At 54.5% G+C, this 115,343-nt stretch carries 106 protein-coding genes and 1 pseudogene (1 of these 107 running past the window's edge); 49 read left to right on the top strand and 58 right to left on the bottom strand.

Translation table 11 applies throughout. From position 1 onward, the window contains the following. Positions 1 to 497: 497 nt before the first annotated feature. From METFOR_RS04540 to nikR (METFOR_RS04530), 3 genes are all read left to right on the top strand, one after another. Entirely contained in the window at positions 498 to 2,135 is a 1,638-nt protein-coding gene (locus METFOR_RS04540) for a PEGA domain-containing protein (RefSeq protein WP_015284929.1), read from the top strand. A gap of 53 nt (positions 2,136 to 2,188) precedes the next feature. Then, positions 2,189 to 3,034 (top strand): hypothetical protein, encoded by an 846-nt coding sequence (locus METFOR_RS04535; protein ID WP_015284928.1) that lies wholly within the window; start codon positions 2,189 to 2,191, stop codon positions 3,032 to 3,034. A gap of 729 nt (positions 3,035 to 3,763) precedes the next feature. After that, positions 3,764 to 4,186 carry a nickel-responsive transcriptional regulator NikR gene (gene nikR, locus METFOR_RS04530; protein ID WP_015284927.1) on the top strand — a complete coding sequence of 141 codons (423 nt, stop codon included), beginning with the start codon at positions 3,764 to 3,766 and terminating at the stop codon, positions 4,184 to 4,186. A gap of 96 nt (positions 4,187 to 4,282) precedes the next feature. On the opposite strand, the gene METFOR_RS04525 is transcribed toward nikR (METFOR_RS04530), so the two are convergent. Both METFOR_RS04525 and METFOR_RS04520 read right to left on the bottom strand, forming a co-directional pair. After that, positions 4,283 to 6,139, bottom strand: a complete 1,857-nt coding sequence (locus tag METFOR_RS04525; protein ID WP_015284926.1) for a type II secretion system F family protein — start codon at positions 6,137 to 6,139, stop codon at positions 4,283 to 4,285. A 4-nt stretch (positions 6,140 to 6,143) separates the two neighbouring features. Further along, on the bottom strand, positions 6,144 to 8,156 hold the full coding sequence (locus METFOR_RS04520) for a type II/IV secretion system ATPase subunit (RefSeq protein WP_015284925.1): 2,013 nt from the start codon (positions 8,154 to 8,156) through the stop codon (positions 6,144 to 6,146). A 239-nt stretch (positions 8,157 to 8,395) separates the two neighbouring features. On the opposite strand from METFOR_RS04520, the gene METFOR_RS04515 reads away from it, so the two are divergent. From METFOR_RS04515 to METFOR_RS04435, 15 genes are all read left to right on the top strand, one after another. After that, a complete protein-coding gene (locus METFOR_RS04515; protein ID WP_052310758.1) occupies positions 8,396 to 9,025 on the top strand; it encodes a type IV pilin N-terminal domain-containing protein in 630 nt (209 codons plus the stop codon). Further along, positions 9,022 to 9,678: a type IV pilin N-terminal domain-containing protein gene (locus tag METFOR_RS04510; RefSeq protein ID WP_015284923.1), complete on the top strand. Its 657-nt coding sequence runs from the start codon at positions 9,022 to 9,024 to the stop codon at positions 9,676 to 9,678. The genes METFOR_RS04515 and METFOR_RS04510 overlap by 4 nt, the downstream gene beginning before the upstream one ends. Before the next feature lie 536 nt (positions 9,679 to 10,214). After that, positions 10,215 to 11,336 (top strand): ABC transporter substrate-binding protein, encoded by a 1,122-nt coding sequence (locus METFOR_RS04505; protein WP_015284922.1) that lies wholly within the window; start codon positions 10,215 to 10,217, stop codon positions 11,334 to 11,336. Continuing rightward, entirely contained in the window at positions 11,336 to 12,457 is a 1,122-nt protein-coding gene (locus METFOR_RS04500) for an ABC transporter substrate-binding protein (RefSeq protein ID WP_015284921.1), read from the top strand. Before METFOR_RS04505 ends, METFOR_RS04500 begins: the two co-directional genes overlap by 1 nt. Before the next feature lie 2 nt (positions 12,458 to 12,459). After that, positions 12,460 to 13,605 carry an ABC transporter substrate-binding protein gene (locus tag METFOR_RS04495; RefSeq protein ID WP_015284920.1) on the top strand — a complete coding sequence of 382 codons (1,146 nt, stop codon included), beginning with the start codon at positions 12,460 to 12,462 and terminating at the stop codon, positions 13,603 to 13,605. Continuing rightward, a complete protein-coding gene (locus METFOR_RS04490; protein ID WP_015284919.1) occupies positions 13,602 to 14,681 on the top strand; it encodes an ABC transporter substrate-binding protein in 1,080 nt (359 codons plus the stop codon). Before METFOR_RS04495 ends, METFOR_RS04490 begins: the two co-directional genes overlap by 4 nt. 109 nt (positions 14,682 to 14,790) lie before the next feature. After that, positions 14,791 to 15,315, top strand: coding sequence for an isochorismatase family cysteine hydrolase (locus METFOR_RS04485; protein ID WP_015284917.1), 525 nt, complete (start codon positions 14,791 to 14,793; stop codon positions 15,313 to 15,315). Positions 15,316 to 15,589: 274 nt separating this feature from the next. Continuing rightward, entirely contained in the window at positions 15,590 to 16,660 is a 1,071-nt protein-coding gene (locus METFOR_RS04480) for a hypothetical protein (RefSeq protein WP_148277596.1), read from the top strand. Position 16,661: 1 nt separating this feature from the next. Continuing rightward, positions 16,662 to 17,519: a hypothetical protein gene (locus tag METFOR_RS15255; protein ID WP_015284915.1), complete on the top strand. Its 858-nt coding sequence runs from the start codon at positions 16,662 to 16,664 to the stop codon at positions 17,517 to 17,519. Positions 17,520 to 17,662: 143 nt separating this feature from the next. Beyond that, positions 17,663 to 18,082 (top strand): hypothetical protein, encoded by a 420-nt coding sequence (locus tag METFOR_RS04470; RefSeq protein WP_148277595.1) that lies wholly within the window; start codon positions 17,663 to 17,665, stop codon positions 18,080 to 18,082. 92 nt (positions 18,083 to 18,174) lie between these two features. Then, positions 18,175 to 18,999: a hypothetical protein gene (locus METFOR_RS15250; protein ID WP_015284914.1), complete on the top strand. Its 825-nt coding sequence runs from the start codon at positions 18,175 to 18,177 to the stop codon at positions 18,997 to 18,999. Positions 19,000 to 19,005: 6 nt separating this feature from the next. Next, positions 19,006 to 19,623 carry a hypothetical protein gene (locus METFOR_RS04460; protein WP_048110810.1) on the top strand — a complete coding sequence of 206 codons (618 nt, stop codon included), beginning with the start codon at positions 19,006 to 19,008 and terminating at the stop codon, positions 19,621 to 19,623. A gap of 1,246 nt (positions 19,624 to 20,869) precedes the next feature. Next, positions 20,870 to 24,679, top strand: coding sequence for a cobaltochelatase subunit CobN (cobN, locus tag METFOR_RS04445; RefSeq protein ID WP_015284910.1), 3,810 nt, complete (start codon positions 20,870 to 20,872; stop codon positions 24,677 to 24,679). Positions 24,680 to 24,708: 29 nt separating this feature from the next. Then, positions 24,709 to 25,701 carry a daunorubicin resistance protein DrrA family ABC transporter ATP-binding protein gene (locus METFOR_RS04440; protein WP_015284909.1) on the top strand — a complete coding sequence of 331 codons (993 nt, stop codon included), beginning with the start codon at positions 24,709 to 24,711 and terminating at the stop codon, positions 25,699 to 25,701. Further along, positions 25,701 to 26,465 (top strand): ABC transporter permease, encoded by a 765-nt coding sequence (locus tag METFOR_RS04435; protein ID WP_015284908.1) that lies wholly within the window; start codon positions 25,701 to 25,703, stop codon positions 26,463 to 26,465. Before METFOR_RS04440 ends, METFOR_RS04435 begins: the two co-directional genes overlap by 1 nt. Before the next feature lie 249 nt (positions 26,466 to 26,714). Here the strand turns inward: METFOR_RS04435 and METFOR_RS04430 are convergent, their stop codons facing one another. From METFOR_RS04430 to METFOR_RS04420, 3 genes are all read right to left on the bottom strand, one after another. Beyond that, on the bottom strand, positions 26,715 to 27,716 hold the full coding sequence (locus METFOR_RS04430) for an ABC transporter substrate-binding protein (protein WP_158491349.1): 1,002 nt from the start codon (positions 27,714 to 27,716) through the stop codon (positions 26,715 to 26,717). Positions 27,717 to 27,796: 80 nt separating this feature from the next. Continuing rightward, positions 27,797 to 28,522, bottom strand: coding sequence for an ABC transporter permease (locus METFOR_RS04425; RefSeq protein WP_015284906.1), 726 nt, complete (start codon positions 28,520 to 28,522; stop codon positions 27,797 to 27,799). Then, complete coding sequence (locus tag METFOR_RS04420; protein WP_015284905.1) at positions 28,519 to 29,475, bottom strand: daunorubicin resistance protein DrrA family ABC transporter ATP-binding protein; 957 nt, start codon at positions 29,473 to 29,475, stop codon at positions 28,519 to 28,521. The genes METFOR_RS04425 and METFOR_RS04420 overlap by 4 nt, the downstream gene beginning before the upstream one ends. Before the next feature lie 228 nt (positions 29,476 to 29,703). Here METFOR_RS04420 and METFOR_RS04415 point away from each other — a divergent pair, with 228 nt between their 5' ends. From METFOR_RS04415 to METFOR_RS04400, 4 genes are read left to right on the top strand one after another with little or no spacing between them, the layout of a single operon-like run. Continuing rightward, positions 29,704 to 30,777 carry an ATP-binding protein gene (locus tag METFOR_RS04415; protein ID WP_015284904.1) on the top strand — a complete coding sequence of 358 codons (1,074 nt, stop codon included), beginning with the start codon at positions 29,704 to 29,706 and terminating at the stop codon, positions 30,775 to 30,777. Positions 30,778 to 30,813: 36 nt separating this feature from the next. Beyond that, the gene (locus METFOR_RS04410) at positions 30,814 to 32,763 is read left to right on the top strand and encodes a putative cobaltochelatase (RefSeq protein WP_015284903.1); all 1,950 of its coding nucleotides are present in this window, start codon (positions 30,814 to 30,816) and stop codon (positions 32,761 to 32,763) included. A gap of 59 nt (positions 32,764 to 32,822) precedes the next feature. Beyond that, a complete protein-coding gene (locus METFOR_RS04405; protein WP_015284902.1) occupies positions 32,823 to 33,995 on the top strand; it encodes a FecCD family ABC transporter permease in 1,173 nt (390 codons plus the stop codon). Between the two features lie 12 nt (positions 33,996 to 34,007). Further along, the gene (locus METFOR_RS04400; protein WP_015284901.1) at positions 34,008 to 34,784 is read left to right on the top strand and encodes an ABC transporter ATP-binding protein; all 777 of its coding nucleotides are present in this window, start codon (positions 34,008 to 34,010) and stop codon (positions 34,782 to 34,784) included. A gap of 88 nt (positions 34,785 to 34,872) precedes the next feature. On the opposite strand, the gene METFOR_RS15500 is transcribed toward METFOR_RS04400, so the two are convergent. The 3 genes from METFOR_RS15500 to METFOR_RS04385 all read right to left on the bottom strand — a co-directional run bounded on the left by METFOR_RS15500 (position 34,873) and on the right by METFOR_RS04385 (position 36,526). After that, the gene (locus tag METFOR_RS15500) at positions 34,873 to 35,181 is read right to left on the bottom strand and encodes a hypothetical protein (protein WP_158491348.1); all 309 of its coding nucleotides are present in this window, start codon (positions 35,179 to 35,181) and stop codon (positions 34,873 to 34,875) included. Positions 35,182 to 35,378: 197 nt separating this feature from the next. Further along, positions 35,379 to 35,888 carry a type IV pilin N-terminal domain-containing protein gene (locus METFOR_RS14470; protein WP_015284900.1) on the bottom strand — a complete coding sequence of 170 codons (510 nt, stop codon included), beginning with the start codon at positions 35,886 to 35,888 and terminating at the stop codon, positions 35,379 to 35,381. Next, positions 35,885 to 36,526, bottom strand: coding sequence for a type IV pilin N-terminal domain-containing protein (locus METFOR_RS04385; RefSeq protein ID WP_015284899.1), 642 nt, complete (start codon positions 36,524 to 36,526; stop codon positions 35,885 to 35,887). Before METFOR_RS04385 ends, METFOR_RS14470 begins: the two co-directional genes overlap by 4 nt. 306 nt (positions 36,527 to 36,832) lie before the next feature. On the opposite strand from METFOR_RS04385, the gene METFOR_RS14465 reads away from it, so the two are divergent. The 4 genes from METFOR_RS14465 to METFOR_RS15245 all read left to right on the top strand — a co-directional run bounded on the left by METFOR_RS14465 (position 36,833) and on the right by METFOR_RS15245 (position 39,804). Next, positions 36,833 to 37,252, top strand: a complete 420-nt coding sequence (locus METFOR_RS14465) for a type IV pilin N-terminal domain-containing protein (protein WP_015284898.1) — start codon at positions 36,833 to 36,835, stop codon at positions 37,250 to 37,252. Continuing rightward, on the top strand, positions 37,249 to 38,154 hold the full coding sequence (locus METFOR_RS04375) for a hypothetical protein (protein WP_015284897.1): 906 nt from the start codon (positions 37,249 to 37,251) through the stop codon (positions 38,152 to 38,154). Before METFOR_RS14465 ends, METFOR_RS04375 begins: the two co-directional genes overlap by 4 nt. A gap of 311 nt (positions 38,155 to 38,465) precedes the next feature. Next, entirely contained in the window at positions 38,466 to 38,780 is a 315-nt protein-coding gene (locus tag METFOR_RS04370; protein ID WP_015284896.1) for a hypothetical protein, read from the top strand. Between the two features lie 778 nt (positions 38,781 to 39,558). Further along, positions 39,559 to 39,804, top strand: a complete 246-nt coding sequence (locus METFOR_RS15245) for a hypothetical protein (protein WP_148277593.1) — start codon at positions 39,559 to 39,561, stop codon at positions 39,802 to 39,804. A 419-nt stretch (positions 39,805 to 40,223) separates the two neighbouring features. Here the strand turns inward: METFOR_RS15245 and mcrA are convergent, their stop codons facing one another. Genes mcrA through mcrB form a run of 4 tightly spaced genes read right to left on the bottom strand, consistent with a single transcriptional unit; the run spans position 40,224 to position 44,511 of the window. Next, a complete protein-coding gene (gene mcrA, locus METFOR_RS04365) occupies positions 40,224 to 41,930 on the bottom strand; it encodes a coenzyme-B sulfoethylthiotransferase subunit alpha (protein ID WP_048111146.1) in 1,707 nt (568 codons plus the stop codon). Positions 41,931 to 41,935: 5 nt separating this feature from the next. Continuing rightward, on the bottom strand, positions 41,936 to 42,703 hold the full coding sequence (mcrG, locus tag METFOR_RS04360; protein WP_015284893.1) for a coenzyme-B sulfoethylthiotransferase subunit gamma: 768 nt from the start codon (positions 42,701 to 42,703) through the stop codon (positions 41,936 to 41,938). Beyond that, complete coding sequence (mcrD, locus tag METFOR_RS04355) at positions 42,700 to 43,203, bottom strand: methyl-coenzyme M reductase operon protein D (protein WP_015284892.1); 504 nt, start codon at positions 43,201 to 43,203, stop codon at positions 42,700 to 42,702. The genes mcrG and mcrD overlap by 4 nt, the downstream gene beginning before the upstream one ends. 3 nt (positions 43,204 to 43,206) lie before the next feature. Then, positions 43,207 to 44,511: a coenzyme-B sulfoethylthiotransferase subunit beta gene (gene mcrB, locus METFOR_RS04350; protein WP_015284891.1), complete on the bottom strand. Its 1,305-nt coding sequence runs from the start codon at positions 44,509 to 44,511 to the stop codon at positions 43,207 to 43,209. Between the two features lie 184 nt (positions 44,512 to 44,695). Here mcrB and METFOR_RS04345 point away from each other — a divergent pair, with 184 nt between their 5' ends. After that, positions 44,696 to 45,073: a winged helix-turn-helix transcriptional regulator gene (locus METFOR_RS04345; protein WP_015284890.1), complete on the top strand. Its 378-nt coding sequence runs from the start codon at positions 44,696 to 44,698 to the stop codon at positions 45,071 to 45,073. A 563-nt stretch (positions 45,074 to 45,636) separates the two neighbouring features. Here METFOR_RS04345 and METFOR_RS04340 read toward each other — a convergent pair. The 4 genes from METFOR_RS04340 to hmdC all read right to left on the bottom strand — a co-directional run bounded on the left by METFOR_RS04340 (position 45,637) and on the right by hmdC (position 50,704). After that, positions 45,637 to 46,857 (bottom strand): ornithine cyclodeaminase, encoded by a 1,221-nt coding sequence (locus METFOR_RS04340; RefSeq protein WP_148277592.1) that lies wholly within the window; start codon positions 46,855 to 46,857, stop codon positions 45,637 to 45,639. A 147-nt stretch (positions 46,858 to 47,004) separates the two neighbouring features. After that, entirely contained in the window at positions 47,005 to 47,835 is an 831-nt protein-coding gene (locus tag METFOR_RS04335; RefSeq protein WP_015284888.1) for an ATP-binding protein, read from the bottom strand. A gap of 48 nt (positions 47,836 to 47,883) precedes the next feature. Further along, positions 47,884 to 48,921 carry a 5,10-methenyltetrahydromethanopterin hydrogenase gene (hmd, locus tag METFOR_RS04330; RefSeq protein WP_015284887.1) on the bottom strand — a complete coding sequence of 346 codons (1,038 nt, stop codon included), beginning with the start codon at positions 48,919 to 48,921 and terminating at the stop codon, positions 47,884 to 47,886. Positions 48,922 to 49,186: 265 nt separating this feature from the next. Beyond that, the gene (hmdC, locus tag METFOR_RS04325) at positions 49,187 to 50,704 is read right to left on the bottom strand and encodes a 5,10-methenyltetrahydromethanopterin hydrogenase cofactor biosynthesis protein HmdC (RefSeq protein WP_015284886.1); all 1,518 of its coding nucleotides are present in this window, start codon (positions 50,702 to 50,704) and stop codon (positions 49,187 to 49,189) included. A 154-nt stretch (positions 50,705 to 50,858) separates the two neighbouring features. Between hmdC and METFOR_RS04320 the strand changes: the two genes are divergently transcribed. Next, a complete protein-coding gene (locus METFOR_RS04320; protein WP_015284885.1) occupies positions 50,859 to 51,884 on the top strand; it encodes a H(2)-dependent methylenetetrahydromethanopterin dehydrogenase-related protein in 1,026 nt (341 codons plus the stop codon). 236 nt (positions 51,885 to 52,120) lie between these two features. Here the strand turns inward: METFOR_RS04320 and METFOR_RS04315 are convergent, their stop codons facing one another. Together METFOR_RS04315 and METFOR_RS04310 are read right to left on the bottom strand one after the other, a co-directional pair. Further along, positions 52,121 to 52,648, bottom strand: coding sequence for a UPF0254 family protein (locus METFOR_RS04315; protein ID WP_015284884.1), 528 nt, complete (start codon positions 52,646 to 52,648; stop codon positions 52,121 to 52,123). After that, entirely contained in the window at positions 52,645 to 53,283 is a 639-nt protein-coding gene (locus METFOR_RS04310) for a ThiF family adenylyltransferase (RefSeq protein ID WP_048110806.1), read from the bottom strand. Before METFOR_RS04310 ends, METFOR_RS04315 begins: the two co-directional genes overlap by 4 nt. 237 nt (positions 53,284 to 53,520) lie before the next feature. Here METFOR_RS04310 and METFOR_RS04305 point away from each other — a divergent pair, with 237 nt between their 5' ends. Further along, positions 53,521 to 54,144 (top strand): flavodoxin family protein, encoded by a 624-nt coding sequence (locus METFOR_RS04305; RefSeq protein WP_015284882.1) that lies wholly within the window; start codon positions 53,521 to 53,523, stop codon positions 54,142 to 54,144. 30 nt (positions 54,145 to 54,174) lie between these two features. Here the strand turns inward: METFOR_RS04305 and METFOR_RS04300 are convergent, their stop codons facing one another. From METFOR_RS04300 to METFOR_RS04280, 5 genes are all read right to left on the bottom strand, one after another. Next, positions 54,175 to 54,873, bottom strand: a complete 699-nt coding sequence (locus METFOR_RS04300) for a Nif3-like dinuclear metal center hexameric protein (RefSeq protein WP_015284881.1) — start codon at positions 54,871 to 54,873, stop codon at positions 54,175 to 54,177. Further along, entirely contained in the window at positions 54,818 to 55,714 is an 897-nt protein-coding gene (locus tag METFOR_RS04295; RefSeq protein WP_015284880.1) for a DUF1188 domain-containing protein, read from the bottom strand. Before METFOR_RS04295 ends, METFOR_RS04300 begins: the two co-directional genes overlap by 56 nt. Continuing rightward, positions 55,714 to 56,202: a DUF3236 domain-containing protein gene (locus METFOR_RS04290; protein WP_015284879.1), complete on the bottom strand. Its 489-nt coding sequence runs from the start codon at positions 56,200 to 56,202 to the stop codon at positions 55,714 to 55,716. The genes METFOR_RS04295 and METFOR_RS04290 overlap by 1 nt, the downstream gene beginning before the upstream one ends. Before the next feature lie 16 nt (positions 56,203 to 56,218). Beyond that, complete coding sequence (gene hmdB, locus METFOR_RS04285) at positions 56,219 to 57,259, bottom strand: 5,10-methenyltetrahydromethanopterin hydrogenase cofactor biosynthesis protein HmdB (RefSeq protein ID WP_015284878.1); 1,041 nt, start codon at positions 57,257 to 57,259, stop codon at positions 56,219 to 56,221. 116 nt (positions 57,260 to 57,375) lie between these two features. Next, positions 57,376 to 58,074 (bottom strand): DUF4198 domain-containing protein, encoded by a 699-nt coding sequence (locus METFOR_RS04280; protein ID WP_158491347.1) that lies wholly within the window; start codon positions 58,072 to 58,074, stop codon positions 57,376 to 57,378. Between the two features lie 137 nt (positions 58,075 to 58,211). Between METFOR_RS04280 and frhD the strand changes: the two genes are divergently transcribed. The 4 genes from frhD to METFOR_RS04255 all read left to right on the top strand — a co-directional run bounded on the left by frhD (position 58,212) and on the right by METFOR_RS04255 (position 60,964). Continuing rightward, positions 58,212 to 58,763: a coenzyme F420-reducing hydrogenase, FrhD protein gene (frhD, locus tag METFOR_RS04275; RefSeq protein WP_015284876.1), complete on the top strand. Its 552-nt coding sequence runs from the start codon at positions 58,212 to 58,214 to the stop codon at positions 58,761 to 58,763. 545 nt (positions 58,764 to 59,308) lie between these two features. Then, on the top strand, positions 59,309 to 59,761 hold the full coding sequence (locus METFOR_RS04265; RefSeq protein ID WP_015284875.1) for a ribbon-helix-helix protein, CopG family: 453 nt from the start codon (positions 59,309 to 59,311) through the stop codon (positions 59,759 to 59,761). Between the two features lie 417 nt (positions 59,762 to 60,178). Beyond that, positions 60,179 to 60,385, top strand: coding sequence for a winged helix-turn-helix transcriptional regulator (locus tag METFOR_RS04260; RefSeq protein WP_083883393.1), 207 nt, complete (start codon positions 60,179 to 60,181; stop codon positions 60,383 to 60,385). A gap of 243 nt (positions 60,386 to 60,628) precedes the next feature. Then, positions 60,629 to 60,964, top strand: coding sequence for a hypothetical protein (locus METFOR_RS04255; protein ID WP_015284874.1), 336 nt, complete (start codon positions 60,629 to 60,631; stop codon positions 60,962 to 60,964). 78 nt (positions 60,965 to 61,042) lie between these two features. On the opposite strand, the gene METFOR_RS04250 is transcribed toward METFOR_RS04255, so the two are convergent. Next, entirely contained in the window at positions 61,043 to 61,420 is a 378-nt protein-coding gene (locus METFOR_RS04250; protein ID WP_148277591.1) for a DUF5658 family protein, read from the bottom strand. A gap of 1,153 nt (positions 61,421 to 62,573) precedes the next feature. Between METFOR_RS04250 and nikR (METFOR_RS04240) the strand changes: the two genes are divergently transcribed. Continuing rightward, positions 62,574 to 62,996, top strand: a complete 423-nt coding sequence (gene nikR, locus METFOR_RS04240) for a nickel-responsive transcriptional regulator NikR (RefSeq protein WP_015284871.1) — start codon at positions 62,574 to 62,576, stop codon at positions 62,994 to 62,996. Positions 62,997 to 63,096: 100 nt separating this feature from the next. Here nikR (METFOR_RS04240) and METFOR_RS04235 read toward each other — a convergent pair whose 3' ends face one another. Genes METFOR_RS04235 through cobN (METFOR_RS04225) form a run of 3 tightly spaced genes read right to left on the bottom strand, consistent with a single transcriptional unit; the run spans position 63,097 to position 68,603 of the window. Next, positions 63,097 to 63,822 (bottom strand): ABC transporter permease, encoded by a 726-nt coding sequence (locus METFOR_RS04235; RefSeq protein WP_015284870.1) that lies wholly within the window; start codon positions 63,820 to 63,822, stop codon positions 63,097 to 63,099. After that, on the bottom strand, positions 63,819 to 64,775 hold the full coding sequence (locus tag METFOR_RS04230; RefSeq protein WP_015284869.1) for a daunorubicin resistance protein DrrA family ABC transporter ATP-binding protein: 957 nt from the start codon (positions 64,773 to 64,775) through the stop codon (positions 63,819 to 63,821). The genes METFOR_RS04235 and METFOR_RS04230 overlap by 4 nt, the downstream gene beginning before the upstream one ends. 21 nt (positions 64,776 to 64,796) lie before the next feature. Beyond that, positions 64,797 to 68,603: a cobaltochelatase subunit CobN gene (cobN, locus tag METFOR_RS04225; RefSeq protein ID WP_015284868.1), complete on the bottom strand. Its 3,807-nt coding sequence runs from the start codon at positions 68,601 to 68,603 to the stop codon at positions 64,797 to 64,799. 256 nt (positions 68,604 to 68,859) lie between these two features. Between cobN (METFOR_RS04225) and METFOR_RS04220 the strand changes: the two genes are divergently transcribed. From METFOR_RS04220 to METFOR_RS04210, 3 genes are read left to right on the top strand one after another with little or no spacing between them, the layout of a single operon-like run. Then, positions 68,860 to 70,809, top strand: coding sequence for a putative cobaltochelatase (locus METFOR_RS04220; protein ID WP_048110801.1), 1,950 nt, complete (start codon positions 68,860 to 68,862; stop codon positions 70,807 to 70,809). 58 nt (positions 70,810 to 70,867) lie between these two features. Further along, a complete protein-coding gene (locus tag METFOR_RS04215; protein WP_015284866.1) occupies positions 70,868 to 72,040 on the top strand; it encodes a FecCD family ABC transporter permease in 1,173 nt (390 codons plus the stop codon). A gap of 12 nt (positions 72,041 to 72,052) precedes the next feature. After that, a complete protein-coding gene (locus tag METFOR_RS04210) occupies positions 72,053 to 72,829 on the top strand; it encodes an ABC transporter ATP-binding protein (RefSeq protein WP_015284865.1) in 777 nt (258 codons plus the stop codon). A 128-nt stretch (positions 72,830 to 72,957) separates the two neighbouring features. Here METFOR_RS04210 and METFOR_RS14460 read toward each other — a convergent pair whose 3' ends face one another. The 10 genes from METFOR_RS14460 to METFOR_RS04160 form a co-directional block, all read right to left on the bottom strand. Beyond that, on the bottom strand, positions 72,958 to 76,611 hold the full coding sequence (locus METFOR_RS14460) for a DUF3344 domain-containing protein (protein WP_052310755.1): 3,654 nt from the start codon (positions 76,609 to 76,611) through the stop codon (positions 72,958 to 72,960). A 167-nt stretch (positions 76,612 to 76,778) separates the two neighbouring features. Further along, a complete protein-coding gene (locus METFOR_RS04200) occupies positions 76,779 to 77,882 on the bottom strand; it encodes an ABC transporter substrate-binding protein (protein WP_015284862.1) in 1,104 nt (367 codons plus the stop codon). 34 nt (positions 77,883 to 77,916) lie between these two features. Continuing rightward, positions 77,917 to 79,131 carry an ABC transporter permease gene (locus METFOR_RS04195; protein WP_015284861.1) on the bottom strand — a complete coding sequence of 405 codons (1,215 nt, stop codon included), beginning with the start codon at positions 79,129 to 79,131 and terminating at the stop codon, positions 77,917 to 77,919. Then, the gene (locus METFOR_RS04190) at positions 79,128 to 79,796 is read right to left on the bottom strand and encodes an ABC transporter ATP-binding protein (RefSeq protein WP_015284860.1); all 669 of its coding nucleotides are present in this window, start codon (positions 79,794 to 79,796) and stop codon (positions 79,128 to 79,130) included. Before METFOR_RS04190 ends, METFOR_RS04195 begins: the two co-directional genes overlap by 4 nt. A 9-nt stretch (positions 79,797 to 79,805) precedes the next feature. Next, the gene (locus METFOR_RS04185; protein ID WP_015284859.1) at positions 79,806 to 80,780 is read right to left on the bottom strand and encodes a DUF3344 domain-containing protein; all 975 of its coding nucleotides are present in this window, start codon (positions 80,778 to 80,780) and stop codon (positions 79,806 to 79,808) included. Next, complete coding sequence (locus tag METFOR_RS04180) at positions 80,764 to 82,563, bottom strand: DUF3344 domain-containing protein (protein WP_015284858.1); 1,800 nt, start codon at positions 82,561 to 82,563, stop codon at positions 80,764 to 80,766. Before METFOR_RS04180 ends, METFOR_RS04185 begins: the two co-directional genes overlap by 17 nt. A 145-nt stretch (positions 82,564 to 82,708) precedes the next feature. Further along, complete coding sequence (locus METFOR_RS04175; RefSeq protein WP_015284857.1) at positions 82,709 to 83,521, bottom strand: hypothetical protein; 813 nt, start codon at positions 83,519 to 83,521, stop codon at positions 82,709 to 82,711. A 914-nt stretch (positions 83,522 to 84,435) separates the two neighbouring features. Continuing rightward, the gene (locus METFOR_RS14455; protein ID WP_015284856.1) at positions 84,436 to 85,080 is read right to left on the bottom strand and encodes an acylphosphatase; all 645 of its coding nucleotides are present in this window, start codon (positions 85,078 to 85,080) and stop codon (positions 84,436 to 84,438) included. Between the two features lie 265 nt (positions 85,081 to 85,345). After that, positions 85,346 to 85,567 carry a type II toxin-antitoxin system HicA family toxin gene (locus METFOR_RS04165; RefSeq protein ID WP_015284855.1) on the bottom strand — a complete coding sequence of 74 codons (222 nt, stop codon included), beginning with the start codon at positions 85,565 to 85,567 and terminating at the stop codon, positions 85,346 to 85,348. 11 nt (positions 85,568 to 85,578) lie between these two features. After that, positions 85,579 to 85,836, bottom strand: a complete 258-nt coding sequence (locus tag METFOR_RS04160) for a type II toxin-antitoxin system HicB family antitoxin (protein WP_015284854.1) — start codon at positions 85,834 to 85,836, stop codon at positions 85,579 to 85,581. A gap of 401 nt (positions 85,837 to 86,237) precedes the next feature. Here METFOR_RS04160 and METFOR_RS15495 point away from each other — a divergent pair, with 401 nt between their 5' ends. Next, positions 86,238 to 86,384: a hypothetical protein gene (locus METFOR_RS15495; RefSeq protein ID WP_015284853.1), complete on the top strand. Its 147-nt coding sequence runs from the start codon at positions 86,238 to 86,240 to the stop codon at positions 86,382 to 86,384. Positions 86,385 to 86,468: 84 nt separating this feature from the next. Here METFOR_RS15495 and METFOR_RS04155 read toward each other — a convergent pair. Together METFOR_RS04155 and METFOR_RS04150 are read right to left on the bottom strand one after the other, a co-directional pair. Continuing rightward, a pseudogene (locus METFOR_RS04155) lies at positions 86,469 to 86,735 on the bottom strand (HEPN domain-containing protein); the annotation flags it as partial. 126 nt (positions 86,736 to 86,861) lie between these two features. Continuing rightward, a complete protein-coding gene (locus tag METFOR_RS04150; RefSeq protein ID WP_015284852.1) occupies positions 86,862 to 87,215 on the bottom strand; it encodes a nucleotidyltransferase domain-containing protein in 354 nt (117 codons plus the stop codon). Between the two features lie 63 nt (positions 87,216 to 87,278). Between METFOR_RS04150 and METFOR_RS15240 the strand changes: the two genes are divergently transcribed. Continuing rightward, the gene (locus METFOR_RS15240; protein ID WP_015284851.1) at positions 87,279 to 87,416 is read left to right on the top strand and encodes a hypothetical protein; all 138 of its coding nucleotides are present in this window, start codon (positions 87,279 to 87,281) and stop codon (positions 87,414 to 87,416) included. A 164-nt stretch (positions 87,417 to 87,580) separates the two neighbouring features. Here the strand turns inward: METFOR_RS15240 and METFOR_RS04145 are convergent, their stop codons facing one another. The 13 genes from METFOR_RS04145 to METFOR_RS04090 all read right to left on the bottom strand — a co-directional run bounded on the left by METFOR_RS04145 (position 87,581) and on the right by METFOR_RS04090 (position 95,248). Further along, positions 87,581 to 88,957: an ATP-binding protein gene (locus METFOR_RS04145; RefSeq protein WP_015284849.1), complete on the bottom strand. Its 1,377-nt coding sequence runs from the start codon at positions 88,955 to 88,957 to the stop codon at positions 87,581 to 87,583. Positions 88,958 to 88,994: 37 nt separating this feature from the next. Then, the gene (locus METFOR_RS04140; RefSeq protein ID WP_233504446.1) at positions 88,995 to 89,438 is read right to left on the bottom strand and encodes a nucleotidyltransferase domain-containing protein; all 444 of its coding nucleotides are present in this window, start codon (positions 89,436 to 89,438) and stop codon (positions 88,995 to 88,997) included. Between the two features lie 256 nt (positions 89,439 to 89,694). Next, entirely contained in the window at positions 89,695 to 90,012 is a 318-nt protein-coding gene (locus tag METFOR_RS04135) for a HepT-like ribonuclease domain-containing protein (protein ID WP_015284847.1), read from the bottom strand. Then, positions 90,009 to 90,311 (bottom strand): nucleotidyltransferase family protein, encoded by a 303-nt coding sequence (locus METFOR_RS04130; protein ID WP_015284846.1) that lies wholly within the window; start codon positions 90,309 to 90,311, stop codon positions 90,009 to 90,011. Before METFOR_RS04130 ends, METFOR_RS04135 begins: the two co-directional genes overlap by 4 nt. Positions 90,312 to 90,793: 482 nt before the next feature. Beyond that, positions 90,794 to 92,086: an RNA-binding domain-containing protein gene (locus tag METFOR_RS04125; RefSeq protein ID WP_015284845.1), complete on the bottom strand. Its 1,293-nt coding sequence runs from the start codon at positions 92,084 to 92,086 to the stop codon at positions 90,794 to 90,796. Between the two features lie 512 nt (positions 92,087 to 92,598). Beyond that, on the bottom strand, positions 92,599 to 92,763 hold the full coding sequence (locus METFOR_RS15780) for a hypothetical protein (RefSeq protein WP_199484000.1): 165 nt from the start codon (positions 92,761 to 92,763) through the stop codon (positions 92,599 to 92,601). A 159-nt stretch (positions 92,764 to 92,922) separates the two neighbouring features. Next, positions 92,923 to 93,132, bottom strand: coding sequence for a hypothetical protein (locus tag METFOR_RS04120; RefSeq protein ID WP_015284844.1), 210 nt, complete (start codon positions 93,130 to 93,132; stop codon positions 92,923 to 92,925). Continuing rightward, on the bottom strand, positions 93,110 to 93,298 hold the full coding sequence (locus tag METFOR_RS04115) for a hypothetical protein (RefSeq protein WP_148277590.1): 189 nt from the start codon (positions 93,296 to 93,298) through the stop codon (positions 93,110 to 93,112). Before METFOR_RS04115 ends, METFOR_RS04120 begins: the two co-directional genes overlap by 23 nt. 109 nt (positions 93,299 to 93,407) lie before the next feature. Next, positions 93,408 to 93,668 carry a type II toxin-antitoxin system HicB family antitoxin gene (locus tag METFOR_RS04110; protein WP_015284843.1) on the bottom strand — a complete coding sequence of 87 codons (261 nt, stop codon included), beginning with the start codon at positions 93,666 to 93,668 and terminating at the stop codon, positions 93,408 to 93,410. A 189-nt stretch (positions 93,669 to 93,857) separates the two neighbouring features. After that, positions 93,858 to 94,088, bottom strand: a complete 231-nt coding sequence (locus tag METFOR_RS15775) for a PIN domain-containing protein (RefSeq protein ID WP_015284842.1) — start codon at positions 94,086 to 94,088, stop codon at positions 93,858 to 93,860. After that, positions 94,085 to 94,291, bottom strand: a complete 207-nt coding sequence (locus METFOR_RS04100; protein WP_015284841.1) for a hypothetical protein — start codon at positions 94,289 to 94,291, stop codon at positions 94,085 to 94,087. Before METFOR_RS04100 ends, METFOR_RS15775 begins: the two co-directional genes overlap by 4 nt. Positions 94,292 to 94,743: 452 nt before the next feature. Further along, a complete protein-coding gene (locus METFOR_RS04095) occupies positions 94,744 to 94,998 on the bottom strand; it encodes a type II toxin-antitoxin system HicB family antitoxin (protein ID WP_015284840.1) in 255 nt (84 codons plus the stop codon). Beyond that, on the bottom strand, positions 94,991 to 95,248 hold the full coding sequence (locus METFOR_RS04090) for a type II toxin-antitoxin system HicA family toxin (protein WP_015284839.1): 258 nt from the start codon (positions 95,246 to 95,248) through the stop codon (positions 94,991 to 94,993). Before METFOR_RS04090 ends, METFOR_RS04095 begins: the two co-directional genes overlap by 8 nt. A 357-nt stretch (positions 95,249 to 95,605) precedes the next feature. Between METFOR_RS04090 and METFOR_RS04085 the strand changes: the two genes are divergently transcribed. Together METFOR_RS04085 and METFOR_RS04080 are read left to right on the top strand one after the other, a co-directional pair. Continuing rightward, entirely contained in the window at positions 95,606 to 96,616 is a 1,011-nt protein-coding gene (locus METFOR_RS04085; protein WP_015284838.1) for a DUF3344 domain-containing protein, read from the top strand. Between the two features lie 400 nt (positions 96,617 to 97,016). Beyond that, the gene (locus METFOR_RS04080; protein WP_015284837.1) at positions 97,017 to 105,710 is read left to right on the top strand and encodes a DUF2341 domain-containing protein; all 8,694 of its coding nucleotides are present in this window, start codon (positions 97,017 to 97,019) and stop codon (positions 105,708 to 105,710) included. A 144-nt stretch (positions 105,711 to 105,854) separates the two neighbouring features. Here the strand turns inward: METFOR_RS04080 and METFOR_RS04075 are convergent, their stop codons facing one another. The 4 genes from METFOR_RS04075 to METFOR_RS04065 form a co-directional block, all read right to left on the bottom strand. Continuing rightward, the gene (locus METFOR_RS04075; protein ID WP_015284836.1) at positions 105,855 to 106,058 is read right to left on the bottom strand and encodes a hypothetical protein; all 204 of its coding nucleotides are present in this window, start codon (positions 106,056 to 106,058) and stop codon (positions 105,855 to 105,857) included. A gap of 73 nt (positions 106,059 to 106,131) precedes the next feature. Beyond that, on the bottom strand, positions 106,132 to 106,287 hold the full coding sequence (locus METFOR_RS16180; protein WP_394295929.1) for a PIN domain-containing protein: 156 nt from the start codon (positions 106,285 to 106,287) through the stop codon (positions 106,132 to 106,134). A gap of 11 nt (positions 106,288 to 106,298) precedes the next feature. Then, a complete protein-coding gene (locus METFOR_RS14450) occupies positions 106,299 to 106,517 on the bottom strand; it encodes a hypothetical protein (RefSeq protein ID WP_052310751.1) in 219 nt (72 codons plus the stop codon). Positions 106,518 to 106,648: 131 nt separating this feature from the next. After that, positions 106,649 to 108,019, bottom strand: coding sequence for a zinc ribbon domain-containing protein (locus METFOR_RS04065; RefSeq protein ID WP_015284835.1), 1,371 nt, complete (start codon positions 108,017 to 108,019; stop codon positions 106,649 to 106,651). 932 nt (positions 108,020 to 108,951) lie between these two features. Here METFOR_RS04065 and METFOR_RS15490 point away from each other — a divergent pair. The 7 genes from METFOR_RS15490 (at position 108,952) to fdhD (ending at position 112,888) form a co-directional block, all read left to right on the top strand. Next, complete coding sequence (locus tag METFOR_RS15490) at positions 108,952 to 109,218, top strand: hypothetical protein (protein ID WP_158491346.1); 267 nt, start codon at positions 108,952 to 108,954, stop codon at positions 109,216 to 109,218. A gap of 90 nt (positions 109,219 to 109,308) precedes the next feature. Beyond that, the gene (locus tag METFOR_RS04055; protein ID WP_015284833.1) at positions 109,309 to 110,067 is read left to right on the top strand and encodes a HesA/MoeB/ThiF family protein; all 759 of its coding nucleotides are present in this window, start codon (positions 109,309 to 109,311) and stop codon (positions 110,065 to 110,067) included. After that, on the top strand, positions 110,064 to 110,342 hold the full coding sequence (locus METFOR_RS04050; RefSeq protein ID WP_015284832.1) for a ubiquitin-like small modifier protein 1: 279 nt from the start codon (positions 110,064 to 110,066) through the stop codon (positions 110,340 to 110,342). Before METFOR_RS04055 ends, METFOR_RS04050 begins: the two co-directional genes overlap by 4 nt. A 6-nt stretch (positions 110,343 to 110,348) precedes the next feature. Then, positions 110,349 to 110,777: a molybdenum cofactor biosynthesis protein MoaE gene (locus METFOR_RS04045; protein WP_015284831.1), complete on the top strand. Its 429-nt coding sequence runs from the start codon at positions 110,349 to 110,351 to the stop codon at positions 110,775 to 110,777. A gap of 115 nt (positions 110,778 to 110,892) precedes the next feature. Continuing rightward, on the top strand, positions 110,893 to 111,231 hold the full coding sequence (locus tag METFOR_RS04040) for a transcriptional regulator (protein WP_015284830.1): 339 nt from the start codon (positions 110,893 to 110,895) through the stop codon (positions 111,229 to 111,231). Continuing rightward, positions 111,197 to 112,078, top strand: coding sequence for an ATP-dependent sacrificial sulfur transferase LarE (gene larE / locus METFOR_RS04035; RefSeq protein WP_015284829.1), 882 nt, complete (start codon positions 111,197 to 111,199; stop codon positions 112,076 to 112,078). The genes METFOR_RS04040 and larE overlap by 35 nt, the downstream gene beginning before the upstream one ends. 15 nt (positions 112,079 to 112,093) lie before the next feature. Beyond that, positions 112,094 to 112,888: a formate dehydrogenase accessory sulfurtransferase FdhD gene (gene fdhD / locus METFOR_RS04030; RefSeq protein ID WP_015284828.1), complete on the top strand. Its 795-nt coding sequence runs from the start codon at positions 112,094 to 112,096 to the stop codon at positions 112,886 to 112,888. A 445-nt stretch (positions 112,889 to 113,333) separates the two neighbouring features. On the opposite strand, the gene METFOR_RS04025 is transcribed toward fdhD, so the two are convergent. Together METFOR_RS04025 and METFOR_RS04020 are read right to left on the bottom strand one after the other, a co-directional pair. Continuing rightward, a complete protein-coding gene (locus METFOR_RS04025) occupies positions 113,334 to 114,266 on the bottom strand; it encodes a TIGR00269 family protein (protein ID WP_015284827.1) in 933 nt (310 codons plus the stop codon). Positions 114,267 to 114,269: 3 nt separating this feature from the next. Next, a complete protein-coding gene (locus METFOR_RS04020; RefSeq protein ID WP_233504444.1) occupies positions 114,270 to 114,464 on the bottom strand; it encodes a MoaD/ThiS family protein in 195 nt (64 codons plus the stop codon). A gap of 101 nt (positions 114,465 to 114,565) precedes the next feature. Between METFOR_RS04020 and nadA the strand changes: the two genes are divergently transcribed. Then, positions 114,566 to 115,343, top strand: partial view of a quinolinate synthase NadA gene (nadA, locus tag METFOR_RS04015; protein ID WP_015284825.1) — the 5' portion only. Its footprint extends 143 nt past the window's final position; the window shows 778 of its 921 coding nt (coding positions 1–778); it begins with the start codon at positions 114,566 to 114,568; the stop codon falls past the right edge of the window.

The raw sequence follows: 115,343 nt of genomic DNA, 5'->3' as shown, positions 1-115,343 counted from the left end.
CCCTCCCCCCAGTTATGGCCCCAACCCACCTCATCACAATATCTGCCTGACGTAAAACCATACCAGCACGACCGCCCGGCACCTCCCATAACCGTGCAATTTCAAGCTGCCTGAGGGGGGTATCAGGTATACCCCCCTGGCACAAGGTGGGGAGGTATGATCGATTTGAAACGCACAGTAGGGGGGAGGTATGCCGGATCCCCCCCACCTCAAAAGTGAAAAAACGTGCATTATTGCATAATAATTCCGGACCCTGGCTCCGGCGGAGAGAGTACATCATTACTTTCCTCAAACCCGGGAAAGGGGTCTCTTCCGGCAAACAGGGGGGCGGGGTATCCCGGACACCCCCCCACCCCCAGGCAGGGGGGTATGATCGATCCGGAACGCAAAAGGGGGAGGGGGTGTCCGGCTGACTCCCCGCGATTCATACAAAATTAAAACGAATGCATTTGATATGTGTATAAATACTATTTTTCTCCATATTCTATCATACAAATATGCTATTCCGTATTACTCTCACCCTTGCTTTTCTCCTGGCACTCACCCTCGCAATCATAGCTCCGGCAGATGCAGCAGGTGCATCCTGCTCGCTCTCGGTTGCTTCCATTCCCGAATACGGGATGGTTTCCATTGACGGGAAAAATATTGGTAATGCCCCGCTTGCGGACATTCCCCTGGCCTGCGGGTCGCACACCGTCCGTGTAGAGGAAGGCGGGTACCTGGCTTACCATAAAACCGTTGTGCTGGCAGATGGCGCACGGGAAGATGTCATCGCAAATCTCGAAAAAGTGCCGGACCGTGGGCAGGTGACCATCCAATCCGAACCCCCGGGAGGTGACCTGTATATTGATGGCAAATATCGCGGCACGACTCCCGCAACCCTTGACAACCTGCTGCCGGGCCGGCATGAAGTCCTGATCCAGAAGGCCGGATACGAGAACTACCGTGACGTAATCTCCGTTTCAGCGGAATTCGCAACAGAATACCGGGAATATCTTGTCCCGCTGCCGGGCGCCGGGTTCCTGAGTGTCACCTCGTACCCGGAAGGGGCCGATGTCTGGATTGACGGGAAAGCGGCCGGCACGACCCCATCGGCACTTCTCAGGTACCCCGCAGGAAACCATACGGTGGAAATTGCAAAGAAAGGGTACTGGAACTTCACCAGTATTATTCTCGTGAAAGGGGGCGAGTCCGTTCTGGCAAAGGCCGACCTGACCGCGTTCCCGTCAACCAGCAGGGTGTACCTTGATTCCGCACCGCAGGGTGCCGGTGTCTACCTCAACGAAACCTTCAAGGGATTTACCCCGATAACCATGGAAATTCTCCCATCAGGGGACTACCGGGTAGAATTCCGGTTCCTGAACGACACTTCCGCACAGTATTCTTTCTCGTTTGCAGCCGGGGCAACCCATGAGATCCTTGCCAGGCCGGGAAACGGGACGGAAGTATCCATCGATCATCGTGAATGGGCTTACCAGAACACCAGCCGCACGACACGGCAGCCGGGCTGGATCAGCGAGAACGCGGTACCGGTTGTCGAACGGAAATTCACCTGGTCTGCAAACGGCCAGGAGTCCTCAATAACACTCGATATCCCCCGGTCACTCTATGATTACTACAAGCTGAACCGGACCTACCCGACAACCGTCACGCCAGCACTCCTCTCAGAGTATTCCATCAACGAGCGGGAGCAGGAATATTTCCATGCACTGGTCAACCGGCTCAAGGACGCAAGCGAATCGAAGAGCTACCGTGCACGGAACGATTACCACAATGTGGTAGCGTTTGTCCAGAGCATCGCCTATGAGAAGGATATCGACCCGGTTACCGGGACAGAATCCGAATACCCGAAACACCCCATCGAGACGCTTGCCGAAGGGCGTGGCGACTGCGAGGATACCGCCATCCTTGCAGCAGCACTTCTCAGGGAGATGGATTACAATGTCGCTGTTGTCCTCCTGCCGGAACATGCTGCTGTTGCCGTGGCATGCGATTCCTGTAACGGGTATTACTACCCCCTCGAAGGCAGGAAATACTATTATCTGGAGACCGCGATCGAAGGGGGCTATACTTCCCTCGGGACGATGGATACGAAATACCAGTCAGCGAAAGGACAGGTTATCCCCCTCGGGTGATCAGCCCGCAGCGCAGGACCCCGTATGAGACCAAGACACAGGAACGATGAGAAATGAATGCAAAAAGACCCTCTCCCTTTCACGCACTGGCAATCCTGGCCCTGCTCGCTCTGGTAGTCGTTTCGAGCGGCTGCATCAAAACGCTGCAGAGCGCCATGGATCCAGTCCCCCCAACGGACACTACACCGGTTGCCCCTGGGGATGATGTCGCGGGTACAATCCAGGAGTCCCAGCCGGCACCGGCTCAGGCCATTGTCACCGTTGCGGAACTGACGCCTTCAAAATCCGCGGCAGTCGAGGAGGTTGCCCCGGTCCTGACACCGGATCCCTATCCGATCATCCACGGCTCGCAGTTGAACCAGACACTGAAAGTGGACCCCGTTTATTCTGGCCCGTACGAGTTCGAAAAGACCTATGTATTCCGGGGGAATGCAACCGGTCTCCGGGTCAATGTTGCAGAAGGGCCGCTCTACCTCATCTACATCGTGACTCCGCAGAACGACTGCCTCCTGGAACCGGAGTCCTGCCGGGGGGAGAAGACAAAGCCGGTCAGCCGTCCGTACCTGACAATAACCGTCAGGGACAACCAGACCCACGAGATTGTTGCCGAGGACGGGTACGGGAGGGAATATTCCTCGGATACTGGTGACTATGAATTTATCCTGATGAGTAAGAATACCGATGGTCTGCTCTCATCAGGGGGGGAGATCGGGACGAATACCGTTACTCCCGGCCCGCGGGTCCTCAGGGTCTTCCGGGAGGGAGTGTTCGATATCACCTTTGAAGGGAACTTCCTCGATGTTGACCTGAAGGTGAAGACCGGGGCCGCCGCATCCGGAGTCAGTGCATCTGCAACACCAGTACCGGCATTAGATATACCGGAAGAGGAGTGGTGGTGACAGGAAAAAAAGAGGTAACAGGTAAGGAAGAGAGATTACTTTTTGGTCCTTGGGGCAGGTTTTCCAGCAGTCTTTGTTGCTGGTTTTTTTGCCTCAATCTTCTTCAGTGCTTCTTTTTTCTCTGGTGTCTTTTTTGTTATCGCCATAAAGTATTCAACTCCGATCCTGACTGTCGATTCGTAAACCGGGATGCGAAGACGGGGCCATCAGATCCGATCGTGTGCACGGTGGGAGTGTATCCGGCAGCCCCGTGGTTCCCATCATCCCGGAATAGGTGTAGGCAACCGTTCGTAATAAAACTTTTTAAATTCGTATGAATTTTTCTTAAACGATATTCTTCCGATCCCGGCAAAGAGAGGGTACGGGGATAGAAAAAAGATGGGTCTTATGGGACATGCAAGAATGGATGATCGATGATGAGGCAGATAAACGGCGATGAGATCCCATGGTCATCACCATAGAGTAATTGGATGATGTAGTATAAAAATATTTTACTTTCGTATGATTATTTATTAATCATTGTTCAGACAATTCCGGCCCCATGCACACCCACCATGGATGGCCGGTTTTTTTGCTGGCTGCGTGCGGAAGGCCAAAAACCATCCGTACCGGCAGGATTGTAAAATCCCCGGGTTTGTCATGCATAATATTACCAAGTACAACAGAAATCCCCGATGATTCAAAATCCTTATGACCAATCAGCAACGATATTCCCATCACTGATACGCCATGACCATGGACGACGACCTCTCCCGGATCGGCATTTCACTGCCGAAGAACCTGCTCGACAAGTTCGATGAGATCCTGAACTACCGGGGCTATTCCTCGCGTTCTGAAGGCATACGCGATGCCATCCGGACGTATATTACGTATTACAAGTGGATGTCAGATGTCAAAGGTGAACGCGAGGGGGTCATCACGATGGTATACGACCACGAACAAAGGAACCTCCTGCAGGCCATCACTGAAGTCGAGCATGATTATCACGACATTATCAAGGCCTCGCTCCATTCCCATGTAACCCACGAGAAGTGTCTTGAGGTGATCCTGGTCCACGGCGATGGAAGCCAGCTCAAGGCGCTTGCCGAGAAACTGATGTCCCACAAGGGCGTCGAGTCCGTGAAACTGACGACGATTTCTATTGAAGAATAATCTTTTTCTCCCGTCACGCAAGGCAGGGCAGCCCGCAGAAGCTCATCAATCATTCCTATACCGGCGTATACTCTGGCCCGGGAGTGCCAGACGGGATTATGCGCCGATAAGGAATACGAACAGGGCAACCGTTGCAGCAAGCAGCAGGATACTGTGCTTAAAACCGGCGAGTATGCTGTTGGAGCTGAACTGCCCGGCCATGATGCCGGAGAAGGTCGCAAGGATGATGCCGATCCGGAACATTTCAGTAAGGTTGCCGGCGGTGTCGACATTGACATTCATTCCTTTGAAAGCGGAAAGGAACGGTACGTTCAGCTGATATGCTGTGTACAGGTAGATGCCAAACGAGAGGTAGATGATCATCACGTAGATGATGGTGGTGTTGGACCGTTCCCGTTTCAGCTTGAGGTAATATTCAAAATCAGTGATTGCGATGATGAAGATCTGTTTTAAGTTGGTGGTGATCTCGCTGGCGCGGACGAGGAGGGAGATGGCACGTTTCACCGAGACGAGACCGATCCGCTCTTCCATCTTGACAAGTGCTGAATTGACGTAGGCGCCGGACTCGATATCACGCGATGCAACAGAGAGTTCAGAACTCAGGACGCCGAGTTTTGCCCCCGAGATCCGGTGAATTGCTTCGTGCAGGGTGATGCCGATATCTTTCATGTCAGAAAGTTCACGGAGAAAATCTGGCAGATGTTCCTCAATGTTGCGGACATACCAGCGCCGGCCTTCGAACGAGACAGCGACCGGTGCCATGAACCCGATGATCATCAGGCAGATCACCGCCTCCATCTGATCATGCGGGATCAGAGCCTCAAATCCCCCGGTCAGCCAGATAAAGGCGATGATGCCGGCAATAATCCCCCCAAGACCGATCCCGTAATAGTAACTCCGGATATAGGTCCGGAAGGGATGACGTAGCAGGCTCATATAATAGTTATTCCGTTTGCTCTCCTCAATGCGCTTGTAGAATGCCTTGTTTTTCGGGTCATCATCTGCAACCAGGTCTTCTTCCACTGCTTGAACGCCGGACGCGAAGTGCTGCTCCACGGTCTCCTTCCGGGAGATCTCGAGGTTCTCCGGGGGGAGCATGAGGGAAAGGATCCAGATCATGACAATGGCACCTGCCGGGATGCAGATGTACATCATCGGGAGGATCCAGGACATCTCCTGGCTGTTGGTCATGCCCTGGGCAACGATCATGATGATGAGGGCGATGGGGCCGGCCACAAATGCAGTCACATACACCTCGGCCATGATCTCGATGGTCTTTAAAACGAGCTCGACTTCCTGCTTGGCCTGGTCGCGGTAGTACTCGGTCTTTGCGCCGAGATAGGTCGTGATGTTGCCCCCACTGTCGATGACGATTGCGAGGTCGTTCATAAAATCCCGAAGATTGGTCGAGGGCGTGATCCGCTGGAGGTCCTTGATAGCCGCATTCAGGTCGTCGCTGAAGAGTTCGACATCGCGGACGATGATCCCGAATTCATTCGAGATCTCCCCGAACATATCGTGCTCCTCGTATACCTTCCGGATGATATCGTACGGGGCCATCGTCGTTGAGAGGGCCTGCATGTAGGAGATCGCATACGGGAGATCGAGATCGATCCGGCTTTTCCGGCCGTGGGCGATGATCTGCGGGTAGTACATCTGCATTGCGTACTGCCCGGGCACGATGAGCACGAAAAGCAGGAGCCAGAGGAGCGTGCCGGTAGTCTTCAGGCCGAAGATCTCCAGCTCGAGCCCGCTGATGACAAAGAAGAACCAGAGCGTGAAGAACATCACGAGAGTCCCGGCCAGGTTGACCCGGACCGTACGGAGATATTCCTCGGCAGTGACCGGCAAGTGAGCCGACCGCAGGGTCGTTCTCAGCGTTGTGCCGTGGATCATCAGCTCAAAGTCGGTGAGCCGTTTCTCGGCACGGCGGAGAACGGGGGGAACGTACATCCTTTCAGTCACCCAGGTCGTGGATGGCGTTTGCCAGATCGCGGAGGGTCGGGGGCTGGACATCGAGCGCCCAGGAAAAGAACTCCTCGCGTTTTGCCAGCTCGAGTTCCAGCTCCTTTTCGTCCCAGGCATTATGGAATGCGATCTCTTCCAGTGTTTTGGACCGGGTATAGAGTTTTCGGAACGTGTCATCCTGGACATTCCATTCGAAGAGCGGGATCGGTGTGATCTCCCCGTCCTTATTCACCGCGATCTCGTGGATGGAGAGGCAGCGCCGGATCCGGGTCTTTCCGAGAGTATAAATGGACTGGACCACGACGAGGTCGAGGGCCTGGAACATCACCGGCGGAACGTTGATCGGGTCGTGCGTCAGGCGGTTAATCGCCTCGTATACGCTCCCGGCATGGATTGTCGAGAGCGTAGCATGGCCGGAGTTCATTGCCTGGAACAGGGTCTGCGCCTCTTTCCCCCTCACTTCGCCGACGATGATGTACTCGGGTCTTTGCCGCATACAGGCCTTGAGGAGGCCGAAGAGGTCGATGTCTCCCCTTATCCCTTCAGAATTCAATTCCCGCGTCTGGGTCGGGAGCCAGTTCTTATGCGGGAGCTGGATCTCGCGGGTATCTTCAAGCGAGACCACCTTGGCATTCTGCGGGATGAAGAGCGAGACCGCGTTCATCATCGAGGTCTTTCCGCTTGCAGTACCGCCAACGACGAGGAGGCTCTTGCGGTGCTCGATGGCAAGCCAGAGGAAAGCGAGAGTCCTTGCATCGTATGTACCGTACCGGATCAGGTCAAGCGGGGTCATGGGCTCGGCACGGAATTTCCGGATCGTGAACGAGCTGCCCTTGGTCGAGACGACCTCGCTGTACGTGATCTGGATGCGCGCACCATCTGGCAGCGTTGCATCCACCATCGGGTTCGAGAGCGATAGTTGCTTGTTGGCTTTCTGGGCCAGTTTCAGTACGAACTGGTTCAGTTCCGCTTCCGAGAAGAGGATACTCGTCGGCAGGCTGCCGTACGCACGATGGAAGATGAAGACCGGCAGGTCGTTGCCATTGCAGCTGATGTCCTCCAGAGCCGGGTCCCGCATCAGTGTCTCGAGCGGGCCGTAGCCGGTAAGGTCGCGCCGGATGTAATAGTCCAGAATTGCCAGCCGGTCGTCTGCGATCTCCGGGTCGAAACTCCTGATAATCCGGGAAACCGCAACCGGGTCAATCCTCGTGTTCCTGCCGGCTTCGGTCTCATCGTAGATGATGATGTCCCGGAGGTGTGCGTACGTTTCAAGGAGGATCGTCTTCTCCTTTTTTGAGATCGGCGGTTCGCTGACAACGTACGTGAACCCTTCGTTCCCCACCCGCTTGATCGTCACATACGAGAACGGTTCGACAACCCAGTACCGTTCCAGGGTGGCAAGCGAGGGGTCGTCCGGCATTTCTGCTACAAAGAACGGGATGTCCGAAGAGTGCTTGTCCAGGTTCCCGATATCCGCGGTATCCGCGGGAGGTGCCGTGGATGATGCAACGGCTGCCGCCCCGGGTCCCAAAGAAGGCTGGCTGGCCTCAGCAGGGAATTTCCCGGAGATAAGACCCTGTATCGTAATACCCATCGGCAGCCAGGCACCGGCAGCGTGCCGGGCCCTCAGGGTGATGAGGCCTATACCTGCGGATACGAGGGTAACGATCCCCAGCCCGGCCATGGCCGGAAGGGGGAGGTCGATAAACATCAGGATGAACGCCGAGACAAGCGCGATGGCGGCGACTGCGCCAAACGAGACAAGCCCTTCCCACGATGGTTCCGTTAACAGGGCGGAGATCTTCCCAAGACCTTCACGGGCAGTCTTCATGTCCATGGCCGGGAGTTCTTTGTGCGATGATGTGGAGGACGGGCGGGATTCTCTGGCGGGGGAGATCGGGTTGTTCAGGGAACCAGCCATGTTTTTCAGGGTAGTGAAGAGCCCGCTCAGTCCGACGAACAGAACCGCACACGGAAAGAGGATAAGAATCTCCTGAATCATGATGCCCCGCTATCCAGATAATATACACAGAATGGAAGAATGACGGGGAACATATCCCATAACCTCCCCCCAGCTACCGGTATCTGGTACTGTTTTGTCTCGCCGCAATAAAAACTATGGTTTTTTTGTTTTGTTATACCAAAAATGCAAAAACAAAATAATTTATAACATTGAGTGCTACGAATTTGATTAGATGTATGAAAAAGTTGCGTGCATCTCATTAAAATGACAAAGGTGTTATGATGTATTCTTACGAAAAGTCCAGAGACGCTGGCGTCTCTCCGGTCGTCGGCGTTATGCTGATGTTGGTGGTAACGATTATTATTGCGGCGGTGGTGAGCGCGTTTGCCGGAGGGTTAACATCCGGCACTCAAAAGACACCAAGTTCTGCAATTGATGTAAAAATCAGTACCACTGCGTACAGTGGTAATATTCTGATGATTTTTAACCATATTAGTGGTGATAATATTCCAACCAAGGATCTTTCAATCATTACCTATTACAAAAATAGCAGTGGCTACATATTAAAACACACAAGTACCGCCAAGAGTAGCGGGGTTATTATGAATAAAGGTAGCGCGTTCGAAGCTACGAAGATCCTTCCAGTTCGCTACAATATGGTAAAAAACAATGACTATGGCGGAAGGTCAACAGGACCTAATGAAAATTTCGGGAACTTTACATGGCAACCCGGAGATTCACTTAATTCGGTTAATTCGGAGGGGACTTCAGCTTTGCTGGGTATGAGAGATGCGGGATGGGGTGCTGGCCTGGATCCTTCCTTTACGTCCGGCAGTACGGTGGATGTTAAGATCCTCTATAATCCGAGCAATACATACATCTTTGACAAGGAGGTTGTTGTACTATGACAAGAATGTCCAACGATGCGGTCTCACCGGTCGTCGGTGTTATGCTGATGCTTGTGGTGACAATCATTATTGCCGCCGTTGTATCAGCATTCGCCGGGGGATTTGGTGGCGCTCAACAAATTACACCCCACGCAACGGTTACCGCAACGGTTGTGATCGATAACGTCACGGGCACATCTACATGCGTAAATGTCGCCCCGTTCACATGTACACGCACATATCCTGACGGTTTTACTGCTAAAAATGGTATTATGTTCGAGAGCACGGGGGGCACTCCATTCAATCTTAACAGTATTATAGTGGAATTAGTCTCTGATAGTGGAACAACACAAACGGTCAGGGGCACAGATAAATTAGACCCAGACCATACCATCCTGCCCTACGGGACCGCAAACGGAGGGTATTTCCTGAAGATAGGAAACATATCATTATCGGACACGGTTATTTCACCCGGTGACAGATTTATGTTCTATGCTGACGAGTGTTATGATGTTAGCAGCGGTGGAAAATCAAGAACTTTGATGTGGGGGCCCAAAGGGATTAACGGCGGACATATGTATCTGTCTGCGAATTCGCGCACACAGTGGTATATCCTCGATATAAATACTCAGCGGGCCATCGCCAACGGTCAACTGTTAATGCCGGTTTGGTAAATGTGGTGGACAATTGCCAGATATAACCTAATTCCACTTTTTCATCAACGACAAGACAGAATTAGCGCCGGGTCATGAAGTAACTGTAGATTATCAAAAATGATGTCCGATTTGTTGATAGAATTTTTATTCACTTAACAAATTCTTCTTGTTTTTTATGGAAAAAAAGATTGGATGTTTGACCACCCAGTTCAGAATCTTCCGCACTCTCCAATTCTTGTATTAGTGGTTAAAGGATCACGGTTTCCAGATAATTTGGTTTAACGAGTGGAATTTCTTGAATTTCACGAATCTCCTATCGATATGTTGCTGACGGATTTTCGGATTATTTATGGATATTTTTCTTCCACATACCATATTGCATGATTATCACAATTTGTGTTACAATTAATAAAATATTTAAGACACCGACGTGATAATAATTAATAATTGAGTCACTTATCCCAAAAGAACGGGATAATAAAAAAATTGTTCTTTCGCGTGTGCAGGACTCGTGAGGGTTGCAGTTGGTTCGATACTAAAGGAATGAGTACATAATGTCTCAAAAAAGCTGGTGGACCTTCAAACAGATTCAGAGATATTCTCTTGCGGTTATCCTGATCTTCATATGTTGTATTGTATCAGGTTGTTCTTCCTCATCAGACGAAAAAACCTCTTTCTCACAACGACAAAGCATCATAGGAGATACTTCAATCACCATAACGGACTCTTCAGGAACTTCCCATACGTTCAACCATCCCGTGGAACGTATTATCTGCCAGAACGGTCTCGCAGCAGAAATCCTCGTGGATATCGGGGCGACTGATCAGATTGTCGGAGTAACAGATACTGCATTAAAAGAGCAGTACCTCATGAATCAGATACCTCATGCAAAAAGTATTGGGGAGATAAGGAGCCCCGATATGGAAAAGATCGTTGCGCTGCACCCGGATGTGTTTATTGCATACGGTGACAGCGGATCAATTCCGGGAAATATCGATAAAATCCGTGCCGCGAATATCACCATTATCTATACCAAGGTGTACGATATCCGGGATATCGCGAACGAGACCCGGATGTTGGGGAAGATTACTGGCAGGGAAGCAAATGCAGAACGGTTAATTGACTTTACCGAGAAATACCAGTCGCTGATAGAAAGCCGGACAGAGAATATCAGCCAGTCGGAAAGCCCGCGGGTGTATCTGGAACAACTGAGCGACTACATGGCAACCCACCAGGGCAGTTCTGGAGATTATGTCCTCAGTTATGTCCATGCACAAAACATTGCCGGAAATATCTCTGTACCATATGCAATAGTTTCTCCTGAATGGGTGATCGAACAGAACCCCGACATCATCATCAAACAGGTAACACGAGGGAAAGGTGTCTCTGCTGTCAGGCAGGACATCATTAACCGGGCAGGTTTTTCCCGGATACGGGCGGTCCAGGATCAGCGAGTCTATGCCTTTTCCAGCAGCATGCTCTCAGGTGCACGGGAGATCATTGGAATCCTCTATATCGCAAAGGCAGTGCATCCAGACCGGTTCACGGATATTGATCCGGAAGAAGTACTAAAAGAATATGCAAATACGTTCATGACGGGATCGGACCTTCCGGGTTCATTCGATCCTCAGTTGCCAAAGACTTCAGGTAACTGGAACCAATCGGGAGGCATGTAATGTCTGAACCCCGGTTACTTGGATCATATTGCGCTGTTTTCCTCTTTTTTACAATGTTTCTTGCAATAATCTTATCCGGGTGTATCTCTTCATCAGGAAGCTCGACGGATACTCACACAATCGGCAACGATTCATCCATAACTGTCACAGACACTTATGGTAATACGGTCTCATTCCCACATACCGTTAAGCGCATCATATGTCTTCCGGGAACTGCTGCGGAGACGCTGGTTAGTATCGGAGCAGGAGATAAAATTGTCGGGGTTTCTGAATATACCTCCAAAGATGCGTATCTGATGAGCCGGATGCCGAATGCCACCAGTGTCGGTGACTGGTGGCTGCCGGATGTTGAGCAGATCATTTCTCTTCATCCGGATCTTGTAATTTCCTATGGTATTTCACAGTCAAAAGCCGGGAATATCGATAAAATTCTTGCCGCAAATATTACTGTACTGTATGTAAAATGCTATGATGTCCGCGATTTGGCCAATGAAACACGCATGCTCGGTAAAATTACGGGAACAGAAACCAGATCAGAGTCCGTAGCACATTTCTCGGAGCAATACATGTCTTTAACACAGGAACGACTCGAAAATGTCAGTCAGGGCAGCGCTGTAAAACCCAGATTCTATTTCGAACGGTGGACCGATTATACCGCATTGGCAAGTGACAGTCCACAACATGATATCCTTACCACACTCAATGCAAATAATGTTGCAGGAGATATTCCACTCGTCCAAGCGGATGTGAGCCCGGAATGGATTATTGATCAGAACCCGGATGTGATCTTCAGACTGGCAATCACCGGGGATAATGCAACCGAGATCCGCGACAAATTGATGAGCAGACCCGGTGTATCGAGAATCCGGGCAGTACAGGATGGTAGGGTATATATTATCTATTCGGACATGCTGACCAGTCCCCGGTCAGCCGTTGGCACACTCTACCTTGCCAAAGTGCTATACCCGGACCGGTTTGCAGATATCGATCCGGTCGAGATTTTACACGATTATGAGAATGAATTCCTGCCAGGGTACCGGTCAGAAGATACATTTTACCCAAGTCTGGGGAAAAACCAAGTAATAATTAAAAACAACACGACCGCCCCGGCAGGTGTATAATTATGACTTCATCATACATTCCCCGCGGGAAATGTATATTCCCCCATGTGATAATGATGGGCAGTATAATCCTGATTTGTCTAGTATGCGGGTGCATAACGGATTCAGAAAAATCTGGTGATACCGTTGTGGGGGCAGGAGGAAACACCTCCTTAACCGTAACCGACAGTCTGGGCTATACGGTGGATCTCACACATCCTGCAGAGCGAATTGTCTGCCAGAACAGTGGATCTGCGGAGATCCTTGCAAGCATAGGGGCAGGAGACCGGATCATCGGGCTCTCCAATACTACGATATCGCAAAAAAATTATCTCATTAACAAAACACCGAATGCACAGAATTATGGCGATACATATACCCCAAATATTGAAAGACTCATCACGCTCAAACCGGATCTGTTTATCGCATATAGTGATTCTACCATCAAACCGAGAAATCTCGACAAGATCCTCAACAATAATATGACCGTGGTCTACCAAACAGTATATGACATCCGAAATCTCCATAATGAAACAATATTTCTTGGAAAGATTTCAGGACATGAAGTGGATGCGGATCGGCTGAATGCATTCAATGATAAATATCTCTCATTAATTAAAGATCGGGTCAAGAATATCAGTCCCGCTGATAGTCCTAAAATTTATTCTGAACAGATCGTCGATTACATGGCCATCACCAACGGTAGTTCCGGAGATTATATCCTGAATCTGGTCCATGCCAGAAATGTAGCCGGATCCATCTATCAGCAGAATGCTGTCGTAAGTCCGGAATGGGTGATCGATCAGAACCCGGATATCATTATCCGGATGGTGTCCAGCGGGAATAATATGGCAACTATCAGAAATAACCTGCAAAACAGGCAGGGCTTTTCCCGAATAAACGCTGTAAAAAACCAGAGGATCTATTGTGTTTCAGGTACAATATTGTCCGGTCCTCGCGAAGTTATCGGGGCCCTGTATATTGCAAAGGCAATCTACCCTGACAGATTTGCCGATATTGATCCAGAAGCCATACTTCACGAATATGCTCAGGAGTTTTTACCGGACTCCGATACAGAAACCGCATTTTATCCGTCATTGTCCGGTGTATTGCAGTATCCCACAATCACTGTAGCACAGAAACCGACCGTACTGGAGAATAGCGTATGACTGAAAAAGAGAAATGGCATTTACCGATGGTTTTTCTCTGTGCTCTCGGGAGTTTGTTACTGCTATTTATCCTGATAACGGGTTGTTCATCATTATCTCCAACAGTTGCATCTACAACGACAGATACTACCAATTCCACAAATATTTCAGTTACGGATTACTATGGAAACACCATATCCCTGTCGCAGCCTGCCCGACGGATTATCTGTTTCAATGAGCAGGCAGCAGAGATATTAGCTGCTATTGGAGCAGGCGATCAAATAATTGGCGTTTCGCAATCGTTTGTAAATGAGAGTTTTATTATGAATCAAGCCCCGAATGCGGTAAGTGTCGGGAATTATTGGACACCAGATGTGGAGAAAATTATTACTCTTCATCCGGATCTGTTGATTTCAGCCGGTAAACCGGGATCTCCCCCGCAGTCCATCAATAAAGTTGTTGCAGCAAATATTACAGTTCTTTATCTCAACTGCTATAATATCCAGGATCTTGCAAATGATACCAGAAAACTTAGCAGGATAACCGGTCATGAAGAACGGGCAGAAAAATATGCACAGTTTTCAGAAAGATATCTCTCCCTTGTGAAAAGCAGGTTGGCAAATATTTCTGATAACCATCAGCCCGGGCCCAGAGTCTATTTTGAATCGTGGTATGATTATACGTTATCAACACCGGATACCTTTGTAAATGATTTACTCACAATCGTTCATGCCAGAAATATTGCAGAAAATATCACTCAGTCATCAGCAACAGTAAGTCCGGAATGGGTAATTAATCAGAATCCGGATGTCATTATAAAAATTGTTACATATGACATGAATCTGACTGCCGTCCATGAAGAGATCATGAACCGGCCGGGCCTGTCCGAAGTTCGTGCGGTTCAGGATAACAGGGTTTATGTTCTGCATTGGGATATGGTTGCAAGTCCCCGGGCAGCAGCTGGACTTGTTTACGTCGCCAAGGCATTGTATCCGGATCTTTTCCGTGATATCTCACCGAATGACATTCTCAACGAATATAAAATGGAATTCCTGAGAGAATATGATGCCAGGGATGCCTTTTATCCGAGATTATGAATCTGAATATTTTCATGACAATCCATGATTTCGCTGTCATCCGGGAGTTTATGGATACCGTATTACTCGCTAAACCAGCCATGCTGTAGTATGTTAAAGGGGGAACAGGATGAACGCCGCATTAATCGCCATTGATCTGCAAAATGGATGGTTGGAGATGTCCCCGGGATTAAAAAGATCCGTTGAAGAAAAGTTGTCCACGATGTGCGCGACCATCAAGGTATTCAGGAAGGCCGGAGCTCCGGTCATCTTCACGTATCATAATTATCGCAAAGAGGGTATAACTCCAGGGAACAGACAGTTTGACTTATTTCCCGAAGTAGAAGTACGTGAGTCCGATCTGAAAGTGGTAAAAACCTATCAGAATGCGTTCAATAAAACGAATCTGGCATTTCTCTTGAAAGAGCGTGGATGCGATACCGTGGTAATGATAGGCCTTAGTGCCACAAATTGCGTTTTGTCAACATATCTGGCAGCTTATGATCATGACTTGATTCCGTATCTGGTAAGGGGTGCTATCGCAGGACAGGATGAGACTTCTGTAATTACAGCCGAAAGATTGTGCGATACACTTAGTGTCAGAGCGGTCTCGCAATTGATTTGTCCGAAGGGAAGTGCGGGAACAATGCATTGATAGGATCCCGCGGTCCTGCGCCAATGGAAGTGTCACCGGGGCGTGCAGTACGATCTTCATCAGTGTAAAAAATTGCTTATTGTCCGTTCTCTCAAGTTCAAATACCCAAACTCCATGTTTGAATCTTAGAAATTGATCTCTCGCTTTAATGGTGGCACAATCATAAGAAGGGAGGTTGATGAGATTTTTTTTAATATTATTATGCAATAATTGCTACGAATATTAAAATGATCGTCATTTTATACCCCATTTATCTTAAAATAATATTAAAGAAATGAGTGATAGAATGGCCGATCTCTATGTCATCGCCTCAATTCCGAACCAGGGGAAAACCACAACCGCCATCCTTCTTGAAAAAATGTTGAAGAGCGAAGGTAAACGCGTTGCATGTCTGCAGGCTATCAAAGGGAAATACGATGTCCACCGGTACCTGTCTGATAACTGTAATCATTATTCCATCCCTCTTGAAGCCACGAAAAGCAGGGAACAGTTCGAGCAATGGCTCCCGGAGGGATATGATGCATTTACCTTGGAAATCACCTATGGAATACATGCAAGCGCTGCAGCTTATATCGACCTGTTCAGCAATATTAACGAGATAGTCGCGAATGAATTTTCGGCAGACTGGAAGCGTCATGTTGCTAATCACATGACAGAGATCAGGGACCGGTGCTGGGACTCACCAGAAATTACGAAAATCGATCCCATGTGGCACTGGAACCGGATCCACGCGAGGAATGTAATAAGAGTACTGACAAAAACATCCGGTCCGGTCGATGGTCCCTGTATTGATACAACAAAACAGTTTTACAACCCGGAGCGGTTAACAAGGGAAGAAGTCACTCCGCGAATGAAACTGCCAAAAGACCGGAAGAAACGTGTCATCGCAGTCGGATCGTTCCCTGCGGAGTACTGGGATATCTATCCAAATCTCAAGTGGTTCCGCTTTGATTTTGCAGGATTCATGGATGCGTTACGCAGGAAGCAATATGATCTGGCCGTAATCGGTGCTGCCGGATCGGATGCCATGAAACTGTCCATGCGTTCCGATCATGGTTCCGTTGTCTGCTACCAGCCGACAATGTATCTCGACATTCCCCGGCGCAAGGCAAACCCTTCGCTGCTGACAGATTTCCCCGCAATGCTCTCCCGGATCAAACACGCCCCGGTCGGGACTCCTCTCGTTGAGGATGGTGCCCTGTTCTCTGCGTATAACAACCGGTACTGGGTCTACGACTGGTATGACAGTAAAGAGCCGGTATGGAAAGATGGCAATATGGTGTTCTGTACCGGCTGGGTGCTCCCGCAGTATCTCATCCGTGACGGGTTCCTGGAGGTGAACTGATATGGGAAGCCCGCCGCCAAGTCTGCCAATCGTGCAATTATATCCCACCCATGCAAGTGTTGGAGTGGGTTCGAGTCAATCATCGGAATATACTGCTACGATTGATGGAGGTATACAAGCCACTTTAAGTTTTTACTATGACGGGAGTTTAGTTCAACAGACTTATGGAAATTCGGCGACCTATTCAACACCTGTTGCAGATAGCGCAGCTGCGGGAAATCATACTATTCGTGTAGTAGCAAGCAACGCAGGTGGGACAAGCGAAGCATTTTCGTACTGGCATGTTGTTCCCTGTTCCCCGTCAGGAGCTTATGTGGATTTCTCCATTGATCAAATTAAATGCTGTCCAAATAATAACTGGACGAGTGCAATGTGCCATCACAATGCGATTCTTCGTGTAGTCTGGGGTAATCTGGGCTCGGGATTGGCCGGTAAATTATCACAGTGCCAATGGAGAAGTCGTGATTTTTGCGCTTCCCAATCATTCACGCCCCCACAAGAGTACAATAAGAAAATTTATCTTGTCTCTATTGTAGGGAAAGATGCAAATGGTAATCTTTTGCAACATGATGTTGTCGCAGAAAACGAGGATGATTTAGAAAATTTCGAAGATTATCGATTCTTCCAGTATACGAATTCTGATATTCAGATAAATGAGAAAGATAACTATGATGAATTAATTCAAATGCCGAAAGGGTATAAAGACCCAGTAACTCATCAAGTTACGAAGACGGAAGTTAGTATAAGAGAATTGAACGATGTTTATGTTGATTGTGACACAAACTCAATTAAATATCGACCTGTTGATTATACCGAAATTGCCTCTTTTCTAATCGATGAAAACGGTGATGTCGAATGAGGAATGGTAGATACCGAATAGTCCTCCAGGGATGATGATAATTGAATATCAACGGTAAAAATTTAACAATATTTCTTGTAATTTCTATTGTAATTCTTGTAATTGCGTCTTTTTTTTCCTTGAGAATGCCACAATTCGAAAATATGGGGCAACCCGAAAAAACGTACACCTCGTTACCCATGAGCATCATGAAAGAAATAAATAACACTCAGTCTGATGAACGTTCTTTTTTCAGCAGCTGGGAAGCGAATGAAACAGGACAAACGGTGACTATATATCTGAATTGTAGTCCTCTGACACGCAAGAAACCGGATAAGGTTATTGATAATTGGACGATCAGATGGATTCAGGATCCTGAAATCTACAACAACACTGCAGTGGATGCATATGAAAACTACGTCAAACAGTGGGCAAATGAACACCCTCTCCAGCACGTAGGGTCATGGAGTCCCGATTCCTGTAAAAAAACGGTGTATGTTAAAGTAATCAATATCACTCCGGAAATTCTCGGTTCCGAGGTTATGATCGAAAGTTGGAGAATTGTCTTTGTACGGGCAACATGAAGAATACTCTGAAGATGGCAATATGGTGTTCTGTACCGGCTGGGTGCTCCCGCAGTATCTCATCCGTGACGGGTTCCTGGAGGTGAACTGAAATGGGAAGCCCGCCGCCGAGTCCGCCGAACGTTTCAATGAATTGTCCGGGATATGATCCTGTCGGAACCTCACGGACATTTACCGCAACCACAAACATCTCCTGCTCAATTGCAATTTATTTTAATAGCACCCTTGTGATCAGCGGTTCAGGAACCAGTTTATCTTACAATGCCGGGGCAGGAACCTTGGGGCACCACATTGTTGAAGCCCGTGCGTGGAATGAGGGGGGTTCAAATTCAGCAATTTGCGATTGGTATGTGTATGATCCGGACTCCTGCAATCCTCTGGGCCCCTTTATTACATTTGGTCCGAATGTGATGATTGGTCAATGGCGCCCGAATAGTGCAAGCGAATGGCAGAATGCTACGTGTACACAAAATGCTGCAATAAATTTTGCATATACCGGAAATAGCGGTCCATTCAGCGGCATATTAGCAAATTGCCAATGGAGACGGAATGAAACTTGTTCAGAGCAACCTTTTTTACCTGCTTCGCCGGCAAACAAGAATGTATTCGTCGTGGGAAGATGGACCCCGGATCTCCCTGATCCTTTAGCTGTTAACCATGACATGACCGCTGAATATCTTGGAGGACCGGGAGGATACACAAATTGGAGTAATTGGCGATTCTTTCAATACGGCGATCTCAACATCCAAAAAGGAGAATGGCCCGAACATTATCAGATGCCATATCCAATAAATGAGGGTTACTTCACGAGAGTTCAGATTAAAGAGGTTATTGGCTTTACTGATTGCATTCACTATCAGGATCGGATTGTTGTAACCTTCAGAATATTTCATAACGGAACTGTGGAACTTTGGTGAATTGTAATGGCAATAAAAAGATCAACGATAATCATCATTGCTATAGTGATTATTTTAATCGTTATTTGCAGCGGATTGTGGCTATTCAATGAAATGAATTCTAATAATACAGAGGGATTGAAAACTATGACTCAGTCATTACGCATTTACCCTGATACATGGGAAGAACGGAAAAATGTAACGAAAGATCTTCCGGATTCACTGAAAAATGAAATGGATGACATCATTCTTTTCGGAAAATTCGGGATTAGTAAATGGGGCGTAGATACAGCCAACCAGCAACTGATCATCTATGCCTATAATATCCAGGATAAAAAAGAAATTGATATGCTACAAAATAAAAAAATTGGAAACTGGACGATATATGTTATCCATGACTCAGAAATTGAGGATGAAATAAAAGAAGTATATGCTGAATTAAAACGGATAGAAAACAGTTCTGACTTGCATGTTGCAGGAGTTGAGATGATGCCCGCAGACAAGAAAATTATCATGCACGTTTCCACCTTAACACATGATAACGAGAAGCTTTCCAACACAACCCTCAAAGGATGGGGGGTTGAAGTTGTTTTAGCGGGGCGACTTAAACCAACAATTACAAATTCGACAAATCAATCGTATTAAAAATTTTCAGATACTTATGATGAACCATCTTGCAGTCATTGGCACATATCTTAACGTGGGCCTCAAACTGCTCGGTAAGCCTAAGAACCGCACGGTTGTCTGCTACCAGCCATCGGCCCTACTGGATATCCTACTGGATATAAATGAAGTAGACAGAATGAAATCTTTTTTTGGGAGACTACCCGTCATTAGTAGCCTGGATAAAGAATCCGTAAAATATTTCGATGTTTCTGAAGGAGAGCCCTATATCGGATATAACGACCATTATCTGGTCCGCTAGGAATATTCCGTGAAAGAGCCGGTCTGGAGAAACAGGAACATGGTTTTCTGTGATGGCTGGGTGCTCCCGCAGTATCTCATCCGCGACGGCTGGCGGGAGGTGAACTGAAATGGGAAGCCCGCCACCGAGTCCGCCGGTCGTACATTTATCCCCAACTCATGCAAGTGTGGGAGTAGGCTCGAATCAGTCTTCAGTTTTTACTGCCTTAATGGATGGGGGTATACAAGCCACATTGAGTTTTTACTATGATGGGGGTTTAGTTCAACAGACCTATGGACATTCTGCGAGTTATTCAACACCTGCTGCGGATAGTGCAACTGCAGGAAATCATACCATTCGTGTAATAGCAAGCAATGTAGGCGGGACAAGCGAGGCATTTGCATACTGGCATATTGTTCCATGTTCGCTGTCAGGAGCTTATGTGGATTTCTCTGTTGATCAAATTAGATGTTGTCCAAATAATGACTGGACGGATGCAATGTGCCATCACAATGCAATTCTTCGTGTGGTCTGGGGCAATCTGGGTTCAGGATTGGCCAACAAATTATCACAGTGTCAATGGAGAAGTCGTGATTTTTGTGAAGCTCAGTCATTTACGCCCCCGCATACATCTTCTCCCGTCCAGTAATCGGCAGCATGAGCAGGATAACAGCATAGAATCATTGCCAGACCTGCGATGATTGCCCAAGATGGTTGCATGAAGCCCAATCCGTGTCTGTATATTTTGAATTTCCAATATTAACAATAAATTTTATTTCCATAAGACTAAGTAGTCTTTTTTATTATATTGTTAACTCAGAGTATGAAGTTTCGTAACATTTTTAAGAATACATGCCGATGATCACAACATCAGATCTTCACTAGCTTTCACGCGATATTCAACCGGAAAATCTGCCGACATGGCCAGCAACCGGACCGGTTGAATGACCGGGAGAATCTGTTGGGGAAATTCATGGAGAGATCAGAATGAAAGTCACATCGATCATGATGGGAGCGTACGGGCCCACACTGAAGCGGGTTGCGGAAAAGGAGGGAATCGATCTCTCGTTCTTTTCCTCAACGGTACTGGGACAGTCCCAGGAAAAACTGGACAATGCACTGGAGGAGATGAAAAAATCGGATATTATTCTGATTCACCACAGTTCCGAACTGGTCTGGGACCAGATCGATAAGGAACTCAAGTCCATTGGTCAGAAAGTACCCGTTGTCAGCATCGGTGACCCCTCCTATTGGGCGCTGTCGACAGTCAAACCGGAGATCGTATCGGGGTGCCAGATTTACTTTACCTACGGAGGCGATGACAATCTCAAAAACCTCCTGAATTATCTGGGAAAGGAATTGCTCAACGCAGATGTTCCGGTGGATCCCCCGGCAAAACTCCCGTGGGATGGTATCTATCATCCGGATGCCGAAAAAATATTCTCCAACACCGAGGATTACCTGAAATGGTATGAACCCAAAAAACGGGATGCCCCGTGGGTCAGTGTCATCTTCCTGCGCTTCTGGTGGATTGCGGGGAACTTGGCAATCGAGGACGCGCTGATCCGCCAGCTGGAATCGGAGGGCATGAATGTTATTCCCATGTTCACGTACTGGGCACGGGACGAAGGCGTGGGAGCCCGGGGAATTGCCGAGGACATCAATCACTACCTCATGAAGAACGGGGTCTCTCGTGTCGATGCGATTATCAAGCTGGTACCCTATCTCCTGGGAGCCACGAAGACCGGGGAGTTTGAAAGCACAACGGCGATTATTTCCGGTATCGATCTTTTAAAAACCCTCAATATCCCAATTTTCCAGCCGGTCGTCTCCGGGTACCTGACGGTCGAGCAATGGAAGGAATCGAAGGGCCTGACTCACGACACCGGTCATGCGGTGGCAATGCCCGAATTCGATGGTGTTATCGAACCGATCTATATCGGGTCCAGCGGCAGTATCTCCGATGGAAACAACACCAAGGAATTCGTTGCGGACCGGATCAGGAAAGTGTCGCTTCGCGTCAGGAAATGGATCGCCCTTGCGAAAAAGCCGGTACATGAGAGAAAGGTGGCATTTATCCTGAACAACAGCCCCTGCGGAAACTCCGACGCGAACATCGGAGGCGGGGCCCATTTCGACTCCCTCGAGAGCGTGGCCCGGATCCTCCAGAGCATGAAAGCGGCGGGGTACAACGTCTCGGCCCCGGAATCCGGCAAGGAATTGATCCAGACAATTATTGACAAGCGGGCGAAGTCCGAGTTCCGCTGGACCACGATCGAGGATATCGTCTCTCATGGGGGCGCTCTGATGCAGATGGAGATGTCAACCTATCTCCCTTATTTCAGATCACTCCCGCCCGCCGTCCAGCAGAAAATGACTGAGACCTGGAACGAGCCGCCAGGCCTCGGCATGGTATATGACAACAAGATCCTGATCGTCGGGGTCTCATACGGCAACGCAACGGTTCACGTCCAGCCAAAACGCGGGTGTTACGGTGCACGGTGCGATGGAGAGGTCTGTAAAATCCTGCATGATCCGGATTGTCCCCCAACGCACCAGTACCTTGCCACCTATTACTGGATCGAACACATTCAGAAAGCTGATATTGTCATCCATGTCGGCACGCATGGCACGCTGGAGTTCCTGCCCGGCAAGGGGCTTGGCTTATCCGAAGAGTGCTACCCGGACATCGCAGCCGGCACAGTCCCGTACATCTATATTTACAATTCCGACAATCCCCCCGAAGGTACAATTGCCAAACGCCGGGCATATGCGGTTCTTTGCGATCATATGCAGACGGTTATGACTCAGGGGGGCCTGTACGAGGGCCTCGAGGAACTCGATAACCTTCTCAGCCAGTATGAAACGGCCAAGATCGATCCAGCCCGTGCCCATGCACTCCAGCACCTGATTATCGATGCGGTGACTGCAATTAACCTCGACAAGGACATGCATCTCACCCACGATCTCCCCCTCTCCGAAGTTGTGAGCCGTGCGCACGAGGCCTTATCGAAAATCCGGAATACCCAGATCCAGTCCGGGATGCATATCTTCGGCGAACTTCCCATAGGAGATAAACGTCTGGATTTCATCAATTCCATCATCCGGTTCGATACCGGCGATCCCTCTGCCCGCCGCACAATTGCCGAAGTGATGGGCTTTGACCTTACCGAGCTGTTGACAAACCAGAACAAGTATTCGGACGAGCACCAGGCATCGTACGGGGCACTGCTCGAACGGCTCGAAAGTACCTCAAAAAAATTCATCGACTCAGCTCTCTCGGATACTCCGGCATCATCGCAGGAAATATTCGGCAGACCGATTAGTCCCGCTCAAGCTAAAGCACTCGACCAGATCCGCGCAAGGATCCTCGATATCAACAAGAGAGTCGATGAATCCAGGGAGATTGAGTCACTGCTCAACGGACTTGCGGGCGGATATCTCTCTGCCGGACCTTCCGGCCAGATCTCCCGCGGACATGAGGAGGTTCTGCCTACCGGTCGGAATTTCTATTCGCTGGATCCGTACAAAGTGCCGACAAAACCTGCATGGAGAGTAGGAAAACGGCTTGCAGAATCCATCCTGGCAAAATACGAGAAAGAAGAGGGCAAGCTCCCGGAGAATATCGGGTTTTACTGGATGTGCACGGATGTAATGTCATCCGATGGGGAGATGTACGCGCAGTTGATGGCGCTGCTGGGGGTCGAACCGGTATGGCAGTCCAATGGGCAGGTACGGGCTTTTTCCATTATCCCTCTGGAAAAACTCGGCCGTCCCCGGATTGATGTCACTATCAGATCGTCAGGTATCCTGCGGGACAATTTCTCGAACTGTTATGAATTACTTGATGAAGCAATTCAGGCTGTGGCTGCGTTGGACGAACCTACGGAACAGAACTTCGTCCGGAAACATGCCCTTGAGAAAATGCAGGAGAAGGAGGGAACGTCCTGGAGAGATGCCACCCTCCGTATTTTTTCATCCCCGCCAGGCACGTACTCCAGCGGTGTGAACCTTGCAGTTCTCGCAAGTGCATGGAAGACCGAGGCAGATCTTGCCGATATCTTCGTGGTCTGGAACGGGTATGCGTACGGAAAAGATATCCAGGGAACGGCAGCCCACGAACACCTGGCGTCCAGCCTGTCAACCGTTGCAGTGACGTTCAACAGTGTCATCTCCGACGAATACGATCTCCTCGGGTGCTGTTGCTATTTCGGCACGCAGGGGGGGATGACGGCAGCAGCCCGTCATTATTCCGGAAAGGACGTGAAACCGTATTACGGAGACACGCGGGAACCGGAGAACGTAGAAGTACGCGACCTCTCTGACGAGATCCGCCGGGTGGTCAGGACAAAACTCCTCAATCCGAAATGGATCGAAGGCATGAAAGAACACGGGTATAAAGGTGCTGCCGATATCATGCGAAGGATCACGCATGTCTATGGCTGGGAGGCCTCGACCCAGGAAGTCGATGACTGGATCTTTGACGATATTGCCAATACTTTTGTGAACGATGACGAGATGCGGGAATTCTTCGAGGAAAACAACCCCTATGCACTCGAAGAGATAGCACGCAGGTTACTGGAAGCCGAACAGCGGGGATTATGGGATGCTGATGAGCAGACCCTGCAGGATCTCAGAAATAATTACCTGGAGATCGAGTCCTGGATGGAGGACCAAGTGACCGAAGGCGACCACCAGGGGGGGAATGTCGATATCTTCACCCATGAGGATGTGGGATCCTGGGGTGAGTCCATGCGGGACGTCCTCGCAAAAGTGAAAGCCAATCGCCCCCACTAATTCATTTTTCGGTATTACGGAGAGACCGTATGGACGCAATCGTTCTTGATAACCTGACACGCTCGTTTGGATCGCTGACCGCGGTCGATGCGGTATCCCTTACTGTGCAGGAAGGGGAACTGTTCGGCCTGCTGGGGCCCAATGGCGCGGGAAAAACGACAATTATCAACATCCTCACAACGCTGGACAAGCCCAGTCACGGAACTGCTACCATATCGGGACATAGTATTCATACCGATCCGGATAAAATCCGGAGAATGATCGGTATCGTTTTCCAGGATCCTTCCCTCGACATCGAACTGACCGGGCGGGAGAATCTCGATTTTCACGCCATGATGTACGATATGCCATCTGCCGAGAGAGAGCAGCGGATCAGGGAAGTCCTTGCACTGGTTGATCTGCAGGACAGGGCTGATCAGGTGGTCCGGGAGTACTCCGGGGGTATGCGGAGACGGCTGGAGATTGCACGGGGACTCATGCACCGTCCCCGTATCCTCTTCCTTGATGAACCGACCCTTGGTCTCGATGCGCAGACCCGGAGAAAAATATGGCATTACATCCGTGAATTAAACCACAGTCTCGGTATCACCCTGATACTTACGACACATTATCTGGAAGAGGCTGATTTCCTTTGCGACCGGATCGCCATCATCGATCATGGAAAGATCATTGCCCTCGACACTCCGGAGAACCTGAAGATAAAAGCCGGTGAAGATTTCGTGTGTATTGAATCGGACACAAAAAACATCGAGACAATCAAAACTCTCCTCAGGGAATACGGAGAGACAACAAGCATAAATTCGTGTGACCACGCGGTCACGATATCCATGACTCACGCGGAAAAAAAGATCCCGTCGATTCTGGGACACATTTTCTCAAAGGGGATCTCCGTATCTTCAGTGACCGTCACGAAACCCAGTCTTGAGGAGGCATTTCTTGCCTATACCGGCTCTGCTATCCGGGACCAGAAAGGCTCTTCCCGAGACCAAGTTCGTGCCTATATTCGGAGGAATACACGATAATGATCGAAGCAAAAGCGGTATACGTTCTCTGGCTGCGTGAAATGATCAAATTCTCACGAACCAAGTTCAGGATTATAAATGCGATTGCGATGCCGATTTTTATTCTGATCTTTATGGGATTGGGATTCCGTCAGATAAATATTCCGGGTGTACCCTCATCCATAGGATATTTCCAGTATTTTGTCCCAGGGATCATTGGGATGACGTTGTTGTTCACTGCATCCATGGTTGGATTATCTGTTTTGTCCGACCGGCAGTTCGGTTTTTTAAAAGAGATCATGGTGACACCGGCCAGCCGGGTTTCTATCATGCTTGGCCGGACACTGGGAGGAGCGACCACTTCATTGTTTCAATCGATCATTATCATCATACTTGCAGTCCTGATGAGTTTTCAGGTGACGGGATTGTTCCAGCTGGCCGCATCCTTGGTTATTATGCTGCTGATATCCATAATATTCATCAGCATGGGACTGATCCTGGCATCCCGGTTGCGGGATGTCCATGATTATTACAATATTACGAACTTTCTGTTATTCCCGGTATTCCTCCTCTCAGGGGCCATGTTCCCGATTGAAAACCTTCCTGCCGGAATAACTTTTTTTTCACTGTTTAATCCGCTGACGTACGGGGTGGATGCCCTGCGGGGACTCCTCATAGGCATGTCGGCATTTCCGGTTCTCACGGATTGCCTTGTTCTCATGGCTACTGCAACCGGGATGCTCTTTCTTGGTGCATATGCGTTTAAAACTGGCCAAACGATATAATGGATCGCCGATGAACCGGAAGTATATTTATTGAGACCAGAGTGCGGCCTGTGGTAATATCGAGTGATTTCTTTTTCGGCCGCTGCCGGTTTTCAATATCTTCTGACTGCGTTGATGATTACGGTAGCAAAACATAAGCAAATGCTGCTTCAATTATTACCGTCTTTCAAGCTCCAGAAGGATCATGTATCAAACCACAGACAGTACTATACATTGCGAGAACTTCATCGGGCAGAACTCAGGCACTGGTCATGGATAGACCATCCCGGTCCGGTTCGTACCGGAGACATAGCGCAGAGCGTACTCATCCAGCATCGCACGCGGGTGCAGCTCACGGAAATCGTCCGGGTGGAGAAGCTGCGCCGTGTATACGAGCCCGATGTACGCCCGCGGGCCGTACTGGACATCGTTTGCAAAGAGATAGACCCGGTCGTTCTTCACGGCCGGAATCGTATCCCACCCGGTCCGGTTTACGAGCGCTGCATGGATCTCCGGGAATGGTTTTGAGTTGCCGGAAGAGATCACCTTGAAGATGTACGTGGGCTGGCGTGCAACCACCCATTCGGTACTGATTTTCATGGATGACGCGGCCACGTCCTCAGCAATGTTCTTCCCCCCGGCAAGCGAAAGAAGCTCATCCGAGCCGGACCCCGGGCCAGCTGCCATATAATCCGTATACGACTCCGAGTACACGGCCGGGTACGAATTCTCCGGGATCGTTTTGACCTTGGCGGTCACATCCGCCACCGTATCCTCAACGAGCCGGGCGTACACTTCTGCCTCATTCTTGTGCCCGGTCAGCGTCCCAAGGGCACGGGCATCGTGCGCAAGCGTCGGGAGTCGGAAGCAGTCAAGATACACCAGCGTGATATTTGCCGCGGCGAGCTGGTCTGTATTCTTGGGTTTCGAGCTCGCGTACGCGATCACCACGTCCGGGTGGAGGGCCAGGATCTTCTCGACATTGGGGATCTGCCAGTCCCCGATGTTCTCCGCTTGAGGGATCTTCTCCATGATATACGAAACATTGGTCGTGGACTGGGTGACACCCAGAATCTTATCCCCGGCCCCGATCGCGATCATCATTTCGGCGGCATTGCTGTTGGTAACGATGATCCGCTCAGGGTGACATGGAAGGGTTATCTCTGTACCGTCCGTCTGGGTGATCGTGACAGGCGTGCAGGCCCCGGTGATCTGGCTTGAAACGCCAACAGCAACCGGCTCCACCGATGGAGAAGGGCTTGTCGGCTGCACCTTTTCTGGTCCAGTACATCCTGCCGCCAGAATAAGAAATACGACACTTATCAAGGCAAAGAGGGTCGAACGAGTTACGCTCATATCGTCACTCTCCGGAAGACCTGCACGCAGGCTGCAAGAAGGATGGCTGTCAGAACGAAGAGAATCAGAATGGGAATCACAGGGAATCCGCCCGCAGTCACATCCCGCACTGCATCGATAGCATAACTGAGCGGGTTGAGATGGGCGATGGTTGCAAGCCACGCCGGCATCACATTGTAGGGCATCAGGGCACTTGACGTGAAAAAGAGTGGCATCGAGATCATCGTGTTGAAGGCTGAATATGAATCGTGATCTTCGAGGTATAATGCAATAGTTGTTGCAAATGCCGAGATCATGACACCGAAAAGGAAGAGGATGAAGTACGTGAGGCAGTATTGAACGGGATTCATCAGGGTTGCTCCGATGAGAAACGCTATGGCGAGAATGATGGTTGCCTGGATCAGTCCTCGGCCAGTGATGAAGAGGATCTTACCGACAAGGATGCTGCTCCGGGGGGTCGGGAGGGCAAGGAACTTATTGAGGAAACCGAGGATCTTGTCAAACATCAGGAGCGCCCCCCCGGAGAGCCCTGCCGAGAGCATGGTCATGACAAGGATCCCCGGCACGATGAAATCGAGATAATTCCCGGTAAACTTCACCGGCAGGGCCAGCCCTACAAAAACAAGCCAGGCAGCCGGCATGATCAGCGCAGATATGACGGCAACTTTCCCCCGGCCCCATTTGACAAAATCGCGTTTCATATAGGTGACAGTGCCGTTCATTTTCTCCTCCGCAGCATTATCCTGAACTTGTTATAGTCAAAACCGTGGGACTCTTCCTGCTGCCCGACAGCCTGAATAAATACGTCATCGAGCGTAGGTTCCCGCAACGACATCGATCGGACGACCCCCCCGGATTTTCCAAGAGCATCTGCAAGAGCTGGGAGCGCTTCCTGCCCATTCTCGGCGGTGAAGGAGACCTCGTCATTATTGCTGCCGAGATAAACAATCCCCTCCAGCTCCGGGGGAACAAATGTCCCTTCGACTTTGGCAGTGATGACATCCTTCATCAGCCGTGCCTTGAGTTCCTTAGGCGCACCAAGGGCAGCGATCCGGCCTTTACTGATGATGCCGACCCGGTCGCAGAATTGGTCCGCCTCGTCCATATAATGCGTGGTGACGAAGATTGTCATCCCTTTCTTTCGCAGAGTCTGGATATGCTCCCAGATCTTCTTCCGGGCGGCAACATCGAGCCCTATAGTGGGCTCGTCAAGGAACAGGACCTTGGGTTCATGGACAAGCGCCTGGGCAAGCTCCAGCCTCCGCCGCATCCCCCCGGAATATGTCCTGATGAGATCGTCTGCCCGGTCAGTCAGCTCCATGACAGCAAGAACTTCGTCAACACGGTTTCCTGCATCCGGGACGCCGTACAAATCGGCAAAGAACCGGACATTTTCCCGCCCGGTCAGTTTGATATCAACGGCCATATCCTGCGGAACATAACTAAGGGATTTCCGCACCTGCTCACCTTCCTTCAGGATATCGAACCCGCAGACCTCTGCCCGTCCTTCGCTGGGGCCAAGCAGCGTCGTCAGCATCAGCACAGTCGTTGTTTTACCGGAACCGTTTGGCCCGAGGAGCGCGAAGATCTCATTGTTCACGGACAACGTAAGGTGATCCACAGCACAGAGATCGCCATAATATTTTGTCAGGTTATATGTCTCAATTAAGTTCAATTTGATTTACACCCCTGTCAAGCGCCGGTTTAAAATTTCACCTTCATTGATGGTGAGATCTTTTCTCTCCCGATGTTAAAATTATATTTATTCGTTAGATTGAGTACTATGAAAACAAAATAGGTAACACTAAATGCTAAAATATCTTTAATTGATCTAACAGATAATGCGTATCAGAAATTTTTAGTATAAATGTCCTGACACTACGCCAGATTACGGAGCCCCCATATGCACCACTTCAACGACATCTACCCGTTCACCGCCATCGTCGGCCAGGAACAGATGAAGAAAGCCCTCCTTCTCAATGCGATCAATCCCCGTATCGGGGGCGTCCTCATCAAGGGAGAGAAGGGGACGGCAAAATCCACGGCAGCCCGGGCCCTTGCCCGCCTCCTCCCGGACCGGCAGGTTGTTGACGGGTGCATCTTCGGGTGTGACCCTGCGGACTCGAAAGGACTCTGCCTTGACTGTCAGGCGCATGCCGGGAACCTGAAGGTCACGAAAGCTCCTATGCGGGTTGTTGAACTCCCTATCAGTGCCACGGAAGACAAGGTCGTGGGAAGCCTGGATATCGAACACGCACTGAAGAAAGGCGAGAAGAAGTTCGAGCCCGGTATCCTTGCCCAGGCGCACCGGAACATCCTGTACGTGGATGAAGTCAATCTCCTGAACGACCATATCGTCGATGTCCTGCTGGATGCCGCGGCCATGGGAATGAACTTCATCGAGCGCGAAGGAGTATCCTACGTCCACCCGGCCGCGTTCATCCTGATCGGGACGATGAACCCGGAGGAGGGAGAACTCCGGCCCCAGCTCCTCGACAGGTTCGGGCTTTGCGTGGATATCGAAGGGATCCACGATGCAGAGACACGCGTTGAAGTGATTCGCAGGAGACAGAAATACGAGGATACACCGGATGAATTCTCCCGCATATATGAATCGCAGGAACAGGAAATGCGGGAAAAAATTGTCCGGGCACAGGCACTGCTCCCGCAGGTTTCTGTATCCGATGACATGCTGAAGATGATCGCCCAGATCTGTATCGACATGGCCGTGGACGGTCACCGTGCCGACATTACGATGATGAAGACCGCGGCAACCATTGCAGCATATAACGGCAGGAACGCCGTGATTGATGAAGATATCCGGGAAGCGGCAGCACTGGTGCTCTCTCACCGCATGCGCCGGAGGCCGTTCTCAGAACAGAAGATGGATACGGGAAAGATGGAGCAATCCATCCAGAAGACCCAGGGGCAGAAAGCCGGCGTCGCAGCCGCACAGCAGCACACCCACCGGCACTGAGCGACGGTCTCGCAATTCAACCAGCAAGGTACACGAATGCACCATTTCGACGATATATACCCGTTCTCCGCCATCGTCGGCCAGGAGCAGATGAAGAAGGCGCTGCTCCTGAATGCAATCAACCCCCGTATCGGGGGAGTCCTGATCAAGGGAGAGAAGGGGACCGCAAAATCCACGGCAGCCCGGGCCCTTGCCCGCCTCCTCCCGGATAAGCAGGTGGTTGATGGGTGTACTTGCGGGTGTGATCCATCAGATTCCAAAAGACTTTGTCCTGAATGCTGGGAACGCGTATCCACACTCACGGTGAAGACCACCCGCATGAAAGTTATCGAACTTCCGATCAGCGCCACCGAAGATAAAGTGGTCGGCAGTCTGGATATCGAGTATGCCCTCAAGAAAGGTGAGCGGAAGTTCGAGCCCGGCGTACTGGCGAAAGCACACCGGAACATCCTGTACGTGGATGAAGTGAACCTCCTCAACGATCATATCGTGGACGTCCTCCTCGACGCTGCTGCAATGGGGATGAACATTATCGAGCGCGAAGGAGTCTCCTATGTCCATCCCTCGGAATTCATCCTGATCGGAACGATGAACCCGGAAGAGGGCGAACTCCGGCCCCAGCTCCTCGACCGTTTCGGGCTCTGCGTGGATATCGTCGGGATTGATGATGCCGATACGCGGGTTGAGGTCGTGCGCCGGAGACAGGCGTACGAACAGGCTCCTGGCACATTCATCGAATCATGGCAGGAGGAAGAACAGGGTCTGAGAGAGCGCATTGTACGAGCAAAAGAACTGCTGCCGGAGGTCTCTGTATCCGAAGAGATGCTCGCCATGATCGCACAGATCTGCATCGACATGGCAGTCGACGGCCACCGGGCAGATATCGTGATGCTGAAGACCGCCGCAACCATCGCGGCATTCAACGGCAGAAAAGAAGTAACGGAAGAGGATGTCCGCGAGGCAGCCGAACTCGTCCTCTCCCACCGCATGCGCAGGCAGCCATTCTCCGACCAGCAGATGGACAAGGAGAAGGTGGAGCAGTCCATAGAGAAGTCCCAACAGGAAAAGAAGCAGCCCGAACAGCAGCAGCAGAACCCCGAGAACCAGAAGCCAAAGGAGAACACGACACCGGACGGATCGACGACAACACAGTTCGCCGAAGGGCAGCCGTTCAAAGTCAACCAGAAGCCGCTGGCCACGCCGCGGCGGATCGATTCATTCAAGCGGGATGGGAGCGGCAGGAGGAGCGTGACCGAGTCCCGGGATGGGAAATATGTCCGGAGCCGGATTCCCGAGACCATAGGACCGGACATTGCGCTGGACGCCACGATCCGGGCGGCAGCCCCCCACCAGAAAGACAGGAAAGGGCCGCTTGCAGTTAAAATCGAATCCTCGGATTTGAGGGAAAAAGTCCGCGAACGGAAGATGGGGAACACCGTCCTCTTCGTCGTCGATGCCAGTGGGAGCATGGGCGCCCAGCAGCGGATGACTGCGGTCAAGGGTGCCATCCTCTCGCTCCTCATCGATGCCTACCAGAAACGCGACCGCGTCGGCCTTGTGGTATTCCGGGGAAAGACCGCTGAAGTCCTCCTTCCCCCGACATCCAGCGTGGAGCTGGCCCGGAAGTATATGCAGCAGCTCCCGGTCGGGGGAAAGACCCCGCTCGCCCACGGGCTCTCGAAAGCCTTCGAAGTGCTCCAGCGCGAGAAGATGATCAACCGGCACACCATTCCCCGGCTTATCCTCATCTCTGACGGGAAGGCGAACGTGAGCCGGGGATCCGGTTCGCCGCTGGACGATGCAAACGAGGTTGCTGCCCGCATAAAGGATGCAGGGATCTCCTCGCTCGTCATCGATTCGGAGAAGGGGTATATCGCCTTCGGGCTCGCGCAGACCCTGTCGCAGGAGATGGGGGCAAAATACCTGAAACTGGAAGACCTGCAGGCAGACCAGATCGCCGATGTGGTGAAAGGAATAGGGATGTAAATGTGCAGGGCCCCCGGCATCCCTGAAAGAAAGAAAACAACAGGCAGCAGGGCGGGTTGATGACAGAGGCAACGCAGGATAAAGATCCGGTAAACGTATCCGTCCATACCCTGTACAAAGCAGGCAGCACCCGGCGCATCACCCTCATCACCGGGCTCTCGATCTTCGTGATGGTTGCCGCCATCCTGTCTGCGGGGATCGGCACCGTCTCCATCACCCCGCAGGACACCATCCTTGCGATAGGCCATTCCTGTGCAGTATCAGTCCAGAACCTCCTGCACACGTACCTCCCGTCGGTAGCCGCATGGTACGACACAATCCCGTTCACGATCCCGGCACCCTCAAACCCGCAGGCAGAACTGATCGTGGTCGGATTCCGGCTGCCCCGGATCTTCCTCGCTATCCTGACCGGGATTAGCCTTGCGGGGGCAGGCGCTGTCATGCAGGGCCTGCTCCGGAACCCGCTTGTCAGCCCGTTCACGCTCGGACTCTCCTCCGCAGCATCGTTCGGCGCTGCGCTTGCCATCGTACTCGGGCCCGGGATCCTGGTCTCATACTTCCTGCTCAGTTACGACATGTGGATCGTGGTCTTCGCCTTCATCTTCGGCTGGCTCTCGATGCTCCTTGTATACGGGATCTCGCGGTCGCGGGGAACAACGCAGTCCACTCTTATCCTTGCCGGAGTCGTCATAGGATATCTCTTCACCGCCGGTGTCATGGCGCTGAAATACATCACCAACAACGAGAAGCTCCGGGAACTGATGGTCTGGCTTATGGGCGGCATGTGGGGGGCAAGCTGGAACGCCGTCCTCCTCCTCATCCCTCTCGTTATCATCTGCTTCTTCCTGCTCGAACGCAGGGCATGGGACTTGAACGCACTCTCGGCGGGGGACGACGTGGCGAAGAATCTCGGGATCAATGTCGAACGCCTCCGCCTTTCAGGACTGATGATATCTACCTTTGCTGCATCCTGCTGCCTTGCCTTCACCGGCATCATCGGCTTTGTCGGCCTCATGGGGCCGCATATCTGCCGGATGATCATAGGCAGCGACCACCGGTACCTCATTCCCTGCGCCGGCCTGATGGGCGCAGCGATCCTGCTTCTTTCCGATACCGTTGCACGGACAATCATGAGCCCGGTCGAGATCCCGGTCGGGATCATCATGTACGCAATCGGGGGCGTCTTCTTCCTGTTCCTGATCATGCGGGGAAAAGGTAGGGGATTATACTAGGGGGTGTGAAGGATGGAAGTGGCCTTGGAGAAGATCTGTAAGGAGTATGGTGAAAAACGGGTGCTGGATGACATCTCGTTCTCCCTTGGCAAAGCAGAGATCGTTGCACTGGTAGGCCCGAACGGTTCAGGCAAGTCAACACTCATCAAAGCTGTTGCGGGAGTGCATGGCCAGAGCTCGGGAACCATCAGTATCGACAGGACGGATACTCGCCAGCTCGATCCCATTGATCTGGCAAAATGCATCGGGTATGTCCCCCAGCATTTCACCTACACCTTGTACTCCACGGTTTTCGAGACCGTCCTCCTTGGCCGGCGCCAGCACATCAAGTGGTCGGTCTCAGACGAGGAACTCTCCCGGGTCCAGCACTCGCTTGAAGCACTGGAGATGGAACACATGGCAGGGAATTACATGGACCAGCTTTCGGGGGGAGAGCGCCAGAAGGTCTTCATTGCCCGGGCGCTTGCCCAGGATCCGAAGCTCTTCCTCTTCGACGAACCAACCAGTGCACTGGACATCCGGTACCAGATCGAAGTGATGGAGACCATGCGGGAGATCACGTGGGAACGCGGGGCCGGTATGATCATCGCTGTCCACGACCTCAACCTTGCATACCGTTATGCAGACACCGTTGTCGTACTGCACGGGGGAAAGATGGCCGGTTACGGTAAACCGCAGGAGATCCTGACCCCGGAGTGCATCCGGAAGGTATACGGCGTGGATGCATTTGTTGTCGAGAACGAGCAGGGGAAATTCCTGGTACCATTCCGGGCAAGGGCATCCAATTAACCATCCGGCAGATAGTGGGGCAGCGGCACCTCGTTTTTTCACATGACGGTTTAAAAAATGGCCATGCATCAATGCATGAGCAGGTATTTCAAACAGGAACTCTCCCCGTCTGGAAAAATTGAATGACTAATTCTTTTGTATCGTAAGTCAGCCCGTTAATCTGGAATCTGGTACTGGTGTTGTTATAGAGATTGCCCTGCAGAAACGCCGAATTATCACCAAGAATGGATCGCATCAGGGATTCCACGATTCCGGGTGTGATATATGCCAGATATAGCATCCCAACCAAAATCAGAATACCCTGGATAAAAGCAACTGTACTGGCTGAAATGCGTTGATTTTTTAGACGACCCAACCAATCCCGTTGATCCGGAGGTAACTTCCTCTGATATCGCATGATACTCCCCAAACCAACCATATGGAAAATAATCGTAATAATAATTTTTATAAAAACATTATTTTTTTGTGAGATTTTTCCATATTTATATGTCCATTAACGGATGCCTGTCAGACAGAACATGCTAAGAGGCAATCTGACTCAATCCAGCAAAACCAGAGAAAATGTAGGAATCCGATTACAGAACCAGTGAAGGATTACAGGTAGAACGACCCGGTCGAGATAGTCTTTCCCGTCCCTTTGTCGACAAGAAGCCAGGTAATTTTTTGATCCGGGGACAGATCCAGGTTCCCGAATTTCATCCACACCTCACCCGCTTTCCAGTCAACACTCTCGATATAGAAGGTATCACCGGCCTGGATGGTGGTATCGCTGTTCAGAGCCTCAATACCCACTTCCGTGAAATTCTGGACACGACTGCTCTTTGCATCGATGAGGGAGAGCGCGGTTTTGTTGTCATGCTCGCGCAGAACTACCTGGACAGAGCTGAGCATGAACGGGTCGCCGCCATTGTGCTCGAAATAGATCCGGTGCTGGAGCAGGTTTGGGTTCGCCTTGACCGAACTCTGGGGACTCTTCTCCGCGCCACCAGTGAAACCGCCCGCATAGGTGCTCACGATAGCCGCAATCAGAACGGTAACCGAGAGCATCAGCATAACGCCAACAACCGGTGACACTGCCGTCTCATGATCGTTCCTGTACTTCAAACGACCACCACATCCTTGTCAAAGATCACCTGCCCGCTCTGGATATGGACAATCTTGACGGTAATGACGTCTCCGGCCTTGTACCCGTCATCCGAGGTCTTCTCGCCAAGGTTCAGGAGGGTATTCAGGCCCAGGTTCTCGTGGCCGGCAACAGATCCGCAGAACTGGGCCGGGGTTACAAGAACATCTCCGGCCATCAGGACCGCAGAAGAGTTCCCGAACCAGCTCCTGTGCCGGGCGGAAGAGGAATGCTGGAGGGGCGATCCCTCGAACCGGTCCTGGTCGTTGATGAAGAGGGGCGCACAGTAATCACCCGAATCGATCTCCACGGACTTCTCCCCGGAAAGCGTACCTTTGATCAACTGCCCGGACTCATTCCGGTAATAGGTGGATATACTCAGGTCCTTTGTCTGGAGGGGAGCCCCGCTGATATGCTCGATGGTCATCGCATGAGCAGAAAAACTTCCATACGAACGGTTCTCGTAAAAATGGACTTCGAGAACACCGGAGGGGGCGGATTTTTGCGTGCCCGAATAACTGCCGGCCGTTGCGCTCACGATCGCTGCAATGATGATTGTCACCGAAAGCATCAGCATGACGCCGACAACCGGGGATACGGCGTGTTCGTTGCGGCACATAGTCTTCCTCCCACCAACATTCAAAGAAAAATTATACTTATTTTTCATAAAGTAACATTCAATGTTATATGAATATGACTATTTGACATTCCCCGGTACGCAGATTCGTATAATTTTTTATGACAGATATTCCGGAAAAACGCCTCTGCCAGAATAACATAAAAAGAAAATTTTTTATTACTTTATGCTTAATTACGCTGGGAAAAACATAGTAAAATCCATGAACGAAATCCGGCAGGTGCGGGATGCCGGGTATCCCGCAGCATTTCACCATACAACTCCAGCAGCGACAGGACGTGAACACTCGTGAACCTAAAGGAACACAATGAACCGGGAGTCTCTGAGGTTGTCGGGGAGATGCTCATGATCGCCCTGGTCGTTGTGCTGCTCGCGGTCTTTTCCGCAGCACTCTTCAATTACCTGCCGGTAGACCGCGAACCAACGGTCACCATCATGATGACAAGCGATGCAACCGGTAATTTCACGTTCTGGCACAAAGGAGGAGACTGGGTAAAGGTCGAAGACCTGAACGTGGTGATCGTGAACGAGACCTGGAAGAGATCATTCAGCGGGAAGTCCGGCAACCTCGTCGTTGCTCCCGACAAAACGGTGTTTGACCTTGGCAGCAACGTGACGGTGAAAATGCCTGGATCGCCTGAAGGGAATGAGACAATAAAGATGATCACCCCCCGTACCGTGATCTATACCGGGAGGGCCGGCCCATGACCGATGACGCTGTCGCCCCGGTTGTTGCCGCCATGCTCATCCTCGCAGTCATCGTGACGTTCTTTGCAGCATGGAACGCGTACTTTGTCCCGTCAATGAAAGAGCAGTCCGAGATCACGCATATCAGGCTGGTCGAGACCGGTATCCTGAAATTCTCATCGGACATCGAGACTGCGGCATCCTTAAAAAGGAAGACGCGATTCTCCGAGCCAGTTCCGCTGGGGGGCGGGGACTTCACCTTCGATCCGGTGAAATCCGGGGGAGTTCTCCGGATACAGGGCGAAGACAAGGGATACCTGCGGACAGACATTGTCAACGACAGCACGGCACAACCCTCTAGCGCCCTCCGGATGGTGAATTTCACGTACCAGCCCGTGAACAACTTCTGGCAGGATCAGGGATACACCTGGTCTTTTGGCAACGTGAACGTGACGAAAGGATCACTCTCGGCACCGCTCCAGTATGCCAGCATGGATGAGGTCACGTACGGGATAACGGAGACGCTTTTCGATATCGGTACAACGCCTTGGGTGAACGATTCCGCAGCCTGCTCCCTTGTGGAAATCCAGGTGGTCAATATCACCCCGGATCCCGGTCATCCGATGGCAAGCGGGAACGGCAACGCTCAGCTGGCACTGGAAAGTTCGGTGGTAAGCCAGGGGTATCCCAACACGACTCAGGTGAACGTGACCCTGTATCGCAACCTGCCACGAGGATTCCGGGATGCTCTCTTCGAATCAGTGAACCGGAGTCTTAACGAGGTTTCCTGCAGCAACATGCACGTGACCTACCGTTCGGTATTAACTGGTGCTGTCGATCCGGAAATCGGGGTGCAATTCGATCCCATCCCCAACCTGACCCTGAACAGGAAGATCACCGGCATTGTGGTGAGGGCAGACTGAGATCAGGTCACGGGAACGGGCATCATAGGGAAATGGATCCTTCCTCTCATTCTATACCATTGATATGTGAGGGAGAGCATTGCATAGCATGCGCTACCCAGGTTCATTCGCGGTTATCGTATCATATTTGAAAAAATTTTACATACTTTTTCATACAAAAATAAAAAAGTTTATGCGAATTCGGGACTCACAAGGTATACAGGGTATGCCTGGACCTCCAGAAACACCCGCACTTTCGACAAGACAAATAAACAATCGTTGTACCTGGAACGGCGGGAAAACCGATTCCCGGTACAACGGGAGTTGTGGGAATGAAGACAACACTGTTTAATGGCAGCAGGAGAGCCGAGATCGACACGCGGTTTGATGAATGCCTCTATGCAGCCCCCCGGCCACAGAAGAGATCCAACGGGTTCCAGCACCAGGGGAAAGATCTCTACATCCACACCGATCCGGAAAAACGGATCACCTACTACCTCCATCTCTGGCCAACCGACCGTACAGTAAAAGATAAGATCATGCCGGTCTCACCGGCAACCGCAGAACGCTTTCTGCGGGGAAAAGGACTCGTCTGCAACCTGTTCCCGAAAAGCGACCCCATTGCAACACTCTACCGCTGGGGATAGGGGATTGCAGAAGAGTTCTGACTCATCATTGCACATCCCTCATCTCTTCCTTTTCCTCAAACAATGGTGCGCAATCCATACTCACGGACCACTGACTTGTCGTTTCCGGACCGGATAATCGTTCGTTGTTTCACCATAGACACGCCCACGAGCCGGGTCCCGGGACGGACTACCTGCACCGCAACCTGGTTATTGTTGATAATAGTAGTAATGGTAAAAAAATTCACATTATTTCATATAAGAATCAAAAAGTTTAACATTGTCCGGGTCAGATCCGGAATACAGGGTCTCCCGGGTCAACCAGGAGACCTGCATATCTGAAACAAACACACAAGAACACAGGATCTCATCACACACTTCCGGTTACCGGAAGAGGGAGGTGCCCGGAGAAGATCATTACCGTGAGAAAAGAGTACAATAATACCGCTGTTGACAAGTCTGCCTCATTCCTGCGATAAGAGCAGACAGGATCGCAATTATCAAAAAGGAGGGAGACCTTGTCACGTTACGGGGACTATGTCAGAAAGGAATACACCGGAACTATCGTTCTTCAAGCATCGGGCAGTGTTCTCCCGTCAGTATCTTTGGTACCTTCCGAAGTATTGACCGGGGATACACCCGTCCGGCATCTTTTTTATCGATTTCGTAGTTCAGAAAAACCTGCCATCCCGGGATTCCCCCGTACAGCGGATCGTCCCGATATTTCAGGCAACCGTTAATTGCAGGAATACCTGAGTCTTCCCGCTGTTGTTATCTGGCGGTCCGACTGACCTTATCGATGATTAAAAAGAAAAGAAATTATTTTTTTGTTTTGGCGGCAGGTTTGGCAGTTGGATTTCCTGCAACTGCTGTCTTTGAGGAAGCTTTCTTGGGTACTTCCTTTTTGGGTTCTGCTTTCTTTGCCGGTGTGCTCTTGGCACCTTTTGCTTTCCTGGTTTCAACCATCGGTATTTCACTCCGGAATAAAAATTATTCATACTACGAGAGGATGATAAACCCTGCAGGGGATCCATCAAGGGAATGACCACGAATGGTATCGGGTGGACGGATCGACCAGATGCAGGAATCATCACCCCTGCTATTCCATATGTTGGACACGATATTAAATTTTTTCAAAATCGTATGAATTAATAAACATTTTTCCTGTGCACGAATACATTTGTGCAAAAACAAAACGGGAATGATTTGCCTAAAGCGGAGATGCAATTTTATCGATAATAATGAGAGACGCGGGTAAAGATATTCCCGTATTATCATGGGGACACGTATGACTATTATTAAAAAAAATATTACATTCGTATGAATCTTTAAGTAAAATCCTTTAGCCGACGGGTCTTGAATACAGACAGCGACCCCTTTTGAGGTTAAAAACAGGGCATACAGGACAAGAAAAATAAAAAGCGGGATATTTCCGTTAAGGGGGCGTGCAACCCGGAGCAACGCTTACCGTGCCGGCATGATCAGCGACCGCTCCCCGGCCGCCTCGAACTCGCGGATCGCCCCTCTCGCAAACTCCTTTCTCGGCTCCGAGAAATCGAACTTGAGCGAGGGATCGGCGAACGTGATCTTGACCCTCGGATCGAAACAGAAGGCATCTGCCCGGCCATAATGCGCACTCGCGACAATCGCCGCATACTCGCCCTGGTGGCCCACGTTCATCGCATAGTTCGGGTAGTTGGGGCCGCGGAGCTCGCCCATGGCGCCCCGGTCCGGTTCCATGGAGAGCGAGTTGGCCGAACCGCACTGGTCCTGGAGGTCATACCCGAAGAATCCGAGCCGCGACCAGCCGTCCTTATGGATAATCATCGAAAGATACCACGCGTTCAGGCCGGCATTCGAGTTACCGGTGGTGATGGACGTAGAGAGGCCGGCTGCCGCAGCCATCACGGCAGCCCGCTGCGAGCCGCCGAAGTGGTCCTCCATCAGGGTCGGGAACTTCTCGTACTGCTCCATGCTGTATAGCGTTACTTCCGTGGCAATGTCGTTGACGATATCCTGCGTGGGCCGGATCACCTTGTCTGCGCCCGGCTGCCGGAAGTTGTAGCCGTACTTGTCCTTGACATAGTCCATGCCGTAGTACGTGAAATCATCGAGGATGTTGTCGGTATATGCCGCAGTCGCATACTGGGTGAACCCTACGCCGCCCGACATGTAGGAGCCAAGCCAGATCTGGTCGAAGAGGGCTGCGCCGGCAGCAACGACCTCAAGCGAAGCCTTTGCCGGGTCGTCGGGATACTTCCGGTCCGCCTGGATCATATCCGAGAACATCCCGAACTTGATCCCGCCCGGCTCATTGGGGCCGCGTGCCCTGCGGGCCGGCAGGTGGGAACCCATCTGGATGACACCGGCATGCTTTGCAGCAAACGACAGATCGGCCACCGCTGCTTCCCCGGCACAGGTACGATACGCTGCAATGAACGACATCCCGATCTGCATGGCCGACCACCGGCTGGTGGTACCGCCGTCGCAGGTCCGGACCACGATTGTCGGCACGTGGATGGCCTGGTACATCGACTTCCCGATCTCGGCCTTGAGCGCCTCGGCCTGCTTCTTCGGGAAGAGCTTCTCGATGTTGAGCAGGTACTGCGGCTCGATGTCGTCGGCTACCTCGTCGTTGCCCGTGAAAATTTTGACGTAGCAGTCGTCGACAAGCCCCGGGTTTGTCTCCACCATGTGCTCCTGCACCACGGCCCCGCCGGGCATTGCGTGGTTGAGGATATGGAGATATTCGTTGATGGTCTGGGGCGTGACCTCTTTCCCCAGGCGCTTCTGGAGCGTGTTGTGCGCAATGTCCATCCCGACAATGATCGTCCTCTTGATCTCGTCCGACATCTGCTGGATGGCGGAGTTATTGACATAGTGGAGGTCATCGCCCTCGACAAACGTACCGGTGCCCGAGACCTCGTAGGTCATCAGCTGCCGCTGGCCCATGGGGATACCGTTCAGGTGGCAGTGCTCGGGATCGTACATCGAGATCCCGCGATCCGCTTCGATCTTCTTTGTTGCCGCCATGAACTCGCGCTTGCGCGGGGACTGCTGCACCCCGCCGAACTTGTAGAATCCGGTCTTCTGCGATTCTACGTCCTGCCCCTTGAACTTCTCCTTCAGCGCTTTTAAGAATTGTTTCTGGGAATGTTCTACGGATGCCATCTGCATCAGGTCTCCTTTGGCATGAACCCGTACCGTGTCCTCAGGGTATGGATCCGCTTGAGGTATTCGACATACTCGGCATCGTCGCGCAGGGCCGTTCCCACGAGGCAGTGGAAGATGGTAGAATGCTCTTTTAACCAGGGCTGGCCGAGCGGTTTTCCCACCTCGACCGGCCGGTTGAGCGGGAGCCCGATCTGGTCTTTCACGTACCGGACCATGCCGTCGGTCCCAAGAACGCATCGCTGGAGCGCATCGAACTGCATCCCGTCCTCGGCAAGCCGGAGGGAGTGCCCGTGAACCGTTGCGCCCCGCAGGCTCACGAGCGCCGGATCGAACATCTCGGTCTCGATCAGGAGCCGGCAGTACTGTTCGAGATCGCGCTCGCGACATTCGACGATCTGACGTCCTGAAAGAGTGCCAGGGTCGATCCCCCGGAAGCGGTACATCTCGGCATAGGTCCGCTGGTAGGGCTGGCAGGGGGCATTAAACATCGAGTCGGCGAACTGGACGTATCGCACACGGTCGCCGTTCTTTGCCCCTTCCGTGGGTCTGACCAGCTTGCGCATGGGGCAGGCCGGCTCGGTCTGCTCGGTCACCGGGGGGTGGACGTTCCTGAAACGCTCGCCCGGGGCGCGGTGGCCAAGGAGGAGCACGATGTCCTCGTCCGTAATGCTCCGCATCTTGGTGAGGACCTGCCCCGGGTCCATCTGCTTCCGCCGGTTGGCCGCCACGACCGAGGTCCCCGGGCCGTATTGCGGTTTCCTTGCGCTCACAGCTCGCACCCCCCAGAGACCCGGTCGCTCAAAGGACTGATGAACGCGGGCTTCTCTTTCCGTTTCGGGTCGACAAGGCCAATAACGGACGGATCTGCCTCCGGACCATATTTTGCATAATCCACGAGGCTCGGCCGGGTCTTCATGAACCGCCCTTCCTGGACGCTGCACGGGAAATTGACAAAATAGTTGTCGCAAATGGCACGGATGGCCGCAATAACGCTTTTATCTTCTACCTCAAGGGTGATCGTGCCGACCTGCACGTGCAGGTCAACGGTGTTACCGGCAATCTCGATGCTCTTTCTCAGGTTCGTTTTGTTCGCGGTTCCCCGCGCCGGCCCATACGGCACGACAACGGGGATATTCTGGCCGTTCAGGAGCATCCGGCGGATGCCGGGAACGGGCACGATACGTTCGAGCAGCCGTTTTGTCGTGTCCGGGGAGAGGAGGCGCATCGGGACGATACGGCACTGGGGATACACATGATGATCGGGCTGCATGCCTCAGGCCTCCTGTGCGATCTGGTGGATCGGTTTTGCAAAAGCATCCATCCGGCCATAGGTCTCGCCCATGATCTTCGAGGTTCCTTCCGGGGCAAACATCTGGGTGCCGGCGTCCATGGCCGCTGCGGCTACCACGCAGGGAATGGCCATGCCGTACGCGTGTCTCGTAACCACGTGGTTGCCGTTGAAGATGCCCGGGCCGCCGCCACCGTAGATCGAGTGGCTGAAGAACGAGAAGCCGACAGCAGTCCCCATGACACGGCCGAAATCCGCGCCAGGAAGACCGGTCTCGTGCTCGATCAGATCGTTGAAGTACAGGAGCGTTGACGAGACGGCCTGGACGAACCGGCCTGCACCGCAGTTGACGATGCTTGCGGCAAGGGTGCCCGCCGATACGTATGCGTTCCAGAGCATCGGATCCTTCGTGTCGTAGAACTGGAAATACCCGCCTTTCTTCCCGGGGGCGATCACGCGGTCTTCGACAGCCCTGTCGACAAGTGACTGGACAACGGATCCGACCGTCCCGGTCTGGCCGTTCTCCTTCACGATATCGTACACCATGTTATTGGCATTGAGGCCCTGGTACGCGTAGCAGAGAAGCTGGTTGCGCTCGAACGGGCCGATTGCCCCGCCCATCTCGAAGACCCCGGCCATCTCCAGCGTCGAGGCCAGCGCGGATCCCTGCAGGGCATTCCGGTTGGTCATCATGACGAAGTGGTTGACGCTGATATTGCGGAGCGCATACCCGATCCCCTCGTTGTTCTGGGGGATGGTGAGGATGGAGGTGACGAGCGCACCTTCCATGTCCTGCGTGTGCGGGTAACTGCCCCACGCTGCCGCCTTGACGGTCGAGGCATTGAACGCATCGATATCGAACGTATCGACAATCGCATAGGTCACGGCAGAAGCAACAGCGGTGATGGCGGCATCGTACGTTGATGCTCCGCTCAGCCGCAGCGTAGGCGCCCGGACAAGCAGGAGCTTGCCGCCATTGAACTGCTGGATGCCGGTATCGTCGCCTTCCTCAACCTGCACCATTTCCCGGATCTTCGCTATCAGTTCGTCTTTCTTCTCCATGATGGGGAGATCGAGTTCCCGGCCGGGAATGCGGCCCTTGCCGAGCCTTGCTGTTTTTAAGGCTTCCTCGATCCCGGCAAGGTTCACGTTGATCGTCCGTTTCGTCAGGTCAACGATCGTCCGGGCCGCCGGGTTCAGGAGCGGGCTGATGCGGTGCAGCTGCACGTTGCTCTTCAGCAGTTTCCCGTCATCGGAATAGAGGTCGATGGTCTCAGAGTAGTGCGCCATGGTCATCCCCTTCCCAGATAACGGGCCTTCAGGGAGCCGGCCTGCGTTGGCATACCGGTGGCGGCCAATAGTCGTAGCTGTTTGTTGTAATACATAATAGCACCAATGGAAAAATTATTCTGATTTCTTAAAACTTGTGTTGCCGAATTATTAATAGTATAAACTTTATAGTAATGCAGTAACTATGGCGGACGAAAGCGACTACGACCACCTCTGCGTCTGCTGCCTGCGGGGGATCATGCCGACGATCGCACGGAAATGGACGATCTGCATTGTCTGGGAGCTGGGCCGGCGACCTTCGATGAGGTTTAAGGACATCATGAAAGACTGCGGTGAGATCAGTCCCAAGTCGCTTGCCGATGTGCTCAAAGAGCTCTCCGATACCGGGCTGATCGAGCGTATCTCTTATGACGAAGTCCCGCCAAGGGTGGAATACCACCTTACGGAACATGGGAGGGAACTCCGCGAGGCGCTCGGCCCCATGATGAAATGGGCAAAGCGGCACAACCATCTCTACATGAGCTACCGGAAACCCGGATTCGCCAGGGCACCGGACCTCTAGGTATCCACCGGGAGATCTGGATACCGGGTGCAGAAAACACCAGGCAGGTACAAGGTTCCAGCATCACACTTTTTCATATGAAAATATAAAAACTTATTACCTCGTAAGCCGGATAAAGAAATCAGGTTGCGACTGGTTCGCCAGCCGGACCGGCTCATTCACCCAGGTTCCCTCACAACCAGCAGGGCGTTTCCGGGGATGCGGGAATGAGTCCCCCCGGAAACAGGTACAGAATACGAGAACAAGCAGGGATGAGAAGGATGGTCAGCCCGCCCATATGCCTCGATGGGGCCGGGTGCGATCCGATAACCAGAACGAAACGACTTACAGGATACCTGCCCCCCGTATCGGGAGGCTGGGTACGGTTCGGTTCCGCAAGGAATCGTGGCTACAAGCTGCCAGCATGATCACGAGCCGTCCATACCGGACCAGCATAGGATTCGGTGAGACGGGGACGGTCAGACACCATAATCTCCGGGAAATGCCCCCCGGGCATTCCCCGGTTTTCACGGGCGGGCAATGCGTTTTATCCGGACCCCGCGTTCTCTTCTTCAGATTTTCACTCATTCAGGGATGCCCGATTCAAGGAACTGGATCTCCCGCACAAGGCGGGGGAGCATGATCGCCGGATCAGTTACGAGACCGAGTGCATGAGTCGTTCCACGGTCCTGTAAGCGCGTCACGACATAGGGATTGATATCCACGGCAATGGTCTTCACCCGCGAAGGGAGCATGTTGCCGACAGCGATCCCGTGCAGCATGGATGCGCATATGATGCACATATCCGCTTTCCTGACAAAGGTCCTCATCTCGTCCTGTGCCCGCATGACATCGCTGATGGTGTCCGGCAGGGGGCCGTCGTCTCTCAGTGAGCCCCCAATCACAAAGGGGATCTTCTTTGTCACGCAATCGAACAACACGCCGCTTTTCAGTACCCCCTTGTCCACCGCCTTCCGTATGCTGCCTGCCTTGCGGATCTCGTTTATTGCAATGAGATGACTTTTATAGCCACTCATAAGGACCCTGCCGGTCCTGCCGTCCATCCCGAGCGTGGTCCCGAACAATTGTTTCTCCACATCCATGACAGCGAAGCCGTTCCCTGTGAAGAGAGCCTGGACATATCCCAGCCCGATCAGGTCCTGCAGGGCCTTGTCTGCCCCGGTATGAGCCATTGCCGTCCCCATGACATGGATGATGGAACCGTTCCGGTCATGGATCTTCTTCATCTCCCGTGCCAGGTCTTTTATCATGGCATTGACCGGCTTTTCAGGAGAGACCGTGCTTGACATAAAACCAAAGATATTGGCAGGCGACCGCGATCGCTGGGGCGGCTCGACCTTCACGCCGGCAAAACCGGTGACGATACGATCCCCTTTCCTGACAATACCCTGCCTCCGGCAAACGGGTTTTCCCTTATCGATGACAATGATGCAGTCCATCTCGATATCCTTAACCTCCCTCCACCTGCCTTTGAGGAAGACGCGGGTCGGGTGAGGGGTTGTCCCATAGAAATTGTCCGGCAGTACGCCGTCACGCGGAGCGGCCCTGGTTTTCACTTCTGTCCTGGGAAGAAGTGCTCCCTGGTTCTCCAGTTCGGCAAATAATTTACTAGGACCCCGGACAAGGATCCGGCAATAACTCTCATCCTTCTTCTTTTTCCCCACATCAAGCCGCAGGATCTCAAAGGATCCTTTCATGTCGATGATCGTGTCCAGAGCTTTTGGCAGGATCGATGAATCGATGATATGACCCTGGAACTCGATCTCTTCGGTTACAGCCACCATGAAACTCACCAGATTATCAAGGATTATACAGAATTCCCCGGCAAACGGAACACCGCCGATCCCCTTCCGCCAGGGAAAACCGATCTGACCCAGACAGGCGGGAATGACTGGATCGCCCATGGGCGACCCCCTCCAGCGGACATTTTTTCATCCGGGTTCGTTCCGGGCCATTTCCCGGATTTTCCGGGCAAGATCCCGGATCGCGGTACGGGCAGGGCTCGCGGTAGCGATCTGGGAAACCGGCTCACCCGCAAGGTCGGCCTGTTCGATCTCTGGATCATACGGGATCACGCAGAGCGGATCCCGATCCCCGATCCCGACAGGAGCCAGATCGCCCCTGAACCGGTTGATTACGGTATGGATACGGCCGTCCTCAAGGCCCAGCTGGGCGGCAATCGACCGGATTCGCACGATTGTCCGGAGGCCGCGGGCACCGGGATCGCTTACGATCAGGAGCAGGTCGGGGTGCCCGATAGTACCCCGGCTGATATGCTCCATCCCTGCCTCGGTATCGATGACCAGGAACCGGTAATGCTGCCCGAGTTGCAGCATGGATTCCCTGAGAACATCGTTGGCAAAACAATAGCATCCGTGTCCTTCCGGCCGCCCCATCGCAACCAGGTCCAGGTGCTCGGCTTCGACAAGCACCTGCTGGAACCGGTAGCGGAGGTACTCCTTGCGGCCCATTCCACCGGGGATCTGCCGGTTGAAAGCGTCTTCTCTCATGCACCCGAGCGTCTCGCCCACTACAAGGCCGAGTGCTTCGTGGAGGTTTGCATTCGGGTCCGCATCCACGGCAAGGATCGGGCTCTCGCCCAGCGAAACCAGTTCCCGGATTAAGAGCGCGGAAAACGTCGTCTTTCCGGTACCGCCTTTTCCCGAGACCGCGATAGTGAACGGGGAAGACCCTGCGATCTTTCCTCCCGGTGCATCAGGGGGGACAGCATGGTCGTGATGGTGCAAAAAAAGGGGATTCATGGATGCGGCCCGGACATAATTACCGAGGTGAACAAAAAGGGGGATGGATTATTTCTTCCGCTTCTCGAGTGCCTTGAGAACAGGGGGCAGAATTTCGCCAACTGCACCGAAGTTCATCGAATCTGCGGTCCCGAGGAATACGCCGGGGTTGAGGTGCTCCTCCATCTTGTCAATGCCCACCCGGTTCATGAGCGCCGTGATCTGCTCGAGAGATTCCTTAGCCATCATCTGCGTGAATCCGGCCGGTGCTCCAAGTACGTTCATGACGGATTCACGGTAGGTCAGGATACCGGCATAGGTGACAGCGGTGAGTGCTGCGCACATGTCGCAGACAGGTCCGAGCATATCCGCCGGGAGCGTGAATGCCTCGCCGCGTGCGGTCTTCCCGATCGTCATCAGCTGGTCGATAGTATCCTTAGATGCATACCCTTCAGAGATGAAGACCTGCCCTTTCATCTCCGGTACCGCACCGGGATGATACGAGGAAACCTGGACGTTCTTCTTCTTGAGCAGGCCCAGTTCATCGTAGATATGGTGGAACTTGGTGGCCGGGATAGTGCAGGCATGGGTGATGATGGCGCCGTCCTTGATGACATCCGCGTGCCTCTCGATGATCGCTTTCTGCATGTCTCCCTTGGGGAGCCAGGTGATGATCCAGTCCGCATCCCTGACAGCCTCCCGGTCATCGGTCGTGACCTTCATCCCGAGATCCTTGGGGTGGGTGAAATGGATCGCACCCTTCGGGGGCTTGGGCAGGTCCTTTGCCACTTCCTTCACTTTCTTCCGGATCTGCGGCATGATCGATTCGGGATTGCCGCTCTTGTGGGCTTTCATGACTTCTTTGTAATCGAAGTCTTTGATCACGGTGAACTGGCCGTCAAAAACGGGATCCGATACCGTGATATCATTGATTCCTGCCAGGTACTTGAGTTCCGCGCCCATGATGATGGTTGAGTGGGTCATGGAAATTTCCGGCTTTCCAACCTGCTCTGCAACTTTACAGGCTCGTGCAAAGTTCGTGATTCCCGCGGCTGCGTGGGTACGATAACATCCTGCACCGAGTATTGCAACTTTTTTTATGCTCATTGTAATTCTCCGCATTGTCACGCTGCCAAATCCATGTAAAACACGTTATCACGTATTTTTAACAGTGTAACAATTTTTCCCAATACCTGTAAAAGAAGTAGCATATAATCTTACGACTTTTACAAGTAGTATGATCGACTCTACTTATTCAGTAATATATTTTTTGATTTGATATCCGCTATTGTATCTTCCATCTATCGACCGGGGCCCGTACAGAAGACAGGATATGAATAACGGACTCTTCCTGGAAAAATGGCCGGGTGGATCAAAGAAGGGAGATCGGGTTCCTGACACCCAGGGAAATCTTCCGGTTAATTGAAGGGATTGTTGAACAGACGATCGCGGCATCAGACCGGCTGGCCGACAACCGATCGTCAGACCCGCCCTGCTCGATATCCATCCTGAGGGCGCCCCGGAGGTTCTCAACCGTCACGTTCTCAACCCGGGGATCGGTGTCGCTGATAATAATCCGGTCAACATACCCTTCCAGTTCCCGGGCAAGGACCCATGAGACGAACCTGCCGCCAAGAAGCGCAACAGTATCGCCAAGCAATCCCTCTTTTGCCATTGAGGAAATACCGGCCGCTGTCTTTGAAATCCCGACCCGGTGGTAGAGTGGCGTTGACTGCAGGCAGACCCAGTGGGCGTCACCGACAGCGCAATCCCCGATCTTTTCGGGGTAGACATGTTCGGGGCCAACGATCTTGACTGCACGGGCCAACGCCTCCACCTCCTCCTTCATTATCGGAGCCCGCGTCTGCCCGTCCCGTACTTCCTCCCGGATTATCCGGAGCACCCGGGGCAAACCGAAATTTCCCCGCCGGGCCGTTCCCGGGGCATACCCGCACATGTACCCGTGATGGTTTTTCGGGAACCCGGTGATGATCGCGTTGAGCCCTGCTCGAAGGCCGATGCGGCATTCATCCTCGTACGCACCATTGGTTGCCACGACCTTTCCGGGAGCAAGGATGCGTGCGGCTGCAACCGCGCGGGCAAAAGCATCCAGGCGGTTTTTTGCACAATTGAACGGGCCGCCTTCGATGACAAAGACGTCGGCACCCAGTTCCAGTGCGGCAGTAAACCCGCGTAGCAGATCCTCGTCCCCATCGCCCACGAAGAGGATCGCCTCAACCACCTTACCGAATTTTATTGCCAGTTCTGCGATCTCGCGCGCCTCTTCGAGCGGGGCAGCATGACCCTGTGCGCCCTGCACACAACTCACGTTCACTGCAACAGATGAGGAGATCTTCACCCACTCTTCCCGGTCAGCGATCGCTTCCTTTTCTTTGTCCAGCAGCCGGGAATGGATCCGGTCGCGCGGACAGCCGGAGAACGGGGGCCCGGTATTATAACATTGTCCCTGGCAGCCGATGATATCCTTGGGGAGCCTCATGGGCCCGAAACTCCCGAAATGATCCAGATCGAGCGGGACTTCGGTAAGTTCCCGCACTTCCCGGTACAGGTCAATGCCTTTCATACCGTGCGCTTCGGCAATATCGGCAAACGCATAGGCACAGACATGGATGGATGCCCCGATGGCATCGGAGAGCTGGCAATTGCCCAGGATATCGATCTTTTCCATATCGGATGCACAGGTCCCGACAAAGATCTCCGTAAGGTCGCATCCCAGCGGGAACCGCTTGAAGTTGTTCCCGAGCGCGATCGCCTCCTCCCGGTGCAATTCGGAGACCGCACTGACGATCTCCGCGGGATCCTTTTTCATCCGCGACAACTCCCACGCTGCATCGGCATTACGGGCTGCTTCCCGGACAATATCGGACACACGATCACCTGAACACGGGATAATCCGGTTAGGTCTTCGCCAGCATTGTATATAAAATTTTATACAAATTACTTAACACGTATTAATCCGTGCTACAATCTTTATACAAAGTATTACCAACATTTCTCTGCCCGAACAGGGTTTTGGTGAATCCATGAAAGTTGCAGTGTACGGTGCCGGAAACCAGGATCTCTACGTGAACCAGCTGAATCTCCCGTTGGTATTCGGGGGAGAGCCGCCATTTGGCGGGAGCAGGATGGCAATGGAATTTGCAAAGGCCGGCCACGAGACGTACCTCGCGGAACCGAACCGGAACATGCTCACGGCCGACCACTGGAAAGCCGTCGAGACGGCCGGCGTGAAGGTCACTTCCGACGATACGGAAGCAGCCCGCCATGCCGAGATCGCGGTCTTCTTCACGCCCTTTGGGAAGAGCACCTTCCGTATCGCCAAGAATATTGTCAAACATCTCCTGCCGGACGGCATCATTGCAACGACCTGTACCGTCTCCCCCGTCGTCGTCTGGTACGTACTGGAACGGGAAATCCGGCTCGAACGGAAGGATGTGGGGATCACCTCCCTGCACCCGGCCGCTGTGCCCGGTACCCCGAAGCACGGCCACTATGTGATCAGCGGGCATGCCACCAACGATCTCGACCTTGCAACAGATGCACAGATCCAGAAGTGCGTTGCCCTGGCGAAGAGCTGCGGGAAGGATGCATATGTTGTCCCTGCCGATGTATCCGCTGCCGTCTCGGACATGGGATCGCTTGTCACGGCAGTCACCGTCTCGGGCATCATCGATTATTTCGACGTTGGGATAAATGTAATAAAGGCTCCGCCGGAGATGGTCGAGAAGCAGATCCTCCTGACTCTTCAGACGATCGCATCGCTTGTCGAGACATCGGGCGTCAACGGAATGCTGAAGGCCATCAACCCGGAACTGCTGGTAAAGAGCGCCCGCTCCATGCATATCCGGGAGGGTCAGGGAGAACTCGATGCCGCGCTCGCCACCCTCTCGGGGATTGACGGGGATTACCTGAAGTGGATCAACAGCGGGGAAATCCGTCACACGGATCTGGTCGCTGCCCAGGCGCTGACCCGGGAACTCAAGACCATCATGGGAGCAACGGCGGCAGACGGGATCATCAAGCGCTGCATGCGGAAGATGTTCGAGTAATTACCCGAGAGAACACGGACTGCCGGCATCTCCTGGCCAAGTCCCTGTGTAGCGGGTCCGAATAGTATTCAGTCAGGCACTCAGAAGATTACCCCGGTTTCCGGCAGTAAATATTGTCGCCGGCAACTACTCACATATATGCTGAAGGATTGTCGGTAAACCCCGTTTATTACACACTCATCCGGTATACTCTCTCACCGGTACAAAACAGAAATTGCCAGCAGACGGAGAAAATATTAATCAAGCCGGAGAAAATCCTCCCCGCACTCAGGGGGAATCCGGTTCATCAGCAGGCATTCCAGAGTATGGAGGGTTTTCTTAACGCCATGTGCCTGCCGTTCGAGAATGCGTCCGGCAGGCGATGATCGGAGATCGGCATCGATCCCGGAGGTTGTCAGCAGTTTGATCTCCGTCGTGACAACGGCGATTCCCCCTTTCCCGATGCCGGCTGTCGTGCCGATGCCGATATCGGCCTGCGTTATCTCCCGGACCGCCTCCGCCATCTTCAGCGCCATCATCTCGTCGCCCTGCTGGTCGTACACCTTGATATCATCGATGACCTCGAATGGCGGCACCGGCCTGATGCCGAGGATATGGTGGACACCGGAGAGGGTGGGAATGAAGAGTGCTGCAACCAGCGAGACGCAGGGGAGCGCGGGATCGGGACGCCACCCAAAATCCAGCGGATAACCCCGGGAGAGCGCATGGATCTCTTTCCCGACCAGCCCATGGGTGAAACATTCGGCCGTGGCAATGCGGATCATGATCTCTTTTCGTGAAGCATTTTTAAGATTTCTGATGCCATGGCAAGCGATACACGGTCCAGGACCGGTGGGATGACCGGCTCCCAGTCCCGGATCAGCTTGCCGGTGCCGACAAGCCGGTGATTCTTCACTCCATTCTGCCTGAGGTAATCAACAATAGGATTTTTGATATCTGCTTCATCGATCTCCAAGACCCGTACTGGCACATCCCCGACACCGAAAACCCCCATGGTACTGATTGTCGCGATGCCGTTCTTTTGGGCGTGCCTGATAATCTGTACGGTCACCGGCAGGGTATCGCCCCCGGCGATCTCGATACATACCACATCGCCGCGAATCAGGTCCAGGTTTTCTTCTGAGATATAGAGGGGAATTCCCTGGATATCCCTGCCAAACCCGCGACCGGCCAGTTTTTCAAGAAAACTGACCTTATACTCCCCCACGATGCCACCGAGGGACCGGAAGATCAGGTCGTCCGGCGATATTGTCTGTTCGTCTATTGCCGTGATGCGGGACGGGCCTCCCCGGTGCGCCTGCATCAGGTTCAGGGCAGTCCTCAGACCAAGCCTGCCAAGCCCGATCAGGGTAACGTCACCCCATGGCGCCTTCCTCTTCTCCATCTCTGCCAGATCCATATTTCACCATATTTTATGAATAAATGTTACAAAATCATATTTTCATAATACAATATGATAGGATCCCTTGCAGTCCGGAAAATTATAGTTTTTGGCATTGAAGACCCTTTTAAAAACATAAGATGATTTCGCCCTGTGTTAACCATTCTGGCGGGGAAGGGGGACGATACCGGTTATTTTCAATTGAGATAACATAAAGTATTAAATATTGTAAAAAATGTAATAACAAATCCGGAAATGTCACCCGGAAATAACGAAAAGCCAGCAATCTGCGCCCTCCTCGGCAGCCCGCGCCGGCAGGGAAACACGGCCCTGCTTCTCAGCCGCGCTGTGGCCGGGGCGCGGGAGGCGGGATGCACTGTTACGACAGTCATTGTGCCGTCACTCGAATTTTCGCCATGCCGCGAGATCTACTTCTGCCGCGACAATGACAGGTGCAAATTGCAGGACGGCATCACCGGCCTCTATCCGCTCTTCGCCTCACTCGACAGTCTCATCATCGCTACACCGGTCATGACCATGGGAGTCCCCGGCGCCCTCAAATCATTCATGGATCGCTTTCAGGTCTTTTATTGTGCAAAATACCTGCGGAACTCCCCGCTTGTCGCACCGGAAAAACGGAAATACCGGAATACTCTCTTCATCTCCATTGCAGGAATGAACCTCCCGGATAACTTCGATGGGGTAAGGCAGTCAGCTCTGGCATTCTGCGATATCATCGACTGTCCCCTCACTGACGAAATCCTGGTGCGGGACATGGATGGGAAAAAAGACCTGAACAGGTTCCCTGAAATTCTCGATGAGGCATACCGGAAAGGCAGGATGCTGGGGGAACATGTAGTTGCAGCGGTAAAAAAATAAGAGGATATCGTTTTTGCACGCCGGATTCTGTTAAAAATTATGTTTCAGGGCCGCGGACCTCCATGGACGGGATGATTCGGCCAGCCGTACCGTAACCCGGCCGGCACGGGAGATCACCTCAGCCAGGCGGAAAAGCCCGGGGAGTTCGGTCGCCTGGTGGGTGGCATCCAGCAGTACGATGCCAAGATTCTGTGCCAGTACCGCTCCCTTATGAGTGAGATCCCCCGAAAGGAAAAGATCGACGCCGCACTCCTTTGCAAGGGAAATGAGATCGGGTGATAACCCGAATCCTGAAACAAGGCCGACCGACCCGATCCTGCAGTCATGCCGGTAATTGACAATCCTGATATCATCCGTCCGGAGTTTACCCATGACCTCCCACGTGAACCGGGAGAGGGGCACCGGTCCGCCCCGGATTGTACCGGTTCTCCCAATCCCGGTCGCGGGATCCATGACACCGTCGACCGCGATATCGAGGCAATCCGCCAGTGCGTCGCACGCACCTCCCTCCAGCACATCCCAGTTGGAATGAATGACGTAGGTAGGGATCTCGGGTTCGCATACCGGAGGATGGTGCAGGATAAGGAGATCATACTCCCCCAGATCTGTCCCGCCAAGATCCTTTTCCAGGGGATAATCAAGAGAGATGAGGATGTGTCGGACTGCCAGGCCGTCAGCGTCTCCCGGGCCGATAAAACCAACCCGATCTCCCGCCAACGACAGATCCAAGGGGATGATTTCCTCCACATTTCTGAACAATGTCGTTGCCTTCAAGCATATCACCTCCCCGGACACCGGCAACATATGACTTCAGCCGTTCAAGGGTTCCCCAGACAAGGGCATCGCAATCCACATCTGTCAGCGAGGAAACGGTAAGCGCAGGGCGTTCCAGGCTCTCGAAAAAACGTGCAGGGTCCCGGTCCCCAAAAAGGATCCGTTCGGAGAATTCCATCGGTGCGGTACAGTAAAGGACCCCCTCCTGCCGATGCGCGGCGGCCATGGCATGCCGTAGCACGCCCATCGAGAGAGTCATTGTCCCGGACGTTTTCGCAGCCAGACCGCTGGTATGCAGGATGCCCTTCTCATCAGCCCGTATACTCCCGGCTCTCTCCCAGCACTGCCGTACCTGGCGGATCATCGTATCGCTCCCGTCGGATGCCGGGTCCTCTGTCACGAATGTCCTGCAACGGGGAAGACGATGGATATCCTCCGGGGATATACCCCCAATCCCGCTGGTATCCATGACAAAATCCCAGGTCCGGCCCGTTACTTCTTCAAGAGAGGTAGTGAACGATACTCCCGGGTGGAGCAGGCAGTTCAGGTGAGGATGGACATCAAGGACGGTTACCGGGCATTTTCCGATAAGCCTGTTTGCAATTCCCGCGCCGGTAAGATACGTTCCGATGATGAGAGCATTGCGGGGTTCCCGTCCGCGATCGGCCAGCCAGGCGGCCACTGCCCGGGCCTTGGTCGATATGACGGAGTTCATCACATGGGCCAGCATTACGCGGGAGGTGCAGGTACGCACCGCATGGGTGATACCGTATTCCGGCAGAGAAGATCTTGCCATTACGGATCCTGCCTCTCCAACTGACTGGTGAGCCCGATACGCTCCAGCGCCATCACCATCTCATCATGGACGGCCAGTTCCACGGGTTTTTTATGGATACTGTGGGATGGCGAGAGTCCCGCCGTCAGTATCCGGCCCCGGTTGTCGAGGATTACAAGCATCGATCCCGATCCGGGCATGCCTAATCGTCCCCGGGCAATGACCAGGTCGCACCCCGATATATCAAGCGCCATAAGCGCTTTCGTCAGTGCCGGCATCCGGCTTATATCGCAGCAGTTGGTGTCACAGTGCAGGTGAACGGCACGGGGCAGCCCGAATTCGGCAAGGACGGTATTGATAACGGATATCTTGACGGTGTTACGATTAGGAACGATGATGGTCCTTGCGCCGCGGATATAATGGCGGATTGCTTCCAGTTCAGCATCGGTATCGCCTTTGCGGGCGCCTGCCAGGGATTCATGGTATGCTCCCCGTATCAGATCCTCCATAAACACGAGGGCCACCTCAGCTCAGGGTAGGCAGACCGGCGTCGTGCCGGATTTCCTGCCGGGTTATCTGGGGATCCAGGCCGAGATCCCGGATTACCTTCAGCACCCCGGCCAGGGTTCCAAAGGCCGGCGACCCCACACCTTTGATAGGGAGGGGGTATTGATCCGGAATCACTGTTGCCACATTGTCTGCCCCGGCAAGGAGCGGGTACTTCAGGTTCTCCGGGCCTATCGTAGGGGTCGGAACGGTGATCCGTATCTCCGGGTAGAGGATCCTTGTGATGGCAATCGTCTTGATCTGCTCCTTCAGGGAACACGGGGGATGATTCTCCATGGGTGTGCCGGCATAGGGATTGAACCCCATGATGGGGATCTCCCCGAGAGTATCGAAAGCGGAGAGATAGTCCAGGTGCCGTACCCGGTCTTCGCAGGATTCACCGATACCAATCAACAGACCAGAGGAGAGCTCGATCCCGTTGTCCGAGATCATCCGGCAGGCATTTATACGCCGGTCCAGGGTCTCACCGGGTTTTATTGCATGGAAAATGGAACGGTTTACCGTCTCCAGGTTGCAGCAGACCGTGTCTGTCCCATAGCGTGCAAGAGATGCAACGGACTCCTTCGTAAGATCGGAACCCACGTTGATCAGAAGTTCAAGCGAAGAATTTTCCTTGACGATCCGGGCGGCATTCACGGCCTGCCTGCCCCCATATCCATGTGCACCGGAGCAGCTTACCCGGGGTATGCCCGACCTCCCGATATTCATTACTGCTTCCCGGATCTCATCATCGGTCTTGAAAAACGGGTGGAAATAACCGGAAGGAGAGGTCCCTGCGGCAAAACCGCAGTAATGGCATTTTGGGGTAACCTGGCACTGGTTGGTGAGATGGACTGTCGAGGTCAGCTTGATGGTCTTTCCATGCTCCTTCTTAATCAGGAATGCAGCCCTGCTCAGGCTGGCGAGATCTTCGTCGCGCGTGATATGGAAGAGCGCTAGTATCTCATGGGTATCCGGCCGTTCTCCCCCCCGGATTTTTTTAATAATTTTCTTAATCATATTAACACCACGTATGATGAATAAATAAAATATTATTAAGAAGTGATACAATATACATTATTCTATCTTTACCCGGACACCGTGATACCGGACAGGATCGGCGGCGATCCTATCGATCATACAGGAACAGTCCCCATAACCAGGGTCGTGACAAAGACCGTTTCATCGAATTCATCTGCCATCGATTTTGCACGGTCCCGATGGCGGGCGAGGAACATCCAGGTACCCGGGCCGGAAACCGGGAGACAAACAATCCCGTCTGCACCCGTTTTCCCCCGTGCAGCGATACGGCCCTGCTCTTTTGAAACGGCTTCCACGCAGACACCGGAAACCGGATTTCCCTCGTACACCAGGGAAAGGGCAATCTCCCTTCCGGCAACCAGATGTGCGGACCGGGGAATAATGTCGAGGATTCCATGAAGGTGCCCGGGAGGGGCGCCCCCGGTATTGCCGAAAGGAATGATGATTTTTGCCATCTGGCGAAACGCTCCGGCATACACGATATCATCATAACACCTCCGGGGCCCGAGTTTGCAACCGGCAGTCTGGGAAATGGATATAAGCACCGGATTGAGATCGGCAAACGATGTATAATACCCGTCTTTGACTGCCTTCAGTTCCAGGAAATGGCGCGTATCGACGCTCTTCATTTCCGGTATAATCTCCAATCCATCCGGATCAAATACCCGGGACACGATCCGGGACATGTCGATACTGCCGTCTGTACGCATGCAGTCCCCGTAGAGTATCTCGATATCCAAGCCGCGATCAGCGCGCTGTGCAACCTCCAGCCATATTTCGTGTCCATTAATCATACGCAAAAGGGAGTCCTGGCCTTGTCCGGGCACATCATACATAACCCAGTATTGCAAAGGCACAGTATTAAAAATTTATTAAAACGTAGCAAAATTTAATAACATTATATGCAAAATGACATAATGGGGATGGCCCGATGAAAGGGGATACCGATAACAGGGAATTTCTTCTGTATACTGAGACAGTCATCGCAGGATGCGGCAACCCGCTTTTTGGCGATGACGGGTTCGGGCCTGCTGTTGCCGAAGCCTTGCAGAGATTTTACTTCCCGGAGAACATCAGGATAATCGATGCCGGGACCAGCGGGCCGGCAATGATCTTCGATATCCTCGATCCGGCTGCCACAAAACACCTTATCGTCATCGATTGCGCCGATTTTGGTGCACAACCCGGGACAATCCGTGTTTTCAACCTGTCATATCCCGTTCCTGCCGGTATCCGTGATGCGCAGCCGGGGGGGATAATCGCAGCTCTGAGCGATCTTGCTCCGCATATCAAAATCACGATTATCGGGTGCCAGCCACGGGAGAATACCTGGCCTGAATTGAAAATTGACCTTTCCGATGAGGTTGCCCGGGCGATCCCCATGGCAACCAGAACAGTCCTGGAGCTTCTGGACATGGACACCGGCTGCCCGCTCTGTTGCATCCTCCAAAAAACCGCTATCGGGCTCACCGGAGACAACTGAACTGAAATCCACAGCGGCACATTTTTCCCCGGCCGGAAACGGAATCTTGCAGGCAGGCACTCTACTCTGGGCAGGTCGTGGTATTTGAATGAGAGGGGGATTATGACGCCGGTAATCCCGGACCGTGGCGTGCCAGAGATCGCTGATCGCCGAATTCATCGGTCAATCCGACAAGAAAACGGGATCCGGGTTCTTCATGGGCGATATAAAAAAAGGGACGTGCAAAAATTACCTTTCGCCAGTAGACTGGGAGAAACCCGTGAACATCGGAGTGATTTCCGGTGAGGCTCAGATTCCGTCACCGTACAAAATTCAGCATATAAAGTATTAAGTTTTTTCTTTTTTGTATGATTATATATTACATTTATAAGGATATTGGAGATTTTTGCCGATGCTGGACGATATCCCGGAACCTGCTACGGCACCCACCCGGAGAACAATCATGAAGACCTCAAGATATCCGGTATAAACCGGTCGGATAGTAATTGAGATTATGTATAGTATTCTTACATAGTATTAAAAAAATAAGATTTCATAAGATTGAAATGGTGGAGAGAAAAGAGAGACTACCTATAACCATGATAACCGAAGACGATCTCTGCCGTATTGGAGTATCCCTCCCCAATAACCTGCTCGGGCAATTCGATGAAATCCTGAAATACCGACAATACACATCCCGTTCCGAAGGCATACGCGATGCTATCCGGATCTATACCATCAACAACCAGTGGATTTCCGATTCAACGGGCCTCCGTAAAGGTGTCATTACAATCGTCTACAATTTCAGGACCGCGAATCTTTCTGAGTTCATTTCCGATATCCGGAATCAGTACAGGGACGCAATCCAGACAATCTTCATGCGACAGGTATCGGAAGAACGCCGGGTAGAGATCATGGTTGTCAGGGGAACAAGTACGGAACTTCGTGAACTGGCCGATTCACTGGCGGAAAAGAAGGGGATTGAGTCCGTCCGGATCACAACGGTATCGTTGTCATAGTCCTTCCGCCCCCAGCTGAAGATTCCCCCAACCATACTGTTTTAAAATCCAAATGATGGATCCCTTATCCACCCCTCCTTGCCCCCAGGAGGGGGTGCTACCTCCCCCCACCCGTATAATCATAAATGACAGACTAAGCCCACTATACTACAAAGAAAGGGATTACTGGAATATTCAGCTGTTCCGGCTAAGGGGTATGATCGGACCGAAAGAGAAGTGGGGAAGGGGGTGTCCGGAATCTCGAACGATGAGAACGCTAACGACATCATCCTGAACCCATACGTGTCAGGCCCCTGGTTGAAACAGGAACCGTCAGGGGCCGGGATTATCATTTTGGGATATCTGAAAGGTCAAATGCATGGTACCCTTCCACCCGGATCTTTTCCTTACCATCTATATGCTTGCCAATAAGACAGAATGTCTCCTGGCGCCGGTCATTCCGCCACCGGGCTGATCGGGCGCATTTCCTATGACGAAGTCCCGCCGCGAGTAGAGTACCATCCTACAGTACATGGGAGGGAACTCCGCGAGGTGCTCGGTCCCATGATGAAATGGGCAAGGCAGCACAACCAGCTCTACATGAACTACCGGAAACCCGGATCCGGCAGGGCACCGGACCTGTGATAGTCTGTATAGTAATTGGACGTGTGTTTGCAGGCTGCAACATTTAATTAGTATCACATTTTTAAAAATTTTACATATTTTTTCATACAATAATAAAAAAGTTTATGTGTATCCGAATCCAACATAATATACAGGGTATGCCTGGACCTCCAGAAACACCCGCACTTTCGACAAGACAAATAAACAATCGTTGTACCTGGAACGGCGGGGAAACCGATTCCCGGTACAACGGGAGTTGTGGGAATGAAGACAACACTGTTTAATGGCAGCAGGAGAGCCGAGATCGACACGCAGTTTGATGAGTGCCTCTATGCAGCCCCCCGGCCACAGAAGAGATCCAACGGGTTCCAGCACCAAGGGAAAGATCTCTACATCCACACCGATCCGGAAAAACGGATCACCTACTACCTCCATCTCTGGTCAACCGATCGTACAGTAAAAGATAAGATCATGCCGGTCTCACCGGCAACCGCAGAGCGCTTCCTGAGGGGAAAAGGACTTGTCTGCAACCTGTTCCCGAAAAACGATCCCATTGCAACACTCTACCGCTGGGGTTACGGAATAGCAGAAGAGTTCTGATCCCGGTTAATTGCACACATCCCATCATCTCTTTTTGGACCCGGGCAGTTCTGAACTGCTCCTATACCAACTCCCGTTTCACGCCAGTACCTGCGGCAGGATCACAAACACGTTGTTCACGACAACGAAGATGTACATCGTGATAAGCAGGCAGTAAAAGAACACGCCCGAGCCCTGCACCCGCATCTCTGCAACCAGTGCAACGATAACTATCACTGCCAGGATTGCACCCTTGAGCGCCAGGTGGATCACGGGATGCGCAACCACGGCGACCATGAACGGGTTGAGCTCGATGCCACCCATCAGGAGGATGATCTCCGTTGTCACGATATCGAGCAGGAACAATGAGGCAAGAATGAGGACGAGCTCAAGAATGCGGCGTGCCGCGTCCTCCTCCAGCGCCTGGCAAACAGGGACAGGATAGTGGAGCCCGGGTACCATGATTCCTGCTGGCATAGCAGATACTAAAAACGTGCTTATATTAATCCTTTTTTGTCATTACAACCTCGATTTGGCGATAAAATTAAAATTCGGCCCGGATTTTCACGTTTTTTATGCACCATTAAGAAAACATTGGTACCTGGTGCTACGTGAATTGTCTGAACAACATACCACGCAGGTACTTGTGGTGGGGCGGGGAGGGGGCCCGATCCGGGAACTGGCAGGGGGGTCTCCCGCACACCCCCCGCCAACCGGTCCCGGCCCCACCCTTGACCCTCACTATTTACGGCCGACGTAAAACCACAGCAATACGACCGCCCGGCAGCCCCCCGGTTCCCGCAATTTCCGGTCGCAGCTGGGGGTATCAGGTATACCCTCCAGGCCCCGGGCGGGGGGGTATGATCCGACCGGAACGCACCATGGGGGGGAGGTATGCCGGATACCCCCCCGCCTCATTTTTGGGAGTTGTGCATTATTGCACGGTTTTTCCGGACCAGACTTCCGGCGGAGAGATGGCAGCGTAACCCTCCCCAAACCGGGAAGCGGGAGGTCTCTTCCGGCAAACGGGGGGAGGGGTATCACGGACACCCCCCTCCCACGGGGCAGGGGGGTAGGATCGATTTGAGAGACATGAAGGGGAGGGGGTGTCCTGAATTACGTTTGATGCGAAAGTCATCGGTATTCACATGAACGCGGAAGAGAAGTCCTATTGCATCGGGAACGAGCGTAGCAGCCGCACTCTCACCAGCGCCCGGAATATGGGATAAGAAGCGGCGGTAAGACAGAAAAAGGGAACCTGGTACGGAAGAAAGATTCTTTTTTTGGCGACAGGTTTCCCTGCGGTTTTTGTTGCCGGATTTTTGTTATGGTCTTCTCCGGTGCCTTCTTTGTTATCCCCATAGTAGTGTCCGACTCCGCTTACCGGTATTGCTTCATGAACAGGGATGCGAAGACGGGGCCATCAGATCCGGTCGTGTGCTTTGAGGGAGTGGATCCGGCAGCCGGGATGCAGACTGGCAGCGTACGAGAGCCAGAACACTTTCGCACAGGCCAGGCGATAAAAACCATGGTTTTCGTTATTTATTGTATTACCAAGTACAACGCATATCCGCGTTTGTTCAAAATCCTTAAGACCAAGTAATTATGATATTCCCATCACTGATACCCCATGACCATGGACGACGACCTCTCGCGGATCGGCATCTCGCTGCCGAAGAACCTGCTCGAAAAGTTCGATGAGATCCTGAACTACCGCGGCTACTCCTCACGTTCGGAAGGCATACGCGATGCAATCCGGACGTATATTACGTATTACAAGTGGATGAGCGATGTCAAGGGTGAGCGGGAGGGAGTCATCACGATGGTTTACGACCACGAGCAGAGAAACCTCCTGCAGACCATTATGGAAATCGAGCACGATTACCACGATATCATCAAGGCCTCACTTCACTCCCATGTTACACAACAGCGCTGCCTTGAAGTGATCCTTGTCCATGGCGACGGGACCAAACTCAAGGCCCTTGCCGAGAAGCTGATGGCACACAAGGGCGTCGAGTCCGTGAAGCTCACAACCATCGCGATCGAAGAATAGTTCCTTCGGACATTATCGGACGATTATTGAAGAATTATCCTGCCGGATCCGGGTCTTCCCCAAAAAACAGGGAAAACATCCCCTCCGGCCCGCAATTGAGTCAGATGGTAACCTTGCGGAAAACGCGCAGGCAGATTGCCAGGAACGCAGCATCCAATACAAGGAGAAGGAGGATCGCTCCTGCCGGGAAGCCCCCGGCAGTCACCTCCCGTACTGCATCGATCGCATAACTGAGCGGGTTGAGGTGCGCGATGGTACGGAGCCATGGGGGCATGACGCTGTACGGCATCAGGGCGCTCGACGTGAAGAAGAGCGGCATCGAGATCATGGTGTTGAATGCAGCATAGGAGTCATGGTCTTCGAGATAGAGCGCGATCGTTGTTGCAAAACCGGAGATCAGGACCCCGAAGAGGAAGAGCACGAGATACGTGATGCCGTACTGTACCGGGTCAAGCAGGCTCGCCCCGATCAGGAGCGCGATGACCAGGATGATGGTTGCCTGGACCAGCCCGCGGCCGGTGATGAAGAGGATCTTCCCGATAAGGATGTTGCTCCGGGGAGCCGGCAGGGCCAAAAACTTGTTGAGGAAGCCGAGGATCTTATCGAACATCAGGAGTGCTCCCCCGGAGAGGCCGGCTGTGAGCATGGTCATGACCAGGATGCCCGGCACGATGAAATCAAGATAGTTGCCGGTGAACTGCACCGGCAGGGCAAGCCCGACAAAGACCAGCCATGCCGCCGGCATGACGAGCGAGGAGACCACAGCCACCCTGCCGCGGCCCCACTTCAGGAAATCCCGTTTCATGTAGGCGACAATACCGTTCATTTCCTCCTCCTGAGCATGATCCGGAACTTGTCGAACGCGAATCCCTGCGGCTCCTCCTGCCGGCCCACGGCCTGCAGGAAGACGTCGTCGAGGGTCGGTTCCCGGAGCGCCATGGACCGGACAACGCACCCATTGTTCTTCAGCGCATCGGCAAGGAGGGGAAGCGCCAGTCTCCCGTTCGCGGCAGTGAACGATACCTCGTCGCCATTCCTGCCGACAAAGGCAGTCCCCTCCAGTTCCGGCGGGGTAAACGGGCCCTCGACCCTGGCCGTTATCACGTCCTTCATCAGCCGCGTTTTCAGTTCGGCAGGCGTCCCGAGCGCCGCGATCCTGCCCTGGCTGATGATCCCGACGCGGTCGCAGAACTGGTCCGCCTCGTCCATGTAGTGGGTGGTGACAAAGACCGTCATGCCCTTCCTGCGGAGCGAGCGGATGTGTTCCCAGATCCGTTTCCGGGCCGCTACATCGAGCCCGATGGTCGGCTCATCGAGGAAGAGGACGGACGGTTCGTGGACAAGGGCCTGCGCAAGCTCGAGCCGCCGGCGCATTCCCCCGGAGTAGGTCCGTATGAGGTCGTCGGCCCGGTCGGTCAGTTCCATCACGGCCAGTGCCTCGTCTACCCGGTCCGCGGCATGGGGCACACCGTACAGGTCTGCGAAGAACCGGACGTTCTCCCGGCCGGTCAGCTTGATGTCCACCGCCATGTCCTGCGGCACGTAGCTGAGTGCACGCCGCACCTTTTCCCCCTCGCGCCGGACATCGTACCCACAGACGCTCGCCCTGCCTTTCGTCGGGGCGAGCAGCGTTGTCAGCATCAGCACTGTTGTCGTCTTGCCGGAACCGTTGGGGCCAAGCAGGGCGAAGATCTCGTTATCTACCGAGAGGTTCAGGTTGTCCACGGCGCAGAGATCCCCGTAATACCTGGTCAGGCCTTCGGTCTCGATCGCGTTCATCGCCGGCCATCCCCGCTCTGATTACCGCTGGTGTCGTGCATGGACTTTTTCCAGGATATCTTTCATCGCGTCGCCCCATAAGGGATTGTCGTCCATGGTAACAACATCCACGGTGCCGCCCTGGTAATCCCCCTGCCCGGACCGGTCCTCCATCCAGGACTCGATCTCAAGGTAGTTCTTCTTCAGCTCGTCCAGCACCCGGGGATCTGCATCCCAGAGGCTGCGGGTATGGGCTTCGAGAAGCCGGCGGGCAATCTCTTCGAGGGCATAGGGGTTGTTCTGCTCAAAGAAGTCCCGCATCTCCTCATTGTTGACAAACGTATCGGCAATATCGTTGAAGATCCAGTCGTCCACTTCCTGCGTGGATGCCGACCAGCCATAGACCCGCGTCACCCGCTTCATGATATCGGAAGCCCCCTTATACCCGTGATCCTTCATGCCGTAGATCCATTTCGGGTTGAGGAGCCGGGTCCGGACAACCCGGCGGATCTCGTCGCCGAGGTCCCGCACCTCGACGTTCTCCGGTTCACGGGTGTCGCCGTAATAGGGCTTCACGTTGTTGCCCGAGTAATGCCGGGCTGCCGCCGTGAACCCACCGTGCGTGCCGAAGTAGCAGCAGCAGCCGAGGAGGTCATGTTCGTCGGATTGGATCTTGTTGAACGTGACCGAGACGGTCGAAAGGCTTGCCGCGAGGTGCTCATGGGCGTCCTTTCCCGCAATGTCCCGGCCATAGGCATACCCGTTGTACGCCACAAAGATATCGGCGAGGTCGGCCTGCGTCTTCCATGCGCTTGAGAGCACGGCAAGGTTGACGCCGCTTGCGTACGAGCCCGGCCGCGAGGAGAAGATCCTGATCGTTGCATCCCGGAATCCCGCCCCCGTCTCGACCATGCTCTTCTGCGTGTGGCGGCGGACGAAGTTTTTCTCGGAAGGTTCGTCGAGCGCGGCAACGGCCCGGATAGCATCGTCGAGCAGCTCGTAACAGCTGGCGAAGTTGTCCCGCAGGATCCCCGTAGTCCGGACCGTGATGTCTATCCTGGGGTGGCCGAGCTTGTGGAGCGGGACTATCTCAAAAGACCTGACCTGCCCGTTCTTCTGCCAGACCGGGCGGGCGCCGATCAGCCAGAGCATCTCGGCAAACATCTCCCCGTCGGACGCCATGATGTCGCCAGCCATCCAGTAAAAGGCGATGTTCTCGGGAACGGTACCTTCTTCGCGCGAATACTTCTCGATGAGAGCGTCTGCCAGGCGCTGCCCCACCCGCCATGCGGCCTGGGTCGGGACGCGGTGCGGGTCCAGCGAGTAAAAGTTCCGGCCGGTCGGCAGCACGTCCTCGTGCCCCCGCGTGATCTGGCCCGAGGGGCCTGCCGGGACATAGCGGCCGTCCATACCGTGCAGGAGGGAATCTGTCTCCCGTGATTCGTCGATCCGCCGGCTGATGTCGATCACCCGATCCCTCACGATATCGAGGGCCTCCACCTGCCCTTCGGATATCCTCCTGCCGAAGACCAGGGCAGCCGGGACCGCGGGATCGTCGAGTACGGCAGCGACAAAACGCTCCAGCTCCCGGTCAACCTCTTCGAGCAGGGCGCCGTACGACATCCCGCGATCCTCAGAATACCGGTCCTGCCCTTCAAGGAGCTCGTCCAGGTCAGACCCGATGACCCCCGCAATGAGTCGGCGGGGTGACGCGGGGCCGTTATCGAACCGGATGACGGAGCTGACAAACTCCACCCGCTGCGCACCTGCGGGAACGCTGCCGAAGACATGCATGCCGGACGGGATCCGGGTATTGCGGATCTTCGAGAGCGCTTCGTGAGCCTTCGCCACCATGACATCGAGGGGCATCCCGTGATCCAGGTGCATATCCTTGTCCAGGTTCGCCCGGATCAGGGCTTCGGTGAGCTGGTGCTGGAGGGCGTGGGCGCGGGCCGGGTCGTGGCGGGCAGTCTCGTACTCGGAAAGGATGCTGTCGATCTCGAGAAGCTCGTCATACAGCCCGCTGCCGGTCATGACTGCCTGCATGTGGTCGACCAGGACGGCATAACCGCGCCGCTTGGCGGTCGTTCCTTCCGCAGGGTTGTCGGAATTATAGATATACAGGCAGGGCAGGTTACCGGCAGCGATGTCCGGGAAACACTCCTGCGAGAGGCCGGTGCCCTTGCCCGGCAGGAATTCGAGGCTGCCATGCGTGCCCACGTGGACGATGAGGTCGGCCTTTCGGACCTGGTCGAGCCAGTAGTACGTGGCAAGGTACTGGTGCGGCGGCGGGCATTTCGGATCGTGGAGTATTTTGCAGACGGTTCCGTCGCACCGCGATCCATAACATCCCCGCTTGGGCTGGACGTGCACCGTGGCATTGCCAAGGGATATTCCCGTAATCAGCATACGGTTGCCCAGCACCATCCCTTCCCCGGGAGGCTCGCCCCAGGTCCCTGCCACGTTCTTTTGGACCACCGGAGGCAGCGATCTGAAATACGGCAGGTACGTATCCAGGTCCATCAGGTCGAGGGCCCCCCCGCAGGCAACGATGTCCTGCGCCGTTGTCCACCGGAACTCCGATAGTGCCTTCTTCTCCTGGATAGCATCGACAAGCTCTTTGCCGGATGCCGGAGGCGAAACCCGGTACCCGGCTTCCGCCATGCGGGCAAGGATACGGGCAACGCTCTCCAGCGTGTCGAGGTTGGATCCCCCGCCGATATTTGCCTCGGTGCCGGCACACGGGTTGTTGTTCAGGATGAACGCAACCTTCCGGTCGGCTGCCGGTTTTTTTGCAAGCATTATCCACTTCCGGACCCTGCGGGCGATCTTCGCGCACCGGTCCGGGACAGCCTCCCGGGTCTTGCCGCCATCGGGCTTGCTCCGGCTGGTCCCGGCAAAGACCGGCTCGATCACCCCTTCGAACTCCGGCAGGGCTACCGACCAGCCGACATCCCTGCTGAGACCGTCCGATGCCTGCCACTGGGCAAGATCCATGTACATGGTCACGACCGGGGAGAAGACCGGGATGTCAAGGGACCGGAGCAGCCCGATCCCGGCCGAAGTCCCGGCCGGGGAAGGGCCGCTGCCCCGTACCGAGCCAAAGAGGAACGGGATGAGCTTGACCATCGCGTCGACAAGGGGGGTCCCGTTCCGGACAAGGTAATCGGACACCACCTCGTCCATGCCCCGGGCGCCGAGCGCATCGTCGCGGATCGCGTAGGTGAAGACAGGAATAACGGCAAGGCCTTCGGCTTCGAGGCTTGCGATGAGCTGGTCTTCGAGTGCCACGTTTCCCGCCGCCCACGATGTACGGGAGAAGACAAGGGCAACGCGGTACTTATCCCCTGCACGACTGCCGTACCAGGCAAGGTACTCGTCCACGCCGGAAAACACCTGCGGTGCTTCGGGATGGTACAGTCCTTCCCAGGGTACATCGGCGGGGGGATCCACCGGAGAGAGAGTGCCGGTCAGTTCCCGGTCGATATACCGGAGCAGGTTTTTAAAATTTTCATCCCCGTTGTTGGTGATGTACCGGTGACAGGTGGTCACTATCTCCGGTCGTACCGTGGACCGGGCCCAGAAGGACGGATCGGGACCGAGCGAGATGACCGGGACCGTCTTTTTGATCTCCTCGACCTCCCGGTCAAGCTCTTCCCAGAACAGGTCGGATGTATGGTACAGGAGGATGACGTCGGAGTCCTTCATCGAAGCGACCGCTTCCTCCCGTTTCTCCGGTGATTCTTCGAGAATCCGGGTGGGGTAGATGGCACACCGGATCGCGCAGGTTTCCGCTGCACGTTTCATGACAGGGGCATAGGACCCCCACATAACAGAAGTGATCTTCATTGGCCGTCCATGGCGGGCACCCGGGGCGGGGATAACGGCTGTCCCGGATACCGCGTATCGTGAATTCTGATACTTCTATTGTTAATAATTTTGTTAATCATGTTATCAGGAGTGTACGAAAATGAAACAGGTAATACTAAATGTTAAGATATCTCTCATTGTAGTTATTACCAGCCAGAACCCGGGCGGGAGTCCGGACTGGAATGCAGGACGAGCAGGAACTGTTCCGCACCATTACCCGCCGGGAAGTCCCCGTATGAACCACTTCCATGACATCTACCCGTTCACAGCCATCGTCGGCCAGGAGCAGATGAAGAAGGCCCTGGTCCTGAACGCAATCAACCCCCGGATCGGCGGGGTCCTGATCAAGGGGGAGAAAGGCACGGCGAAGTCAACCGCAGCCCGGGCGCTTGCCCTCCTGCTCCCGGACCGGCTGGTCGTCGACGGGTGCATCTTCGGTTGCGACCCTGCCGATGCGGGAGGGCTTTGCCCGGACTGCAGGAAGAGGGCCCCGGATCTCCCTGAAGGGAAAGCCCGCATGAGAGTCGTCGAACTCCCGATCAGTGCAACGGAAGACAAGGTCGTGGGAAGCCTCGACATCGGGCATGCGCTGAAGAACGGGGAGGTGAAGTTCGAACCGGGCATCCTTGCGCAGGCGCACCGGAACATCCTGTACGTGGACGAGGTAAACCTCCTGAACGACCATATCGTCGATGTCCTGCTCGATGCCGCGGCGATGGGCATGAACTTTGTCGAACGGGAGGGGGTCTCCTATGTCCACCCGTCCGCGTTCATCCTCATCGGCACCATGAACCCCGAGGAAGGGGAACTCCGGCCCCAGCTCCTCGACCGTTTCGGCCTCTGCGTGGAGATCGGGGGCATCCGCGATGTGGATACCCGGGTCGAGGTGATCCGGAGGAGGCAGAAGTACGACGATGCACCGGAAGCGTTCATCCGATCCTTCGAATCGCAGGAGGAGGAACTGCGCGAACGGATCGTCCGGGCACGGGAACTGTTGCCGGGGGTAGGAGTGTCCGATGCTATGGTGAAGATGATCGCACAGGTCTGTATCGATATGGCAGTTGACGGTCACCGGGCCGACATCACGATGATGAAAACCGCGGCAACCATTGCGGCATACAACGGGCGCACTGCGGTGAACGACGAGGATGTACGGGAAGCAGCGGAGCTCGTGCTCTCCCACCGCATGCGGAGGCGGCCGTTCTCCGAGCAGCAGATGGACCGGCAGAAGATGGAGCAGTCGATCCAAAAATCGCAAAACGAGCGGCAGCAGCCCCATCATGAACCCGAGCACCGGCACCCGCATCAGCCCGGGGAGAACGCAACGCCGGACGGTTCCGCGACAACCCGGTTTGCCGAGGGGCAGCCCTTTACAATAGACCCTGCGACCCTCTCCGTTCCCCGTCGCATCGATTCATTCAAACGGGAAGGGAACGGGAGACGGAGCGTCACGGAATCGCGGGACGGGAAGTATGTCCGGAGCAGGATCCCGGAGAGAGCCGGGCCGGATATTGCACTCGATGCAACGATCCGGGCCGCTGCGCCCCGCCAGAAGGAACGGGAAGGAACGCTCGCCGTGAAGATCGGGACATCCGATATCCGGGAGAAGGTGCGGGAACGCAGGATGGGAAACACCGTGCTCTTTGTTGTCGACGCCAGCGGGAGCATGGGTGCAGAGCAGAGGATGACGGCCGTCAAGGGTGCCATCCTGTCGTTACTTATCGATGCCTACCAGAAGCGCGACCGGGTCGGCCTCGTGGTCTTCCGGGGCAAAGGCGCAGAAGTCCTCCTCCCCCCGACATCGAGCGTGGAGCTGGCCCGGATCTCCCTGCAACAGATTCCCGTTGGCGGGAAGACCCCGCTGGCCCACGGGCTCTCAAAAGCGTACGAGGTCCTGATGCGAGAGATGATGATCAATCATCATACGATCCCCCGGCTCTACCTCATCTCGGATGGCAAGGCGAACGTCAGCATGGGGTCCGGTTCCCCGATGGACGATGCCCGCGGCATGGCCTCCCATATCCAGAAAGCCGGTATCCCCTCGTTCGTGATCGACTCCGAGCAGGGCTTTGTCACGTTCGGTCTTGCCCAGGCTCTTGCCGGCGATCTCGGAGCGCAGTACCTCCGGCTCGAAGACCTGCAGGCCGACAAGCTTGCCGGGATCGTCAAAGGTATCGGGATGTGAATGCCGGCCCGGTTGTTGCCTTTCCAACAGGAAAAAACCTGAAAAACCGCGGACTATTATGCCAGAGACGTGCTCACCCGATCCGGCTGTAAAGGAATCCGTCCATACCCTGTACAAGGCCGGAAGCGCACGGCGCCTGGCCCTGATTGCGGGGCTCTCGGCTCTCGTCATCGTGACGGCAATCCTCTCCGCAGGGATCGGGACGGTCGCCATCACCCCGCAGGACACTGTCCTTGCCATCGGCCATTCCTGTGCGGTCTCCCTCCAGGACTTCCTGCATACGCACCTGCCTGCTGTTGCTGCGTGGTACGACGCTGTCCCGTTCACGATTCCTGCCCCGCAGAACCCGCAGGCCGAGCTGATCGTTGTCGGGTTCCGGCTGCCCCGGATCTTCCTCGCTATCCTGACCGGGATTAGCCTTGCGGGGGCAGGGGCAGTCATGCAGGGCCTGTTGCGAAACCCCCTCGTGAGCCCGTTCACGCTCGGGCTTTCGTCGGCTGCATCGTTTGGCGCTGCGCTCGCCATCGTAATCGGGCCGGGGGTCCTGGTCTCGTACTTCCTGCTCAGCTACGATATGTGGATCGTTGTTTTCGCCTTTGTCTTTGGCTGGCTCTCGATGCTCCTCGTTTACTGGATCTCACAATCGCGGGGGACAACGCAGTCCACCCTCATTCTTGCCGGGGTCGTTATCGGGTACCTCTTCACCGCCGGGGTCATGGCACTCAAGTACCTCACCAACAACGAGAAACTCCGGGAACTGATGGTCTGGTTGATGGGAGGGATGTGGGGGGCAAGCTGGAATGCCGTCCTCCTCCTCATCCCTCTTGTCATTGTCTGTTTCTTCCTGCTCGAACGGAGGGCATGGGACTTGAACGCTCTTTCGGCGGGGGATGACGTGGCAAAGAATCTCGGGATCAATGTCGAGCGACTCCGCCTCTCCGGTCTGATGATCTCGACCTTTGCTGCGTCCTGCTGCCTTGCCTTCACCGGCATCATCGGCTTTGTCGGCCTCATGGGGCCGCATATCTGCCGGATGATCATTGGCAGCGACCACCGGTACCTTATCCCGTGTGCCGGCCTGATGGGCGCAGCGATCCTGCTTCTTTCCGATACCGTTGCACGGACAATCATGAGCCCGGTCGAGATCCCGGTCGGGATCATCATGTACGCAATCGGGGGCGTCTTCTTCCTATTCCTGATCATGCGGGGAAAGGGCAGAGGTTTGTACTAGGAGCTGGCAGGAATGGAGATCACTCTTGACAATGTCTGCAAGGACTATGGTGAAAAACGGGTACTGGATGACATCTCGTTCTCCCTTGGGAAGGCCGATATCGTTGCCCTGGTGGGGCCGAACGGCTCCGGGAAATCGACCCTCATCAAGATCATCGCGGGGGTTCACAGCCAGACCTCAGGGAGCATTGGCATCGACGGGACCGACATCCGGAAGATCGATCCCATCGAGCTGGCCAAGTGCATCGGGTACGTGCCGCAGCACTTCACGTACACGCTCTACTCGACCGTCTTCGAGACGGTCCTTCTCGGCAGGCGGCAGCACATCAAGTGGTCGGTCTCAGACGAGGAACTCTCCCGGGTCCAGCACTCGCTTGAAGCACTGGAGATGGAGCACATGGCAGGGAGCTACATGGACCAGCTCTCGGGAGGGGAGCGTCAGAAGGTCTTCATTGCCCGGGCGCTTGCCCAGGACCCGAAGCTCTTCCTCTTCGATGAACCAACCAGTGCGCTCGACATCCGGTACCAGATCGAGGTGATGGAGACCATGCGGGAGATCACGTGGGAACGCGGGGCCGGCATGATCATCGCGGTCCACGACCTCAACCTCGCGTACCGGTACGCGGACACCGTTGTCGTACTGCACGGGGGAAAGATGGCCGGCTACGGGAAACCGCAGGAGATCCTCACCCCGGAGTGCATCCGGAAGGTATACGGTGTGGATGCATTTGTCATTGAGAACGAGCAGGGAAAATTCCTGGTCCCGTTCAGGGCAGGATCAGCGCCATAAACGGGCCGGAAATGGCGGCAATGATCACGGTATCCGAAACTGCCTCCGGCCCCCTGTTGCAGTCGCCAAGGAGTGTTTCCCAAATACCGGGATGGCCCGACAGTACGGGCATTCTCCCCCGTTCCGGGTCACCTGCCTTTCTTCAGCGTGAGGTTGAGTTCGTTCATTTTGTAGGGTTCCACCATGAATCCTTCGTAGGTTGCCTTGGTCTGGTTCTGGGTGACCTTGATGGAGTATTCTCCGACGGCCATGTACTGGAAGACAAACGGGGTCTTCCGGCCGGTATTCTTGCCGTTGAGGTAGATCTTGCCCCCGGCAGGGTTGCTCTGGACGGAGAGGCTCCCGTACAGGTACGGCTCGAGGACAAAGCGCCGGACAAGATCGGTACCGCTGACACGGACCGTGGTCCGGATCGGGTAATAGCCCGGTTTTGACACCAGGAGGACGTGCTCCTGGTCGGAGATGTTCCTCACCAGGTACGGCGTGGTATAGCCCGTCGGGTACCCGTCAACGCTGATATCGGCTCCCGGCGGGTCTGATTCCACCCGGATACTGTTCAGCGTATAGCTCCGCGGCTCCAGCACAAGCTCGCTCGTATTATCGGCGAAGATCGTGTAGGTGACGTAAGCATCGTCCTGCCGGAGGGTGATGAAATTCTGGGTGGACTGGACGGCGAAACTCTCCCCGACACGGTACTGGCGCGGTTCCCCGTTCACGGTGAATACGGATTGGTTGAAAGCGGTCGAGTTGATTGCCGGGCGTGCAAGGACCGGGTTCTCGAACGAGGTGATCGAGATGGGCGTTATCACACCCTTGCCGACAATCACTTCCTTCTTCTCAATCGGGAATATTATCTTATCCTGTGCCTTTGTCCCCTGCACGGAAGCCACCTTCACCTGCACAGTATGTTTACCCTCTTTGAGACCATAGACAACAGCCGGTGAGGTGAAACCGGTCTTCTTCCCGTCCACAAAGATCGTTCCTTCAGGGCTTGACGTGACATAGATCCCGCCATACTCTTCCTGGTCCAGCAATCCCTCCTGCCCGGCTTCGATCTTCTCCCGTTGCAGGACAGTTGTGGCCCGGGTCTTGAGGTCAAAGTTCATGGTCTGGTTTGTTGTCAGGAAAAACCGCTCTTCCACCGGCTCGAAGCCATCCAGTGCAACGGATACCGTATGGTTTCCTGCAGCAAGGCCGGTGACAGTGCCGGGGGAGGTCTTGCCGCGGTATTCGTAATCTACGGAGATGAGCGCCCCGGGGGGGTTCGAGATCACCCGGACCTCGTACGTCCTTTGCGACGGGTCGAGGATCTCCTCGATCGGCCCGGTCGCATGCAGGGACGGGTTTGTCAGGTTGACCGTGCTGGTGGGATCGGAACTGTTCTCTTCGGAATCATCCCCCTCCCCGCCCTTTGAAGATGGCGCAGTGGAAACGGGAAAACCTCCTTCCAGCGCCTTTGTCACAATAAGAATGAGGTTCCGGTTCTCCAGGTAATCGCCCTTGGTCTCTTCCCCCACGCTCCCGATACCCGCGATGTTTTCGGAACGCAGGACGTCCGCGCTGACATTCATCCGTGCAATGCTGATCCCGGAAGACCCGCCGCTTAGTACGTTCGCCCGGGTCCGGCCATTGAACAGGACGCGGTTGCCGCTGCCGGATGCCGCCGTGCTGATGGCATAGAGCTCGCCCTCCGCGATCGCGGTCATGTTGAGCGTGCCGGGGAACTGGATACTCGTCTCCGCAGTTGAGGTATCGACATTGAATTCGGGGTTCGCATATACCGCATCGGATCCCTCACCGACCCAGTACTCGATCTCCTTTCCGTCAGGATCTTCGGCGACAAGGAAAAGCACGACGCCGTACGTGGCGAACTTGTCCTCGGGCCCACCGGTATTGGTGACCGTGAACGTAATCGTCCGGTTCCCGGGCCGGATCCCGGTCAGGGCATAGCAGTGGGTCTCCACCGGGTAGTCGTACGTGCCGTTCCCTTTCCGGTCGGAGTATACCGCTTCCCTCTCCAGGGATTCGCCATCCATCTCCACGCCAGGCGAGGACGCCTTTCCCTGGAGGATTCCGGCATCGTGGCTCCAGGTGGTGTACACGTACAGCCGGGCGTCCGTGACCGTGGCAGCCTCCGGGACGCTCACCTCGACCGGGTAGGTTGCGCTCATGCCCTTCCCGAGCAGGCCGGAGTATCCTTCGGATTTCTGGACCGCCACGTTTCCTTTTACCGCGCCGTGGCGGTACAGGGAGAAGGGCCGGCCGGTATATCCAACCCCTGCGGTCTGGACGGTTCCATTTGCCGATGCATTGGCTGCCAGCTCCACGAGTTCCAGTTCAACGGACTCCGTCTGGTCTTCCTCAAGGAGAACGGTGGCAGTGGCATTCCCGTACCCGGGTTTGAGGAGTTCTACCGTGTGTTCCCCGATAATCACACCCTCAAGGAACGTATCGGAGAGGACGGACATGTTCTTCCCGTCGAGATAGACCCAGGCCCCGTGCGGCTCGGAGGTGATATCGATAGACCCGTTGATCTGGGGGAAGGTGATGTTGACCGTGGTGGTCTCCTTGTTCCTGACCGTGACGGTGACCGGATTGGCTTCCCGGTATTTTTCATTGTCCTCAAGGACTGCCTGGACAGTATGCTCCCCCGCTGCTACCGAAAGGAGGGTTGCGTTCGTGACCTTTTCGGTCTCCTGGTCGTCCAGCAGGATCTGTGCGCCCGGGGGGAATGAGGTCACCTCAAGCGTCCCTTCCGGCCGTTCCCTGTAGCTGATCCGGAGGAGTGCGAGGGGAATCTTGAAGTAGGCGCCCGAACGTTCGTACTGGAGTTCCGTGTCCTCCCCGAGCTCGATCGAGTCGGTCACATCCCAGTCCTCGGTGCCGAAATACTCTCCCTGCGGGGCCCCGTTCCCCATGAGCTCGTCGCCGTTCAGGGTGTAGATGCCGTCCACGCTGGCCATGTACAGAGACGAGAGGGTTGCTGAAAATTCCTTGTCCTCGCTTTCGGATACCCGGGAGGTTGAAAAGGTGGTCTCCCCGGTATATCCCCCGTCGTTCAGCTGGCTCATGGGGTCGTGCCCTTCGTTGATCCAGTAATAGATCTTGTCCCCGTCGTTGTCGTTATAGGCGACCACCAGCGCCATGAACTTGATCCTGCCGTCAAACGAAGACGCGGGGGCCTTCTCGGTTTTGACCGCAACGCCGATGGGTTTTCCCATCAGCTGGCTCTTCATGTCGTACGAGAAGATGTAGTCGCTGGTCACCCGGTTGCCATTGCCCAGGTAGACCGGGCCGGTGCCGCCGTTCCCGGGATACGTGTACTCGACATTCATCTCCTCCTGGCCAAGGATCTGGTCGCCTTTCCCGTCGTTGTCCGTATCGAGGCTTATCTCCGCCTTTCCCGGGTAATTGTTCTGCATGTGGCCGCAATAGATCCCGACATAGAGCCGGGCCCACTGGATTTCGGTAGCGGCCGGGGGGTTGAAGGACTTGTACGCGTACCCCTTCTCGAACCCGTTGTAGGTATCGTACCAGACCCCTCCCGAGACAACTCCCGAGTCCACGGTCCTGAGGTGGATGCCGCCCATGTTGTCATTGGCATTCGCTGCCGGGGCGAGGGCGAACAGGGCTGCAAGCAGGACCAGGATTGTTATGGCGATACCCTGGCGCTTCGCCGCTGAAGAGGACCTCTCCTTAATCGTACCAGGGATTTGCGCAGTGCAGGCAGCTGCCGGGGCAACAGGATGGGGAAGGCACCGGGACAGATGAGAGAGGACCATGATCATACAGGATCTTATATGACTGACGGTATTAAAAAATTTTATAGTATTTATCAGATTTTTTATGAAAAAAGTATTAAAAAGTAGCAAAGTAACTATCCCGGCAGGGTTCCGGGAAATGCCCGGGGCAGCCACCGGGGATTCCGGCACTATCCGCACCGGCAGGGCTATCCGGGCTGCGGGTAGATCGCGGCGGTCGTGTTCGTCCCTGCCACAAAACGGCCGGCATACTCGTCCTGGATCTCCCGGGGATCGATGTCACCGGAATTATCGGTATTGAGGATCCGTGCAACCCAGGCGAGCCCGATCACCGAACGGGGGCCGTAGGTGACGCTTCCCGAGATCACGTATACCCTCCCGTTCCTGACCGCGCTGGTGTTCGCGATGCCGGTCCTGCCGACAAGTTTTGCATGGATCTCGCGAAGCTCGGTCTCGTTCTTTCCCGATGCCGCGGTCTTGATGATCACGTCGGGATCCTGGGCCATTACCCATTCGGCATTGACCTTCGGCGAGGAGACCGGGAGCAGCCCTGCGATATTCTCGCCACCGGCCATCGTCACCAGCAGGTCGCCGCCGCTCCCCCCGGTCAGGGCGGAGTAATCGGAGTACGACTCGATATAGACCCGTGGGGGGCTGGCGGGCGGGTGAGCTGCGGCAGGGGACCGGACCAGCGCCTCGTACCGTTCGAGGAAGGCGATATACTCTTCTGCCTCCGCATCCCTGCCGGTCAGGTTCCCGAGCCTTCTTGTATCGGACGCGAGGGTATCGATCTTGTAGCAGTCGATAAGGAGGAGGGGGATGCCTGCCGAGGTTATCCGGTCGACATTCTTCGGGGTGTAACTCGAATAGCTGATGACTGCATCGGGATGGAGCGAGTGGATCGTCTCGATATCGGGAGCCTGCCAGGACCCGATACTTTCTGCACCGGCATAGCGCGGGCCGAGCACGGGATGGTTCTTCACCGTGTCGGATATCCCGACGACACGGTCCGCTGCGCCGATTGCGAGGAGGAGTTCTGCCGCATCGGCATTGGTGACGATGATGCGCCCGACGGGTGTGCCGGGGGCCTGCCCGGTGCCGGTGGGACTGGCTGACGGTACCGTATCCGGGGTGAGGGGAGGTGGTGCTGCCGTTGCCGGGGTTACTGTCCTGTCCGGGTTCGACACGCACCCTGTCCCGGCGCACACGGCAAGGACCAGGAGCGCAAGGATCATCGTGGCTGCGATACCGGACCACCGGGAGGGTTTTTTCTTCATGGTTCTTTCTGTCATGGCTGTTCTTGTCCTTTTCCTGTTCGTAAGAAAATCATGTATGCCGTATCGCCTCGACCGGGTTCAGGCGGGCTGCCTGGAGGGCCGGGTAGATGCCGGAGACCAGCGAGAGGACAACCGCGACAAGGAACGCTGCGACAAGGATCCCGGGGGTGACCAGTGCCAGGTCGTAGCGGGCGAACGCGGAAAAGAGGTCCCCGGTCTGGGAGAGCAGGTATGCCTTTCCCGCGGTGTTGATCACCCAGGAGAAGAATATCCCGAGGAGATCCCCCAGGATCCCGCCGATCATGCCGATATACAGGCACTCTGCAAGGATCAGCGTCACTACGTCCCCCTGCGAGGCCCCGAGCGCCATGGAGACGCCGATCTCGCGGGTCCGTTCGTATACCGACATGACCATGGTGTTGACGATCATGAGGGCGCCGACAACGAGCGAGATGGCCGCGAAGATCGAGAGGAAGAGGATGACGAGGTCCATGAACCGGTTGACCGACTCGATCTGCCGGAATGCCCCGTTTGCCGTCAGCCCGAGGGACTGGACGTCCCGTGCCACGGCCATCACGTTCTCCGGGTCGTCCACCCGCACGTACACCGCATTGTATGGCATGGACTCGTTGGAAAGGGCGCTGACGGAATCCAGGTCCATGATAAGCAGGTTGTCGAGCGCATCCTCCCGTGCACGAAGCGTGCCTCCCGGTTTTATCGCAAGCTTGCGGTCCGATGGCGCGCCGTACTCGTTATAGTCGCGGATAACGACCGTGAAGAGGTCGCCTTCGCGTATTCCTTCGTACTTCTTCAGCTTCCCGGCCAGTTCGTGGCCGAGAAGTACCTGGTTGGACGATGCAGGGTAGAGTTCCCCCGAGGCCAGGACAGGCCGGAACAGTGCCTTGAGGTCTCCCGCACGGATCCCCAGCACATCGATATAGGTCTGGCGGAGGGTGGAGAAGGAGACCCTGTATACCGGCCCGGCCGCTCCGACATGCGGGATCTTTTGCACAAGCTCAGCCTTGGACTCCGTGATCGGGATGACTGTCCCGTCTTTTATGGACCCGGTCACTTCGATGAGCGTGAGGTCCGACTGCTGCCTGATGGTCTCGATCGCCTGGTACCGGATCCCCTCGCCGAACGAGACCATCGCGACAACGGCGGCGATGCCGATCGCGATCCCGAATGCGGTCAGGAGCACCCGCATCCGTTTTTTCATCAGCTGGCGTGCGGAGAGCCGGGCAAAGTCGAGCAGTTTCGTCATATCGCGGCCACCTTCCCGTCAACGAGCCGGAATGAACGGTCGGCATATTCCCCGAACTCCCGCTCGTGGGTGACGATGAAGAACGTGGCCTTCCGTTCCCTGCCGATCTCCTGCATCAGGGAGAAGATCTCCCCGCTCGTCTTCTGGTCGAGGTTGCCGGTCGGTTCGTCGGCCAGGATGATCGGCGGGTTGGAGACGAGCGCCCGGGCGATCGCCACCCGCTGCTGTTCGCCGCCCGAGAGCTCGGCCGGGTAGTGGTCCCTGCGGCCACCGAGCCCCACGCGTTCCAGCAGCCCGCCTGCCGTACGGGCCCGCACCTCCGGCTCACGGTAATTGAAGAGCATCGGGTATTCGACGTTCTCCTGCGCTGTCAGGTGCGGCAGGAGGTTGAACTGCTGGAAGATAAACCCGATCTTCTGCCGCCGTATCGATACGAGCCGGGCCGGGTCCCGGAAGTCCACGGGTTCACCGTCGAGAGTGAGAGAACCGGAGCTCGGGCTGTCGAGACAACCGAGGATGTTTAAGAGCGTGCTCTTGCCGGACCCGCTCCTGCCGATGAGGGTGACGAACTCCCCTTTTCCGATGGTAAAGCTTGCTTCCCCAAGGGCAGGGATGCTGCCCCGGTATACTTTTCCCAGGTGGTCTGCTTCAATAGTCGTGCACATGAATATCCCTCACTGGTACCTGACATGCAGGATGGCATTGGTCAAAAGCAGGTAGTCTCCCCGGTCCTGTACGGCCGCGGTGTTCCCCCGGGGGGCGAGAAACGCCGTGACGTCCCGCACCTCGGTCCCGATCTGCCGCTGCGCGTCGGAGTCGAAGATGTCGACCCATTCCTTCCCGTTCGCACCCGGGAAGACAAGGCCGATTATCACCGAGAAGAGTTCCGGCAGCGCCGATCCCTGCCGGTAGTTGAACTGCAAAGCGTTTTTCCTGATGACATCCGAGCGTGTGTACCCCCCGGATGGGGCGATGAGGTGGAGCGTGGCCGATTCTATTCTCTTTGTGTCGATCTCCTGTCCGAAGTCCAGGCTGCTCGTGGCCATGTCAGGGGTGATACCGTAGCTGTTGTACAGCATGTCGCACCCTTCCTTTGCGATGACGAGACCTTCCGGGGACGAGGCGCTCCCGTACACGGTGAGGAGCCCGATGCCCTGGATCACGAAGGTGCTGTTCCCTTCCCCGCTGTTCTCTACCATGACGGCGACCGGGCCGGCACCGGGTATGATATGTTCGCCGGAGAACGTGTCCACGCCCGAGTAGAAGTCGCTTGGGCTGCTGAATCCCTTGTTGTCGGTATACCGTGTTTCGCGGACCGGTACGGTTCCTGTGCCGGGGCCCGGTACAATGGAGATCTCCGGGTAGACGGTCTGCTGGTCCCTCCGGCTCCAGGCCCAGTAGACATAGTATCGCTGGTATTTCACGACCGCGTCTTCCGGTATACCGGGGGCGAACGAGACCGCATACCGGTCGCCGGGATAGATCGTCCCGCTGTACGTGCTGTTGCCGGTCGAGAAGCTGTACCCGCATTTCCCTTCGCAGGTGAAGGCATCGGCAAGCGGTTTGTCGCCGGCATAGGTCGCGAGGACCGGCACGACGAGGAGGGCTGTGCAGGCCAGTGCCATCGCCAGCCTAGCCCGGGAAGTCATACCGGCCCTGCGCATGGTTGTTGCCCCGGCTGCTGTCCTTTATTGCCCCTTCTTCGTCGACAACGACCTTCACTTCGTGGGTGCCCGGGGCGACAAAGACCGGGATCGGGATATCCGTTGTTGCCCCGGCTGCGAGCCCGGCATCGATTCGTTTGGCGGCGATCTTCTCGCCATCGAGGTATACAGACACCGTGAACCCGGGGGCATCGCTCCCCCCGCTGTTTGTCACCTGGAGGGGGAGGGTATATTCCCGTGCACCCGTCTCCGCTGCAACCGGTACGGCAATGGCGGGGATGACCAGCATGAGGGCGAGGAGGAGCGATCCGGCCTGCACGGGCGACGGGTATCTCCGCCTGCCATGCCATGCGAGAAGGAGCCCGACCGCAGCGATTGCCCAAAAGGCCGAAAGCGGGGACTTTGTTACGGCCGCAGCTGTGTTCCCCATTACCACAGGCGATCCGATACGGACAGAGAGGTCGGGAGGGGTGCCGGCTTTCAGCGACAGCGAGGCCTCGTTGTTATCAGGCCGGGTATCGGCGGGCGCTGCAACCCCTGCGGTAATGGTGTGGCTCCCTGCCGCTGCCACCCAGGGGACCTGCACTACGGCAATCCCGCTCCGGGGGACCACGACCTGCGTGGTGTTGAGGGTCTTCCCATCGACGGCAAACGTGACGGGGACAGGCCCGGCAGGGGGAACACCGTAACTCCGTACGGTCGCCTCCAGGACCGCGTTCTCGCCTGCAAATGCGTTCTCAGCCCGGAGGCCTTCTGCTGCAAGATCGGTCCCCGTGCCGGTGCCGGATTTTGTTATGGTGAGGATTGCGAGGACCGGGTGGATGTAGTCCTCGCCCTCCGGTGCATCGCCCGTCGTGGCAATGGTCCCGTCCCCGTCCAGGTCGAGGCCCCGGATGAACCGTACCGTGTTCTCCTCCGATACGAGTGCTGTGACGTCGAATACCTCCATGTCGGCATACCGCGAAGGGGTACCTGCACCCCCCTCCGCATTGAACGAGACCTCGTCCCCGATGTCCGTGACCTTCGGGTCGGAGGCGTTCCGTACCGGTTTGCCGAGGTACTGCCCGTTGAACTGCACGTAATCCGGCTGGCCCCTTCCCCCGGCCAGGAGGAGGACCGAGAGGTTGGCCCGGGTCATGCCGGACAGCCCTGCGCTGGCGAAGGTGACGTTCGTGTCCTCGTGCTTCGTGGGGTTGGTCCCGGCCCAGCCCTCGCCATGGAGGTTCTCGTTGCCCTCCGCGATCCAGTACTGGGTCCCGCCGGCCCCCGGGTCGTCGACTGCTGCAATCACAACGATCGCATAGACCCGGCCGTCCAGCTTGTTGCCGGCTTCGCCCTTGCTTGTTGTCACGGAGATGAGGTTGTCCCCCTTTGTCAGGAGATCGGTCGGGTCGTACGCGATCCAGTAGATGCCGTGGCCGGACTCGTAGAGCTCGCGGTTCACGTCCCGGTCGCCGTTGAGGAGGTACCTGACTTTCTTCTTGTTGTTGATGGTGATGTCCGCCCAGCCGGTATACTTTTCCGTTCCGCCCCAGACCCCGGTATAGACCCGGGCGAACCGGGGGGCCGAGGGGAGCGAAAAGCCGAGTTCGTACGGCGGGTTCTTCAGGCCGTACTGCCCGAAGACGATGACGTTGCCTTCGACGGTGCCCTGTGCGGCAACGGCGAGGGGGAGCCCCTCGAAATCGTAGAGCGCTCCTGCGGGATATGCGAGAAGCGCCGATGCAAGAAGGATGAGGAGAATGGTTGCATGGGTGGTGTTTCTCATGATGATTACCGGATGTTGTTACGTATGATTAATTCCATGTTACAATTTCAGATAAATATGATGATTTTATTGCGGCGGGTTCCGGCACGATCCGGCGTGGTGAGACCGGGCAGCCGGCGATACCTGCTGCCGGGCCGGCCGGGGATTATGCGGGTTGTTCGTATCCGGACAGTTGTTCCAGGATTGCATGGAACATGTCCTTATGCCGGTGGTTGTACCGGAACGCGAGTTCCTGGACATACGCCGGGACAGCGTCCCGTTTCAGGTACCGGTGCCGCGACCAGCTGGTCTGGGCGTATTTCCAGAAGACCGTAAGCGGGGGCCAGTGCGTCCGGTTCTTCGGCTGGACGAGGACGACTTCCTGGTTCTCCCGGTCCGGGTAATACGCGATCAGGCCGTGGTAGGTCTTCTCGCAGGTGTCGATGAAGAGGATGTTCCCCCGGAGGGGCCACGGGATGTCCATATTGACGATCAGGTCGGTTGTCGCCGGGGGGAGCGGTTCGATCCGGACGGTCTCGGGACTGTAGTGGATGCCGAAGATTACCGGGCCGGGCCGGGCCCTTGGGTAGATCGGCTCGGTGCCCGGCTCCTTCAGGATAGCAGTCCCGGCCATCCCATCGGCAAAGGAGAGGCGGATCCGGTGGTAAAGATGGTCTACAGCGGAGAGACTGATATGGAGCCGCTCCGCAGCATCAGCAGGCGGGATCTCATCGGCAAAGAGGCGGGCGATGCGGATGAACTGGAGGTAGGTGAGGCGCGTGTTCTCGATGATGCTCCCCCTCCGCAAGCCCCAGGTGAAACCGCAGTCATTGCACCGTGTCCGTCCCCGCCCGGCCGGACTCACGTGCGTGCTGCCGCAGAGCATGCAGGGCTGGACCCCGTGGAGTATGCCGGCCTTCAGGAGAAATTCCTTTGCCCCGGCTTCGTTCCGGGTCATCTTTCCAAGCGACGATTTCATGTCTCGATCTCCTGTAGCAATCTGGTTTTCATTCATTCATGATAAATATTTTCTTAATTTTACTACTTTGTAATACTTTTCTAAAAAAAGTGTTACAAATTTGGTGGAAAAGTATTACTAAACAGGCTGGCATCATTCCGGCCGGACGGCTGCCCGGCATACACCGGCCAGCCTTACGGGATCCGTATCGCCGGAGAACGGTTTCCCATGACGGGACAAAGCGGCCCGCCGGGCGATCCTCCCGGGCACGGGGTGATGTTTTTTCCTTATATGTTTTCATACGTTCCCGATATGAAAATCATAAATATACTATGACCTTAGATAATGTAATACTGATGTCCGTTATCTGTAACAATACCTGAGAACTGAATTACTATTTTCCAGTACTATGGATTGTGTATTGTGCATAACAGCACCGGACATACTGTACGTGAAGGATAAATTCCGGCCCGGGCAGGAATTAACCGGGTACTCCCGCCAGCACCCGGGCCATAAAATATGATGATATCGCTTTCAAGACCTGAAGATAAACGAATATAATCGGATTCTCTTTTCCGGAGCTCCATTACCCGGGGATACCCGCTCGCAGCACCGGTACTCAATGGAAGGACACTAGCGATCTCGCGAGCATGGCACGAGTTGCGGCAATTCCGGCTAAGAAACGTGAAAATTACAAAAGAAGAAGTCTCCAGGACGTTCATTTTTTTGAACATATGTCCATTATTATGAACGATATTATTCAGCAGGTATGATGCTTCCCCCGGGAGAACGGTCCTGCAAGGTACCAGAGAGAGATTATTCGTATCGATAAGGCAGGAATATAAGCGGGTGGCTGTAATTGCTAAAAGGGTTGTTGTCAGGGATTAAACCGGAATTAGCAGGACCGGTATATCATGCGGAAAGGGGATTGTTTCTTACATCAGGCCGATTTTTGTTTTGATCTGCTGGATATCCTGTTCAATAACGGATAATTTCCGGTCAAAGGAAGATCGCAGGTCGGTACGCAGGTCGTGGATCTCGCCCGTGATCGATGCTTCCATTCGATCCATTTTCCCCAGCATCTGATCCTGTTTCTCAAGCATCTGATCCTGTTTCTCAAGCATCTGATCCTGTTTCCCCAGCATCTGATCCTGTTTCTCAAGCATCCGATCCTGTTTCTCAAGCATCTGATCCTGATTCTCAAGCATCTGATCCTGATTCTCAAGCATCCGATCCTGCTTTTTATCAATACTGATGATTGCCGGGATCCCTTTGGAGAGCTGCGCAATCTGGATCATATGCATATAATCGGTGATGGAGATGACATGCCCCTCATACGGTTCAAAGGCAATATCGGAAATATCTGCATCCGGGGGATGTTCCTTGCGGACAACGGCACTGAACGTTTCCACACGTTCAGGTTCGCCTTCATACTGCACGATTACCTGCTGACCGTTGTCCTGCACCTGGTTTCTTGCATTAAATCTCTGGAAACCGAGTTCGAGCGATTTCTCAAGCAGGAACACCCGGTACCCGACGTCATGGACTTTTTTACCGGTGATGACTGCCTGCATCTTCATGATTGTATATATTTTTCATTGTATGGATTAAATAGTCTCCGGAGCGGCCAGGACCTGCGATGGGGACATATCCACGCGCACCCCGCATTCCGCTGCTGTTTCGCTGGTGGCAGACAGGCATACCATCATCCGTATTCATTGACCTCCATGGGATCGCGTGCCCCCGATCCGGTTGTTCATGGATACAAGCCCGGTAACAGCAAGACAGGAGCCCGGTGAGCGGGAGGGGCGTTGGACGGCATACATTGGGTGTCGGGTCTCATAATCAGAGCAACGCAACGAACTCATCCACAGTAAGTCCGGAATCCCTGATAAGATTCCGAAGCGTCCCGCGTTTCAGTTCCTTATGAAGCGGAACAGAATGAGTAACTTCCATACCAGCTTTTTCCATGATGACATGTCTTGCTGTCTGCCAGCTGCTGGTAAAACCGGCTTTACTGAAGGCTTTTATTGCAGCGTGACCAGATAGAACGGGAAGTTTTGCCATCTTATACGGATTTATACGGATACTTCGACGACTTTGCTGCCCTGCCTGCGGTGCGCACGCTCGTTCAGCACGGCAACGCATCCTTCAATGGCATCTTTGATGTTTTCCAGTGCCACCTCCATGCTCTCCCCTTCGGAATGGCACCCGGGGAGTGCCGGGCAGCTGACCGTGTACCCCCCATCTTCAGTATCCGGTGTTATGACGACTTTAAAGATTATATCAATAGACAGTAATGCTACCTTGAATCTGATAAAAATTTTGAAGGGCACACGCGGGGGGATAAGGACATCGCTGATGAGTATTGAAACCCTTTTATCCGGAGCGCTGAACCATATCGATACATGCCACCTTTTAAGCCCCCGCGCCTCTCCGGCTATCCCTATACCCCTTTACAGTCCGGCCTCACCTGCCAGCAGGAAAAATCCCTGCCAGAAGATATTGTATTTTGTATACTGTTGACTCCATTCTATATTGTAGCGTATATAGCATCAGAGTGATATCACTTTCACCGGCAATGGCATTAAAAAAATTTAATATCAAATAATATTTGCTACGTTTTTTCAAAAACGAATTAATAGCTTCTGCGCAGAGGCATACCTGTTCGCAACCGGTCTGCTGATGATTACACCATCCCATCCATGGCCGGCCTCGCGGACATGGAGTAAAACCAATGGAAGCGAAACGAACAGAGAGCAGGCTCGGCAGGTTCTCATACCTGCTGAAGGGCAGGGCCCGGCCGCGCAGGTCGCTCGCGCTCATGATGGCGCTGGTGATCGTTGCGGTGATGGCGGGAGTGGTTTCGGCGGATAATTGTTAATGGTTTCTTTTTTGTATTGTTGTACGGTGTCCTGAAAAAATCCCCTGCCACAAAACAACCGGGTTTACGCGGGGATCCGATCCCTCAGAACCGGCTCTCAACCCATGCAACAACCTGCTTCGCCATGGATAGTGCCTGAAGGAATTCCGGTTCTTCAATTGGTTCATAATGACCGGGATACCGGGTTGTCACAGCATAGTAAGAAAGTCCAACTGCTCCCTTTACTTCTCCAAGGATATCTATGCCATTTTTCTCAAGCGTTTCCGTAAGCAGGGAGAGGGAATGCGTGGCTGAAGGAACAAGATTGTTGAGAACCATGAACGCCTTGAGAGATTTTTCTGCAGCCTGCTGACTGTCGCAGGCAGTGTGATTTCATCACTATGCCTTCTCCTCAAGCCTGGTGAACACCGGTCTTGAAATCAAAACAAAGGTCTTCGTAGACAACATCAGGACCGGTTTTTCCCATTGCGGCCCGACTCAGGTTACTCCTTGCCCGGCCCAGCCACTGCTTGAGCAAGCAACCGGTTTCTCATAGATCACTTTTCCCTGGAGGGCAATATCATGGTAGATGAGGAATGGATTGTCTTTGAGCTCATCAAACGCATCCGGCGTCTCTACGATGATATCCACCGCAACTCCGACTCCATAGAGATTGCGATAGATCTGCATTGCAAGATCCCGCCTCCGTGTAATCCCCCGTTTGATTACGCATATGTCATAATCGCTCTGTTTTTTATTGTTCCGCCGGGCCCGGGAGCCAAAAAGGATGATTCGATCAGGATCTGCAGTCCGTGTGACGATCTCCACAATCTTCTGGATTGGGGTCTGCATTTTCTGTCGCGTGGTTATCGGGATGGTAATGTCCCCCCTTTTGGTACGTGCCGGAATTGCTGAATGATAATTATCATTCACGGGTCGTATGTCTGTCAGCTCATGCAGGCAGGACCGGCGCCCGCGGTCCCGGGGCACAAGGAGCAGGAGATCGATATCACCGGATGTAACGATAACACGGGCCGGATCCTGTTCTGTTAATGTATGTAGCGGGAATCATTCCCTGCCGGCATGGTGTCGGCAGACTGTGTGGTGTTCCGGGGGTGTGGCGCGCGAAGAAGGAGACCGTGTGTCATTCCACTATAGTGTACGGGGTACCATTTCGTCTCAATCAGGTTTGTACGAAACGGCGGGCAAACCCTTTTTTAAAGCCCCATATCGGTCAGCTCGCGAATAAAATGCCCTTCATCGATCAGGATCTCTTTTCCCGCGATTGACCGGGCAGCAAGGCCCAGAGTTACCGGTCCAGACAAACCCTTGACACGCGGGATCTTCTTTCCGAGGTCCGCGAGGATTTTTTGTGATTCAAAAAGAGAGAGTTCGCGGTTTTTGATCTCAATGGCAAGAGACCCACGCGAGCTGAGTGCGAGAAGGTCGATCTCGTCTCCCCTCCGGTTCCACCACGATCCGATATGTTCATACCGGGCAGAGAGTTCCTCGCGAAGAAGTGTCCGTACCATCTCTTCGAATGCCCAGCCGGAAAATGCCCTCCATTCCTGAAGAACCCGTTTTTTGAGGGGTGCATACTGTCCGCTCTGGTACTGGCTCATATTCCGGTAGATATACCGTGCATAGAACCGGAAAAAATTATCTGAATAAAAATAACGTCCCATCTTTGAACGACGATCAATTTCTGTAACCGGAACCCGGTACTCGATGATCCCCATAAGATCGATGAGATCGCGGAGGTACGAAGGTAACGAAGTCGGTTCAAGGTGCGTGTAATCTGCGATCTCTTTCTGGGCGCACTTTCCCTCTGCGATTGCAGCAAGGATCTCGTAGTACGTTGCATGCTCCTTTCCGAATTCCTCGATGAGCACATCGCTCATTTCGCGGCGGAGTGGCGCCAGGTCTGAAAGGAGAAGGGTATCAAGGGCACTCTCAAGATCGGTACAACCGTACTTGAAAAGATACGGATAATAATAGATTGTCCCGCCAAACAGGAGATAGAGATCGAGCCGTACTGCGGGATCGGTTATGCCAAGATCGGCAAGGACAGAAAAGCATTCTTTTGGACCGAAAGGACCCAGCGTGAGAATGTTGTCTGCACGCTTGAAGAGCGGCGCACCCCCTTCAAGAAAGATTTTCCGGATCATCCCGACGGATGAGCCGGAGATGATAAGGAAGATACGGGATTTTTTTCCTTTGAGATCCCAGAACCGCTGCAGCTGCGAAATGAACGAGGGATCAATCTTTAAAAACCTCTGGAACTCATCGAAAACGACAACAAGAGGTTTCTCATACGACAGGAGAAATTCAAGCAGGGTTTCCGGTGAGGTAAGCCGGATATATTCGGGCAGGTCAAGGTTTGCGGCAGTAAACCGCCCATACTCCTCCATTAAAATGTCTATGCTCTTGTTCTGGTCGACATAATAATACAGAGCGGGTTTGTCCGTGCAGAACTCTTTTATCAATTCGGTTTTTCCCACCCGCCTCCTGCCGGTAATAACAAGAAATGACGGCCCGGTCCTGTACAGCTGCTCCATGAGCCCGCGTTCTTTTTCCCGGTCATAGAACCTCATATGATTATGATTGTAATTATTATGGATATAATCATTGTTATCGCACCCGCAGGAAAATCCACTCCCGAAGGTAGCGTAGTTTGTATACAAATTTGCCTATTGCATGGGACAGTCTATATACTGCACCACGTATCCCGCTTCCCCCGGCCCAGCCACTGCCTGAGCAAGCAACCGGTTTCTCATAGATCACTTTTCCCTGGTGGGCAATATCATGGTAGATGAGGAATGGATTGTCTTTGAGCTCATCAAACGCATCCGGCGTCTCTACGATGACATCCACCGCAACTCCGACTCCATAGAGATTGCGATAGATCTGCATTGCAAGATCCCGCCGCAGGGTAATCCCCCGTTTGATTACGCATATGTCATAATCGCTCTGTTTTTTATTGTTCCGCCGGGCCCGGGAGCCAAAAAGGATGATTCGATCAGGATCTGCAGTCCGTGTGACGATCTCCACAATCTTCTGGATTGGGGTCTGCATTTTCTGTCGCGTGGTTATCGGGATGGTAATGTCCCCCCTTTTGGTACGTGCCGGAATTGCTGAATGATAATTATCATTCACGGGTCGTATGTCTGTCAGCTCATGCAGGCAGGACCGGTTCCCTGCGGACATGGAGAAGAATAATGGAAACAACAAGAACAGAAAGCATACTCGGGAGATTCTCGTACCTGCTGAAGGGCAGGGCAAATGCCTCACCGGAAACCCCCCCGACCTTGAGGTTATGCCATAACCGGACCTAGCGCGAAAACTGCTTTTTTAATATCGGCAGATCGTGTTCTACGACTTTCCAGATGGCATCCCGGTCAATACCAAAATAGTGATGGACCAGGATATTCCGCATGCCAATAATTTCCGACCACGGGATATCCGGGTGTGCCATACGGAATTCCGGTGAAATCCCCCTTACTGCTTCTCCTATGATCTGGAGGTGATGGATTACCCAGACCTGGGTCATTTCATCGTGATAAAAAAAATCCTTTCCTTTGACCGCTCCTTTATCGATTCTATCAATCGCCTCAAGGATATCCAGTACACGCCCGGGATCGTCTCTCATAATGCGCGGGCTTCACTTAATATGCGGGCACGTATCCGCTCCCGGAGTCCCGCTTCGGTCACGACATCTACCGGGTGATCAAGCAGCTGCGACAGATCCATTGCCAGTCCTCCGAGATCCAGGAGGCTCCGGTCTGGGTCCAGATCGATAAGGAGATCGATATCGCTATCCGGGCCGGCTTCCTTTCGTGCCACGGATCCAAAGATACGGACGTTTTTCGCACCCCTCCGCTCTGCAAGGGATAGGATCTCGTGCCGCTTCCGAATGATGATATCATAGATATCGGTATCGGTTCGCATGTTCCTGTACCTAGATTGGCGTTCTGTTCAAAAAACCTATTTATAGGGTCTCTGCTCTTTTGCGCTCACCCGGGGGTGCGTTCGATAGGATCTTTTAAAATACCCTGGCCGATATCAACAGGCGGTTCGGGAAATATTTGGTGTGGGGCACGCGCAAAGCAGCTGCACGTCATTCCTACCAGGCAGGGTTTTTGGCTCCGGAACGCGGAAGAGCGGGATCTTTTTCAGGAACTGTTCCCTTGTCAATGCAATACCGCTCCTTTGCCCGGGTTCGCGTGCCCGTTCACGGTTCCGCATGCATAACCGTCCGGCCCCCGCCGGATCCCGGTTTCCCAGCCCCGGAAACAAGTCCCGATCGTCCTGCCCCGATACAGCAATTCCGATATCAGGCCGATTTTTGTTTTAATCTGCCGTATATCCGGTTCTCGTACGGTCTTTGGCCCGGAGCTGAATGAAGGCCGGTCCGCAGATCCGGGATGCGTTCAGGAGGATGCAGTGTACCTTGTATGGGCACCGGATCCCTCTTTTTTGACAAGACCCAGTTCTTCGAGGTTTTTTAACCTGCGGATAATTGCGGGTTTGGACATCCCCAGAGAACAAGCAATCTCGCTGCTTTTTGAAGGATTATGGATTGCATCGAGGATCTGCCGGTCTGTTGCATCGAGCTGCGCATCCCGTTTCCTTTCAAAGATCACCCGGAAGCGGTTGGCCGTGGTCTCAAAGGATACCGAGCAGAACGAGTGGCGTTTCACTTCGTCCTGAATGAGGCGGATGCCAAAACCATAGCGTTCAATAAAGCCCGTGTCGTACAGGAGATTGGAAAGTGCCGGATTGCGGGGGATATGTTCCGGATCCAGGATATCCACACCTGGCATCAGCCCGCCGGGATTTCTGATTTCTATCCGGCCCGGGTAAAGGAATATCCGGATATCCGCGCTGATTACATAGTTGCGATGGGCAACCGCATTGATGAGCGCTTCGCGGAGCGCACGAGGTGGATATTCCTCAATCCGGACCCGTCGTACCCCTACGATCAGCTCGATTTTTTTGATCTCCCGTACGAGGTCCGTGTATGCGCCCTCGATCGTCTGCCATACCGGGCCTTCATATTCTTTACTCCAGGCAGGTTCATCATTTTCCATACCGATCATGCGGATTTTTGCCTGCGGGATCGCATCCGTGGAGTTCAGGAAAAAAAGAGTCCCGGCATTGGTAAGCCGGTCCTTGCGGAATGCACCCGTGCTACGAAGATAGCGGTCCCGGTCTTTGGGGTCGATATGTTTGCCCCGGGATTCCTGAATTTTCTTAAAGAACCAGTCAATATACCGGGGGTTTGCTTTCATATCGGCAGCTGATGGCGCTTCATCCCACGTGAAGGTTCCCTGTTCAGATGAGAGCAGGAGAATTTCCTGAACGGACAACGGCCGGGCGCTCGTTCCGATTCTGATATAGACCACTCCGCCTATCGAACAAAGGGATGGACTCTTGCCGACCTCTATGATCAGGACCTGTCGCTGGTTGACGGACAGTTTATGGGTGGTAACCTGTGGCGGGGGGACAATTGACTGGAGCGCCCCGGTTACCTGTTCGAGGGCTTTTTTTATATCGGTTCCCACGATAGATCCGTTATCCCCGACACCGATGATGAGGTATCCGCCATCGGCATTGGCAAACGCTGCAATCTCGTGATGGAGTGTTTTTACGGGCATTTTTTTGAATTCGACCCGCTCGGATTCTCCACCCCGGATCAGGGCAAGAAATGTGTCGAGATCCACGATTACTGTAAACTACTGTAAAGGCAATAAACGTAACGGTAACGGGAGTTATGACATTTTTTTGTGCGTTACATGAGTTTACACTAATTCCCGGTCACCGGAGATACGCCCCCCGGGCGACCATGGGGCTCTTTTGGCAACTCCGTCAGCCGGGCGGTAAAGATTTTCCATATAGCGCTGCCTGATATCCGGTGGCTTCCCGACAATCTGGGGTTTCCGGTCTGGTAATCGATACGGCTGGCTGTATCGCAGAACAGCGGTCCCGTTCATTCCCATCGATATTCCGGGGCCGTTTCCACCTGCCATTTCTCTTTTGCGAGGTGATGCCGGATACGGGCAGGCCATGTACCGGAGTGCACACACCCCGCTTCCCCCGCCCGCCGGAAAAATCCCCTCCGGAATATACCGCAGATTCTATACAACTTCGTCTATCGTATAGGAGGATCCGTATAATGTACTACTTATACCATTATCCCCGGCCCAGTACCACAGAAAAGTTGTAAAATACAGTGTTACGAATAAGTGAAACGTATTAATAGCTGCTGCGCAGAGGCCTGCCTGTCCGCAACCGGTCTGCTGGTGATTTCTCTTGCATATTTATACACCGCCATCCTCCCCGGCAGTGAATAATCCTCGATAATCTTACCGGGCGGTTTTACCGGATAAGGTTCAGCCATTCCGTCCGTCACCGGAAAATTGGCAATCTCCCGGACACCATCACGGGTATAAACGAGGTGGCTGCCCCGGCCACCCCTAAATACGAACCCGAACGCTTCTGCAGCTCTGCAGAGATATTCAGATGTCCGGCCTATTATCGCACGGTAAAACAGGAAAAGTTACGGGCAGGTTTTTTTCTTACGGAGATTCATGATACCTGCAACGACCGTATCGAAATCTTTTTCGAGCCATTTCTTGCGATCTTTTGTATAATCGCCGCTCCCGTGCGTGTAACTCTGGATAAACCGTATTGCATCCGCAGGCCCGAGATTTTCAACCAGTACTTCAAATCCCCGGATACGAATTTCATTGAGCGTCTTTGCTTCCATGTGCGGTCACCTCCATGAACCACTGAACGGGATTTTTTGTTTCAACGGTGATTTTGTCCGCGTGCCTCTTAATGGTGTTGAGGAGGAGAACATCGGTTGTTAAAAATACCGCACCGGACCGTTCAGTACACGCAAGATGAAGGGCATCAAAGGTATCGATCTTCAAGGCATGGATTGTCCGGGCACGGGAAATGATCCTGGTATCGATCAGTATCGGATTATGCGCAAACTGCAACCGGTTAACCTCCACGCACGATAGTATATCCCAGCTTTTTTCATGAGATTATGGTACGTATCGCCTCCCGACGTGAATGTTCTGCCAGGAGATCCCGGAGTACTTCCCTGCCGCAAGGCCGGGGGATTCCGCGGCCCGTGTCCCGGGCAGTTGAAAGCCAGAGATCGAGTGCTGTTTTGATCTCCTGCAATGCCAGCTCTTCGCTCTCACCATATGCAAAACAGCCCGGCAGCTCAGGTACCACCGCGATATACCCGTCATCCTCTTCGCTGCAGAAGATTTCTAGTGCGTATGTATACATCGCATTTGACGCATGAGATACGGGATATTTTATTCCAGCTGGAACGGATTAAGGAGTGAAAGCCCCTCAGCCTGAACAAAATCTTTCTCATTTCTGGTTACGAGGGTTGCATCGAGCGACAGCGCTGATGCCGCGATAACGGCATCCGGAAGGGATATGGAAGAATGTGTGCGTAATTCGATCGTTTTTTTAGGCAATTGCATCGGTGAGTGAAAGACAGCGTGCGCAATCCAGCATCCGACGGGCTTTGGCCAGTCCCTCCGGTGTATGACCACTCCATCCGAGGAGTTCGATCTTTGTGATAATGGAAATATTGAAGGATTCCCTCAGGATAGTATCGATTTCCGGTTTCTTCTCTGGCGAGAAAGCCCCTGCAAGATAATAGATAAGGATATTTGTGTCGATAAGGTACGTAGTCATAGCCGGTTCCACTCGGTGCGGAGCGCCCGGGCTGCCCCGGCGGGATCTTTGATCAGATCCCGGTATATGCCATAGTACTCCTGTGGGTTGCAGGGCGCGTGCCGGGGGATTTCTATCCCGAGGGTCTTTTCCCATAACTCAACGGGAATGATGACGCTTTTTTTGTGTCCTCCGGCATCATAGATATACTGGATATCGTTCATCAAACTCACATTTTTCCCGTTGGGAACTATTGTTTTACGGATTACAAGAAACTTTTCACCTCCCTCCTCCCGGTGTAATGAATATTCCCCGTTGCGACCCTGGTATACCACCGGGAACCGTTCCGGCCGCGAGGATCTACCGCGTATCTCTCTTTTTTGTATATTCTATAATGAATATCCCCGTACGGTATGGCACAACCACCAGAGTATACTTACATTTCCCATGGTTCTCCCCCGGCTTAGTATTAAAAAATCTGTTTATACAAAATGCTGCGTGCTTTTCAAAACATATACCGGCTGAAACGCACAGGAGGGGGCATTCGTAACCGGTAGAGGCATGCACGCATGCCCGGAACATATTCCCCGGGCAGCCCTGCAGGTACATTTCAGCGGGTTACCGGAAGAGATACGATACGGAATTATAACCGGCGGCAGAGGGCCCCGGTGCACCGTTACTCGCACGAGACAATGTCCCGGCGTGAATGTTCTGCCAGGAGATCCCGGAGTACTTCCCTGCCGCAAGGCCGGGGGATTTCGCGGCCCGTGTCCCGGGCAGTTGAAAGCCAGAGATCGAGTGCTGTTTTGATCTCCTGCAATGCCAGCTCTTCGCTCTCACCATATGCCGAACAGCCCGGCAACTCAGGGACCACCGCGATATACCCGTCATCCTCTTCGCTGTAGAAGATTTCTATTGCGTATTTATACATCGGCATCCTCTTTTAGCAATGAATATCCTTCAACGATTTTACAGAACTGTTTTACCTGATAGGGTTTAGCCATTCCGTTCACCTCCTGAACATTGACAATCTCGCGGACACCGTCTCGGGTATAAACGCGGTGGCTGCCCCGGCCGCCCCGGTATACGAATCCGAACGCTTCCGCAGCTCTGCAGAGATATTCAAATCTTATCTTCTTTGGGTGATTTTTAAGGTTAGTGTATATCTCAGCTTTTTTCATGGGATGGTGGTACGTATCGCATCCCGGCGTAATGAAGATTCCCCGTTGCGACCCTGGTATACCACCGGGAACCGTTCCGGCCGCGAGTATAGATTGTTCAATAGAGTATCTCCCATTTTTGTATACCCTATAAAGTATATCTTGGTACATTATGGAATAATCGTATGAGTATACTTTATTTGCTATGGTTCTTTCCCCGACTTAGTATCACAAATAGAAAAATTGTAAAATAAAGTGTTACGAATAAGTAGAAACGTATTAATAGATTCTGCGCAGAGGGTTACCTGTTCGCAACCGGTCTGCTGATGATTACACCATCCCATCCATGGCCGGCCTCGCGGACATGGAGTAAAACCAATGGAAACGAAACGAACAGAGAGCAGGCTCGGCCGGTTTGCCGCCCTGCTGAAGGGCAGGGCCCGGCCGCGCAGGTCGCTCGCGCTCATGATGGCGCTGGTGATCGTTGCGGTGATGTCGTTCGCCGGCGTGGTTTCGGCGGATGCTGCATATACCGGCCAGCCCCCGATGACGAATTTCACCGGTGTCGTGAATGGAAGTATCGATGTCCAGTTCGGCAACACCTGGAAGAGCGACAACCCGATTCAATGGGATAACACAACGGCAAACCTGACGCTGGCAGTCGATCCCTCCAACGTGGAAATCAAATTCGCCGTGCTGAAGGTCGTTGTATATACTGCAAATAACACTGCCAACTGGCAAGGGAACGAGACGATCAAGCTGGATCATGGCGGAACCGTTGAGACCCTTGCAAACTATGAACCGCTGAATCTGAATTATGTTAATTCCTCCAGCGGAATGGTATGCAACACATCCATCTCGGCTCCTCCGTTCATATCCCAGAGAAACGGATTATGCCGCGTCATGAGCGATTACGTCTCATACTTCGATGTCAAGGACTACATCACCACCAAGAGGATTAATGTATCAGTCCTGACGGGGAACGTCACTGATCGGTTCGACGGCCGGGTCAAGGAGGCCACGCTGATCTATGGCTGGAATGTCACTAGCGGCACCCCGACAAAGACCCGGTACTGGATCAACATTGGACACGACCCGAGCACCAGCTTTGATGATGCATATGTTGGACATTCACGGTTCGATGGAATCCCCGATTATCGATATGTCATGAATGCAACGTTGTATACGAATGACATCTCATCGTCAAACGGTTTGTACGGTTGGAATGGAGTTTCACTCACCCCGACAACCATAGCATCGAACAGTTATGCCCGAATCAACAGGTTCTTCATCAATAACAGTACTGTCAGCGGAGATAACGACTTCCGGTATGACCGAAGCGGCACCTACTATCGTATTGCTACGGTTATCCTGAAACTCATCTATTAATCCCACCCTTTTTTTACAGGCAATCCCCGCTGGTTTCAGGATATCCCGCGAGAATTCATGCAACAGACACCGGTATCCGGATCAGGCCGTGAGATCTGGCAGTAGCGTATGGAGGTTCCCTGCTGAGGATTCACCAACCGGAAATCTCAACAGATGTATCCTTTTACGTATTACAAAATTAAATAATTTTCATACTAAATATAATTAAAATTAAAAGAGTATAAATTTTTAATAAAATGATATCAGTTGATAAGAATGGATCGGTATTGCCAAACGATCAAACCCTAAAAAGGGGCTGTTCTTATACCCCGGTGGCCGGACTCCCCGGTTATAATTCTGAGGTATGGTGCACTACCCGGTATCGCGATCGGTAAGGCACGATCCATATGTGGAGTCAGACATGCAGCCAAATTTTTTTGTTGTACATAACAATGATTACCGGAGACCGTTGGAGGGTGGGCCGTATTCCCGCGAATGGCAGAAAAACGCGTCCGTACGGAAGTCTTTTCTCGTCCTGGCCTGCGTTCTGCTGGCGTGTACGGCAGCAGTCTCCGCTGCCGACTGGACCCCGGCCGATTTCACCGGCCACACCCAAGCGTATATCCACGGCGCCGCAACCGATCTCTCGGATTACCAGGTAAAGTTCGTCCTGTACAACGTAACCGGTACGGACTCCTCGGAGAACATCCACCTGCCGGGCATCGCCCAGCCGGACTTTGACGATGTCCGGTTCGCGCTCTCTGACGGTACACCGCTGAACTACTGGATGGAGACCCCGGCGGGAATCGACAACGCCACCTTCTGGATCAAAGTGCCGTCGATTCCGGCGGGATATGCGAACACCATCCCTGTGGATATCTATTACGGCAGTGCAACAATCAGCAGCGGTGCGGACGGCGCAGCAACGTTTGCCCTCTTCGACGATTTCAATGGATCGTCGCTGGATACGACCAAATGGACTGTAGTTTACAATGCGGGGGGTATTTCGATCAGCAATTCGCAGTTAATCCTGAAAAATACCGTAATCCAGTCAAAAATAAATTTCAACCATAATGCATCACTGAGGTTTCGTGGAAACCTGTGGGGATATACCCAAACAATTGGTTTTGAAGATGATGCCGATACGGTCAATAGGGTCTATTTTAAGGTGACTTCGGGTGATGGGTATGAATATTTTTACACAAAGATCAATTCAGAGACATCATTCATTAATCCCGGGTACTGGTCGGGTGATCGATATCAAACGGGAGAACTCTTTTGGAACGCAACCCACGTTGCAGTTACGGATGGGGTAAATCCAATCGCTCCCAAACAAGACGCTCTGACCGCAACATTGCCTATATATTTGGAGTCCCAGTCATCCTCAACCGGTTACTACGACTGGATCTTCGTGCGGCAGCTTGCCGACAGCGAACCGCCCGTGAACGAACCAGGAGCCACGGCACCAACCGTTGACCTCACGGTCAATTCCGTCAGCTCCCTCGTTCCCCGCACCGCCAACACCGTGACCGCCACCATCATGAACCAGGGTACGGCAGATGCCGGTGCGTTCAAGGCCAACTTCACGCTGAATGGATCCACAACTGCGTTCGACATCCCGTCGCTTGCGTCAGGAGGCTACACAACGATCAGCGTTACCGACCCGATTACTTCCCGGGTACTGGGCGATACCATCCCGCTTTCCATCGAACTCGATACACAGAATGCGATCGCTGAGACCTGCGAGACCAACAACACGTATTCCACACCGGCAACAGTTGTCAGGGGCACGAGTTATTACTCGGGCGGCAGGTACTACACGGGCCACGACATAGAGACCGGGAACTATACCGAGGGAAATGTGGCCCTGCTCCACTCGTGGGGAGATTCCGGGTATATCAAAAATGGCGCGTGGCCTTCCACGACCGTCCAGTGGACTGCTGCCGATCTGCCAATCCCGGCTGATGCAACGGTCAAAGCGGCCCGGCTCTACCAGTCCTACACATGGAGTTCCAATGGTGACCCCAGGATCGCTGCCCAGTTCAACGGGAATACTGTCAAGCAGGCAGCATTCTATGGTGACGGGCTTGCCAATATATACTCCACGTACGATGACTTCAACGGTCAGGTAATCTGGGACGTGACACCCTACTTCAGCAAGACCGGTAACACAGCCATCATCACCGCAGAGGCCCCGCAAGGCGGCCTCTACGCCACGGTTCTTGTCGTTGTGTATGAGCGTGACGGCGAGCCGTTCCGGAGGATCTGGCTTGACGAGGGATGCGACAGCCTCCTCTATGGCGGCGGGACCGGATACGCGATGTTCAACAATGTGACCACGAGCTCGCTGGGATATGCCAGGCTTTCAACGATCCTGCCCTCAGGCGCAGATAACGCACAGAGCACGGTCGCTTTTAATTCCCAAAGTATTCCCATCGCTGGCGCTGAAGGATCAAACGAGGCTCAGGATCCCGGGTTCAAGTACTACGATGTCACAAGCGCCCTGCAGGACGGAACCAACGAACTGGCCGTTACCCAAGATGGGTACATGAACCTCGCCGCCGCGATCCTGGAGCTCACCTACGGGATGCCTCCAGAAGTCTCGTTCAAGACGAACGTGACGTCCGGGTATGCACCGCTCACCGTCCAGTTCACCGATCTCTCGTACGGCGCAACCGGCTGGCAGTGGGACTTCGACAATGACGGCACGGTAGACAGTACCGAAAAGAACCCGGTTTACACCTATGACAATGCCGACACCTACACCGTGAATCTCACTGCCGCGAACGGGTATGGCAGTAATACTAAGATCCAGTCCAGCTACATCACCGCATCGTCCCCGGGTAATTCAGTGGTTGCCGGCTTCACTGTTGCCCTCAACGGCGAAGACAAGATGCCGCACGGGCAGGCACCGGTCACGGTCTCGTTCACGGACGCTTCCGCCGGGACGATTGACACCTACCTCTGGGAATACCGGAACTACAATAGCGCGGTCTGGACGGCATTCGGGGACGGTGCAAAGAACCCCGCCAGTATTGTATTCTCCGATGCCGGCACCTACGACATCCGGCTCACCGTCACCAACGCCACCACCGGCAGCAGCAACAAGACCATTGCGCATGCCTTTACCGCAGGCGTGCCGGACGACCCCGTGGCCACCATCACGAACGGCACCGTCTCCGGCGGCCTCTTCGTGGACTCCCGGTCCCCGTGGCCCGCCACGACCGTTACCTATTCGTATACCCTGCCGGCATCCGGGAGCACTATCGTATGGGCCCGGGTCTTTGTCAACGATTACTCCGGCTCGGGATCCGGTAATTTCCCGTTCCGGTTGACCACAGAGTTCGACGCCGATGGCGACGGCACGTTCGAGACCACGCTCGGTGCCGAGGACTGCGACATCCAGTCCGAGACCGACAAGGAATCCGGAGTCTACCGGCCCTTCGTCTACCCGCTCAACGATCACGTCACCAAGGTCTACTCGGACTACGAGGCATGGTACGATGTGACCGGCCTGATCACCTCGGCCAATCCGAAGATCCGCGTGACATCGTCCGATATCGGCGCACCGGTGGGATCGGATGACGGTTTCGACGGCAGGATCAAGGCGGTCACCCTCGTGGTCGCATACAACGACGGCGACACCGACCAGGTGAAATACATCGTGAATCACGGGAATGACTGGCGGGTGAAAGACACCAGTTCATCGTCGGCATTCAATGCGGGATCGTTTGCCGGCGGGTGGTCGAATGCCACGCTGACAAGCGTTGCCTTCTCCAGCAAAGACGCAACCTATACCTTAAACGGCGCAGGCATCGCGAATACCACTCTCGGTTCAAACAATTACTACAAGTACAATACGTTCAATGTGACCGACCGGCTCGTCCCGGCATCGTCCAACACGTTCGGGTACACTGCCGGTGACCCGTCGTTCAAGATCTGCCTTGCAACGCTGGCAGCCACGTATCCCGGCAGCGGCGCATCCGCCCCGGTTGCCGCATTCTCCGGAGTGCCTGCATCCGGCACCGCACCGCTGACGGTGACATTCACGGACAGCTCGACAAACTCCCCAACCGGCTGGCTCTGGGATTTCGGCGACGGCGACACCACCAACGCCACAAAGCAGAACCCGGTCCACACCTATGCGAATGCCGGGACCTACTTTGTCAACCTGACCGCAACCAACGCGGCGGGCAGCGACTTCGAGAACAAGACCGGGTATATCACCGTGACATCGGCCGGCGGGGGGTCATCACCGGAAGCGATTTTCCTCACGGATGTCGTGGTAGGACCATCCCCGCTGACCGTCGCTTTCACGGATCAATCCGCAACCAACCCAACGAAATGGGCATGGGACTTCAACAATGATGGCATCACGGACAGTTCCGACCAGAACCCGATCTATATCTTCAGTTCGGCCGGCAGGTATACGGTTAACCTGACTGTCACCAATGCGAGCGGCAGCAGCACGCTCATAAAGCCAAATCTCATCGCAGTTTCTGCAGGGCCGGACCCGTTAACCACCGTTACCAGCGGTACCGTCAGTGGGGATCTCTACGTGAACTCCGTGAGCCCCTGGAGCACGACAAATACCACAACATTTGAACTGCCGGATGCAGCAGTGAACAACATCACCTGGGCCCGGTTGTATGTCACAACGTATACGGCAACACCCAACAGCAGTTACAACACGAGTTCTGTCGTCACTCTTGACGGTACCGTTCTGGGAACAGAGATTCTCAATATCGAATCGGAAAAGAACGGGAACGCATATCCGGTCAACGACCATGTCATGAAGGTGTACGCAGACTACGAAGCATGGTATGATGTGACCGGCAGGATCACTTCGGCCCGACCGGTAGTCGCGGTCACAAATTCGAAAGTCGACGGATATCTGTTTGACGGCAGGATCAAGGGAATCACTCTCGTACTCGCGTACAACGATGGTGACAGTGAAATCGTTAAGTACTGGGTGAACCACGGGAACAACTGGATGGGGCCCGCCGGTGCCGGCAGTGCGACCACATTCGATGTAACACCGCTCGCGGCCGGATGGGAAAATGCCACACTGACAAGCGTTGCCTTCTCCGGCAAAGATGCTGCTTACACATTCCCGACATCATCCAGCAGCCCTGCAAAGAACATACTGGGAACAAGCTCGTATTGGAAATATAATTCATTCAACGTAACCGATTCCCTGATTGCTGGTTCCGCAAACACGCTCGGGTTCACCGCTGTCGGCACTTCATTCAAGACCACGCTCGCCACCCTTGCCGTGAAATACCCGGGCGGAGGCGTGCCCCCGTCGGCACCGGTCGCGGACTTCCTTACCAACATCAATCCTGCTTCCGGACCCGCTCCGCTCATGGTCCAGTTCACGGACACGTCCACCAATACCCCTGCATCATGGAAATGGGAACACCGGATAACCGCTAACAGCACCTGGACGCAGTTCTCGACAGAACAGAACCCGACCTATACATTCACAACGACTGGAACTTACGATATCCGGCTGACTGCAACCAACGCAGGAGGCAGCGACAACGAAACGAAGACCGGGTATGTCACGGCGAGTTCATCGGGTACCGCCCCGGTCGCCGCGTTCAGTGCCAGTGCAACCACCGGTACCGCACCGTTAACCGTGACCTTCACCGACACTTCGACCAATGCCCCGACCGGCTGGCTCTGGGACTTCGGCGACGGTGACACCACCAACGCGACTGTGCAGAACCCGGTCCACACCTACATAAACGCCGGGACATACTTTGTCAACCTGACCGCAGCCAACACGGCAGGAAGCGACTTCGAGAACAAGACCGCGTATATCACCGTCAGCAGCGGCGGCACACCGACCAGCGACCTGAGCCTTGCCACATCGGTTGTCAACACCGTTGTCAACGAGACGGTCTTTGCACGCGAAGAGAACCCGGTAACAATCACTAACATAAGGAACATCGGATCAACTCCTATCACAAACGTCGTGGTGGCATTGTATGCAAGCGATGTCAGCAGCACGGTGCCGGTCAACACGGCCACTATCGCATCCATTGCCGGATCCGGGACCACAAGCGTGACCATCAGCGACCCGACCATCAGGGACACACAGGGCGGGACGGTCACGTATAAGGTGGTGGTGGACCCGGCCAACCTTATTTCCGAGACAAATGAGGCCAACAATGAAATGACCGGTGAAGTAAAACCGGTCAAGTTCAACGGGTATAAAGGCAAAGGCATCTACTGGAAAGGCGGCAGTAATATCACAACAAAGAAGTATTACGACCTGAACGGGGATATTGTGTCCTTCACCCAGCCGGAAAGCACATACAAAGGTGTCGGATGGTCTTCGAGGACTGAGACCTGGACCGGGGCAGAACTTCCCCTGCCGTCCGATGCAACGGTGGAATACGCCCTGCTCTTTATCTCCTACAACTGGGACCAGACTCCCGGAGGATTCCCCATAATGACTGCCACATTCAACAGTCATAATCTCCCATTGGGCACACCGTATACCGATATTGCGAACTTCGGCAGCTATCCCGACTATGAGTACGGTCTGTATCCCGCCATCGACGTAACAACCCACTTTGTCAAAGGAGGGGAGAACACGCTCGTGATGAGTCCGGGCACCGGAAACAAACAGGCACTCTACCCGAGCACGCTGGTCGTCATCTACCGCAACTCATCGGCAACCCGGAAACAGATCTTCATCAACGAGGAATGCGACGAACTCCTGCTGGGCGAGACCGCGTACGGGACATCGCTCAATGAGACGATCGCGTACGCGCCGTTTACCGAATTGACTATCGATACGGGCAATGTTACTAATGCAGCCCTTTACAGTTTCGCCGGAAGTGCCGGGCCGAAGGAGGGGAACCTGTTCTTCAACGGGAACAAGATCGGGACAAAAGCATGGCAGGGAACATTGAACACGGCGAATGCCTCGGTCTTCAATGTCAAGCCCTACCTCTCCGCAACCGGCAACGAGGCCGGCATCCAGGGCACGAACTCCGGCGGCATGGTCGCCCTCCAGCAGATCCTGGTCGTCGAATACAAACCGGCCGAACCCACCGCCCCTACTGCTGCCTTTGATGCCAACACCACCACCGGTACCATCCCGCTTACCGTGAAGTTCCGGGATCGCTCAAGCGGCATCCCGACCAGCTGGGCCTGGGACTTCGACAACGACGGCTCCATTGACGATACCAACCAGAGCCCGACCCACACCTACACCTCGCCCGGAACGTACACCGTCAGCCTCACGGCCACTAACGGAATCGGCTCCAACAAAACCGTGAAAACCAACCACATCACCGCCACCCTCGCCCCGCCGAAGGCTTCCTTCACCGCCAACAAGACCGCCGGCGACACCCCGCTCGCCGTCCAGTTCACCGACACATCAACGGGCGGCCCGGAGACATGGGCCTGGGACTTCGGCGATGGCGGAACATCGAAAGAAAAGGACCCGGTGCACACGTTTGAGGGCTCAGGGACATACTCCGTATCCCTGGCCGTGACAAACAGCGCGGGCAGCGACAGCGAGACGAAATCCGGGTATATCAGCGTCAATGCAAAGAAGGTCGTCGATACCGCATTCAACCTCACCGGGGTGGCAACCGTCAGTACCGGCACCGGCCAGAACGTATCCGTCAACACGTCACAGGTAACGACCGCGATTTCCGGTAACACGGTCGCTCTCACCAGTGTCGGTAACGGCTGGTCCAGCCTCAACCTGATCATGACCGACACTCCCGATGTCGTGAACGAGACCGTCAACGGTATCGTGTCGACCGTTGTCGCGGTCGGCGAGGAGATCACGGTCCCGATCCCTGCGGTGGGTTCGCCCACGATACATGTCGAACTGGCGCTTGACGAGCTGCCGGAGTCAACGCAGGGTATCACCCAGACCATAACAAAGGACCCGGACACAAACGCCAGCAGCTCGTTCACGATCGCTGCATCCAATGACGGAAAACAACTCGATATCGGGTATACCGTCAACTTCCAGAAGAACGGCGGGCTCGAGAATGCTGCAAACGGAGGCACCATCCGCAATGCAACGGTCTACTTCGCCATCAACTCGACCTGGGTCGCCGACCATGGCGGCAGGGATAAGATTGTCATCATGCGCAAACCTGACAGCGGTGATACCACATTCCTCGACGTCACGTATCTTGGCACGGACGGTCGCGGTAATGATAAGTTCTCGGCACTCTCGCCAGACGGGCTCTCGATCTTCATCATCGGTGCCGGGTCTCCCGTGCCCACACCGACACCATCGCCAACAAGCAGCACCCCCTCTGGCGGCAGCGACAGTTACTCGTACACTGGCTCTTCCAGCGGAAGCCGATCGTCGGGCGACGTGCAGAAAGGAAAGATCTACGATTACTCCCTGAGGGCACCGCTCCAGTCCAACGGTGCGTACCAGACAACGGCCATATCGTCGAAAGGCCGGGTCTCCATCACCCCCATGAAGGCAGAACTGTCCGCAACCATGCCGGAAGCAAAGGCGAAGTGGAGCGCCGAGATCGTCAGCGACCCTGACGGCGGCGGCAGGATCTCGACAAGCCTTGCCACGGAAATCCCTGCATCCGCGATATCGTCCTACAACACGGCCTTATCCCCGCGCTCGCTCGAGATCGCATCGGTTGCCTATGCCATGAATGTCGAGGAGGACGACAGGATCGGCACAACGAAGGACGGCGTCATCGAGATGACCGCACCGCAAGCGTGGGTCTCCGAAAACGGCGGGATAAACCAGGTGAAGATCTTCCGCATCGGCAACGACGGGAGCGCAGGACTCCTCTCCACCGCATTCAGCGGGTACGACCACGAGACCGGGTACCTGACCTTCCGGGCCGAGTCCCCGGACGGCCTCTGCACGTTCATCCTCCTTGCAGTCAGACCCGCTTCCGGTACCGGTGCAGCAGCCGCATCGCCCCCAGGGACTGGGCAGGGTGTTCCCGCCGGGGCAGCTCCCGGTGAGGCATCGCAGGGCCCGGCTTCCCAATCCGCACCGGGCACGGGCATCGCAACCATCGTTGCCGGCGTCCTTGTCGTTGCAGGGTGCGCCGGGCTGGTGCACGTGTACCGGGGAAGAAGGAAGACCCGGCCATAACCATCCCTTCATTTTTTTCGGACCGGAACAACGGCAGGGGCCAACAATCGCAGTTCGCACAAGGGACCCGGAAACCAGCGATCAGGATCTTTCCACGATGCCGGAAATCCGCATGGCGAAAAGAAAGAGGGGATACTTCCGTTCTCAGGACTGGCGATCCTTTGTCTCTATTTCCCGGCCGATCTCCCGGGCGCTTTTCTTTAAAAGTTTCCTGCGTTCTTTCGTGTAATCACCGGTTCCATGGCCAAACATCTGGAGGAACCGGATCATGTCGACAGGCCCGAGAGTCTTGAGAAGGGCAGACATTCCCGCATTATGCACTTCAGAGAGCGTTCTTGTTTTCATCATCGTTCACCTCCATGAGCCATGAGACCGGATTATCAACTGATATCCTATATCTATCTTCATTTCGCATCATAATCTATACGAGACGGGAATCCGTGGTAAGAAATACCGCCCCGGCCCTCTCAGCACATGCAAGATGCAGTGAATCAAGACCTTTGACCCCAGCATTCTCCCATTCTTCCGCCCGTCCAAGGATTTCCTTATCATACGCAACATATTCGCGGGCTATCATGAGCATTTTCTCTATACCGTCTCTTTTCGGTCATCGCTGATTTTTTCAATCTCATACCGGAGCACCCGGCTGTCAACAAGGTTCCAGTCCCAGGAACAGCGGCTTAAAATTGCAACGACTGCCTTAGTCTCGATACTGATCCGGGGAACGGTCTGGTTGTCGAACGGCCGGCAAAGGCAGCATACGTCAAGGTAAATATTCATATTTGCTGCAACCAGCTCCTTAAACAATCCTGTTTACCGGGTTCTCTCATAAATCCGCGTATCATGATTCCCGGAACCAGGTGTGCCTCACCCAGTACCTGCCGGAGAACCCGGAGTGCGAAACATGCATGGCAGGCCGGCTCTTCCGTTTCCGGCTGTCAGACCGGACCGCTGACCACCACTTCGCCCCCGGGGTCCGTGGTATGGCCGGTCGCAATCATCTTCCCGTCACGGTAGAGCTCGACAGTGAGTTTTCCCTTAGTGCTGTCCCCTTTCCGGATGATCGCCGTCACCAAGTCCGCAGCATCCTCGACCGGAAAGATCTTATCGCCCTTGTCGCTGACCGCCTGCATGGCATCCTGCATGCCATAGGATCCGGACCATGAGCCGGTATAGGTGACTTTCACATAAACCCCCGTTGAGGGAAGGGATGCAACTGCATTCCCGATGCTGGTTATCCCGGCACGGTCCGCTGCAGGGGTGACAGAAGCGTTCCCGGCGGCGGGGAAGAAGGAGAAATTCCCCCCGGGAAGCGAAGCAGCGCCAAAGAGAATGCCGGAGGATTCCTCCGGCATGAGAAGGAATGCTAATCCTGCAACAACCGCTGCAACAAGGCAGAGCGTCGCAATGGCCGTGGCACGCCGTGACCAGGGACGATGTGCCGGATTTTTACGTCCCCGCGCAATACCGGCAGCAGTCCCCGGATCCCGCAAGGGGCCGGACTCCTCCCGGTAACAGGGTGGCGGGGGAGAAGGCCGGAAGAGCCTTACCGGCGGCGGGGAAAAGACCGGCTCCTCGCGGACAGGGAAGCCACGGTTCCGCAGAGGCATAAGGATCGCTGCCGGATCGGGAGGAATGACGGCAGCCCCGCACTGGTCACAGAAGCGCGAGCCGGGACGGCCACGGTTCCCGCACGTTGTGCAGAAGAACGGGAGGTCTTCCGGCAAGGAGCCGGGAGGAGAGAGAGCACCTGCGGCAGCCGCCGGTACCTCCCGGTCGCGGACCGGGAACCGCGGGGCAGAATCTCCCCGGTAATTCTCCCGTGCAGCAGGGTTCGCCCTCCCCTTCCGGGACGCGGTGCCGCTGCTTCCGGTGTCGTGAAGGCCCGGGCTGAACGTCAGTTTATCCGGACCGGGAGGGACCTGCTGTCGGGCCTTCGGCAGGGGAGCGTCTGTTCCTAATCCCCGGGGGACAGGAAATACCGGGAGATTGTGGACCCACTCCTCCAGCTCGCCCACCCGGGACCGGTTGCCGGGCTTCCCGGCAAAGGTCAGGACAAGCTTCCGGCTCTCGCCCCGGCCCGTCCTGGCCTGGATTGCCAGCACGGGTTCGCCTGCCCCGTTCAGGTATGGCTCGACCCCTTCGATCCGGTCGAGAGCAAGGTCGCGGTCCGGCATGAGCGGGTCGTTGGGGCTCTTCAGGATCAGCCGGCGGTCTGTCAGGAACGCATGGTAAGGTACGGACTTGACATAGACTCCCGGTGATTTCACCCGCCATTGCTCCCCCTGTTGTAATGCCGGCAGATCCATAACGCACGTGTTCTGTATCTTGTTTTATTAAGTAATACATAATAAAATTTTATTATTACAAAAATTTGGTTTTTAACGGCACAAAACGTGACACTGTCCAAACCACTCACCTCATTAGTAATCTTCATGACCGCACCAATACCATCGCTGAAACACCATGCACTCTCTGGAAATGGTTGTTGCGAATTTTCAGAAATATTCTTAAAAATTTTCCATTTTGTAGTACTCGCCAATAACTGCAAATCACCGGGAGCACCGATTCTGCGGAGCTGCTGCCACATTCCAGACGAGATCTCTGTGGCGGCAGCATTGCTGCATTCTCACCCCCACCGCACATCCACAATCTTTCATCGAAGCTCAAGACTGGCGGTGCCAAAAAGGCACCATTTACGAGCGAAAAGTGCAAAAAAGCCTGATACAGGCAAAAGCCGTACTATAATCCAAAAATACTAATTATCCTCAATTTTCCCGCACCAGGGCCCCACCCAACTTCGCACCAATAGGGGGGGGTCTCCCGCACACCCCCCGCCAACCGGTCCCGGCCCTGTGCCCCTCCATCAGCAGGTCCTCCCGACGTAAAACCACAGCAATACGACCGCCCGGCAGCCCCCCGTTTCGCGCAATTTCCGGTCGCAGCCGGGGGTCTCTCACCTACCCCCCCTGGCCATGGGTGGGGGGTATGATCGGTTTGCAGCGTAACATGGGGGGGAGGTATGCCGGATACCCCCCACCTCAAAAATGGGAGACGTGCATTATTGCACGGTTTTTCCGGACCAGACCTCCGGCGGAGAGATGGCAGCGTAACCCTCCCCAAACCAGGGAACGGGGGGTCTCTTCCGGCAAACGGGGGGAGGGGTATCACGGACACCCCCCTCCCACGGGGCAGGGGGGTGTGATCGATATGGAACGCAAAAGGGGGAGGGGGTGTCCGGGTGATCCCCGTCCCGGTGACCCAGCTCCCGCCCGGTTCCGGAGGGCAGGAAAACGTACAGGACAATGCCGGTGATGAGCGGGAGGATGAACGTGATGAGACAGCCGATAGCAACAAGGGCATTGATGGCAACGCGTTTCATGGGAGGCCCTCATGCTTCTTCACGATGGGCGCGGTGATAAACGTGCCGGAACAGGACCCTCACACGCCAGGACCGTCTGGCATAACGGATTCAATGCTGCCCTACAGGATTCCCCCCGGGAAATGAAAAGAATAATCAGACAACCAGCGAACATATCAGGTACAAGGAGCGACCTGCCGGCACAAAACCCAGATACAGGACAGGACTACAGGGACCATGGTATCGAAACGTGAACGCGAGCGGTACAGGAGGCAAATCCTTCTCTTCGGTGACGATGCGCAGGAGTGCCTGAAAAAGGCGCATATCTTCATTGCCGGTGCAGGGGGACTCGGCTCGCCCGTTGCCATCTACCTTGCGGTTGCCGGTGTGGGGACGATCACGATCGTGGACAAGGACACAGTTGATCTGAGCAACCTGAACCGGCAGATCCTCCATTCCGACCGGGATATCGGTATGAAGAAGACGGTCTCAGCGCTTGAGACGCTCCGCGAATATAACGCCGATATAACCGTCAATGCCATTGACGCCACCATCACGGCCGATAATGCCCGCGGGCTTGTTGGTGCTGCTGACGGGATCGTGGACGCGCTGGACAATTACCCGGCCCGGTACCTGCTGAACCGGGTTGCGCTGGAGAAGAACATCCCGTTCTTCCATGGCGCCATCCGCGGGTTCTACGGGCAGGCAACCACTATCATCCCGGAGAAGACCGCCTGCCTCGAATGTATCTTCCCGAGAGCCCCGCCACCGGAGGTCTTTCCCGTGATCGGGGCAACCGCAGGAGTGATCGGGGCAGTCCAGGCAAACGAGGTGATCAAGTACCTGACCGGAAAGGGAACGCTCCTTGCCGGCCGGCTCTTCACGTGGGACGGCCTGTGTGCTGCTGCCGAGGAGATTGTTATTGAGAAAAACCCGGCATGCCCGGCGTGCGGTACGGCCCCTGCATCGGAGCAGCCACGGGAGAAGAAGAAATGAGCGTAAAGGTACGGTTTTTTGCACAGTTCCGCGAACTGCTCGGGACGGATATCATGACAGAACCAGCGGCTGGCACATCGCTTACCACACTTGTCGCGGAGATTGCAAAGAAGAACCGGGAAGGGTACGAAGCGATCTTCGATAAGCAGGGCTCATTCCGCGAGTTCGTGATCGTCATGAGGAACGGGAAACGGGTCGAGACTGCCGATGCCGGGACGACTCCTGTCATGGATGGCGACGAGGTCGCGGTATTTCCGCCGGTTGCGGGAGGGTAGGCAATCATGGTTGTAAGGATCCAGAACGAGGACGTGGATATCGGGGCGCTCATCACTGCTGCAAAAAAGCCCGGGTCCGGGGCGGTCGTTGTCTTTGACGGAATCGTGCGCGACGACGATATTACCGAGATGGAACTTGAGGCATACGAGGAAGTTGCGGTTGCCGAAATGGAAAAGATCGCAGCCGATGCAACCCGTATGCACGGGCTCCTGCATGTCGACATCATCCACCGTATCGGCCGACTCTCGGTAGGCGAGAACATCCTCATCATCGTTGTCAGCGCCGGCCACCGGGAGGAAGCCTATGCCGGCTCGCGCCATATCATCGAGGAGATCAAGAAGAGCGTGCCGATCTGGAAAAAGGAACTGACAAAAGACGGCGGCCGCTGGGTCCCCGGGGATCATGCCCACGGTGCGGGGAAGCCGGAGCACTGATCGCACGCCGGCACCTGCCAAACTTCCAGTGAGCCAACCTATATGGTGCGCTGCAACACAATCACAATGGTAACGACCATCTCTCTTTAGACGGAAAACCCGGCGGTTGTGTATCATGGAATCTCCCTGCCAGAAGATTGTGTGGAATGTGCTTCCGGCCATCCGTGCAGCCATCGCCGCGGAACTGGTCCGCTGCGGCATGTCGCAGGTCGAAGCAGCACGGGTGCTGGAGATGGCGCCTTCGGCAGTATCCCAGTACCTCTCCGGGAAACGCGGGTACCGCATCGAGTTCGATGACGACGTGAAAAAATCGATCGGCCAGCTGGCACAGGACCTGCAGAACAAAAAGGACCTCAACCTGGTGGAGCGCACCTGCGACATCTGCCGGCAGCTGAGGGGCGAAGAGGAGAGCCCATGCAATGCTCCCTCTGCCTTCGGGGAGCAGTGCCGTTGAATCCTGCCACAGGGACTATGCTCTTATTCCGGTCGGTGATACAACCATGACGGTTCCAGGGAAAAAGCACGATCTTATCGAAAACCTCCGCAACCATGGCCCGATGCTTATCTCCTTCTCCGGGGGCGTCGACAGTACCCTCCTCGCGGCCCTGGCAAAAGATGCGCTGGGAGAGAAGTGCCGCCTGGTGCTGCTCGACAGCCCGCTCATCCCGACGGCGGAGGTGGAAGAGGCAAAGAAGATCGCCGCCAGCCTCGGCCTTGCTCTGGATGTCATCCCGGTACCCCTTCTTGAGGATGGGACCTTCTGCAGCAACCCGGAGGACCGGTGCTACCACTGCAGGAAAATCTCGGCAACCTGCCTCAGGAAAAAGGCCGGTGAACTCGGTCTTGCCTGCATAGCCGACGGCGTCAACATCTCCGATACGAAAGAGCACCGCCCGGGGCTCCGGGCATCCACCGAGGAGGGAATCGTCCACCCGTTCATCGAGACCGGATGCACGAAACAGGACATCCGGGACATCGCCCGGGAGATGGGACTTCCGGTCTGGCAGAAGCCATCGGCAGCCTGCCTCTCCTCGCGCATCCCGTACGGTGACAGGATTACACCGGAAAAACTCCGGATCATCGGGAAAGCGGAAGAGTTCCTTTTTGCCCGCGGGTTCTCCCAGTTCCGCGTGCGGCTCCACGGGACCATTGCGCGGATCGAAGTACATAAAGAGGATATGGCGCGAATACTTGAGGAGAAGGATCCCGTTGTGGAATACCTCCGCTCCCTTGGGATCGCCTACATCACGCTCGACCTTGCGGGCTACCGCAGCGGCAGCATGGACGAAGTGCTGGGATAAAGGAGCAGCATACCGATGACAAAACCACACCAGCCCGCCGATATGTACAGGAGACTCGGCTGTATCAAGGTCGACGGGGAGAAGACAAGAAAGGACCTCCACGAGGTCATCGAGGAGGTCCCGCTCGCCCTGTTCGTGAACGGGCGGCACGCCATGACGGCAATGATGAGCCCGGTCCAGCTCGAGGACTTCGTGACCGGGTATCTCTACACCGAGCAGATCATCAAAAACATCGATGAGATCGAGTCCATTAAGATCGAGAAGAACCGGATGAGCGTTATCACCAAGAACCTCTTCAAGGTGCTGGGCCCCAAAAAGACCATCCTCTCGGGATGCGGCGGGAGCACGTCGTATATCGATACTGAGAAGCTGCCGAAGGTCTGCTCTGACTATTCCATCAGCACGGCAGATATCTGGACGTCCGTCAAAGCCGTCCTGAACTCCGAGCTCCACATAACAACGGGAGGCATCCATATCGTTGCCCTGCTGGACCGGCAGAGGGTCCTTGCCGTTTCCGAGGATATCGGGCGGCACAATGCCCTCGACCGCGTCATCGGGCACGCACTCCGGAACGGGATCGACCTTTCGAAGACCTGGGTGATCGTATCGGGACGGATATCGTCAGAAATGGTCAGGAAGTGCCTGATCGCGGGCATCCCCATCATCGTCTCCCGCGGGGCAACGACAACGCTTGCCGTCGAAACCGCAGAGAAGACCGGCCTCACCGTTGTCGGGTTTGCCCGGAGCAGCAAGATGGTGGTCTACACGCATACGGAGCGGATCACCGGCGCTGCATCCGCCCCGCAGTGATTTATTTCTCCAGTGATGAAAACCAGAAAATTCCTTTTTAGATTCGTTTTCTCTGGATCCTAAGAAGAAAAACCATTTTCAGCGTATATGATCGCCCCCCCTTGCGCCTCCGACGGGTTTGAAAAACCAGGAGGATGAGAAGAACGCGGATGCGTTCTTCGACTCGGGGGCGCATGCGATGCCTCCGCATTACCTGAAAGGGATACTTCGACAAAGAGTTATTTTCATAAAAGGAATTGATGCCGCCGCGGGGAGTCAGTCATCGCATCAGCGAGAATTGACGGGAGAAGGTTTCAACCTTCGACGTCGCCCCACGGGGCGGCGGCCGTTCATCACAACCGGGGGTATGGGGGCATCAGCCCCCATCATCTAACTAATCCAGATTTTAGCGTGCAGATCGGTGACAGAATGATCAAAATAGTCCCTTTCTCTTGAGACACGGAGTTTATCTCAGTGTCTTCTTCAGCTTGCACAACTGGCAGATTTCCCCGCTGCACGGATCGCCGCATTCCCGACAGTGGTGAACGGTCTCTTTCATCAGGAGCCCGCCACACCGCGCCTCAATCTTCGCCTTGCTCTTCATGAGGTTCAGCATCGTGCCCGGGTGCTTTGACTCGAACGTGGCAAGCATGCGCCGCACCTCGCCGCGGAGGGCATGCACCGCGTACGGGCACTCGGGAAGGTCTGCCCACATCCCGTGGAGCATGAGGTAGACAGCAATCTCCTTCTCTGAAATGAACATCAGGGGCTTGATGCGGGGGATGAACCGGCCCTGCGAATCGCTGCCCGAGTCCCGGACGAGCCGGGGCAGGTCGCCCCGGAGCACGTTCATGAAGACCGACTGGGCCTCGTCGTCAAGGTTATGCCCCGTAGCAAGTTTCGTTGCACCGGCCCGCTCCGCTGCAACATTCAGCGCCTTCCGCCGCAGGATCCCGCAGACGCTGCACGCCTCCGGTTCCCTTCCCGCAAGGAACGTATCGAGCGTGCCGCCGAAGAGTTCCGGGAACGAGACCGTCAGGTGCGGGATACTGAAGCGGGCGACCAGCATATCGGCCGAGCGGACGGTATCCTCGCGATAGCCGGCAATCCCTTCATCGATGGTGATCGCGGAGAGCCGGATGGTCCCAAGGGATGGCAGAACCCGGGAGAGGATCATCAGGAGGGCGGTGCTGTCCTTGCCGCCGCTCAGGGCGATGGCAACATGGTCGCCCGGGGCGATCAGGTTCCGCGAACAGATGGTCTCAAGGACACGCCCTTCCACATCCGCGATAAAATGGTCCCGGCAGAGATGGCGGCCGGTCCTTCTCTCCCGGTAGACTGCGGGTTCTCCGCAGGTATCGCAGCGGGGAGTCGTGCCGGGTCCTACGGAGTGCCCCACCGCTCATCCTCCATGGGCAATCCGGATGATCCGGATCTCATCATCGTTCCCGACAACCGCATCTTCCGTCACGAGCGTTCCGTTCCGCGAGACGATCACGTCAACAGGGTCAAACCCGAGCTTTGCAAGGAGGGCGTCCACGGTCACGGGACCGGGCCCGGCATCGCGGCAGCTTTTATCCGGAAGGAGGATCTTCATAACCTTGTGAGGTACTGGGCGGGCCGGATGCATAAATATCCGGGTGTGCCGGCCGGGAGCATCGGTTTAATAGGAATCTGCGATGAACAGGATACAGGATTATGGACAGGTTAGCAGGTTCCGCGGAGATCGGAGCGGAGATCCAACGGCTGAAGGAGGAACAGGACGCGATCCTCCTTGTCCACAACTACCAGCCCGATGAGATACAGGATATCGCGGATATCACGGGGGACTCGCTCGAACTCTCCCGGGCGGCAGCCACACGGGAGGAGGGGGTCATCGTCTTCTGCGGCGTGGATTTCATGGCCGAAACCGCAGCGATCCTCTCTCCCGAAAAGACCGTCCTGTTGCCCGCGGAGGATGCCTGCTGCCCCATGGCGCAGATGATCAGCGCTCCCGAGCTGAGGCTTGCAAAGGAGCGGCATCCTGATGCTGCCGTGGTCTGCTATGTCAACACCAGCGCGGAGGTCAAGGCCGAGAGCAACATCTGCTGCACGTCCTCGAACGCCGTGAAGGTGGTCAACTCCGTAAAGGAGGACGAGATCATCTTCGTCCCCGACCGGAACCTCGGGCGGTACGCCCAGCGGTTCACGAAGAAGAAGGTCATGCCGTGGGAAGGGTTCTGCATTGTCCACGACCGGATCACGCCATCGCAGGTGATGGCAGCACGAAAAGCCCACCCGGATGCCGTTTTGCTCGTCCACCCCGAGTGCCGGCCGGAGGTCATCGACCTTGCCGACCACGTGGCAAGCACCTCGGGGATCATCCGCGAGGTTGCAGCCTCAAAGAAGAAGGAATTCATCATCGGAACGGAGATCGGCATCCTTTACCGGCTGAAAAAAGAATGCCCGGACAAGGCGTGCTTCCCGCTCGATGAGA

This window comes from Methanoregula formicica SMSP, assembly GCF_000327485.1.
In the GTDB taxonomy this organism is placed as follows: Archaea; Halobacteriota; Methanomicrobia; order Methanomicrobiales; family Methanospirillaceae; genus Methanoregula; species Methanoregula formicica.
Note: the sequence above shows the minus strand (reverse complement) of the source record. Positions and strands in the feature narration are given on the sequence as shown.

What these genes read in the sequence shown, in the direction of transcription:
- METFOR_RS04540 (WP_015284929.1), top strand. Translation starts at nt 498, where the DNA reads ATGCTATTCCGTATTACTCTCACCCTTGCTTTTCTCCTGGCACTCACC.
- METFOR_RS04535 (WP_015284928.1), top strand. Translation starts at nt 2,189, where the DNA reads ATGAATGCAAAAAGACCCTCTCCCTTTCACGCACTGGCAATCCTGGCC.
- nikR (WP_015284927.1), top strand. Translation starts at nt 3,764, where the DNA reads ATGACCATGGACGACGACCTCTCCCGGATCGGCATTTCACTGCCGAAG.
- METFOR_RS04525 (WP_015284926.1), bottom strand. Translation starts at nt 6,139, where the DNA reads ATGTACGTTCCCCCCGTTCTCCGCCGTGCCGAGAAACGGCTCACCGAC.
- METFOR_RS04520 (WP_015284925.1), bottom strand. Translation starts at nt 8,156, where the DNA reads ATGATTCAGGAGATTCTTATCCTCTTTCCGTGTGCGGTTCTGTTCGTC.
- METFOR_RS04515 (WP_052310758.1), top strand. Translation starts at nt 8,396, where the DNA reads ATGATGTATTCTTACGAAAAGTCCAGAGACGCTGGCGTCTCTCCGGTC.
- METFOR_RS04510 (WP_015284923.1), top strand. Translation starts at nt 9,022, where the DNA reads ATGACAAGAATGTCCAACGATGCGGTCTCACCGGTCGTCGGTGTTATG.
- METFOR_RS04505 (WP_015284922.1), top strand. Translation starts at nt 10,215, where the DNA reads ATGTCTCAAAAAAGCTGGTGGACCTTCAAACAGATTCAGAGATATTCT.
- METFOR_RS04500 (WP_015284921.1), top strand. Translation starts at nt 11,336, where the DNA reads ATGTCTGAACCCCGGTTACTTGGATCATATTGCGCTGTTTTCCTCTTT.
- METFOR_RS04495 (WP_015284920.1), top strand. Translation starts at nt 12,460, where the DNA reads ATGACTTCATCATACATTCCCCGCGGGAAATGTATATTCCCCCATGTG.
- METFOR_RS04490 (WP_015284919.1), top strand. Translation starts at nt 13,602, where the DNA reads ATGACTGAAAAAGAGAAATGGCATTTACCGATGGTTTTTCTCTGTGCT.
- METFOR_RS04485 (WP_015284917.1), top strand. Translation starts at nt 14,791, where the DNA reads ATGAACGCCGCATTAATCGCCATTGATCTGCAAAATGGATGGTTGGAG.
- METFOR_RS04480 (WP_148277596.1), top strand. Translation starts at nt 15,590, where the DNA reads ATGAGTGATAGAATGGCCGATCTCTATGTCATCGCCTCAATTCCGAAC.
- METFOR_RS15255 (WP_015284915.1), top strand. Translation starts at nt 16,662, where the DNA reads ATGGGAAGCCCGCCGCCAAGTCTGCCAATCGTGCAATTATATCCCACC.
- METFOR_RS04470 (WP_148277595.1), top strand. Translation starts at nt 17,663, where the DNA reads ATGGGGCAACCCGAAAAAACGTACACCTCGTTACCCATGAGCATCATG.
- METFOR_RS15250 (WP_015284914.1), top strand. Translation starts at nt 18,175, where the DNA reads ATGGGAAGCCCGCCGCCGAGTCCGCCGAACGTTTCAATGAATTGTCCG.
- METFOR_RS04460 (WP_048110810.1), top strand. Translation starts at nt 19,006, where the DNA reads ATGGCAATAAAAAGATCAACGATAATCATCATTGCTATAGTGATTATT.
- cobN (WP_015284910.1), top strand. Translation starts at nt 20,870, where the DNA reads ATGAAAGTCACATCGATCATGATGGGAGCGTACGGGCCCACACTGAAG.
- METFOR_RS04440 (WP_015284909.1), top strand. Translation starts at nt 24,709, where the DNA reads ATGGACGCAATCGTTCTTGATAACCTGACACGCTCGTTTGGATCGCTG.
- METFOR_RS04435 (WP_015284908.1), top strand. Translation starts at nt 25,701, where the DNA reads ATGATCGAAGCAAAAGCGGTATACGTTCTCTGGCTGCGTGAAATGATC.
- METFOR_RS04425 (WP_015284906.1), bottom strand. Translation starts at nt 28,522, where the DNA reads ATGAACGGCACTGTCACCTATATGAAACGCGATTTTGTCAAATGGGGC.
- METFOR_RS04415 (WP_015284904.1), top strand. Translation starts at nt 29,704, where the DNA reads ATGCACCACTTCAACGACATCTACCCGTTCACCGCCATCGTCGGCCAG.
- METFOR_RS04410 (WP_015284903.1), top strand. Translation starts at nt 30,814, where the DNA reads ATGCACCATTTCGACGATATATACCCGTTCTCCGCCATCGTCGGCCAG.
- METFOR_RS04405 (WP_015284902.1), top strand. Translation starts at nt 32,823, where the DNA reads ATGACAGAGGCAACGCAGGATAAAGATCCGGTAAACGTATCCGTCCAT.
- METFOR_RS04400 (WP_015284901.1), top strand. Translation starts at nt 34,008, where the DNA reads ATGGAAGTGGCCTTGGAGAAGATCTGTAAGGAGTATGGTGAAAAACGG.
- METFOR_RS15500 (WP_158491348.1), bottom strand. Translation starts at nt 35,181, where the DNA reads ATGCGATATCAGAGGAAGTTACCTCCGGATCAACGGGATTGGTTGGGT.
- METFOR_RS04385 (WP_015284899.1), bottom strand. Translation starts at nt 36,526, where the DNA reads ATGTGCCGCAACGAACACGCCGTATCCCCGGTTGTCGGCGTCATGCTG.
- METFOR_RS04375 (WP_015284897.1), top strand. Translation starts at nt 37,249, where the DNA reads ATGACCGATGACGCTGTCGCCCCGGTTGTTGCCGCCATGCTCATCCTC.
- METFOR_RS04370 (WP_015284896.1), top strand. Translation starts at nt 38,466, where the DNA reads ATGAAGACAACACTGTTTAATGGCAGCAGGAGAGCCGAGATCGACACG.
- METFOR_RS15245 (WP_148277593.1), top strand. Translation starts at nt 39,559, where the DNA reads ATGATTAAAAAGAAAAGAAATTATTTTTTTGTTTTGGCGGCAGGTTTG.
- mcrA (WP_048111146.1), bottom strand. Translation starts at nt 41,930, where the DNA reads ATGGCATCCGTAGAACATTCCCAGAAACAATTCTTAAAAGCGCTGAAG.
- mcrD (WP_015284892.1), bottom strand. Translation starts at nt 43,203, where the DNA reads ATGCAGCCCGATCATCATGTGTATCCCCAGTGCCGTATCGTCCCGATG.
- mcrB (WP_015284891.1), bottom strand. Translation starts at nt 44,511, where the DNA reads ATGGCGCACTACTCTGAGACCATCGACCTCTATTCCGATGACGGGAAA.
- METFOR_RS04345 (WP_015284890.1), top strand. Translation starts at nt 44,696, where the DNA reads ATGGCGGACGAAAGCGACTACGACCACCTCTGCGTCTGCTGCCTGCGG.
- METFOR_RS04340 (WP_148277592.1), bottom strand. Translation starts at nt 46,857, where the DNA reads ATGGTGGCTGTAACCGAAGAGATCGAGTTCCAGGGTCATATCATCGAT.
- METFOR_RS04335 (WP_015284888.1), bottom strand. Translation starts at nt 47,835, where the DNA reads ATGAATCCCCTTTTTTTGCACCATCACGACCATGCTGTCCCCCCTGAT.
- hmd (WP_015284887.1), bottom strand. Translation starts at nt 48,921, where the DNA reads ATGAGCATAAAAAAAGTTGCAATACTCGGTGCAGGATGTTATCGTACC.
- METFOR_RS04320 (WP_015284885.1), top strand. Translation starts at nt 50,859, where the DNA reads ATGAAAGTTGCAGTGTACGGTGCCGGAAACCAGGATCTCTACGTGAAC.
- METFOR_RS04315 (WP_015284884.1), bottom strand. Translation starts at nt 52,648, where the DNA reads ATGATCCGCATTGCCACGGCCGAATGTTTCACCCATGGGCTGGTCGGG.
- METFOR_RS04310 (WP_048110806.1), bottom strand. Translation starts at nt 53,283, where the DNA reads ATGGATCTGGCAGAGATGGAGAAGAGGAAGGCGCCATGGGGTGACGTT.
- METFOR_RS04305 (WP_015284882.1), top strand. Translation starts at nt 53,521, where the DNA reads ATGTCACCCGGAAATAACGAAAAGCCAGCAATCTGCGCCCTCCTCGGC.
- METFOR_RS04295 (WP_015284880.1), bottom strand. Translation starts at nt 55,714, where the DNA reads ATGGCAAGATCTTCTCTGCCGGAATACGGTATCACCCATGCGGTGCGT.
- METFOR_RS04290 (WP_015284879.1), bottom strand. Translation starts at nt 56,202, where the DNA reads ATGGAGGATCTGATACGGGGAGCATACCATGAATCCCTGGCAGGCGCC.
- hmdB (WP_015284878.1), bottom strand. Translation starts at nt 57,259, where the DNA reads ATGATTAAGAAAATTATTAAAAAAATCCGGGGGGGAGAACGGCCGGAT.
- METFOR_RS04280 (WP_158491347.1), bottom strand. Translation starts at nt 58,074, where the DNA reads ATGATTAATGGACACGAAATATGGCTGGAGGTTGCACAGCGCGCTGAT.
- frhD (WP_015284876.1), top strand. Translation starts at nt 58,212, where the DNA reads ATGAAAGGGGATACCGATAACAGGGAATTTCTTCTGTATACTGAGACA.
- METFOR_RS04265 (WP_015284875.1), top strand. Translation starts at nt 59,309, where the DNA reads ATGGTGGAGAGAAAAGAGAGACTACCTATAACCATGATAACCGAAGAC.
- METFOR_RS04260 (WP_083883393.1), top strand. Translation starts at nt 60,179, where the DNA reads ATGTCTCCTGGCGCCGGTCATTCCGCCACCGGGCTGATCGGGCGCATT.
- METFOR_RS04255 (WP_015284874.1), top strand. Translation starts at nt 60,629, where the DNA reads ATGAAGACAACACTGTTTAATGGCAGCAGGAGAGCCGAGATCGACACG.
- METFOR_RS04250 (WP_148277591.1), bottom strand. Translation starts at nt 61,420, where the DNA reads ATGCCAGCAGGAATCATGGTACCCGGGCTCCACTATCCTGTCCCTGTT.
- nikR (WP_015284871.1), top strand. Translation starts at nt 62,574, where the DNA reads ATGACCATGGACGACGACCTCTCGCGGATCGGCATCTCGCTGCCGAAG.
- METFOR_RS04235 (WP_015284870.1), bottom strand. Translation starts at nt 63,822, where the DNA reads ATGAACGGTATTGTCGCCTACATGAAACGGGATTTCCTGAAGTGGGGC.
- METFOR_RS04230 (WP_015284869.1), bottom strand. Translation starts at nt 64,775, where the DNA reads ATGAACGCGATCGAGACCGAAGGCCTGACCAGGTATTACGGGGATCTC.
- cobN (WP_015284868.1), bottom strand. Translation starts at nt 68,603, where the DNA reads ATGAAGATCACTTCTGTTATGTGGGGGTCCTATGCCCCTGTCATGAAA.
- METFOR_RS04220 (WP_048110801.1), top strand. Translation starts at nt 68,860, where the DNA reads ATGAACCACTTCCATGACATCTACCCGTTCACAGCCATCGTCGGCCAG.
- METFOR_RS04215 (WP_015284866.1), top strand. Translation starts at nt 70,868, where the DNA reads ATGCCAGAGACGTGCTCACCCGATCCGGCTGTAAAGGAATCCGTCCAT.
- METFOR_RS04210 (WP_015284865.1), top strand. Translation starts at nt 72,053, where the DNA reads ATGGAGATCACTCTTGACAATGTCTGCAAGGACTATGGTGAAAAACGG.
- METFOR_RS14460 (WP_052310755.1), bottom strand. Translation starts at nt 76,611, where the DNA reads ATGGTCCTCTCTCATCTGTCCCGGTGCCTTCCCCATCCTGTTGCCCCG.
- METFOR_RS04200 (WP_015284862.1), bottom strand. Translation starts at nt 77,882, where the DNA reads ATGACAGAAAGAACCATGAAGAAAAAACCCTCCCGGTGGTCCGGTATC.
- METFOR_RS04195 (WP_015284861.1), bottom strand. Translation starts at nt 79,131, where the DNA reads ATGACGAAACTGCTCGACTTTGCCCGGCTCTCCGCACGCCAGCTGATG.
- METFOR_RS04190 (WP_015284860.1), bottom strand. Translation starts at nt 79,796, where the DNA reads ATGTGCACGACTATTGAAGCAGACCACCTGGGAAAAGTATACCGGGGC.
- METFOR_RS04185 (WP_015284859.1), bottom strand. Translation starts at nt 80,780, where the DNA reads ATGACTTCCCGGGCTAGGCTGGCGATGGCACTGGCCTGCACAGCCCTC.
- METFOR_RS04180 (WP_015284858.1), bottom strand. Translation starts at nt 82,563, where the DNA reads ATGAGAAACACCACCCATGCAACCATTCTCCTCATCCTTCTTGCATCG.
- METFOR_RS04175 (WP_015284857.1), bottom strand. Translation starts at nt 83,521, where the DNA reads ATGAAATCGTCGCTTGGAAAGATGACCCGGAACGAAGCCGGGGCAAAG.
- METFOR_RS14455 (WP_015284856.1), bottom strand. Translation starts at nt 85,080, where the DNA reads ATGAAGATGCAGGCAGTCATCACCGGTAAAAAAGTCCATGACGTCGGG.
- METFOR_RS04165 (WP_015284855.1), bottom strand. Translation starts at nt 85,567, where the DNA reads ATGGCAAAACTTCCCGTTCTATCTGGTCACGCTGCAATAAAAGCCTTC.
- METFOR_RS15495 (WP_015284853.1), top strand. Translation starts at nt 86,238, where the DNA reads ATGGAAGCGAAACGAACAGAGAGCAGGCTCGGCAGGTTCTCATACCTG.
- METFOR_RS04150 (WP_015284852.1), bottom strand. Translation starts at nt 87,215, where the DNA reads ATGCAGACCCCAATCCAGAAGATTGTGGAGATCGTCACACGGACTGCA.
- METFOR_RS15240 (WP_015284851.1), top strand. Translation starts at nt 87,279, where the DNA reads ATGATAATTATCATTCACGGGTCGTATGTCTGTCAGCTCATGCAGGCA.
- METFOR_RS04145 (WP_015284849.1), bottom strand. Translation starts at nt 88,957, where the DNA reads ATGAGGTTCTATGACCGGGAAAAAGAACGCGGGCTCATGGAGCAGCTG.
- METFOR_RS04140 (WP_233504446.1), bottom strand. Translation starts at nt 89,438, where the DNA reads ATGCAGACCCCAATCCAGAAGATTGTGGAGATCGTCACACGGACTGCA.
- METFOR_RS04135 (WP_015284847.1), bottom strand. Translation starts at nt 90,012, where the DNA reads ATGAGAGACGATCCCGGGCGTGTACTGGATATCCTTGAGGCGATTGAT.
- METFOR_RS04130 (WP_015284846.1), bottom strand. Translation starts at nt 90,311, where the DNA reads ATGCGAACCGATACCGATATCTATGATATCATCATTCGGAAGCGGCAC.
- METFOR_RS15780 (WP_199484000.1), bottom strand. Translation starts at nt 92,763, where the DNA reads ATGGCTGAACCTTATCCGGTAAAACCGCCCGGTAAGATTATCGAGGAT.
- METFOR_RS04120 (WP_015284844.1), bottom strand. Translation starts at nt 93,132, where the DNA reads ATGGAAGCAAAGACGCTCAATGAAATTCGTATCCGGGGATTTGAAGTA.
- METFOR_RS04110 (WP_015284843.1), bottom strand. Translation starts at nt 93,668, where the DNA reads ATGTATACATACGCACTAGAAATCTTCTGCAGCGAAGAGGATGACGGG.
- METFOR_RS15775 (WP_015284842.1), bottom strand. Translation starts at nt 94,088, where the DNA reads ATGACTACGTACCTTATCGACACAAATATCCTTATCTATTATCTTGCA.
- METFOR_RS04100 (WP_015284841.1), bottom strand. Translation starts at nt 94,291, where the DNA reads ATGAACGATATCCAGTATATCTATGATGCCGGAGGACACAAAAAAAGC.
- METFOR_RS04095 (WP_015284840.1), bottom strand. Translation starts at nt 94,998, where the DNA reads ATGTATAAATACGCAATAGAAATCTTCTACAGCGAAGAGGATGACGGG.
- METFOR_RS04090 (WP_015284839.1), bottom strand. Translation starts at nt 95,248, where the DNA reads ATGAAAAAAGCTGAGATATACACTAACCTTAAAAATCACCCAAAGAAG.
- METFOR_RS04085 (WP_015284838.1), top strand. Translation starts at nt 95,606, where the DNA reads ATGGAAACGAAACGAACAGAGAGCAGGCTCGGCCGGTTTGCCGCCCTG.
- METFOR_RS04080 (WP_015284837.1), top strand. Translation starts at nt 97,017, where the DNA reads ATGCAGCCAAATTTTTTTGTTGTACATAACAATGATTACCGGAGACCG.
- METFOR_RS04075 (WP_015284836.1), bottom strand. Translation starts at nt 106,058, where the DNA reads ATGATGAAAACAAGAACGCTCTCTGAAGTGCATAATGCGGGAATGTCT.
- METFOR_RS16180 (WP_394295929.1), bottom strand. Translation starts at nt 106,287, where the DNA reads ATGATAGCCCGCGAATATGTTGCGTATGATAAGGAAATCCTTGGACGG.
- METFOR_RS04065 (WP_015284835.1), bottom strand. Translation starts at nt 108,019, where the DNA reads ATGGATCTGCCGGCATTACAACAGGGGGAGCAATGGCGGGTGAAATCA.
- METFOR_RS04055 (WP_015284833.1), top strand. Translation starts at nt 109,309, where the DNA reads ATGGTATCGAAACGTGAACGCGAGCGGTACAGGAGGCAAATCCTTCTC.
- METFOR_RS04050 (WP_015284832.1), top strand. Translation starts at nt 110,064, where the DNA reads ATGAGCGTAAAGGTACGGTTTTTTGCACAGTTCCGCGAACTGCTCGGG.
- METFOR_RS04045 (WP_015284831.1), top strand. Translation starts at nt 110,349, where the DNA reads ATGGTTGTAAGGATCCAGAACGAGGACGTGGATATCGGGGCGCTCATC.
- METFOR_RS04040 (WP_015284830.1), top strand. Translation starts at nt 110,893, where the DNA reads ATGGAATCTCCCTGCCAGAAGATTGTGTGGAATGTGCTTCCGGCCATC.
- larE (WP_015284829.1), top strand. Translation starts at nt 111,197, where the DNA reads ATGCTCCCTCTGCCTTCGGGGAGCAGTGCCGTTGAATCCTGCCACAGG.
- fdhD (WP_015284828.1), top strand. Translation starts at nt 112,094, where the DNA reads ATGACAAAACCACACCAGCCCGCCGATATGTACAGGAGACTCGGCTGT.
- METFOR_RS04020 (WP_233504444.1), bottom strand. Translation starts at nt 114,464, where the DNA reads ATGAAGATCCTCCTTCCGGATAAAAGCTGCCGCGATGCCGGGCCCGGT.